Origin of the sequence: Limibacillus halophilus, from assembly GCF_014191775.1 — a bacterium.
Classification (GTDB): Bacteria; Pseudomonadota; Alphaproteobacteria; order Kiloniellales; family CECT-8803; genus Limibacillus; species Limibacillus halophilus.
Window position 1 is genome coordinate 114,968 of sequence record NZ_JACHXA010000007.1, and the last position, 82,035, is coordinate 197,002.

Below are 82,035 nucleotides of genomic sequence, written 5' to 3' on the forward strand. Positions count from 1 at the left end.
CAGCACAAAAGTGACGGCAATGAGCGCGACCGCGGAAAGACTGTAAGGGTAGCGTCGCCAGACGGATAATTGCTGATCGTCATCGCCGCTATGTTGACGACTTCGTGCCGCATAGGCTTGCGAGAGGCGATCCAGCGCTATGGCCAGGGCGACAATGGCAAACCCAGCCTCGAAGCCGGTACCGATGTCCAGCCGCCGCAAGGCTGCAAGCACCTCGTATCCTAACCCCCCGGCGCCGATCATGGAGGCAATGATCACCATGTTCAAAGACAGCATGATCACCTGATTGACGCCGACCATGAGCCCTGGTCTTGCCGAGGGAACCAGCACGCGCCAAGTCATTTGCCGTCGGGTGCAACCGATCATCCGGCCCAAGTCCTTAATCTCGGGCGGTACGCTGCGCAGCGAGACAATGCTGATGCGTGTCATGGGTGGCAGGGCATAGATGATGGTGGCGACGATGGCTGCCGTCGGACTAAAGCCGAAGAGGAAAAGGATCGGCACAAGGTAGGCAAAAACCGGGATCGTCTGCATCAGATCCAGGATGGGCGTAATGGCTCGCTCAAACCCGCGGGAGCGATAGCCGAGAATACCCAGTAACAGGCCACCGACGATGCCGATCGGGACGGCGATCAAGATCGAGGCCAGCGTTACCATGGCGCTGTCCCACTGACCAAAGAGTGCAATGAAGCCGAAACAGCCCGCGACCAGCAACGCCAAGCGAACGCCCCCGGCGTAAAGCCCCATCATCGCGATGATGCCGATGATCGCGACCCAAGACAGGGGAGGCACAACCTGTACGGCGTCGGACCCCTGGCCTTCGAGGAAGCCGGTGGAAAGCAAGCTGAGCGCCACGCGATATGGGAAGTCGATGACATCTGCGATGAAGCGCGTCATTTCCGTAAAGGAAAAGAGGCCAAAACCGGCGTCATCCAACAGCCAGTTCATGAAATCCCGAATCCAGTAGCGCAGTGGAATTTCATAGGCGCCGGGATACTCGAAAGCCCACGCGAACAGGGTTTCGCCAAACTGCCAGAGGAGCACGAATAGTGTCAGCGCGACGAGCCAAACGAGGTTTCGTCCCTTGAAGCTGCGCCTTGCACTGCTGCTGTCCATCTCAGCCTCGCATCATGACCGCGACCACATCGTCGCGCAGCAGAAGGCCCTGAGGTTGGCCGGCGTCATCAACCACTCTTAGCGTACTGATGCCTTGTTCCAGGAGCGGGGCGATTTCGGCGATGGTAGCCTTGAGAGAAACCTCTGGCCCGAGCGCGTCGGCAGGCAACTGGTCGTTGAGCGGCCGCATCAAGGAGGCCGCGCGCATCACCTTCGCTTTGGCGACGCTGCGCGTGAACTCGGCCACGTAGTCGGTTGCGGGGTTCAACACCAGATCTTCGGGTGATCCAATCTGGACGACCGCGCCGTCTTTCATGATCGCGATGCGGTCGGCCAGACGGATGGCTTCGTCAAAATCGTGTGTTATGAAGACGATGGTCTTCTGCAAGACGGACTGCAGGCGCAAAAACTCGTCCTGCATTTCCCGTCGGATCAAGGGATCGAGGGCGGAGAAGGGCTCGTCCAGGAACCAGAGTTCCGGTTCGACGGCCAGGGAGCGGGCGATACCGACCCTTTGCTGCTGACCGCCCGACAGTTCGCGTGGATAGAAGCCCTCACGGCCCGCCAAACCGACCAAATCGACCATTTTGGCGGCGCGTTCTTCGCGGCTGCGCCGGTTCAATCCCTGAACCTCAAGTGGGAAGGCAACGTTTTCCAGCACCGTCATATGCGGGAGCAGGGCGAAGTGCTGAAACACCATCCCCATGTGATGGCGCCTGATTTGGACCATGCGCTCCGCGCTGGCTTCCAACAGATTTTCACCATTGAAGAGAATTTCACCTGAGGTTGGCTCGATCAAGCGAGACATGCAGCGCACCAGCGTCGACTTGCCAGAGCCCGATAGACCCATAATGACAAAGCTCTCGCCTTCGCGAACCTCCAGGTTTACGTCGCGGACAGCGCCGATGAGGCCGGCCTCTTGTAGAGTTTCTTCAGTGATGGGATGGGCAGTATCGCGCGCGGCCATGAAACTCTCCGCGTGCGGGCCGAATATTTTCCAGACGGACCGGCAGACGAGCTTCGCTTCTGATTCGGACATGGCCTACCTGTCGGCTCCCAGGCTTGAGTGCGGTGAGTGCGGCTCGATTGGCGCGGGCCGCCGGCGAACCTTGAGGCTCGTCGGCGGCCAACACAGCCTTGCGGCTTACTTGATCCAGGTGGACCAGCGCGCCTCGTTGTTTGCCATCCAGTCGGCGACCACTTCGTCGATCGACTTCCCTTCGAGATCGACGGCGGTGATCATCGCACCCATCTCGCCGTTGTTGATGTTGAAGGCTTTGACGGCGTTGCTGGCGCCCGGCCACTTATCTTTGAGCCCGGCCCAAGAGACCTTCCAGATCGGTCCGCGCGGTTTACCGCAGTCGTAGGTTTCGTTGGGATTGCTGCCCCAGGACGGATCTTCGTAGCACTCTTTCGTATAGGCCGGAAATTCGACCCATTCGCCCTCGTACTTCGCAGGTGCCCAGTGCGGCGCATAAACCCAAAGCATGACCGGCGCTTTGCGTTGGTACGCACTTTCCAACTCTGCAAACAGCGCGGCATCGGTGCCGGCGTGCACGACCTCGAATGGCAGGTCGAGAGCTTCGGCGCGCTCATCGTCGAAGCCGCCCCAGGTAACGGGGCCTCCCAGATAGCGCCCCTTAGGAGCGGTTTCGGCGGTCGCAAAGGCTTCGGCGCAGGACGCTTCTTTCAAGGCTTCCCAGTTCGGCAATCCCGGGCACTTTTCTTTCATGTAGGTCGGGTACCACCACTCCTCGATCGCCTGCATCCCGGTTTCACCGAGATTCTCGACCTTGCCGGTTGCCGTCGCCTCATCCATGGCGTCGCGTCCCGTGGTCTCCCAGATTTCCATCGCAACATGTAAATCGCCGCTCTTCAAACCGGCGAACTGGGCAATGTAGTCCGCTTGCACGTACTCGATATTGTAGCCGGCCTTCTTGAGAACCTCGCCCATGATCTGGGTGGTGATCAATTGACCTGTCCAGTCGTGTAGCGTCAGCTTGATCGGGTCGCGCGATTCGACCTCCGCCTGAACGTTGGCTGCGGCCAGGCTCAGCCCCGCGGTCACAGCAAGGCCGATGAAAGCGCGCCTCAATGTCATATTGACGGTCTTCATATGATTGTCTCCCTACCTCGACGGCGCCCTTCTCCAGACGCTCCCCTGTTTACTTCTAAGGGGCATAGTCTGGCGGCGGCAGTTCGTTGGAGTCAATCAGCTTTGAGGTGAAAAATTGGTGTTTTTCGAATAATCTGTGGTTTTACCAATAAAGGTTGCGCAATATCATCTTAGTATTTGGCATTTTTAACCGGTAACCACATGAATACCACAAAGAGAAGAAACGCGATCCTGGAACGCGTGGTAGAGCAGGGGTCGGCCAGAGTGAGCGATCTCGCCAGCGATCTGGGTGTTTCGCTGGAAACCATCAGGCGCGATGTGCGGCCGCTGGTGGAGCGTGGCGAACTTGTGAAAACCCATGGTGCGGTCTTCGCGGTCGATGCCTCTCGGGAAGCGCCATTTGAGCGCCGTTTGCGTGAACACGCGGAAGGCAAACGCCGGATCGCCCGCCATGTCGCTGGCCTGATTGAAGACGGCGACAGCGTCATGATGGATACCGGAACCACGACCAGTATTCTGGCGCGTGAGTTGCTGGCGAAGAAGCGTTTGATCATCGTCACCAATTCTTCTGACGTCGCGCGCATCCTGGCGACGGTCAATGGCAACAAGGTCTACATGGCGGGCGGCGAGTTGCATGGCGACAACGGTGCGGCGTTTGGGCGTTCCGCCATCGATTTCATAAGCAATTTCAAGGTCCGTTTCGCCATCATCTCGATCGGCGCCATCGATGCCCGCGTTGGGCCGATGGATTTCAGATTGGCGGAGGCCGAGTTCGCCCGCCGGGTTCTAGAGTGCGGCGACGAGCGCCTCGTGATCACGGATCACTCGAAGTTTCAGCGCTCGGCGCTGGTCAAGGTTTGTGATTTCGAAGAGTTTGATCACCTGGTAACCGATGTGCCGCCGCCCGAGGATATTGCCAAGCGCCTGACCGCGGCCGGGACCAAGGTCACAGTGGTTCCCTAACCGTGCCCGGAAGCTTGATTGCCGGTGTGCGTCAAGCAGGAACAAAAAAAGAACAAATCGCTTGACCGTCTACCTCTCCCTGTTTAGAACAAAAAAAGAACGAATGTGGCGGCAGGGAGCGATGACATGGAAATCGGCGGTATCATTGCAACGGCACTGACCTGTTTGGCATTGAACGTTTATCACGAGGCCAGGGGCGAACCTTTCCTGGGGCAAGTTGCCGTGGCTCAGGTCACCATGAACCGCGTGGCGAGTGCCTCCTATCCGGACAATGTCTGTGATGTTGTGACCCAGCCCTATCAATTTTCCTGGACCGGTGACGGGCTTTCGGATCAGCCCAGCGACCCCCGCGCCTGGCAGGACGCCTTGTCAGTGGCGGCAATGGTCCTGGATTTTGGTGCGCGTACTGCGGGCGTGAACGATCAAACCCTGCATTATCATGCCACCAGCGTGACACCGGCCTGGAGTGCCGAAATGGCTTCCTTGGGCAAGATCGGCAATCATCGCTTCTATCGCCAGTAGAAGAGGCCGGCGGTCAGGCGCGTTCGCGTGTCTTGTGAAAGCCTATTTTCGGCCAGTCCTGAATCGTGCGGTTCAGTTCCCAACTGTTACGCGCCATGAAAACCGGACCGCTGTCGCGGTCCTCCGCCATGCTGGCGCGGTGGCGCTCCTGGAACCGTTTCATTTCCGCCGGGTCTTCGGCGGTAACCCACCGCGCCGCCTCATATGGCGCGGTTTCAAAACCGGCGGCGATCTTGTACTCGGCGGCAATGCGCGAGGCGAGCACCTCAAGTTGCAACTGGCCGACCACACCGACAATCCATTCCGAACCTAGCAGCGGGCGGAATACCTGTGTCACGCCTTCCTCAGCCAAATCCTCTAAGGCGCGGCGAAGCTGTTTGGCCCGCATCGGATCATCGAGCCGAACCCGACGCAGGATTTCCGGCGCGAAGTTTGGAATGCCGGTGAAGCGCACTTCTGCGCCTTCCGAAAGAGTGTCTCCCACGCGCAGGGTCCCATGGTTTGGTATCCCGATGATGTCGCCGGGAAAGGCCTCTTCCGCCAACTCGCGCTCCTGGGCGAAGAAGAAGATCGGGTTATGCACGGCCATGGTTTTTCCGCTCCGCGCTTGACGTAGTTTCATGCCGCGTTGGAAACGCCCCGAGCAGAGCCGAAGGAAGGCGATGCGATCCCTGTGGTTTGGGTCCATGTTGGCTTGCACTTTAAACACGAACCCCGTAACGCGGTCTTCTTCCGGCCGAACTTCCGTGGGTTCAGCCGGTTGCGGCCGTGGCGCCGGCGCGTGGGTGGCAAGTGCCTGCAGGAGTTCGTCTACCGCATAGTCATAGAGCGCACTGCCGAAGATCACCGGCGTCATGTGGCCGTCGCGGTAAGCCTTTGGGTCGAACTCCGGGTATCCCGCAAGGGCAAGCTCCAGGCTTTCGCGGAATGCGCTCAAGATGTGCTCGGGAATGCGTTCGTCCAGCTTCGGATCGTCCGGCCCTTCAAACTGGATCCGCTGCGAAAAAGCACCGCCGCGACCGCGGTCGGAGGTTAGCAGCTGATTCGTCTGGAGATCGTAAACGCCATAGAATTGGCCGCCCATGCCCATCGGCCACATGAGAGGAGTGACATCTAGCGCCAGTCCGCTTTCGATCTCGTCCAGCAGTTCGAAGGGATCGCGACCTTCCCGATCGACCTTGTTCACAAAGGTAATGATCGGAATGTTGCGTAAGCGACAGACCTCGAAGAGCTTTCGGGTCTGCGCCTCGATCCCCTTGGCTGCATCGATCACCATGATCGCTGAATCGACGGCGGTTAACGTGCGGTAGGTGTCTTCGCTAAAGTCTTCGTGGCCGGGGGTGTCCAGCAAGTTGAAAACGATGCCATCATGATCAAAGGTCATGACCGAGCTTGTGATCGAAATCCCGCGCGACCGTTCCATTTCCATCCAGTCCGATTGCGTGCGGCGGCGCTCGCCACGCGCACGAACCTGTCCTGCCAGACGGATGGCGTCGCCGAACAGCAAAAGCTTTTCGGTCAATGTCGTCTTACCCGCATCGGGGTGCGAGATGATTGCGAAGGTGCGTCGTGGCGCATCCGCCGCCGTCTCACCGTTGCGTTGCCCGCTTGCCGCTTTACCTGTTGGCGCCAAAACTAATCACTTCCCTCTCGGTTACAGCACGCGGGGTCTAACCGACAAAGCGGCCCGCTGTCACGTTCTTCTTGTGATCAAAATTTCAGCCGCGCTCTGAAACATGCCTCCTATGCGCGAAAAATCGTAGCTTCCCGGCAAAGGCTGCGAAATGCTAGCACCCATGCCGCAGTCGTCTAGCACCGTCATCGCCGCTCGATCTGGTGCCAGTTCATTGGCGGCAATCGGCTTCATGGTTGCAGCCGGCTTTCTGAATACGATCATGCTGTCGGCAATAAAGCACTTGGCGGACGACTTGCACCCCCTGGAAGTCGGATTCTTCCGTTGTCTCGTCGGCTTGATCGTGTTGCTTCCAGTCATCTGGCACGCGGGCGGCCTAGCGGTGGTGCGCACCGAAAGGATCGGCGCCCACATGCTGCGTGGTGCGCTCAACGCGGCGGGCATGCTTACGTTCTTCTGGGCAATAAGCTTGGCACCGTTGGCCACGATCTCTGCGATTGGTTTCACCGCGCCGCTGTTTGCATCGTTACTGGCAATCGTGATCTTGGCGGAGCGGGTCGGTTTGCGGCGCTGGATAGGAATCGGCGTTGGCTTTGCCGGCACGCTCATCATTCTGCGGCCGGGGGCGGATTCAATAGGGCTGGGGGCGTTGATGGCTTTGGGGTCCAGCGTTGCCTGGGCCGGCGCTATGATCGTCATCAAGCGCCTGACCGCAACCGAGTCGCCCTTGTCGATCACGGCCTGGGCTGCTTTCTTTGTCGGGCTTTTCTCGTTTATCCCAACGCTATTCGTGTGGCAGTGGCCAAGCGGCGCGCAGTGGTGGATGCTGGCTGGAATCGGGGCCCTGGGCAGCATGATTCAATTCTGTTTTGCAAAGGCTTTTTCGTTGGCCGACACCACTGTGGTCTTGCCGTTCGATTTTCTGAAGTTGGTGTGGGCCAGCATCCTGGGGTTCCTAATCTTTCAGGAGGTGCCCGATCTATGGACCTGGGTCGGCGGCTCGGTAATCTTTGGGGGGTCGATCTACATTGCCTACCGGGAGCGTAAGAGCGGAATCGAAACCGCTGTGACCGCGGCAAAGAGTCCGCCACCTTGATACAGATGCCGCTGCCGCGCACAGTATATTGAGTAAGCCGTTACACCCGATGTCTCGGTCATTGTCATCGGGACAGGAGAAAGGCTCGGATATGTCCGGTGTTTGCCTTATGGCGGATCTAGAGGCCCGCATTTCCACGCTTCAAGGGCAACTGCCCGAGGACCTGACGCGACAGGAATTAAAGGTGCGCCTCGTGGCCTTGCTCGCGGCCGAGATGGGTGTGCAGGAGTATGTCGCCGAAGAGGCCGTAGAGGCTTGGACCGCCACACATTTGCGAGATGGCGAAGAGCGCGGCTAGGCGTCGCGGGCAAATTTCTCCTCTAGTATCCGCCGAAACCCTGTTATCGCGAGTGTTGCCGCAGGACTGTCCTGCGAATTTCGCGCCAGCGCATAGATCGGTAGCTTCAGAACGGGAGCGGTCTCAACACGCTTCAGGCGTCCGCTTTTCAGATCGCCACCAACCAGGCTGAAGGGGAGGTAGCCGCTGCCTTTGGTTTCCAGCACCATTCGGTAGGCAAGCAGTCCTATGGAAATTACCAGTCCCGGATCGGCAAACTCCGGAAAGTGGGCCCGGTGCGCCACGGCAAAGTCACGCCCCCAGTCGACGTAGATATAACCTTTTGGAAGGTTTCGCGACATCCGGCCCTGACCGGAACCGGTGCGCTCCAGCGATCCCGGGTCGCCGACCAAAACAAGATCTTCCTCGCCGAGTCTGATGAGGTTTAGTCCAGGCCGGCTGTCGGGTGTGTACATGACAACCAGGTCGAAAAGCCCCTCAGCCATGCGCGACATCAATGTTTCCGGCGTTCCTGAATCAAGGCGCAGCGCGACATCGGGTGCCGTGCTGCGCATCCAAGGGACCCAGCTATCGAGGAGACGAAGCCAGAGTCCTGCTTCACTGCCGATGCGAAGCCGCTCGCTGTAACGTTCCGGCAGTACCACATCCTGGCGTGCATGCTCCCAGGTCTCCACAAGCTGAAGGGCATGTCGGTGAAAATGGCGCCCGGCGGCGGTCAACTCCGCGCCGCGCTTGCCGCGCTGAAACAGGCTCGCGCCCAGGGAATCCTCCAATGTCTTGATGCGGCTGCTGACAGTGGATTGCGATACATGCAGCCGCTCCGAAGCTTCGGAGAAGCTGCCGTAGGTCGTGACATCGATGAATGTCCGAATCAGAGATAAGTCCATGTTGTGGACTATATATCGGAATTATCGATAGATATTAGAGAAAAGTTTCGTTTGTCAGATATAAAAATCTACGGAACGATAGTGGCAAGGCGGCGCTGACCGCCATTTGCCATTATTGGGACATGGTCGCTTATGAACAATGCGTCGCCGATACTTCAACTATCCAAATCGCCTGGGGCTTGCGGAGGGGATGTCGGACCGGACCCTACTGACTGGGAGGCCGTCCGCCCTTGGCGCCGCAACACCCGTGCTTTGATGCGCTCACGCCGGATGGCGATGAATCGAACCGAGCGCGCTGAGAAAACAACGGCGCTGCTATCCAACCTCCGGGCCGCATTCGGATTGTCCGATCCCAGTTGTATCGGCTTTTACTGGCCCTTCAAGGGCGAGCCGGACATGCGCGGCTTTGTGCGGGAGCAGATTCGCCATGGCGCTGCGGCAGCGCTTCCGGTGGTTGTCGAGAAAGCTGCGCCGGTCGAATTCTGGCGTTGGCAGCCCCGCCAACCCTTGGCGCGTGGCATATGGGACATCCCCATTCCCGCAGAACGGGAGGTTGTGCTGCCGACAGTACTGTTGGTTCCGCTGCTGGGTTTCGATCAGCAAGGGTACCGTTTGGGGTATGGCGGCGGCTACTACGATCGGACGCTGGCCTCTTGCCGGCAACGTCCACATGCGATCGGCGTCGGTTTCGAGGTTGGCAGATTGGACTCAATTCATCCTTTTCCGCATGACATTCCGATGGATGTAATCGTGACGGAAGAGGGAATCTTCAGGAGGTAATCGGCATGGATTTCAACAGCGAGAGCTTTGACAGAGTATTCTTGACCCTCAATGCGCGCCGATTGGAGGAACGCTCGGTCGTTACCAAGGCCGCGCTGTTGGCGACACTGGGGACACTTTCCGTACTGATCTTGTACCTCCTCTACGCCGAAGTACAAGTCATGGCTTACCTGGCCGATGCCGGGGGGTTCGCCGCCGTCTTCTTGATCTATGGGGTCATGGTGCCCTTGGCGGGCGTCCTGTGGATCTGGTTGTTTAGCCGCCTGTTGCCGCTCTACTCCGACAGAAGCTGAGCGCCGGGTTTCGGGCGGGATTCCAGCAGTGACAGGCCTGACAATACCTGCATCGGGAACCTTTTCTTCCTTGTGTGCATCAAATGACTGTACGGCGCTTTTTGTCGCCGCAGGCATTCCAGATGTACGACAGCAAGGGAGATACTCCGTGTCCATTCAGAACCCTTTTCCGACCTCGTTCCTTTCCCGTGAACTCTTGACCAAGCCGTTGAATCGCCGTGTTGCCTTGGGCCGTCTTGGTGGCGGCGTTCTCAGCGCTGCGGCGGTTGCGCTTATGGCCGGGCAAGACAATGTTGCAAAGGCGCACAGCAGCGGCGATACCGCCAATGACGTAACGATCCTGAACACGGCGCTTAGCGCAGAATTGGAAGCGATCGCAGCCTATCAGGTCGGCGCTGAGAGCGGCTTGCTGAGCAAAGGCGTGTTGGGCGTGGCGGTGCAATTCCAAGGCCACCACAAGGAACATGCAGACGTTCTGGCTGACACCGTCAAGAAGTTGGGCGGAACACCCTCCGAAGCCAAGCAAGAGTACATGTTCCCGACCGATCAGTTGAAATCCGAGGCCGATGTGCTGCAGTTTGCCGCAGGGCTTGAGCGCGGCGCGGTCAGCGCTTATCTGGGCGCTGTGCCACTGTTCGATAATCGCGACCTCGCAAAGGCGGCGGCCTCGATCCTTGGCGACGAAGCGATGCACTGGGCTGTCCTTCGTCAGGCACTGGGCGAGAACCCGGTTCCCTCCGCCTTCGTAAACTGATTACACCCTCTCTCCCCCGGGGCGGCACCTTTCCCTCTCTCCTCTGGTGCCGCCCCACTCGTTACTCATCCAAGCAGGAAAGGTTGAAGGAGATCATGCTTCGGCTTGCCTTATCTCTGGTTCTTTCAGTCTTCATGGCCTCGGTCGCGTCGGCAGAAACAGCAACGACCGGCGACCCGCAGCGTGGTGAAGACCTCTATGGGCGGTGTCTGGCTTGTCACGCGCAGAGTTACGACCGAACCGGCCCCAAACATTGTGGTCTGATGGGCCGGGCGGCGGGCGGCGTCGAGGGGTTCCACTACTCCAAGGCCCTTCGGAACTCCGGCATCATCTGGGATGCGCAATCCCTGGATCAATTCCTCGAAGCACCCCGTCGCGCGGTACCGGGAACGACGATGGCTTATGCTGGCATTCCCGACCAAAAGGACCGACAGGACTTGATTGCTTATATCGCTACCTTGACGCCGGAAAACCCTGCCTGCCAGTAGTCGCCGATCTAGCGGTACCTGTAGAACTGCCGAAAGGCGGCGCAACAGCGCTCCAGTCCATCATCGTCGATGTCCTTGTGCAAGACGAGCCGGATGGTCGGGCGCTGTCCGCCGATCAGAATACCTTTATCCCGCAAGTATAGGGTCAGCGCCGCGTGGTCTTCTGTCCTTGGCGTGATGAAGACCATGTTGGAGGGGGCTGCCTGGCGTTGTACTTCCAGCCCATCGAATTGCGCCAAGGCGCCGGCCAAAAGCGCCGCGCGGCGGTGATCTTCCGCCAGGCGCTGAATGTTGTTCTCCAAAGCATAGAGCCCACAAGCGGCCAAGACCCCGACCTGGCGCAAGGCGCCACCAAGAATTTTGCGTTGTCGCCGCGCGGCGGCAATGAAATCTTCCGCGCCAACCAGCAGGGTCCCCGCCGGTGCGCCCAGACCTTTCGAAAGGCAGATGGAGACGCTGTCCGCGGGTGCGGCCAGCTCCGATGCCTGGATGTTCAGCGCCACTGCGGCATTGAAAAGCCGCGCGCCGTCCAGATGGACACGCAAGCCAGCCTTTGCAGCCACTGCCGCGGGACCGGCAATGCGATCCGGCGACAAGACTTTTCCAGAAACACTGTTCTCCAGGCACAGCAGCCGGGTCACCGGGTAGTGCGGGTCGTCGGGTTTAATAGCGGCGCGCACGGCTTCCGGGTCCAGGCCGCCATCGGCCTGCGTAGCAATGGGGCAGGGCATGATTCCACCCAACACTGCCGCGCCGCCCGCTTCGCTGGTATAGACGTGATAGCGGTCACCGGCGATGTACTCCTCGCCGCGCCCGCAGTGGGTGAGCAAGGCCGCGAGGTTGCTTTGCGTGCCGCTTGGAAAGAACAGAGCCGTTTGTTTGCCGAGAAGGGCGGCGCCTTTCTCCTCTAGTGCGGCGACTGTCGGGTCTTCGCCGTATACATCGTCCCCTACAATGGCGGCGGCCATGGCGGCACGCATGCCCTCGGACGGCTGGGTGACGGTATCGCTGCGCAGGTCAACAATCGTGATGCCGCTATCGGGCGTCTGGTTCGCCTGGGTCATCCCCTCGTACAAAGCAGATCTCCTGGTTCTCGGTGGGCAAGCATCAGATGCGGCCGTCCGGCAAGGCGGCCACTATGTGTACGCGCTGCGTCTCGCCGCCATTGAGCGCCGTATGATAGCCCCGTGTATCGGTGAAATACACCGATCCGTCGGCCGGCAAATGGGTGACATGATGGTTGACGATGAAGAGCGAGCCTGGGTTGGTGACAACCGGAATATGCAGCCGAGGTTCAGGGTCACGATGCCAGGAGTTGCAATTGTAGAGGCCCTTGGAAAGCACGCGCAATCTGCCGATCGTAAAGCGCTGGCTCAGCGCATGGTATACCTCCTCGAAATAGGTTCCCGCGAACATCGGGTCAAACTCGGAATAGGCAGCCTCATCGACATACTCTTCGCGCGGCACCTCCTCGTAGCTGTCGTCGGGGCGCAACCAGTAGCGGCCGGATAGGTCGTTCTCCGAAACCTCGGCCACGCCGGGTCGACGTGTGAGGGGTAAGGCGGCAAAGCCTTCGGCCTGCATATTGCCCTGGTAGTGAGCGCGCGAGAGGCAAACCGTCAAGGCCTCGCGTAATTTGGCGATGTCGAACATCAGGTTTAGCCGGGCAATACCTGGACCTGGAACGAAAGAGGCTACCGATCGCGTGTCCAGGCGTGTGGCCAACCAAGCTTTCATCCTGGTGCTATCGTCCTGAATCGAACCTGAATCCGCACCCATGGCACTTCCGCTCCTTAGCTTTTAAACGATCAGACTTTCAGATTATGAACGGGGAAATAGTCGAAAAATATCGGAATTTTGGCATTAATTAATCAGAAAAAGTGATTAACTAGCGACTATCGCTCCATGAAGGGAGTTTCAGCATGCGTCGCAGTCTACCGTCGACAACAGCCTTGCTTTGCTTTGAAGCGGCGGCACGAAGCGGCAGCTTCACCCAAGCTGCCGTAGAGGTAAATCTCAGTCAAAGCGCAGTTAGCAGGCAAATCGCCATTCTGGAGAATTTCCTACATCGCCCCCTCTTTACGAGGGTACGGCAGCGGGTCCGGCTGACCGACGCAGGCGCTCGATATCTGGCCGAGATCGTGCCGCTCTTGGAGGACTTGGAATCCACCACTCTCAGATTGCGTTCGTTCGACCTCCGGGAAGGCTCGATCAATGTTGGGGTTTACCCGACGCTCGGGTCCCGTTGGCTGCTGCCTCTCCTGTTGGCTTTCGCGGAGGCCCATCCGGAGTTCAGCACAAACAGCATCACCTATCTGAGGAACGAGGAGTTCGATCCGGAACGAATCGATATCGGGATCGTTCAGGGCGATCCCCCCTGGCGCGGCTTGCAATCGGATTTCCTGATGCCTGAGGATCTGGCCCCGGTGGCCTCGCCCCGATTGATCGATCGGTCGTTCGATGCGCCTGAGGAATTGCTGGAGTTCCGCAGTTTGCAGCACACCACACGACCGTTGTCCTGGCCAATTTGGTTCAAGAGCCTGGGGCGTGAGTTGGCCGCGCCCCCTTCCGGTCTCATGTTCTCGCAATTCGAGATGGTGATAGAGGCGGCACTATCCGGGCATGGCATTGCGATCCTGCCCTTGGTTCTGGTGCGTCGTGAACTGGCGGCGGGGCGGCTAATCCTCGCCCATAGTCATGTTGCCAGGCCGCAAAGCGCATACTATCTGGTGATCCCTGATGCCAAGCGCGCGACACCTAAGATAGAGTGCTTTCGCCGATGGATCTTGAGCCACACCATCGACGAACGCGCCGGGTCGGAGGAAGCCGCCGGACAGATGACGCGAGGTACCTGATTCATGGCTTTGTTGATAGACATCGACGATCCGGACTGGATGACCGATGAGAAGTTGGCCCACATTCTTCGCCCCTTGTTGCCCGGAGTCGATGTTCGTTGCGCGCGCGATGTTGGTACACCTGAGGCGATTGAGATGCTGGCGGTCGCACGCCTCAAACCCGGTCAGGCCAGACGCTTCCCTAACCTCAAGTTGATCCAGAAGTTGGGCGCCGGCGTCGAGACCATCGTTGCGCAACCCGATTTGCCGCCTGCGGTGAAAATCGCGCGCCTCAAGCCGGCAACGGCGGCCCGGGAGATTGCAGCCTTTAGCTTGGGCTATGTGCTGCGGGAGCAGCGCGATATGGCGTACTACGAAGACGCGCAGCGCAGCCGCGCTTGGTCACCCAGAGAGCCGCGAGAAGCTGCGGAAACAACGGTGGGTGTGTTGGGGCTTGGTCACATAGGGGGCCAGATAGCCGCAACTTTTGCCGCGCTCGGCTACAATGTTATGGGCTGGAGCCGGTCCCTCAAGACGCTTGAGGGCGTTGTTTGCCACGCGGGGCAGAAATCTTTCTTCCCCCTTTTGGGCGCCTGCGACTATGTGGTGTCGGCGCTGCCTTCTACACCGCAAACCCAAGACCTCCTCGGCTCCGCAGCTTTTGCGGCAATGAAACCGGGCAGCGTCTTGATCAACGTTGGTCGAGGCGATCTGATTGTCGAAGCGGCTTTGCTATCCGCCCTTGATAACGGCCATCTTTCCCGAGCTGTGCTTGATGTTCAGCGCCAGGAACCTCTGCCAAACGACCATCCTTTCTGGTCACATCCAAAAATCACCGTCACACCCCACGTTTCCGGATGGCATTTGACAGGGGGATTGGCGGACGTGGCCGAAAACTACAGGCGCTTGCAGGCGGGCCAACCGCTGCTCCACGAGGTGGATCGGAATGCGGGTTACTAGCGCTGGGTAACTGTTCTAGAGACCAGCGGCTTTCGCATGCTTGACGGGAGCGCCGTAGGTGTTTGGTATGGCGTCCTCAAAGGTTCGAATGAGGTCCAGGTTATCCTCGTCCTCCTGCGAGCCATGTATCAGGGCCTGATCGCTGTAGTTCTTGGCGGCGGGGTCCTTCAGAACGCGAGCGTGCAGGCGCTTGAGCCGCAGATAAAGCGCCAGCCATTTCAAATGTGTTGTCGTGATCTCCCAGGCCCGACGAGGATAGAAGATCAGAGGATTCTCGATCGGCAAGCCGGGCCGTCTTTGAAGCCGGACCTTGTGCCGGAAGAACCCGGCTTCCAACGGGTGCAGCTTTTCGATCGTCACGGACCCGTAGAAGGCGCCAAGTGTCAGGAAGAGTTGCTTGGTGTTCAGTCCTCGCGCGACGCCCCGACGCAGCACGGTTTCGATGTGTTCCAGCGTGTAATACTGCTTCCAGGCGTCCAGGTAGATCTGCTCCCAAGCCTGATCGCTCATAAGAGGGTGATGCGACACCCGATGGTTCAGGTCGTATTTGTTCAGGTCGGGGTCCATCCAGACCCCGTTGCGCGCCATCTTCTGGTGATCCTCCGAGCCTGGTAAAGGCGTCAGGAAAAAGAACTCGACGAGATCGAGCGGTAACTCCCGCTTCATGATTTCAATGTTGCGGCGAATCTTCTCGGGCGTGTCTTCGGGAAAACCCAAGATATACCCAGCATAGGTTACCACGCCCGCGTCCTTCCAGGCCTGGAGCATCTCCCGATACTCCCAGATCTTATTCTGGCGTTTCTTGGCACTGAGCAGCGCCTCCGGGTCGATGTTTTCCAAGCCGATGAAGACGCGGTTGCAACCCGCACGGGCAGCCTTTTCAATGAATCCGGGCGATTTATGGCAGAGCGTGTCCACCTGGATGATGAACTTGAAGCGGAGGCCGTCGATCTCGCGCAACCGTATCAAGCGGTCGAGGATCGCTTCCCAGTTCTTGTTTCGGGCAAAGTTGTCGTCGGTGATGAAATAGCGCCGAATCCCTTGCGCGTCGTTCTCTCGAATGATCCGTTCGATGTCATCGGGCGTGCGGTATCGGGACTTGCGGCCCTGGACGTTGATAATCGTGCAAAAGGAGCATTGGAAGGGGCACCCGCGTCCGGAATCGAAGCTGGTGTAATGCCCGGCCGCGCGCGAAACCAGAGTGCTCGGCAGGAAGGGAGAAGGCGCGCCAGCCATGTCCGGCAAGGCAGCCATATAGTTGTAAAGCGGTTTGATTGTACCGTTGCAGGCGTCCAGTAAAATTTCGTCGATGCGGCCTTCCGCTTCACCCGCGTAAAGAGAAACGCCAAGCTTTTCAGCCTCGCGCAGTTCCGGCGGTATCTCCGGCAGCATGGCAAGGCAACCTGCGACGTGAAAGCCACCGACAATTACCGGGATATCGGCGGCGCGAAACTGCCGTGCCAATTCCAATGCCCTTGGGAATTGATTGGACTGCACCCCGACCAGGCCAACGAAGGAAGCATCTGCGGCCTTGCAGGAAGCGATGATGGCCTTGATCGGAATAATGCAATTGGTTTCGTCGTAGGCATCCAACTCAACTGCCATGCGCCCGGCCAAATCGGGCTCCTCCGCCCGGTCCCGGATGATGCCGTAGAGGGACGCTAGGGTGTTCGAGGGAATCGAAGAGCGATGCCACTGAATGACATAGCCGTCATCGTCATAGTGCGACGGCTTGATCAAAGCAACGCGCAGTCGTATTCGCTGGGGCATCGCGCGGTTCCTGTTCGGTGCCGCTACAGGGAATCCGGGTAATTCCCGTAACCGGAGCAATGAGCTTAAAACAATTACTCGGGTAGGTAAAATCGGATCGCTCGCAGTTACGGAGAGTCGGGTGCAGAAGGCGCTCGACTCGGCATGGTCAATCGCTTCACCCTGGACAGCCTGTGCAATGAACTATTTGCTGCAGGATAATGATTGGCTATTCAACGCTCACTCGATCAAGGGACACGCTAGCTATGCAGGGTCGTGAAACACAAACGAGAATGCCCCCCGTTCTTTCGAGGTCGCGCCGAACACGTCGCACGCCTTTTTCCGATCGCGTTGAAGCGCAGGGCGTCAAGGCTTACACCGTTTATAACCACATGCTCCTACCCACGGTGTTTGAATCCCTGGAGGCCGACTACCATCATCTGAAGCGGCAAGTACAGCTCTGGGACGTTTCCTGCGAGCGGCAGGTTCAGGTGCGAGGGCCCGACGCGCAGCGACTCGTTCAATTGCTCACGCCGCGCAATCTATCCGGTATGTCGGTCGGTCAATGTTTCTACACGCCGATGGTGGACGAAACCGGCGGCATGTTGAACGACCCGGTTACCTTGAAGCTTGCGGAGGACCGCTACTGGATTTCGATTGCCGATTCCGATCTCTTGCTTTGGGTCAAGGGGCTGGCGAATGGCATGCGGTTGGATGCCGCGGTCGACGAGCCGGACGTGTCGCCGCTGGCGGTTCAAGGACCCCGCGCCGACGACCTGATGGCGGCTGTCTTTGGCGAGGACATTCGTAGCTTGCGTTTCTTTCGATTTAGGGAAGTCAAACTCGACGGTCAAACGTTGGTCGTTGCCCGGTCAGGTTATAGCAAACAGGGAGGCTTCGAGGTTTACTTGCAGGACTCCAGCTTCGGTGGCGCTCTGTGGGACAAGCTGTTCGAAGCGGGGCAAGCCTTTCAGGTGCGTGCAGGTTGTCCGAATTTGATTGAGCGGATTGAGGGGGGATTGTTGTCTTACGGCAACGATATGACGCGTGAGAATACACCGCACGAATGTGGGCTTGGCCGCTTTTGCCAGACTGCTGACGCCATTGGCTGCATTGGCCGCGATGCTTTGATTCGCGCGTCAATGGAAGGACCACAACGGATGATCCGAGGTTTGCGGATTGCGGGCGAAGCGCTGACACCGCCAACGCAGCCCTGGGCGATCCATACCGACGACCAATGGGTTGGGCAGGTCACTTCGGCGGTTTGGTCGCCTGATTTCCGCTGCAACGTTGCGATAGGGATGCTGGAACTGGGTTGGTGGGATGAGGGGAGCGTTGTCGAGGTCGAGACGCCCTTTGGCAACCGCCAAGCGACGGTTTCGCAGCTCAACTTTTCATAGCAGTCTAATGCTCAGCTAGTTCAACGACCGGGCCGCCGGTCGCCTGTGCGTCAGCGGCATCGTGAGTTACCAGGAGTGCCGGGAGCCCCGCTTGTCGAAGCCGGGCGAAGACCAGTCGCCGCAAATCATCCCTGAGACTCTGATCGAGTTTAGAGAAGGGTTCATCCAAAAGCACAGCGCGTGGTTCCGACAGCAAGACCCTGAGCAACGCTACCCGGGCCTTCTGTCCGCCCGACAGGGTCGCGGTATCCCGTTGCTCGAATCCCTGCAGTCCGGCTTCGGCAAGGGCGTCACACATGCGCTGCTTGCGGTTGGGAGTTCGACGGTCCATGCCGAACAGAAGGTTGCCGCCAACCGAAAGATGCGGGAACAGCAAGGGGTCTTGGAACAGCAGTCCGATATGGCGGGCCTCGGCAGGTTTGGACGTGACATCCTCGCCATCGAGCAAGATGTTTCCCTGTGCCGAGAATATAGGGTCCAAGAAGCCCGCGACATAAGCGAGGAGGGTTGATTTCCCCGATCCGGAAGGGCCCATCACAGTCAGAACCTCTCCCGGGCCGATCTCTGCGTTCAGCGAGAGCAAAACCTTTTCCTTGAGGCGGATCCGGATATCGTTCAACAGCAGCCGGTGGGCCATTAATGCACCTCTCTCAATTGGCGCCTGTGACGCCACACCAGGCGCGGCAGCAATAATGCCAAGCCGAAGCCCAAGGCGGGAACGAGTGCCTGCACCAGGGCCCAGACGCCGATCACACGTCGGTCGCCGCCTGTGGCGAGCGCCACAGCTTCAGTCGTAATCGTGGGGACCCTGCCTGCGCCTAGCAACTGTGTAGGAAGGTACTGGCCGATACTGACGGCCAGCCCAATCGCCACCGCGGTCAGTATTGGGGTCGTAAGCATCGGTAGACGCACCATCCAGAAGGCGCGGGTCGGCGTGTTGCCCAACGTGCGGGCCGCCATGATCCAGCGCGGGTCGAGCTGCCGGTAAGCCTCGGCCAGTGACAGATAAACATAAGGCAGGACGAACAACACATGACCGAACGCGACCGGCCAGAACCCCGGCCGAACGCCCACCGCCTCCAGCCCGATCAAGAGACCGAAGAGGAAGGCAACCTGCGGGACGATCAGTGGTAAATACAGAATACGCATTGCCCGTCGGCCAGCAGGATGGTTGCTGCGGACTTCGTTCTCCAATGCCGCGAGAACCAGAATGAGCGATATCGACGTGGCCACCAAGCCAACGAGAAGCGCCGTTACGAAGGGGCCCTCTATGTTTGGCAAAGCACGAACCCAGTGTTTCATGGTAATCGCTTGTGGCAGCGTGTCGGGGAAACGCCAGAAGCCCGCAAAGGAACTGACGGCCAATCCGGCCAGTCCCGCGAAAGCGGCAAACGCGGCCAACGTGATTCCGCCGGCTCCTGCTTTTGCCAGCAAGCGGTCGCAGTGGCCTTTGCGCCCGTTCGTGTACCAGGCGCGTGCGCAAAACCCCAAGAGGCGCTCCATGAGATGCCAGGTCAGAAGTGCTGAAAAGGTCACTAGAAGTTGCAGCAGCGCACCGGCCGAGGCCACGAAGCGCAGCGACAGGTCGGGATCGTTTAGCCAGCGGACCACCGCCACGCTGAGGGTCGGTGGATTGGTCGGCCCCAAAATCAAGGCGACGTCCACTGTCGATGAGGCAAAGGCGATGACGGCGTAGATGGGCAATCGGATCAGCGGATAAAGTCCCGGCGCCACCGCTTTGAGCCATGCGGTTACGGGGCCGTATCCAAGCGACCGCGCCACGGCCAAGCGGCGCGGCGCATCGATCTGTGGCAATGCAGCCAGGCTCATCAGGAGCAGGAAGGGTATTTCCTTGGCTATGAGTCCGGCCATCATCGCCAATCCCGAGGGATCATGTACAATCAGCAGGTCCGGTGGCCTGTCCCATCCTGTCAGCCAGGGTGAAAGGAAGCGCACGATCAACCCGGAAGGCGCAATCAGAAAGGCGAGGCCGAACGCAGCCGCGGCATGCGGTATCGAAAGCAGCGGTGAAATCGCCCGTTTGAGCCAGCGGTCCAGCCATGTGCCGCCCGAACCCGATAGAAAAAGAAACACGATGGCCAAGGAAACGGCAGGTGTAATCAAGCCGCTTGCTAGGCTGATCCAAACCGAAGTCCAGAGGCCCGGCCGCTGAAACAGGTGCGCCCAATGTTCGAGCGTGAGGCTCGAACCACCAAGCGTAGGCATCCAACCAAATGCCGGCAGGAAAGCGCCAGCGATCCCGGCCAATATTGGGCCAACCAGAAGCGCCACGGTCAGATAGGGAACGACTCTCAACACGACAGCACGAGCCTAAGGCATGGGTGCGTGCCGGATTTCATTACTGGTCCGTGTAGCGCCGCTGCCACTCAGCCTCCAAATGCTCCATCCAACTTGGGTGCGGTTCCGGAATGATGGCCCCCAACTCATCAGGCTTGAGTGATGCGACACCGAGGTCAAGGCGATCGAAAAGAGCGCGCTCGTCGGGATCTAGGCGATCCATGACCAGCACGGTCTCGCCACCCCAGATAGCGGGGTCCTGCTTGCGTGCCTGCGCTTCTGGGGACAGCAGGAAATTGGCGAGAACCATCGCGCCAGCCTTGTTGCTGGCATTGAAGGGAATGGCTAGAAAACTCACGTTTCCTATAGTGCCGCCGTCCAAGACGAAGCTGCGAACCGTATCCGGGAACTCGCCGTTGGCAATGGCGGAGGAGGCTTCGGCAGGGTTGAACGACAGGCTGATGGCGATCTCGCTGTCGGCTAACAGGCGGCGCATCTCTGTGCTGTTCGCCGGAAAGGCGCGGCCTTGCCGCCAGAGTTGGGGGTGAAGCGTGTCGAGATAGCTCCAGAGTGGCGCGGAGACGACCGCGAAATCGGATTCATCGACTGGCCGGTAGAGAGGGGCTGTGTCGGGCACCAGCTTCAACAGCGCTTGCTTGAGGAAAGTCGACCCTAGGAAATTGGGCGGGAGCGGATAGGTGAAACGACCGGGGTTCGCCGTCGCCCACTCCAATAGCGCCGCCAGTGTTGTCGGGGGCTCGGATACGAATGCTTGGTCATAATAAAAAACGATCTGCGCCTTCCCCCAGGGTGCCTCGTACCCCTCGACAGGCACGGTAAAATCATTGCGCACGCCGGGATTGTTGTCGGGGTCGGTCAACGGGAAGTTGGGCAGGGACTCCGCCCAGGGACCGAACAGCAGGCCGTTGCGTTTCATCGACGCGAAGTTCTCGCCGTTGATCCAGATGAGATCGACGGCCCCGCCCGTCAGGGTTCCGGCGGCTTTCTCCGCGACGACCCGTGACACCGCTTCGGCGGTGTCACCAAGCTTCACGTGGACAACGTCGACTCCATAACGCTCGGCCACCTGCTTGCCGGCCCAGGCGATGTAATCATTGGTTCGCGGTTCGCCTGCCCAGGCGTTCCAGTAAACCGTCTGCCCTTTCGCCTCTTCAAGCACGGCCGACCAATTTCCCGGGTCAGGTTCAGCGGCCCGGGGCGATAGAGGAAACTGGAGCGCCAGAAGGATAAGGACGGCAAAGACTTGCAGGCGTAGGGGCATCGGAAGCTCTCCTATCGGGGGCGGCTATGGAATACTATCGGCTATTTGGCAGTCTCGAGGGAAGATCGCCTTTGACGATCGGCTTCCCGCTTGCTTCGGAGTTGCTCCAGAAGCGGCCCCATGACTGTTTCATGGAACCGGTCGCAACCTATGCAGAGATTTGCGTAGTCGTCGCCCTTGGGCGTCTTGGTGTGACAGGCGGCTTCAAAATCCGCTACGCTCCAGCCCTGCGCCAGACCCATTTTCCCAGGGTCGCCGGCATTGATGGCCTCATAGACTGGATGCCCCACCAGAGAATCGAGAATCTCCAGTAACGGTTCCTCGGTCAGGTTGCCCAACGCGCGCCCGGTTTTCATACAACAGGGGAAGATCTGGCCCGTCGGTTCAATGGCGACTTCCGAGCCTGAGAAACGATGATCCAAGAACCCAAGGCCACCAGACCAGGCGTTGCAAAAATTGTCGGCCATCGTGGCTTTCGACAGGCCGTTTTTCCAGGCACGGCCACGCGGCCAAAGCTTGCCGATCCAGGCATCCTCGGTTGCCCCGAAGAAGCTGTAAATCGGGCCTGCTTCATCCGTCCACTTACGTTTGGTGGCGTCGAGTCCGGACGGGTGCATGCCTGCAGCTTTAAATATGGCGGTCACTTTCTCCTGAAGGACTCGTTTCTTGTCGCCTTCCATGCCGACGTGGAAATCGTCGATGCCAGCAACGGAAATCATCCAGACTCCGCGGGCAAGAAGTTCCGTCACAATGTCCTTTGTCACCAGATCGCCAGTCGTCTGGACCACGATCTTGACGCCGCCCCTGTTGGCGTACTTGGCACGTAATCCCTCGATGATGGGATAGAGAACGCGCGTGCGCACGGGATCGGTAAGCACCTCGCCGCCGGACAGAATGATTCGCCCGACCTTCTCGCGAAATCCGCCGGGCGCGGTCACGTCCGGTTCGTCGCGATCCAGAAAGGTCATGCGATCCGGCAAGTTGGCGATGATGCGCGGCGCATTTGCCTCGGCCTCGGCGACGACGCCTTCCAAGGCGTCGCGCGCATAGGGATGAAACCGGTCCTCGTAGCAGTGTTTGCAGCGGCGGTGGCAATGCCAGCAGATCGAATAGTAAATCGATTCCATGGAAATTCCGTCTCATCAAAAAGCAAGTTAGGCAATCTATCCGAATCCTTGCGCCAAGGAGAGAGCGGTAACTTCACATCTGCGTTAGACCCGGATATCCGCGGTAGACGGATGACCTGACGTTTGCGGTGGCCGCAGGTTCTCTCGCGCCACCGGCCGTGTCGTTACATTAGAATTCTGGTATGGGATCGACGGGCAGTCTATGTTGCCGGGCAAATGGGCGACCAGAGGGTTGCTGTGCACCATCAGTTGTGAGGTTTTCGAATACCATGGACATGTTGAAGATCGTAGCGCCGCCAATTCATTCCGAAGGGTGGAAGTTCATAGGCATCTTTGCCGCAGTGACGCTTGTTCTGTTCTTGTTTATCGAACCACTTGGTTGGATTGGGGCGGGCGCGACCCTCTGGTGCTACTATTTCTTCCGTGATCCCGAGCGGGCGACGCCGCTGCGCGAAGGACTCGTGATTTCACCTGCCGACGGCAAGGTTTGCAGTGTCGCCCCGGTAGCGCCGCCTTCGACTCTGGGCCTTGGTGATGAGCCGCGCGTGCGGGTCTCCATTTTCATGAACGTGTTCAATTGCCATGTGAATCGCTTGCCGATCGCTGGACGTATCACCAAAATCGTTTATACGCCGGGCAAGTTCTTGAATGCCTCACTCGATAAGGCCAGCGAGGATAACGAGCGCAATGCCCTGGCAGTAGAAATTGACGGCGGCTATGGCGATCTCGGCGTTGTGCAGATCGCCGGGCTTGTCGCCCGCCGTATCCTCTGCGAAGTGGAGGAAGATCGTCACCTTGAAACTGGAGAACGCTTTGGGATGATCCGTTTTGGCAGCCGCTTGGATGTCTATTTACCGGTTGGGTCCGCCTCGCTGGTCGCCGTGGGACAAACCGCGGTCGCGGGCGAAACGGTCATTGCCGATCTGACAAGTAAGGAGGCGCAGCGTGGCGCCAGGATTAGCTGATGCCCGAATCCCGCCGCCGTAAGGCTATTCCAATCCGATTCTTGATTCCCAGCCTGATGACGGTGCTGGCGATTTGCGCCGGTCTGACCTCCATCCGTTTTGCCATCGACGGGCGGCAGACGATGGCCGTTTATCTCATACTGCTGGCCGCCTTGCTGGACGGCATGGATGGTCGCGTGGCCCGCTTGTTGAAGGGCACCAGCAAGTTCGGCGCAGAGCTCGACTCCCTCGCCGATTTCGTCAATTTCGGCGTTGCTCCTGGATTGCTGCTCTACCTAAGCCTTCTTCAGGGGACCGGGCCGCTGGCCTGGTTGTCCGCCTTGATCTTCGTGATCTGCTGCGGCCTGCGCTTGGCGCGCTTCAATGTGATGGCCCAGGCGACCGACGGGCCAGCCTGGGGAAAAGAGTTCTATGTCGGCGTGCCTGCGCCAGCCGCGGGCTTGTTGGCATTGCTCCCGTTGTTCCTCCATTTCCTCGGCGTATCGGTAATCGAGGGCGCGCCGGTACTGGCGGCCTTTTATCTCATTTTCGTTGGTTTTCTCGCGGTCAGCCGGATACCGACCTTTGCAGTCAAGAAGGTCAGCATTCGGCGGGATTTACTGTTCCCGACCCTGTTGGGCATGGCGGCTTTCGTGGCGTTCCTCTTCACCAACGTCTGGCTGGCGATGACCTTGGGATCGCTTCTCTATCTTGGAAGCTTGCCGCTGTCATTGCGGGCCAAGCGCCGCCGCTTCGGCAAGGGCGAAGACGGCTAAGGAATCAACAGATTTGTGTGAGATTGAGGGGGCGTGCGATGCCTGATCTTTTCTTTTATGGAACGTTGCGCGATGCGCTGGTGCGCGAACGGGTGATCGGTCGGGCCGGTGCACCGCAGGATCTGAGGAGCGCCACGCTTTCCGGGTATGCCGTGCGCCGGGTGCGTGGCACGGCGTACCCCATGCTGGTAGCAGAGGAGGGAGCCAGGGCCGAGGGAATTGTTATGATCGGCTTGGTTTATGACGAAATCGCGCGCCTAGACCGGTTTGAAGGTGTGAACTATCGACGCGTGGCCGGCGATGTGATGTTGTGCGATGGCTGGTCCTCGGTAGAGTTCTATCTGCCATCCAGACCGCTTCCCCAGGACAAGGACCCTTGGGTCTTCGAGCAGTGGCAGCGTGAGGATCGCGATCGCTTTTTTCATCGTGATTTCAATCTTGAGGGTGTGAAGCCGCCCGCCTGATCAATGCCGATGGTGGCCTGCTCAAAGAATTCTGCCGCGCAAGCATTTGTATAGCTCCATGACGACGACAAGCCCTAGTGCCAGGGGCAGAACTGATACGATCATGTACCAGGTTGGCTGGACGATCCCAAGGGTGCTTCCCAATCCCGGAATCCAGGCAGACGCCAAGTGAAGTCCTAGCGCCAGTAGAATAGACGAGATCAAGACGGGGTTGTCACGCAGCGGCAAGCGAAGGATCGAGACCCGTTCCGAGCGGCTGTTGAGCGCTTGCACGTTCTCGAAAAGCACCATCATCAGCAGGGCCGTGGTTCTTGCCTCCGCGTCACTCCAACCTTGCGCAATGGCTTGTTGGAAAACGAAGAACGTGGCCACTCCCATGTAAAGTCCCGCCAGCAACACCTGTTCGGCCATACGGCCGTCGAACAGTGCTTCCTCCGGTGGGCGGGGCTTTTGCTTGAGCACATCCCGATCACTCCGTTCGAAAGCCAGCGCGATATCTTGAATGCCATTGGTTACGAGATTGAGCCACAGCAGTTGGACCGCAAAGAGCGGTAGGGGCAGGTTCGCGACCAGCGTCAGCAGGAACAAAACGATTTCACCGAAGCCAGTGGCCAGCAGAAGCAGGGTCACGCGACGGACGTTGTTATAGGCAATTCGTCCTTCCTCGATCCCATTGACAATGGATGCGAAGTTGTCGTCCGTGATGATGAGGTCGGCGGCTGCGCGGGCCACATCGGTGCCAGCCTGACCCATGGCCACACCTACATTCGCAGCGCGCAGGGCGGGCGCGTCATTAACGCCGTCGCCTGTGACCGCGACGAAGTGCCCTGTTTCGCGCAGGGTCTCGACGATCTGCAGTTTTTGCATCGGCTCAACCCGTGCAAATACCTGCGCGCGAGCGATGAGGGCCGCGGCGCCTTCGCCAGCCTCATGCAGTTCCGTGCCGGTGATAACCTGACTTGGGTGCTGGGCAATACCAAGGTCGGAGGCAACGGCCAAGGCGGTTTTCGGGTGGTCGCCGGTGACAAGGCGAACTTCAATCCCAGCTTGCTGACATCGCTGGACAGCGAGTGGAGCGTCGGGGCGTAGAGGGTCGCTGATTCCTGCAAATCCCAAGAACTTTAGGTTCTGAGGGGGCTCCCCCTTTTCAAGGGCCTCTCGCGGGACCTGTCCTTGAGCAACGGCAATTACGCGCAAACCCTCGGCAGCCCAGGAGGCGGCCAACTGAAGCATTTCCTCGGAGCTGTTGGCGCAAAGGGGTAACACCGTTTCCGCCGCGCCTTTGACGCAAGCCAGATAACCCCCTTTGGCATCGTCGTGGAGAGTGGCTTGAAAGCGCTTTGCGGGTTCATAGGGAATTTCTGCCAGCCGGGGGTGCTCCAGTGCCATTTTCGCGCGCTCCAGTCCGCTTCTGCGGGCGGCCATTAGAAACGCGCAGTCCACGCTGTCGCCTACCGGACCGTTCGGTCCGATCTCTGCATCATTGCAAAGGCAGGCTGCTTCCAAAAGTCGTGCCTTGCCCGGTGATGAGGTGTCGATATCTATTGCCGAGTCCCAGCTCCCGTCGAGGGGCGAAAACAGTTGCACGACCGTTAGCTTGTTCTGCGTGAGGGTCCCGGTCTTATCGCTTGCGATCAGCGTGCAAGCACCGAGCCCTTCCACGGCAGGGAGCGAACGCACGATGACATGCCGCGCCACCATGCGGCGGCTGGCAATTGATAGGGCAACGGTGATTGCAATCGGTAAACCTTCGGGAATGGCTGCGACGGCCAAGGCGACGGCGGTTACGAAGACCTCTTCCAGGGCGGTGCCTCGGCTGTAGGCGGCAAACCCAATTGCCGATACGGCGAGAAGGCTCAGGATCGATAGGCGCCGGGTAAAATGCCGAACCCGCACGACCAGGGGCGGGTCGCTCAGATCCGGGCTGTGCAGGGATTTTGAAATGCCTCCGATAGCCGTCTTGGCCCCGGTCGCTGTGACGAGGCCCACGGCGCGGCCTCGATCGATCGTCGACCCGGCAAAGATCATTCCCCATTGATCCGCCAATCCGCATTCAGTCGCAGATTGGTGCTGGGTGTCCTTACTCGTGGGTTCTGATTCCCCGGTTAGCAGAGACTCGTCGGCGGCAAGGATTTGGGCGAACAAAAGACGTATATCAGCAGGCACGGCATCGCCGCCTTCAACCTCGACCACGTCCCCGGGAACGAGTTGGCTGGCGGGCTGCCGGATGAGCGTGTGACCGGAATCGCTCGGTCGCCGCACACGGGCAATTGTTCCCAGATAGTGATCAAGGGCCTCGGCGCTCCGTTCGGCTTTCCATTCCTGAAACGCACCAACGAGGGCGTTGAACAAAAGGACGGCGCCGATAAACAGTGCGTCCGCAGGCTCTTCGATAAGCAGCGATACCGATGCGGCGGCGATTAGAAGCACGACCAGCGGATTTGCGAACTGGCGCAGGATGATGGCGACGGGGCCCCGCTTCCGTGGCCTTGGGAGGCTGTTCGGTCCTTCCCGCGCCAGACGCCGCGCGGCCTCCTCCGTTTCCAGCCCTTGCATCGACGACCGTAGGCGCTCAAGCGCTGCGTCCGGTGTCAAGGACTGGAAGGGTGCCTCGGCCTCGCCGTTGTTTTCGCGTCGCGACGGCGTCATTCCAAAGTCACCGCATCACGATAATCGGGAACCCGGCAACGCCAACCGAGGGCTTCCTCGATGCTGTGGCGCAAGGCATCGGCGGCGGCAGGCTCGCCGTGCGTGACAAAAGTTGTGCGAGGCGCGCGTTTGAAGGTCGTCAGCCAAGCCAGAATCTCAAAGTAGTCCGCATGTGCTGAAAGCATGTCGAGCATCTCGACCTTAGCGCGCAACGGGTAATAGTAACCGTGAATTTTGATTCGGTTTGCCCCCTCGGCCATATCCGCGCCGCGCGTGCCGCCGGCCTGGAAACCGGCGAACAGAATGGTGTTCTTCGGATCCGGCGCGAAATGCTTGAGGTGATGGAGCACGCGCCCACCCGTCGCCATGCCGCTGGCTGAAATAATGATGAGCGGCATGCTGGAGCGGTCCAGTGCTTTTGAGCCTTCGACGTCGCGTACAAAGGTTGCTGCCCGACACGCTGATCGGCTCTCCGCCGCCGTCAGTCGATGTTCATCGTGATGTGCCAGGAAAAGCTCGCTTGCGTCGATGGCCATGGGGCTATCGAGATAAACCGGCACGTTTGCTATTCGCCCAGTCTGCTTTAGTTGGTGGAGATGATAAAGCAGCGCCTGTGTCCGCCCGACCGCAAATGAGGGGATCAAAACACTGCCGCCGCCTGACACTGTCTGATTAATGACGTCGGCCAGCTTTTCCTCGACATCGCCATCTGGATGCCTGCGGTTTCCATAGGTTGATTCCACCACCAGGTAATCGCATTCAAGGCCAACCGTAGGTGGTAACATGACGGGATCGTTTGGACGTCCAAGGTCGCCGGAAAACAGCAGGCTGCGTTCCTCGGCACGCAGTTCAACCATTGCCGCGCCAAGGATGTGACCTGCGCGCCGTAAGGTAAAGCTGACGCCGTCCCCGAGTTCCATGGACTCTTCGAAGGAGACCTCTCGGAGGGACTTCAACGCTAGGCGGGCATCCTCTTCTGTGTACAGCGGCAAAGCCGGAGAGTGCTTCGAGAAACCGTGGCGGTTGGCGAACTCGGCGTCGCGCTCCTGTAAATGGCCGCTATCCGGCAGGAGTATGCCGCAAAGCGCGGCGGTCGCGCGGCTCGTAAAGACCGGGCCCTTGTAGCCGTCACGTACGAGCAGCGGCAGATACCCCGAATGATCAATGTGGGCGTGCGTCAGGATCACGGCATCTATTGTTGCTGGGTTAACAGATAGCGGTTCACGGTTCCGCAGGCGCAGGTTTTTGAATCCTTGGAATAGGCCACAGTCTATCAACAGGCGTTTGCCGGCAGCTTCGACCAGATACTTTGACCCGGTCACTGTTCCCGCCGCACCGAGAAAGGTTATACGCATGGTGACTATGATCTCCGTTCCTGGGGTTGAACCGCCACAATCTCAATTGTCGCTGCATAAACCGATTAGCGGGATGACGTAGATCAATCGGCGGTGTCATTAGCGCCTGAGGCAAGGAACCGTCGGGTGTCGGATTTGTTCTAGTTAGAGTCGAGAGAGGGCTGATTTCTCAAAGTCGCTGCCCCTAGCATCATACAGAGAGGGCAGCACCAAGGGAGTTCGCCACAATGACTGAAGAGAGCCCGCGCCGCCGCCGTCGCCAATCGGCGCGTGAGGATTTTGAAGCGCGTGCGCTAAACCAAATTCCCTGGCGCAACATCGAATCGCCGTTTCCGCCGTTATGTCCTCTGAGCGACGATCAATTGGAAGCGGTGCACGAGGCCTCGCTTCGCTTGCTTGCCGAGCAAGGCGTCGAGGTTATGAGTGTCCGGGCCCGCGACCTGTTTCGCAAGGCCGGGGCCACGGTCGATGAAGCCTCCGGCGTTGTCTGCCTGGAGCCTGAGCTGATCTTGCAGCTCATCTCGACAGCGCCAAATGAGTTCATGCTAACGCCCCGTAATGCCGGTCACGCAATTCGGATTGGTGGAAATGCAATCAATTTTGGGTTGGTTTCTGGCCCGCCCAACGTCCACGACTGCTTGCGTGGCCGTCGTGCCGGTAATCTCGAAGACTACTGCAGCCTCATCAAGATGGCGCAAAGCTTCAACGTGATTTCCTTCCTGGGCAACCAGGCAACGGCGCCTCAGGAGTTGCCCGCAAACAACCGTCACCTCGATACCTGTCGGGCCAACATCGTCTATACGGACAAGATCTGGAACTGCGTATCGATCGGTGCGGGGCGCGCACGTGATGCCGCCCAGATCATGGCCTTGTCGCGCGGGCTGACGTTGGAGGAAATGGCCGAGAGCCCCGGCGCCATCACCAACATCAATATCAATTCGCCCCGTAAGCTCGATGAAACCATGGCCGAGGGCGCCATGCAGATGGCCGAATTGGGACAGGCGGTAATTGTCACGCCCTTCACGCTGATGGGGGCGATGACGCCTGTCACCATGGCGGCGGCGTTGGTGCAGCAAAATGCGGAAGCCTTGATCGGCATTGCTCTCACCCAGTTGGTCCGCGCCGGTGCGCCAGTGATCTACGGCGGCTTCACCTCCAACGTGGATATGCGATCAGGCGCCCCCGCTTTTGGCACGCCGGAGAACTGCAAGGCGAATATGGCCGGCGGACAATTAGCAAGACGCTATGGGCTGCCTTACCGCACGAGTGCCTGCAATGCCTCCAACACGGTCGACGGTCAGGCTGTCTACGAGACGCAGTTCGCCCTTTGGGGTGCCGTCAACGGATACGGGAACCTGATCTATCATGCCGCCGGGTGGCTGGAGGGTGGGCTCGTCGCTTCTTTTGAAAAGCTGATCATGGATGTGGAGACGCTGCAGTGCATGGCCAAGGTTCTGGAGCCGATTGCGGTGTCAGAGGAGGAGTTTGGTCTGGAGGCGATCCGCGAAGTGGGGCCGGGTGGGCATTTCTTTGGATCGTCCCACACGATGGAGCGCTATAAGACCGCGTTTTATGAACCGCTCCTCAGTGACTGGCAGAACCACGAGAATTGGGAAATTGCCGGCGCGAAGGATGCCACGGCTCGCGCGACGGAAGTTTGGCAAAGGGTGTTGCAGGAATACGAGGCACCGCCAATCGATCCCGCGCGGCTGGAAGCGGTCGATGCCTACATCGCGCGACGCAAGGAGGCAATCGGAACCGGCGAACCCTGAAGGGGGCGCTGGCAAAGGCAACATTAACGGCCTCTGGCCACTTGGACACGAGAAGCAAGGAAGAAGGCCCACTCTATGAAATCCCACGCGCAAGTTGTTGTCATCGGCGGTGGCGTCGTCGGTTGCTCGGTTCTCTATCACCTCGCGAAGTTCGGTATGAAGGACTCGGTGTTGCTGGAGCGTTCGGAGCTTACCTCCGGGTCGACCTGGCATGCGGCGGGCGGCATGCATACGATCAATGGCGACCCCAACGTCGCCAAGCTGCAGAAATACACCATCGAGCTTTACCGGGAGATCGAGGCGCTGTCTGAGCAATCAACGGGCCTGCATATGACGGGCGGCGTGATGCTGGCGGCGACCGAGGCGCGATTTGATTGGATCAAGGGGCTTGTCGCCAAGGGTCGCTATCTGGGGATCGAAGCCGAGATCATCACGCCGGAAGAAGCGCATCAGGACATGCCCTTGCTCGACCCCAAGCGTTTTGTCGGGGCCATGCGGACGGTCGTCGACGGCCACCTCGATCCTTCGGGCACGACCCATGCCTACGCCAAGTCGGCACGCAAACTGGGCGCCGAGATTCACCGTCATACCAAGGTCGAAGACATCGTACGCCAACCGGACGGGCAATGGCTGGTGGTGACCGACAAGGGCAATATCCTGGCGCAGCACGTGGTCAACGCGGGCGGACTTTGGGCGCGCGAGGTTGGGCGCATGGTGGGGTTGGAGCTGCCGGTTTTGGCGATGGAGCACATGTACCTCATCACCGAAGACATGCCCGAAGTTGCCGAGGTCAACCGCACCACGGGGAAGGAAGTGGTGCACGCTGTGGATTTTGACGGTGAGCTGTACTTGCGCCAGGAACGCGGCGGCATGTTGATGGGGACCTATGAGAAAGCCTGTGTCCCCTGGTCCGAGAAGCGAACGCCCTGGGATTTCGGGCATGAACTTCTTGAGCCGGATATCGACCGCATTGCACCGTCGTTGGAGGTGGGCTTTCAGCATTTCCCGGCCTTCCAGAACGCCGGCATCAAACAGATCATCAATGGCCCCTTTACCTTCGCACCGGATGGCAATCCGCTTGTCGGCCCGGTTCGCGGCTTGCCGGGCTTTTGGTGCGCCTGCGGCGTCATGGCGGGTTTCTCCCAGGGCGGTGGTGTCGGTCTCGCGCTGGCGAATTGGATTATCGAAGGTGACCCGGGTTTCGACGTCTGGGCCATGGACGTCGGCCGCTATGGCGATTGGGCAACGCTAAAATACACCAACGCAAAGGTGCGCGAGAATTACTCGCGCCGCTTTTCCATCAAGTTCCCCAACGAGGAGCTGACCGCCGCGCGGCCGCTCAGAACGACGCCCATCTACGACAAACTAAAGGAATCAGGCGCTCAGTTTGGTGCTGCCTATGGATTGGAGGTTCCTCTGTGGTTCGCGCCGAAGGGGGTTAAGGACAGCTTTTCATGGCGGCGCTCAAGCGATTTCGAGCAGGTAGGCAAAGAGGCCAGGGCCGTCCGCAGTTCCGTGGGTTTGAGCGAGATTTCAGGCTTTGCAAAATACAGTGTGACCGGCACGGGCGCGCGCGCTTGGTTGGACGGTATCCTGGCCTGCCGGATTCCCGATCAGGGACGCATGACCTTGGCGCCAATGCTCAAACACGACGGCAAGCTGATCGGCGATTTCACGCTCGCCAATCTGGGCGAAGATGCCTTCTTCATCGCGGGATCGGGGATCGCCGAGGAATACCATATGCGCTGGTTCGAAGAGCACCTTCCCGGAGATGGCTCGGTGACGGTCAAGGCGGAGGGTCTGGGACTCGTCGGTCTGGCGCTGGCGGGGCCGAAGTCCCGAGATTTGCTGGCGCGCCTGGCGGACCACGATTTGTCGGATCAGGCCTTTCCCTTCATGGCGATTTCCTGGATGGATATCGGCATGGCGCCTGCTTTGGTTGGGAGGGTGAGCTACACCGGCGACCTGGGTTACGAGATTTGGTGCCGCCCGGAGTATCAGCGCTACCTCTTCGATGTTCTGATGGATGCAGGTGCGGCGCATAGCATCGCGCTCTTCGGGTCACGTGCGCTCAATGCTCTTCGCCTCGAAAAGGGCTTTGGAAGCTGGGCGCGTGAGTACCGACCGATCTACGGCCCTTATGAAGCGGGCCTTGGACGGTTCGTGTCCCTGACGAAGAACGCGGACTTCATTGGCAAGGCGGCGGCAACCAAGGAAAAGCAGCAGGGCGGCAAGCTCCGTCTTTGCAGCTTCATACTTGCAGCCAAGGACGCCGATGTGATCGGTGACGAGCCGATCTGGTTCAGAGGTGAAGTGAAAGGTTGGGTGACTTCCGGCGGCTATGCGCACGCTTCCGGAAAATCGGTTGCCATGGGCTATGTTCCGAGGGAGATCGCCGGAGAGGCAGAGGGCTGGGAGATCGAACTGCTAGGCGAGAGATTGTCCGCGCGTCTGCTCAGCGAACCCTTGTTCGATCCCAAGGGCGAAAGAATGCGCGGTGCGATCTGAGTGCGTTTTTCTGCGACCTGTTTGGAAAGGGAGAGTCGGGGATGAGCATTGATGCAGTAGAGGTTGCCGGCGGTCATGCGAAAGAGCTTGCGTCGATGGCACGCCAACACGGTGCCATGGAGTATACGCAAGCTCCCGTGGACCTGGATGTGGTGCGTCTTTACCGTCTGGGTCGCCTGCGAGAGGAGATGCAGAAAGCCGATGTTGCCGGGTTACTCCTCTATGACCAAATCAACACCCGCTACGCGACCGATGCGACGAACATGCAAATCTGGTGCTCCCATTATGAAGCGCGCTGCGTTTTCGTGGCACTCGACGGTCCGGTGGTCCTTTTCGACTATGCCAACTTGCCGCATCTGGCCGAGGGTCTGCCGACGGTGGATGAGTACAGGGTCAACTCCTCGGCCTACTACTTCACCGCCGGCCCCCATGCCGAAGCGCGGGCCAAGAAGATGGGTCAGGATGTTGCCGAACTCATGCGCCAGTACGGCGGCGGTAGCAAGCGCCTCGCGGTGGATCGATTGTCCCATCTGGGGAGCGACGCGCTGCGGGCCGAAGGTTTGACGCTCCTGGAAGGCGAGGGGATCGCGGAGCGTGCCCGCGCCGTGAAGTCAACGCAAGAACTGGCGCTCATGCGGGCTTCTATTGCGGTCTGCGAGGAAGGCTGTCGCGAGATGCGGTCCATCCTTGAGCCCGGCATCACGGAGAACGCACTCTGGGCCAAACTGCACGAAGTAAACATTCGTCTGGGCGGTGAGTGGATCGAAACGCGGCTGTTGTCTTCCGGGCCGCGAACCAATCCCTGGTTTCGAGAATGCTCAATGCGTGTCATCGAGCGAGGGGATATGGTCAGCTTCGATACGGACCTCATTGGCCCCTATGGCTACTGTGCCGACATATCCCGCGCTTGGCTGTGCGGTGACAGGCCGAACGACGAGCAGCGCCGTCTCTATGCCAAGGCATACGAGCAGATCGAGCACAACATCGCCGTCCTGAAGCCTGGCATGAGCTTTCGCGAGCTTTCCGAGGCCTGTTGGCGGATCCCCGAGGAGTTCCTCTCGTTGCGTTATCCAAGTTTGATCCATGGGGTCGGGCTGGCGGACGAGTACCCCTCCATCAAGCATTGGGAAGATTTCCCGACGAAGGGCTATGACGGCATTATCACGCCGGGCATGACGCTTTGCGTGGAAAGCTTTATCGGCGTTGCCGGCGGTAGAGAAGGCGTCAAGTTGGAAGAACAGGTGCTGATCACCGAGACCGGCGTCGAACGCCTTTCCAGCCTGCCCTACGAGACCGACTGGCTTTAGTTTGCTTCGGGCGCAGCAAAGGTCAATTTTTCGACCGCGCTTCGGAAATCACTTTCCTCTCGAACGCCTTGGCGGGCCAGGAGGCCCATGCGATCCAGGACTTCGCGCGGTTGCGGCTGCAGGCCGGTCAGAATGACTTCGGTGTCATGGCGTCGGCACCGGGCGACAAAACTTTCCAGGGCCTGAGCGCCGGTTGCATCTACCATTGGCACCAGACGCATCCGCAATATGAAGATCTTTGGCGGCGCGCTGATCCGCTCCATGACCTCCCCCAAAAGGTCGGCGACACCGAAGAAGAAAGGCCCGCGAATCTGATAGGCCTCCACCCCAGGCGGCAAGGCGGCGCGCATGCCGTCCTTGCCGTTACCGTTCGCGGCATCGAGTGTGTCTTCCTGGTCTTCCTCGATCAGCAGATCATGGGATTGAATTGCGACCGCACGGGTCATGCGATGCATGAAGAGCATTGCCGCAAAGACCACCCCCACCTCGATGGCCACGGTCAGATCGACAGCCACGGTTAAGCCGAAGGTGATGACCAGCACAAGGCGCTCATCCCAGGGAGCGTGGAGGAGCAGGCGCTTGAAGCGATCGACCTCGCTCATGTTCCAGGCAACGATGAACAGGACGGCGGCGAGGCCGGCCAGGGGAACGAAACTTGCCAAGGGGGCCAGCAGCAGCATGAATAACAACACAAATAGAGCGTGAAATATGCCCGCAAAGGGTGTCCGGCCGCCGGCGCGAATGTTGGTCGCCGTGCGGGCGATCGCGCCGGTCGCGGGAATCCCGCCAAAAGCGACGGACGCGCTGTTGGCAAGGCCTTGAGCAACCAACTCGCAATTTGATCGATGCCGCCGACCGGTCATGCCATCGGCAACCACGGCGGACAGCAAGGATTCCACGCCTGCCAGAAAGGCGATGGTGAAGGCGCTGGGCAGCAGTTCCGCCAGGCGTGCAAAATCGATCCTGGGCAGACTGGGAGAGGGTAGAGTGCTCGGAATGCCGCCGAACCGAGTGCCGATGGTCTCAACGGGGAGCGTGAACAGCGCCGTGGCGGCAGCCGCCACGGTCACGGCGATCAGGAAACCCGGTGCTTGAGGCCGCCAGCGGCGCAGGGCGATGATCAATCCCAAGGAGGCAAGGGCCAGGGCCAGTGTCGTGGGATGAATCAGATCGATATGGGTGAGATAGCTTTGCCACTGCGCGGCGAACCCGGCAGGCGGCTGCTCAATGGCCAGCCCGAGGAAGTCTTTGACTTGGCTGGAAAAGATAATGACCGCGATCCCTGCGGTGAAACCCACGACGACAGGTTGCGGGACGTATTTGATCCAAGTGCCGAAACCGGCAAGCCCCGCCAGCACCAGTAAGGCGCCGGCCATTAGGGTTGCCAGGACAAGGCCGTCGTAGCCGTACTGCGCGATGATTCCATAGACAACAACGACAAAGGCGCCCGTCGGCCCGCCAATCTGAAATCGGCTCCCGCCGAAGGCAGAGATCACGAAACCGGCAATGATAACGGTAATCAAACCCCGCTCCGGCGTCGTGCCGGAGGCGATCGCCAAGGCCATGGCCAACGGCAGGGCAACGATGGCGACCGTCAGTCCGGCGATACCGTCGGCCTTCAGGTGCGGCCAGCCGTATCCTTCCTTGATGCAAGTTACCAACTTCGGAATAAAAAGACGCCACCGGGTCGGCGCAGCATGTTGCGACATCTTAAGGCTGATCTCATTCTCGATGAAACGAAGCAGGACTATAGACGCCGACCGGAAGGGACGCAGCCCGGTAAGCCATGCTTATTTAACACAACAGCAATGTTAAACAATAGCTCTATGATATTCGCCTATGGAGGCTGGGCGTTCGATCCTACTGAAGAAGCGCCGCGGCCTGACGATAACAGAGGCGTTCAGGTACGTCCGAGAATCCAAAGGCTTTGGCGTCGTCTACCACGATGGCCAGGAGATCGGCCTGCCCCAGCCGGCCCAACGCAAACACCAGCATCTGCGTAAAAACATCCCGCTGTGCGTGACTGCCGCCCATTTGCCAAAGTGACCTGCGCGCGGGGAACAGGGCGGCGACGACATCCTCGTATTGGGCCTGTCTGAAGGCGATTGCGCCGCGCGCCGCCGGAATCGCAGCGGCGCGATAGCGCGGACCCAGGGTTCCCTTGTCAGTGGCAGCGAAAGCCTCCATCGATGCCAAGAGACCATAAGACTCTTCGAAGCGCCCGCTAGCGGCCAGGATCAGCGCGTAATGAGGGCTGGTGAAGGGGCTGGTGTGGTCCTCCAACCGATTGAGCGTGAGTTGTAGCAATTCCTCCCAACGGTCTCCGACAGGGACCTTGCACATCTCCAAGCGCTGCAGCATTGAGGCGCCGTTCTGCATGTCGATGTAAAGGTCCGCCATGGATTTGAGCAACGGAAGTTCGCGGTTGCGGATCCAGTTGTCGTAGATGTCGATTACCGCCTCGAACTCGCCGTGCTCCAGGTGGAACAAGCAGCGATGCCACCAAAGATGCAACGCCATCTGATTGGCCTCGCCCCAATGGTCTTTTAGCCCATCGAGCCAGGCGATACCCTCGTCTATCCGGTTCTCCATGATCATTACATGAGCCATGGCGTGCGTGCCCCAGACATCGGATGGGTCGATCTCAACGGCCTGACGGGCAAGCTTCTCCGCGCCGCGATAATCGCCGCTTTCTTCCAAATCGAAAGCGCGGCAGGAAAGGTGGATGCCGTAGCTGGGCACCGCTTCGCTCCAAGCGGGAGCGACACGGGCCGAAATATCTGCGGACCACTCCATTTCGCCGATCCAGAACAACTCCATTTGAGCGAGGCGCTGAGCAAAAAGGTCCAGGGGGTGTTGAACTAAAATTGTCTCGTAGAGCGCAACCGACCCGGAGATGTCGCCTTGGAAAGCGGCTTTCAGAGCCGCTAGGTAGAGTTGCTCGCGAGGCGTCATCGCCGTCGTGGTTTCTTCGGCGCTGGCAATGGCCGCGGCAATTTTCGGGCGGAAGTGGATGTTGCGTGCGCCGTGTAGAATCAAGCCGCTAACGATGTGGGCAAACCCAAAGTCAGGATCGGTCTCGAGACTGTTGCGTAATGGAGGAATGACGGCGGCCCGCCAATGCAGAAAATTGTGAATCGCCAAGTCCAACGCAGCGGCCGCGTCGGCGCTGTCGCTGGTCATTGCATGACCACGTTCATCCTGCTGCACGCCAAATCCTCCCGCTTAATACTATCCAGTCTGATACCGGTCATAGTAGCGGAAGGATCACATGAGGCCAGACCCTCCTGCCGTTTTTTGGGTCCTGACCTGACTTCTCAAGCGTACCTACTAGCGGCCACTGCCCCGGTGGCGATTGTTTATCGACATCAAGAAAGCATCGGTGTCGCTGTTTCCTGTCGCAGCGATGTCCTTGCCGTCGGCTTCAATGTAGTTACCTTGGGACGATCCGCCTTGCGTGCAGGCCGACACGACGAAGGCCGTTAGCGCAACAAGAGAGATATTCTTGAAACTCAACATCGGTCCGCTCCTTTTCAAATTGCCATGGGTTTCGACGCTGCCGCCAAACCCTGTCCAGCACAGTGACTATTATTTCAGTGAAAACTGGATGAATTAAAATACACAATCGTGCGATTTCTTTGCGATCAGACCTCCAAACCCCAATCAGAGTGGTATTTCTTCATGCAGTTTGCGAATGTGTTCGGGTTCGATGCCGCAGCAGCCACCGACTATACATGCGCCGGCTTCAACCCAACGGCGCACGAATGTCAGATAGCTATCGGGTGTCAGATCGCGACGAAGACCGGAAGTGCTTTCATTGGCCCCTTCAGCGCTGCTGCGATCCTCGAATGTGTTGGCGTAAACGCCGAGCTTCAGAGCCGTTTGGCCTAAGGTGGCCTGCTCCCTGATCGCTGTTGCGGCCAGGGTGATTGCAGGCAACATGACCTCGGGCTGGCTGCAGTTGAAAAGCAGGGCATGGGCGCCAAGCGCATGCGCTGCGGCCACGCTGGCGGCAATGCTTTCACCAGATCGAAGACGAGGAGGGTGCAGTCTGTCGTCAGCGATATCCTCCAAAGTAAAGGACAGCCAGAGCGGCCGTTGATCTTCGCTGTCGGCGCGGTCGAGGCCTACCTTGATCGCCTCGGCTTCCGCAATGCTGCCCAAAGTTTCGCCGAGCCAGATATCGACCCATGGCGACAGGCCTGCGATCAGGGGTTCCAGGATACTTTGCGCTGTCGGCGCATTGAAAAGATCTGGGCGATATGACCCGAATAGCGGTGGCAGCGATCCCGCGACCCTGGCGGTATGAGAGGCTCGCTCAACTGCTTGACGCGCAAGACGCCCGGAGAGATGTGCCAGTGTTTGAGCCTGATCCCGGAACCGCTGCTCGCCGATGTGAAACGGCACCAATGCATAGCTGTTGGTTGTCACGATCTCTGACCCAGCCTGCAAGAAAGCCTGGTGGACGGCCTCTACTGTCTCCGGAGCCTCCATCAGTGCTAGAGCCGACCATTCGGGTTGGCGAAATGGTGCGCCGATTCGCATGAGTTCGCGGCCCATGCCGCCGTCTAGAAGGATAACGCCACCTTGCATCTGATGTCCCTTTCCCTGTCCCCGGCTGCCGAGGGCTTGCCGCGAACCGACCCGATCCCATCGATAAGAAAAAAGTGCCCCGATAGCGCTTTCTTTTCGCGTGCTGCGCCGATAGCCTGACCTCCTTCCCTCACAGGATACGAGAGATTGATCAGCATGAGCGACGAGTCTGCGCCTGATACCAAGAAAGGCCCTCTTTCGGACTTACGAATTCTCGACCTGAGCCGGATTTTGGCCGGACCAACCTGCACGCAGTTGCTAGGCGATTTGGGCGCCGATGTCATCAAGATTGAAAAGCCCGGTGCAGGCGACGATACCAGGACTTGGGGGCCACCCTTCGTGAAGGCGCCCGACGGGCAGGAAACCAGCGAGAGCGCCTACTATCTTTGCGCCAACCGGAATAAGCGCTCGGTTACCGTTGACGTGGCCTCACCCGAAGGAGCGTCGTTGATCCGCGAGCTTGCTGGTCACTGCGATGTGCTGGTGGAAAATTTCAAGGTTGGTGGGTTGGTCAAGTACGGCCTGGGCTATGAAGACCTCAGGGCGCTTCATCCGCGTCTGATTTATTGTTCGATCACAGGCTATGGCCAGACAGGGCCGCATGCTTCCAAAGCCGGGTACGACGTCATGGCGCAAGGCTTCGGCGGTATCATGAGCTTGACCGGTGCGCCCGAGGGCGAACCGATGAAGGTTGGTGTGGGGATCGCCGACGTCATGTGCGGTATGTATGCTTCGACCGCTATTCTTGCGGCGCTGCGTCATCGCGATAAAACGGGCGAGGGCCAGCATATCGATCTGGGGTTAGTCGACACACAGGTGTCCTGGCTGATCAACGAAGGAACGAACTATCTGACCTCCGGGAAGGTGCCGCAAAGGCGCGGCAATCAGCATCCCAACATTGTGCCCTATCAAGTTATGGAGGCTGCTGACGGCCACGTCATCATCGCCGTCGGGAATGACAGCCAGTACAAGCGATTCTGCCAGTTTATCGGTGTGGCAGAACTTGCCGAGGATCCGCGCTTTGCGGTCAATCGGCAGCGATTGGCCAACCGGGAAGAGCTGATACCGCTGTTGGAAGCCGCAGTCAGGAAGATCGCCAAGCAGGATTTGCTGGAGGGGCTGGGTAAACTCGGTGTCCCCGCCGGCCCCGTCAATAATCTGCAGGAGGTCTTCGATTCCGATCAAGTGGCGGCGCGGGAGATGCGGGTACGCATGGCGCATCCGCTGTCCGGCCCCGAAGGTGTTGAATTGATCGGCAACCCGACGAAGCTCTCGGCTACCCCTGTGACCTATCGGCGACCGCCGCCCTATCTAGGGCAGCATACTGCCGAGGTGTTATCCGAACTGCTCGGCGCACAAGGATACGAGAAGGCCCGCGCGAGCGGCGCACTCGGCGTGATGACTGAAAGAAACAAGGACTGATCGGCAATGTTTGATTTGACCAGCGGGCAACAAGATTTACGGGCGCGGGCGCGCAGTCTTGCAGAATCGCATGTAGCGGGCCGGGCAGCAGAAGTGGATGCAAGCGAAGCCTACCCGGTCGACACCGTGGAAAAACTCACAGCGGCCGGTTTCATGGGCATGACCGTCCCCAAGGATTTGGGCGGCGCCGGCCGCAGCTATCTGGACACGGTCCTGGTCATCGAGGAGATGGCGCGCGTTTGCGGCGTGACCGGACGCATTGTCGTTGAAGGCAATATGGGTGCCATTGGCGCGATCCTGCGGTATGGATCGCCTGAACAAAAGGAACTGGCAGCCAAGCTGGTGCTGGCCGGAGATAAGCCCGCCATCTGCATCACCGAACCGGGCGCCGGCAGTGCTGCGACTGAAATGACCACGACGGCTGAAAAGCAGGGAAACCACTTCGTACTGAACGGAACCAAACATTGGATAACGGGCGGCGGAGTGTCGCGCTTGCATCTGATCTTCGCGAAGCTGGTCGAGGATGGTGAGCCGAAGGGTATCGCCGGGTTCATCGCTCTCCGCGATGAAGATGAGGGGCTGGAGATTGGGACCCGTGAACCGGCATTGGGGCTTAGGGGGATTCCTGAAACGCGGGTTCATTTTCGCAATCTGAAGTTGGGCGCGGATCGTTTGCTCGTACCGCCGGAGGGCATTGCCCGTGGGTTTGCGGGCCTGATGACGGCTTACAATTCCCAGCGAGTCGGTGCGGCAACAGTGGCGCTGGGAATAGCCCAGGGCGCGTTCGAGACGGCTCGGGACTTCACCAAGAAGCGGGAGCAGTTTGGACGTCCAATAGCCGAGTTCCAAGGTCTGCAGTGGATTCTGGCGGACATGAAGGTTGCTATCGATGCGGCCCGGTTGATGATCTGGCAGGCTGCCGCCAGTGCCGAGACCAACGGCACCGGTTTTCCGGACCCCCTGCTTGCTGCCCAGGCAAAGATATTGGCGTCGGAGACTGCCGTTAAGGTCACCAACGATGCCTTGCAGTTGCACGGGGCGGCGGGCTATTCCCGAAACAACCCGATCGAACGGATGCTCCGGGACGCGCGCATGTTCACCATTGGCGGCGGCACCGCCCAAATGCTGCGCAATCTGGTTGCAGGAAAGATCCTGGGCATCAAGACCCCGCAAACGCGAGACGGTTACCATAAGCTTATGAAAGGCAAAGCCGGATCATGACCACTGCATCCGATCTGATCGCCAAACGGCTTTACGATGCAGGCTGTCGCTACGCCTTCGGCATCCCCGGTGGAGAAGTATTGGCGATCATGGAGGCCTTGGATCGGGTGGGAATCAAGGTCGTGCTTGCCCGGCATGAAAACTGCGCCGGGTTCATGGGTGAGGGCGCCCACCATCACGACGGTGCCCCCGCCATCTTGGTGGCGACGATCGGTCCGGGTCTGGCGAACGCTGCGAACGTGATTGCCAATGCGCATCAGGACCGTGTGCCGATGATCGTCTTGACGGGCTGCGTTCCGGCCCGCGAGCGGCACAGCTACACGCACCAGGTTTTCGACCACGTGCGGCTCATAGAGCCTATTGCCAAGGCTGCCTACCGTGTAGAGGCAGGGAACGCGGCGCTGCTGATCGACAAGGCTGTAACACTGGCGAGCGAAGGACGTCCTGGGCCGGTGCTCTTGGACCTGCCCATCGATGTGCAGACAATGGAGGAAGAACCCATTCATCCGCGCCGGCAAGCCCTGCAAGCGGTCGTCCCGGCGGCGGGCGAAGGGCTGGAACAGGCGCGCTATTGGCTCTCCCAAGCAGAGCGCCCCATAGTGATCGCGGGCGTTGGGGTGCTTGACGAAGTCGGCGCCGAGGCCGTGGCGACGTTCTGTCGGCAGTTTCGGATCCCCTTGATCACGAGTTACAAGGCCAAAGGCATCTTGCCGGAAGACGATCCATTGGCGCTGGGCGGCGCTGGGTTGTCGCCGCGAGTGGACGCGCATTTACTGCCCTTGATAGCCAAGTCTGACTGTATCGTCCTAGCCGGGTACGATCCCATCGAAATGCGTGTCGGGTGGCGCGATCCTTGGCCGGAAGGCGCTCGGGTGATCGACATATCGGCTGTGGCCAATGATCACGGAATGCACCAGGCCGCCCTCAACTTCGTCGGTGACGTGGCCGCGTCCCTCAAAGTGCTGGGTGCCGGGTTGTCGTCTCGCAAGAACTGGGCTGCGGGTGAAGCCGCCGAGGTTCGTCGGAAGCTGTGGGCGGAAAGTGGCGCGGACGAGACCTGGGGACCTGCCGCCGTGGTCGACGAGTTGCGGCGCGGATTGCCGCGCGAAGCGGTCGTCACGACGGACAGTGGGGCGCACCGTATCCTTTTGAGTCAAATCTTCGAATGTTACCGGCGTCGCGGCCTATTGCAGTCCTCTGCGCTCTGTACCATGGGCTGTGCGGTGCCCTTGGCCATCGGACGAAAGTTGGCCGAGCCGGACTGTCCGGTCGTGGCGACGGTCGGCGACGGCGGATTGGAAATGTTCCTTGGAGAGTTGGCGACCATTCGCGACCTGAATCTCTCTTTGCCGATCATTGTGTTTGTTGACGAGCAACTTGCCCTGATCGAGGTCAAGCAGCGGCGCTCGAACCTGCCACCGCTGGCGGTGGATTTTGGCGCGACGGATTTCCCTGCTGTCGCCAAGGCTCTGGGAGGCGCGGGTGAATGGTGCCGCAACCGTGCAGAGTTCGCCGAAGCGTTGCAGCGGGCCTTGCAGTACCCGGGCTTCACAGTGATTGCCGCAGTCATCGGCAAACGCGCGTACGACGGGCGTCTTTAAGCTTATTGCATCGGAAGGGGCCACCGCCGTGAAACGGAGGTGTGAAACGTTCGCTGCTTACGTCGCCGGTCTGTGGGTATTTCCTATAAGTATTTGAAAAATCACAATTATATGTAGCCAAACTGTGTCATGTCTGTGACAGCGGTTGTTGACCCTCGTGGGCTTTCCTAGGTGGTTGGGTACGTTCGATTGCAGCCCCATTCGCCATGACGACGCTTGGGGTGTTGCAGGAAAAACGCAAAAGGGAACTGCACAGTAAGAAGACGTACGAGGAACGCGGTTCCGAAAGGAGGACAGGCATGAGCTCCCTGGCAAAAACGATGATGATTCTGACGGTTGCCGCTCCGCTGGCAGCCTGCGGGAACACGCAAGGTGAGCGCGCCCTGAGTGGTGCCGGTATCGGTGCGGGTACAGGTGCCGTTGCAGGTGCCCTGACCGGCGGCAGTGTACTTGGCGGTGCTGTCCTGGGTGGTGCAGCGGGTGCTGCGGTTGGTGCGCTGACCGACGAAGACCAGATCAACCTTGATCACCACCATCACTGATGATGTTGAGCGTCATCGATTCGTTGTGACCGAACTCAGCAAGGAGAGTGTGATGAAACGCGAAACGACATTCTACAACCGTACGGCCACCGCCCTTGTGGTGGGGCTCGGTCTGACTTTCGGCGCCGCCGCTTTGCCTGCTTCCGCCACGGCCTCCACGGAAAGCGATCGAGCCGCCTACCTGGAGCGCCAGGAGCAGCAGATCATGAAGGCTGAAGAGATGATCGAACAGCAGCCCGACTCCGAAGAGCCCGCCATGGCCGATCTTAAAAGAGCCTGGCAGCAGGTCGAACACGACTGGGCCCGCTTGAAGGACTCGGCGGCGGAAGACTGGCAGGACGCAAAGCAGGCCTTTGAGGAAACCTGGATTGGGTTTCAGGAGGAATGGGACGAGATGACCGCCGAGTAAAACACGACCCGCTCATATTGTGGCCCGGTGAGCCGTGCAGGCTGCCGGGCCATTTCTTTGTTGCCCCCTGCTTTGTCGAAGACCGGGGTTACTTGCAAGGGAACGCCAGATGGGGCGTCTTGCCGCGAATCCCCGCCAGAGCGTAAAAGAACAAATCATCGTTAGATAAAATTTTACTTTTAAGCCTCATGCTCTCACCCGGTTCAGCGCTGAGAGGAGAAGACAAGAGGTGCCAATGAGATTGAGAAAGCTGCTTCTCGCGACCTTGTCGTATGAGGCTCTGCCCTTTTACCTCTTGTTCCTGCTGGCGGTCGTATCGACGCTCGGCAGTGCCGCGCCCGGTGTAAGTGACCCGGATTATTTCTGGCATCTATCGACGGGTCGCTATATCTCGGAAACTGGAGCAGTCCCCGGCGGCGATCCGTTTTCCTTCAGTATGAAGGGCGCGGAGTGGGTGCTCGAAGAATGGCCATTTCAATACCTCGTGTTTCAGATTTACCAACTGTGGGGACACGCAGGCAATCTGGTGATGGCCGCTTTGGTGATGGCGGTTTCGCTGGGGATTACCTACCGATCTGCCCGCTTGTTCATGGCCAATGCTTTTCCAGCCTTGATACTCACGGCCGCCGCCAGCTTGCCAATGCTGGCCTTTACGGCGCCCAGACCGCATCTGACGACCTATCTGCTGTTCGCCGTCTTCCTGCATTTACTGTTGAAGGCCAAGTATCTCGGACGCCATCGTATTCTCGCCTGGCTTCCGGTCATCATGATCGTATGGGTTAACCTCCACGGAGGTTTCATGATCGGACTGGCCCTTCTTTTGTCTTTTCTGGCCGGCGAAGCGGTGCGGTGGTTCTTTTTCGACAGAACCGAAAATGGCGGCGCGCGCTTGGTGACAGTTCTTGGATGGTCATTCCTGGCTTGTATTCTGGCCAGCTTCATAAATATCGACGGCCCGCAGAGGCTCATCTACCCGCTGCAGGTTGTTGGCATGAGCATTAATGCCGATTTGGCAGAATGGCGGCCGTTGAATTTGAACGACACCTTGCCGCGCATCTTCGCGGCAACGCTTTTGGCCTACCTTCTGGCGCTCGTTTGGCGGCGTGGAAAGGCGGACCTAACCGAGGTTGCGCTACCGATCGCTCTGTCATTTGCGGCCTTTAGTGCCGCCCGGCACCTGCCCTTTGCAATCATGACATTGATTCCTCTGACGGCTCGCTTCATGTCGAGCTTGGCGCTTAGGGACGGTCTTGAGGACGCGCGCACGCGATGGAACTGGCTTTCTGATTGGATCGGGAAAATGAACAGCCCTCGACAGGGCAAAGCAGCGGTGGACGGCCTGTTTTGTCTTCTCGTCGCTGTTGCGGCTGCGGTTCTCGTGCCGATGAGCGTAGCGCGGTCGCTGACATCCGAGGTGAATCCGCTGATCGAAGTGGCGGACTATCTGGAGGCCAATCCGCGCCAAGGCCGAATGCTCAACGCCTATGGCGACGGCGGCTATCTCATCTGGCGGCTTTTTCCGGAAACGGAGGTCTTCATAGATGGCCGCGCGGGGCTCTATCGGAATGCCTTCGTCAGTGACTATTTTCAGGCTGCAACGGGTGGCCGGAACTGGCGCACCTTCCTGGAACGATGGGACTTTGACTATGCCGTCCTTCCCGCGACGCTGCCGCTTGCGCAGTTGATGATCGCAAGCGGCCAATATCACGAAGAGCGCCGCATTGGCGCCCATAGCCTCCTCCTACGGGATCGCAACAAGGATTGAGAATGTCATGACCCGGTTGCGACAGAACCCTATTGCAGTCTTGGTTAGCGCCGAGATGGTGTCCTTCGTCACTTTGATCTTCATCTGTCAGCTCGTCATGCAGACCGGGATTGCGCCGGGCCTGGCCGATCCGGACTACCAGTGGCATCTGAAGGCCGGGGAGCTGATCGCCGCGACCGGCGCCTTGCCGACAGGCGATCCTTTTTCCTGGACCTTTGAGGGTCAACCCTGGGTCTTGCATGAGTGGCTGTTCCAGCTTCTTCTCTATGGTGTTTATAGCCTTGGTGGTGAGCCTGCCGTGCTTTTCATGACCGCGCTGGTTGGTGGCGCGGCGCTGTTCGTTGCCGCGCGCCTGGCCGATAGGTTTATTCAAAGGCCGTTGGCGAGCTGTCTGCTTACACTGTTCTTCTGTGTGATCCTGGTGAGTTTCATGGCGCCGCGTCCGCACCTGTTCAGCTACCTGTTTTTCGGCGTGCAGTTGGGTCTTTTGTGGCGCGCGCGGTATGAGACCAAACAAGGCGGTCTTTTCCTGCTGCCGGTGCTGATGGTGGTCTGGGTCAATCTGCACGGCGGTTATTTCGTCGGCCTTGCCTTCTTATTTGCCTTTGCCGCATCGGAGTCGCTGCGGTTGCTCTTGGTGGAGCGCGTCGCGCCGACGGGCCCCGGCGGGGGTTACTTGGCGCGGCTATGGATTGTTTTGCTTCTGACGCTGGCGGCCAGCGGCGTGAATCCCTACGGCTTCGGTCACCTTCTTTATCCGCTGACGGTCATGCAGATGGAAGCCATCAGCACGATCAGTGAGTGGGCGACCCTGAACTTTAGCGATCTGAAGAATCTATCGTTTGTCGTGGCGTTCATGGGATTCGTGGCCTTGATGGTGGGGCGGCGCGATAAACCTGATCTGACCGAGATACTGCTGCCTTTGGTTACGGTTGCGGCCGGCATCGCTTCAGCCCGGAACGCGCCCTTTGCGGTGGTTATCATGGTGGCCTACGCGGGCAGATTTATCGGCGATGGTGCGTTGCTGCCGCTGGCGAGCGCCTTCGGTTTAGACAGGCGTTCTGCCGAGTCGCAGGGGGATTCGCTCAACCCGAGGATAGAGCGTCTGCTAAATGGGCTTATCGTCGTTCTGCTTGCCGGTTATGCAATCGGTGCCAGCAACAGCGCGCAGTATTTCTCCAGGATTGCGGCGTTCAGACCGACTGAGTTGACTGATTTCATCAAGCAGCAGGACCTCCAGGGCCGGATGATGAACGAGTACGGCTTGGGCGGGCACCTGATCCGGGACCTTTATCCGGAGCGCAAGGTGTTCATCGACGGTAGAGCGGATCTCTATGGCGACTCCTTTGTCCTCGCCAATCATCGGGCTACTAAACAGGGCGAAAACTGGCGGCGGCATTTGGACGATTGGCAGATCGATTACGCCGTCGTCCAAAAGCAGGACGCTATTGCCAAGCTATTGTACGAGGCGGGCGACTTCGCCTTGGTTTTCGACGGAAAGATTTACGAAATTTATGTTCGACGGGGCGACAAGAACGGTGCGGTCATTCAAAGGTTCGAGACAACTAGAACCGACGGAACGCCTGGTAACCAGGGTGTAAAAGAGTAGTCATCGAATGTTGAATTATAGGAACACACTGTTGCAAAATTGCATCAACAGGCGGGTCGAAGCTTGTTTTGGATCGCTTTTTCTCGCCAAGAAACAAGATGATTGCTACCATAATTCATAATTCGTTACATTTGAGCGCCTTATCGTGTAGAGTGTAACGAATTGTTTAGTAAATGTGCCTTAAGAGTACATACGGCCAATAACCTTTCATCCCATAAAAGTGGGGGTGAGGTTTGGCCTCGCTGCAAAGCGAAGGGGAAAAACGAAGGTGAACGTGAAAATAGGAGAAGCAAGTTATGAAGAAGCTTAACAAACTTATCGCTGGTTTCGTCCGTGACGAAGACGGCGCGTCCCTGATCGAATACTCGATCCTGATTGGTCTTATCGCAGCTCTGGTGGTCGCCATCATTGGCGCCGTCGGCGGTTGGATCAACACCCAGTGGGATACGCTGAACACGGCGTTGACGTAAGCCGGGTGAAGGTTCAGCAAAAAATTGCTGGACTTCTAAGCTAGGTCGAGGGGGCTGGAGGCTATCAAGCCCCTGGCCCCCTCGATTACTTTGCGGCTCAATTACTTTGCGGCTCAATCGAGAGTTCGCAGTTGATCTCCGGGTACATTTGTCACAAGGGGCGGATTGCCGGGGGTTCTCGTAGGAGGCGCCGACGGTTGCTTCTGACGTAAGGGGAGAAGGTCCATGCGTGCTCGCGGATTTCTGATCGTTGCTCTGGCGCTGATTTTGGCAGTTGGTGCAGTGTTCCTGGTTCAGCGATGGATGTCGCAGCAACAAGGCTCTGCCGTCGTCGAGCAAAGGGGCCCCCAGATGACCACCGTGGTCGTGGCCCGTACGCCGCTACGTTATGGCGACCGTATCCGCGGTGAACATATCCGGGCCGTCGAATGGCCCGCCGAATTTGCTCCCGAAGGAGCTTTCACGAAAACGGAAGAAGTTTTGGTCGAGGAAGGCCGGGTGGCCTTGCGCGCCTTCGAGCCTAATGAACCGCTCCTGCGTAACCGGGTCTCCGGTCCGGGCGGTCGGGCTTCGATGTCCACGCGCATCGACCCCAGCAAGCGCGCCGCGACGATCGTGGTGAACACGGTTTTGAGCGTCGGCGGTTTCGTCGAGCCAGATGATCGGGTCGATATCCTTTTGACCTGGGAACGCGAAGACGGGCAGATGGGCACGGACGTACTGCTTCAGAATGTCCGTATTCTTGCCGTGGACCAGCAGATCCAAGCCGACGACAAGACTGTCGTTGCCAAGAGCGTAACCGTAGAGTTGCTGCCCGAGCAGGTTCAGAAGCTGACATTGGCGCGCACTGTCGGTCAGTTCGCGATCGCGCTGCGTAACGTTGGCGATGTCGAGGCAATTCAAGCGCGCACTATTACGATGCAGGACCTGCAGGCCAGCGAAGCGCCGCCGACACAGGCGGTCGTAGAACCTGAGCCGGTTATGACGCCGACGAGCCCGGTCCTCGCGGAAACGCCCAACATCAGTCAGTCTGGGACCACAGAAATGACGGCGGAGCAGCAGGCCGCCGCCGCCGCCGCCGAGGCAGCCGCGGTCGCAGCGGCGCAAGCCGCCCAGGCAGCCGCTGCGGAAGCCGAGAAGGCCGCGATGGAAAAGGCGAAGATGTCGCAGATCGTCGTCGCACGGGTGCGCTTGCCCTTCGGCAGCCGCATCGGTGCACAGCACCTGGCGCTACGTGATTGGGAGACCGATCAGATTCCGGAAGGCGCCTTTACCTCGATCGATGATTTGATCGGCGCGCAACCACGCAAGGTGCTGCAACCGATTGAACCGAACGAGCCTTTGTTGGTTTCCAATGTGACGGACCCGGGCGGACGGGCGACGCTGTCAGCGATTGTCGAACCGGAGAATCGCGCTGTTACGATTTCAGTCAACGAAGTGTTGGGTGTGGCCGGTTTCGTAAAGCCCGATGATCGCGTTGACGTGATTTTGACGCGCGAGGCGCCCAGTGGCCCGGAATCCAGGACATTGCTCCAGAATATCAAGGTGCTTGCGGCTGATCAGCAAGTAACCAATGAAAACGAGGTTCCTGAGATCGTTACGACGGTGACGCTTTCGGCTGATCCCGTGCAGGCCAAGAAGCTTGTTCTGGCCAGCACGATCGGGACGATGGCCTTGATGCTGCGGTCCAACAAGGACGACGATGTGGTCGACGACAAGGCGGTGACATTGGGGAACTTGTTCGCTGATCAGCCTGTTGTCACGAAGGCGGCGAGTAACACGCCGGCATATAATCCCTTTGCGACGGTCAAGGTTCATCGAGGTCTAACTTCGACAACCGAGAGCGTTCGCAAGGAATAGTGTGGGGGTCGCAAAGGTGAAGCTGGGGGAGGCAAGACATATGATGGCCAGTTATACACGGTCAATGAACGTGATCGTCAGTATCCGGTCCGGGTTTTTCGCGACCCTGATCGCATTGCTCGGGTTGGTGGTGATGGCAAACGCCGCCACGGCCCAGATCACGATCGAGAATGGACGCGACACCGGTCGACATGCCGGCGAGATCATCGTCCCGCTTAACAAGTCACAAATCTTGCGTACCCAGGAGCCTTTCACAGAGATCATGATTGGTAATCCTGAGATCGCGGACGTTGTTCCGTTGACCAATAAATCGGCTTACGTCCTAGGACGCGCGCTCGGTAATACGAGCATCACGATTTACGGGGCGGGACGTAAGTTGATCGCGATTGGCGATCTGGTGGTTGGCTACGATGTCGCCGGCTTGAAGGCGAAACTTTACGAAGTGATGCCCGATGAGCGGATCGAAGTTCGCTCGGTCAACGACGCTGTGCTCTTAAAAGGCCATGTTTCCAGCACGCCGGTTGCCGCACGGGCCGCCGCCATCGCGGAAAGCTATGCGCCGGGCAAGGTGCAGAACGGTCTATCGGTGGATTCGAGCCAGCAGGTTATGCTGCAGGTCCGATTTGCCGAGGTGTCGCGTTCGGTTGGCAAGGCACTCGGGTTGTCCTTGGATACCTCTTACAGCAGCGGTGATTTCACCTTCAGCGGTGTCACAACCGGTGGACTGGCGAGCGCATTCGGCACGATCGGAATTGGCGGCACGTTGGGCGCCCTGGCCATTGATGCCACGCTTGACGCGTTGGAAACGAAAGGGCTGGTACACAGCCTCGCAGAGCCGAATCTTGTCGTGCTATCAGGTGACACGGCCAGCTTCCTCGCTGGTGGTGAGTTCCCGGTCCCCGTGGCGCAGGACAACGATTCCATCACGGTTGAATTCAAGGAGTTTGGCGTATCGCTGTCCTTCACGCCGACCGTGCTCGATGGCGATCTCATAAACCTGATCGTCCGACCCGAGGTCAGCGCTATCGACCCGACGCGCAGCTTCGCTGTTCCGGGAAGCGGTTTGAACATTCCCGGTTTGATTACGCGCCGTGCCGAAACCACGGTAGAGCTTCGCGACGGGCAGAGCTTCGCAATCGCGGGGCTTTACCAGAGCAGTTACGACAACGCCATCCAGCAGTTCCCATGGTTGGGCGACATCCCGATTATAGGGGCGTTGTTCCGCAGCTCCGACTTCCAGCAGGACGAATCGGAACTGGTGATCATTGTCACGCCGCGCCTTGTCAAACCGGCGCAGTCTCCTGACGATCTCCGGGTTCCAACCGATCTTTATCTGCGTCCCAACGAGGGAGAATTCTTCCTTCTGGGCCGTACCGTGGGAGCTGGCCAAGGCGGCACGGCCGCTGCGCCCATGGCAGCGGGTTCTGCCGGCGGGATGGCCGGTAACCATGGCTACATTTTAAAGTGAGGTCCAAGATGAACGGCACGACACCAAAATTCGCGGCTTGCCTGCTCATGCTCCTTGGCCTCGCGGCCTGTGAGAATCATGCGAGCACCTGGAACTTCGGGCCGCCGCGCCAATCCTTGATGTCCGGCGAGTCCTCGTCTTTCAACGCTAGTGTTCATACGATTGATCCGGCGCCGGAGTCGGCGAAGAATACTGATATTGAAATGAATGGTACGCGTGCGGCGGCGGCCTATGGCCGTTATGTCACGGGCACTGTAATTGCTCCTGAGGAGATTATCACCAGTGACGTAGGAGAGGATTAGCCGCTGTAGGGATTGCTAACCGCGGATAGCGTCGGCCAACTAGGGCCGACTGGGTGAGAATGCGCCAAACCGTGGTTGAAAAGAGTCGAAATCGGCCGCTAGGCGACGTGAGAAGTAATATAAGCGGGGACAAATGAACATCGTAGCGATCGCACAAAGTGACCAGGTCAAGACGACCGTAAAAAAAGTCGCTGATGATTTGCAGAACTCGAAGGTGAGTGTGCTAGACGGCCGCTTGGCTGAGGCGATGGAGAAGTCGGCGTCTTGGCAGCGCGCAGATGTCATCATCGTTGAGATGCACTTGAATCAAGAGACGGATCGGGCCGCCTTCACGGATTTGGTACGTAAGGCACGCGGTTCGGTTATTGTTACGGCAGATGATGCGAAGGTCGAGGATGTGCGCTGGCTTATGCGCAACGACGTCTCGGATTTCCTTCCGCACCCTCTCTCAGAGGCAGAACTCGCAAATTCGCTCACTTCGGTTGCGAAGCAATCAAGTGACGCAGGCGGCACAGAGCATGCCCACGCCGTTATTCTGGCTGTACTGGCGGCCTCCAAGGGTTTGGGCGCGGCCACGGTAGCCTGTCAGACGGCTATCAGGGTTCGTGAGCAGGCCGCGAAAACCGATAGCGTGTGCCTAGTCGACCTGGACTTTCAATTCGGCAAGGTGTCCACACACCTGGATGTCGAGGGCCGCTTGGATATTGCGGAGATTTCCAATGCACCCTCCCGGCTGGATGAATCGTTTCTGAGTTCGCTGGTCGTCAAGCATCCCTCGAAGATCGATGTGCTCGCGCCTATCGAACGGCTTTCGCTCTGGGAGAACGTAACCAGCGAAGCGGTGTGCCGTTTGATGGAGATCGTGGCACACGCTTATGACTACGTGATCGTCAACATGCCGCCTTACTGGGCGTCTTGGACATCGGAGATTTTGCGGGGTGTGGATGCGGTAAACATCGTGTTCCAGGTTAATGTGGAATCGATCCGCCACACCCGCCTTTTGATCGATACCATCTTCGAAAACGGCGGTGGTCAGGTGCCGATGTTCCTGCATGCCAATCGTTTCAAGAAGAAGTTCCTTTGGTTTGGTGTCAATATGAAGGATGTCGAGAAGGCGTTAGGCCGGGAGATTTCCTTCTATGTGCCTGATAACCCGACGATCGTGACCGATTCCATCAACCGCGGCGTTCCTTTGAAGGAAGTGAAGCCGGGGAGTGATGTAGAAAAGGCGATTTCCGATGCGGCCGACGAGATTCTAGCCTCGATACGCCAAGGGCGTGGCGCCGTCGCCGCCTAAGTAAGCGCTCTTAAGAAGGGAGCAGTAAATGTTTGGACGTTTTTTAAAACCCGACGAAGTGCAGCCGAAGCCATCGCCGGATCAGAAGGCGCCAGCACCTGCACCGGCGCCTGAAGTCGCACCCAAGGCGCCAGTCAATCCGAAGCGGAACATCGCCACTGCTGGGCACGGCATGTCCGCAGAAGCGCGTGAAGCTTCCGATAAGATGACCGACCTCAAGGTCAAGCTGCATCGGACATTGTTGGACCGCATTGATTTTTCGAAACTCGATCAGATTCCCGAAGCCGAGTTCGCGCCGCAGGTCGAGCGCCTGATCCGCGAACTGATCATTTCCGAACGTTTGCCGCTCAACAAGACCGAGCAGGAAAGTCTTATTACCGACGTCGTCAACGAGGTTATCGGCTATGGCCCGATCGAGCCGCTGCTGAAGGACCCGACCGTTACCGATATTCTGGTGAATACCCATAGCAAGGTCTTCGTTGAACGCTACGGCAAGCTCGAGCTGACCAACGCCCGCTTTGCGGACAACCGGCACTTGATGCGCATCATCCAGAAGATCGTTGCCCAGGTTGGACGCCGTATCGACGAGTCCCAACCACTGGTCGATGCGCGCTTGCCGGACGGCTCGCGCGTCAATGCGGTGGTTCATCCCATCGCCGTTGATGGTCCCTTGGTGTCCATCCGTAAGTTCGCCAAGGTGCCAATCACGATGCCCCGGTTGATCGAGCTTGGGGCACTGGCTCAGGATATGGCTGACGTCCTCAAGGGCTGCGTGGAAGCGCGCCAGAACATTATCATCTCGGGTGGTACCGGTTCCGGTAAAACCACGATGCTGAACGCATTGTCGGCTTACATCGGGAACGCGGAACGTATTGTTACGATTGAAGACGCAGCGGAGTTGCAGCTGCAGCAAATCCATGTTGCGCGACTGGAAACCCGGCCCCCCAACGTTGAAGGTCGTGGTGAAATTCGGCAGCGCGAGTTGGTCAAGAACGCACTGCGTATGCGTCCTGACCGTATTATTCTTGGTGAGGTACGTGGCGGTGAAGCGTTTGACATGCTGCAGGCCATGAACACCGGCCATGAAGGCTCCATGACGACGATTCACGCCAACACGCCGCGCGACGCGCTTTCGCGTATGGAACAGATGATCGGCATGTCGGAGATCGAAATTCCGACAATCTCCATGCGGTCTCAGATTGCATCGGCCATCGACGTTATCGTCCAGACGCAGCGCTTGAGCGACGGTAAACGGCGATTGGTCAGTGTTTCCGAAATAACGGGCATGGAAGGCAGCGTCATCCAGATGCAGGAGATCTTCCACTTCCAGCGCAAGGGCATTGCCGACGACGGCACCGTGATGGGTGAATATCGCGCTACCGGAATCCGGCCGCAATTTGCCAAGGAATTCAAAACCCGTGGGATTGAGATCGACCCGGAAGTCTATCGCGAAGATCGCGTTCTCGGATAAGGGAAAGCGGGCATGGAAACTACAACCATCATCATTCTCGGGGTCGTGTTCCTCGTATCATTCCTTCTCATAGAAGGATTGTATTTCCTAATTTCGGACTGGCGTAAGAGCAAGTATCGCCAGATGAACCGACGCATGGCGATGCTGTCCGAAGGGCGAAGCTCTCAGGAAGTCATGCTGCGTCTGCGCCGCGAGAGTGCATACGATGCTCAGGGCAATATCCTGGAGGTCCTGGCTAACAAGCTGGACGGGCTGCTGGCGCAGTCCGGCGCTGGCGTATCGATCCCGCAGCTTTTCATGATCTGCACGATGTTTTCCTTGATCAGCGTCGGGGCGTTTTTTGTACTTCAGGCGCTCAACCCCTTGACCATCGCGGTTTCGGTTATTCTGCCGTTCCTCCTACCGTTGCTGATACTCAAGCTCGTTCGCGGCCGGCGCATATCGAAGTTCAATGAGCAGTTGCCGGAGTGCATCGACGTTGTTGTGCGCGCCTTGCGGGCCGGGCATCCGATATCCTCGGCTATCGGTCTGGCGGCGTCGGAGCTTCCTGATCCCATCGGCTCTGAGTTTGGCCTTGCCGTGGACGAGATGCAGTATGGTTTGGACCTCAATGAATCGCTGACCAACATGGAAAAGCGGGTTGGTAGTCCCGACCTCCGCATGTTGGTTATCACAGTGCAGATTCAGGGCGAGATAGGCGGCAATCTGGCTGAGATCCTATCCTCGATTTCGAGGGTTATTCGCGAGCGCTTCAAGATTCGCCGTAAGGCCAAAGCTCTTTCCGCGGAAGGTCGGTTCTCTGCGATCGTCCTGGGAATTCTGCCAATTGCCGTGTTCCTGGCCATCAACGTTCTATCGCCCAAGTACTACACACTCGTTCAGGATGATCAGGGATTCATCATCAGCATGGGCATCGGAATGATTCTGATGTTCATTGGTTATTTCGTCATGTACCGCATGACCAACTTCAAGATCTGAGGACGGAGCAAGTATGCCGGACTTCCTGGCAAATCTTCTAGTACTGGCTGAAGCCAATGCGCCGATAGTCGTCGGCGGCTTGGTGTTTTTGGTTGCCGGCTTGCTCTTCTTCGGATTGACGGCGGTTGCGGGCGGCGAAGGCGGTTTCGCGCGGCGCTTGAGCCAGAAGCCGACCGATCGTGAGGAGATCAGCGCCAACCGCAAGGACAAGATTGCCAAGGTCCTTTCGAAGGTTGGTGAAAGCCTCCCGCAAGATATGACCGATCTATCGCGGGTCCGTCGGCAACTGGTGTTGGCCGGTTATTATTCGGCCCGTGCCGTCCCGATCTTTTACGCGGTGCGCGCTGTTATTGCGATAACCCTGCCGGTATTGTTTTCACTAGTTTTCCCGCTGGTCACGCGTGAGTTCACGGTTTCTACCGCAGTAGGTGGCGCCGCAGTGCTCGGCATCGTCGGCCTTTATCTGCCGGTTATGTTCTTGAAGCAGAAAATAGGCGCGAGGCAACAGCAGGCCCGGGATGGCTTCCCCGATGCGCTGGATTTGTTGGTGGTGTGTGTGGAGGCCGGTTTGTCGCTCGACCAGGCCATCGAACGTATCAGCCGAGAAATCGGCAGATCATATCCGGTGCTGGGTGAAAACTTCAGAATGATGGCTAGTGAGTTGCGCGCGGGTCAATCGCGAACCGAGGCGCTGCGCAATGTGGCTGAACGTATGGGAGTGGACGAGGTCAAGGCCTTTGTCGTGTTGCTGATCCAATCCGAAGAATTGGGAACCAGCATCGCTGAAACGCTCCGTGTCTACACCGACGAGATGAGAGATAAGCGGGTCACCCGCGCTGAGGAGAAAGCACAGGCGCTACCGGCCAAGTTGTCGGTGCCGCTGGTGCTGTTCATTTTCCCGGTGTTGATGATCGTCATTCTGTCACCAGTCATCATTCGAATGATGAAGGTGATGTGAGCGGGCCGCTGTCTGGCGCCGCCGACATTTAGAGGACGAGGGGAGGGTATGATCATGAGAAACAAGCTGCTCCAGGGCGCGGGCTTGATCGTAGCCATGTCGGCGCTGAGCGCCTGCGGAAGTCTTGGCAATTCTGCGGCACAGTTGACGGCAGCTCCTTCAGCACCGGAGAAGGTGAACCAGGAAACGACGTCGCAAGCCCAGTCTGCCGTCACTGTTTCGCAGGAATATGAGCAGGGCAAGCAGGAGTTGAACCGAGGCAATGTCGGTAAGGCGATTGAGTATTTTTTGAAGGCGCATCGCAAGGCGCCGGATTCTCTTGAGGGTATCAATGCCCTGGCGGTCGCTTACGATATGGTTGGGCGCCCGGATCTTGCCGATCGCTATTTCAACAAGGCCCTGGCGCTGGCGCCGCAAGACCCGGATGTTTTGAACAACGTCGGTTATGCCCATCTCAAGCGCGGTGATGAACAAACAGCCCAGCGCTACCTGAACGAGGCCAGGGCGCTCTCCGCTGGCAATGATGTCATTTTAGCCAACATCGCCTTGCTCGAGAACAAGCCGGAACCCACTTCCGACATACAGGAAGACACGCCGCCTGCGGCACAGGTTGCGGAGCTAACGAAACCCTATGTCGCAAAGACATCGGACCGAAGCCAGATCATCGTTACTCAGCCGTCGGCTGAGATGACCGCTTTGGCTCCGCAGCCAAGTCAGCCGGAACCGAGCCCGTCGGAGCGACAGATGCCGGCAACCATCCAGGAGGCTAGCCTGCCGGCCCCGCAACGGTTGGTGCCCGAGCACACCGCATCCTTTGCGCTTGAGCCGGTGAGCTTGACGCGGACACCGGAGCCTTCGGCCTCGGAATCATACGATACATTGCCGTCGATACCGCTCCCTGCAGTGAAGCCCGATACGCTTTCTCAGGTTGTTAGTGGTCCATTGAAAGCCGGACTAGGCGGTTCCCGACTGATGCCCGCGAAGCTGGAGCAAGTCGCGCTTGCGGTGCTGCCCGACGGATCGCGCCCGAAAAGGCAAGAGCCAGCTGGTCCCACAGAGATGCCGGCCCTACCGGTTACGGCGGTGATCGTGGAGCCTTTGGAGGCTCCGTCCGTGACACCAAGCGACGGCAAAGGTGATAGCGTCGCGTCGGTGATTGATGCCGCACGAAACTGCTCGCTATCCATCGGTGAGGCGCAGATTACCTTGGTCAATGGCAATGGTCGCGAGGGGATGGCGCGGCGGACGCGTGGTTGGCTCAAACATGATGGGCTGGTCACGGCGCGCCTGTTGAACGCAGATCATTACAATTATGCGAGCAGCACCATTCACTACCGTTCTTCGGCCCGCTGTACGGCCGAGCGTCTGGCAGTAACCTTCGATTCCTTGCCGCGGTTGGTTAAGGACGATACCTTGGCCGAAGACTTGCGTGTCCTGCTTGGCGCGGATGTCCTGATTTTCGACACGATGGTGGCCCAGGCGGAAAACAACTGAGAACCTGGAGCTAAAGGGGGGAACCATGACGTTGCGACCTACCGAGGCTTCGGCCCAGACTGGAAATCGTTCCCGTCTGGCGGTTGCCTTGATACCTCTTGCCGCGCTCATTCTCAGTGGTTGTCTGTCGAGCGAGCCCGAAGGCCCGCCGGCGTCGCAGGTCCGCGGTCTGGTCAAAGACGTAATCCCACCTGGCGATCTCGATCGATCGGATGAACTTCTGGCCGACGGGAGAGTTTACGAAGCGCAGCAGGAATACGCACGCGTGCTGCAGGATGACCCCAGCAATCCGCGGGCCATTTATGGATTTGCCGAAACGCTTCTCCAAACGGGACAGTTGGACGCAGCTCGGAAGCATTTTGCTTCGATCGTCGGGGACCCGGAGTATGGCGCCCGCGCGCTTCAGGGTGAGGGACTCATTCTTTTGGTGCAAGGTGAGCTTGGTGAAGCAAGGGCGCGGCTTGAACTCGCGGTCCAGCGCGATCCCGGTCTATGGCGGGCCTGGAACGGCCTGGGCAGGGCCAAGGATGCGGGGCGCGACTGGGTCGGTTCGTCGGAGGCTTATACCCACGCGATGGAGTTGGTGCCTCGGTCACCGGTTCCGGTCAACAACCTGGGGATGTCGAAGTTGCTTCAAGAACAGTACGTTGAAGCAGAGAACACCTTTCGGCTGGCGATTGATCTCGATCCAAAGTTTGTCGCGGCGCAGAACAACCTGAAGCTGGCAATCGCCTGGCAGGGTCGCTATGTGGAGGCTCTCATGGGGGTCTCTCCCGAAAACCTGCCGGAAGTCATGAACAATGTGGGTTATGTCGCCATGCTGCGCGGCGACTATGATGTTGCGGGAACTTATTTTAACCGGGCTCTTGACCTCAGTCCCGCTTATCACGCCCAGGCGGCGGAAAACCTGCGCTATCTGGAAAGTTTACGTAATTCACCTGTTGCATCGGCACAGTAAGGCCTAGCGCGCCCATTTCATTGCTGACGATCAGTCTGCCTGTGCCGGTTGTGGCACCTCCGTGGTGCCTGCGCTCTGGCCCTTGACTTTCTCACGCAAGGATTGGAAGAGCGCGAAAAGCGGCGGGATGAAGAAAATTCCCAGAAGTGTAGCGCCCAACATGCCGCCAAAGACGGTGGTGCCGACAGATTGCCGACTTGCCGATCCGGCGCCGCTGGCAAAGACCAGCGGGAGTACGCCTAGAATGAAAGAGAGCGCTGTCATCATCACGGCCCGGAATCGCAGATCGGCGGCCTCTAGCGTCGCATCGAATATGCTTTTCCCTTCCTCGCGAAGCTGTTTGGCGAACTCGACAATCAGGATCGCGTTTTTGGCCGCCAAGCCAACCAGCAGGACAAGCCCGACCTGCGCGTAAGCATCGAGCGCAATACCGCGCCAGCCAAGCAATGCTACAGCACCAAGCACCGCTACGCCGATCGAGAGCATGACTGAGAAGGGAACAGTCCAGCTTTCATACTGTGCTACCAGGAACAGGTAGGCGAACACGATGGAGAGAATCATGACCATCGACCCCGCCTGCCCGGCCTTGATTTCCTGCAGGGCCATGCCGGTCCATTCGAAGCTGTAGCCGCTAGGCAGCGTTTCCTGCGCCAAAGTCTCCATGGCTTGCAAAGCCTCGCCCGAGCTGCGGCCGGGTGCTGGATTTCCATTGATGGTCGCAGAACGATAGAGATTGTAGCGCTCCACCTGTTCTGGTCCCAGAATCGGCTTCACCCGCACGAGTGTACGCAAAGGCACCATTTCTCCGTTGCTGGCGCGGACGTAGATGTCCTCGATATCTTCCGGGGCATTGCGACGTTCCGCTTCGGCCTGGAGCATCACCCGATAGACCCGGCCGAACAGATTGAAGTCGTTGACATAGAACGCCGTCAGATTCGCCGCCAAACCCTGAAATACCTCGCCCAAATTGACGCCGCGGGTCTTAACCGATTCACGGTCGACATCGACGAAGAGCTGCGGAACATTGGCTCGGAACATGCTGAAGACGGCGTTCAGCTCGGGCCTTCCATTGGCCTCGAAGATGAACCCGCCGAGTGCCGAGGCGAGTTCGGATGAATCCCGCCCCTCGGTGTCCTGGAGAACGAATTCGAAGCCGCCAGTCGTACCCAAACCGGGGATGGGGGGCGGATTGAAGGGGATCGCCGTCACGCCGGGGAGCGTATAAAGTTTCGCGCGTAGCTGCGCGAGTATGGCGTTGAGGTGAAGGTGCGGCTCCTGACGCTCGTCCCAGGGGTCAAGCACAACGACAAGCATTCCGCCATTGGGCACTACCGCGCCGGAAAGGAGTGAATAACCGCCGACCGAGGTAATGCTTTCCACTCCGGGAATCGCAGCGACGACAGCTTCGACTTCTTCCAGTTGAGTTGCTGTACGGGGTAGCGCGGCGGCATCGGGCAAGCGCATATCGATGAAGAGCGCACCGCGATCCTCCTCAGGTACGAAGCCGGTGGGCAGGCTCTGCAGCAACCAGCCGGTAGCGGCCAGGCTGGCGACAAAGACAATACCGGTAATCGCCAGCCGCCGGGTCATCAGTCCGACAATGCCGGTGTAACCCTTCCGTGTGCGGTTCAGAAGCTTCTCGAACCAGAACAATGGGCCGCGTTTGGCTGGCTTGGGGAGTCTGAGGAAGCTCGCACAAAGTGCAGGACTGAGCGTCAGGGCATTGATTGATGAAATCGCGACTGCGACCGAAATGGTGACGGCGAACTGCTCATACAGGCGCCCCGTCAGACCGGGCGTGAAGCCCACCGGCACGAAAACCGCCAGCAGCACCAGGGTGGTGGCGACGACCGGGCCGCTCACTTCCTTCATCGCCAGCCAAGTGGCCTCGCGGGGCGCTTTGCCTTCGGACATATGTCGTTGGACGTTCTCGACCACCACGATTGCATCATCGACCACCACGCCGATCGCCAGGATCAATCCGAAGAGGCTCACGGTGTTGATAGTGAAGCCCATGGCCAGGAGCGCTGCCAACGTGCCGATCAAAGAAACCGGTATGGTGATGGTCGGAATGAGCGTGGACCGCCAGTCTTGCAAGAACACAAAGACCACCAAGATGACCAGCGCCATGGCTTGCAGCAGGGTGACGAGTACCTCGCGCATGGATGTTTGAACGTAACGGGTCGTGTCGTAGGTAACCTTGTAGGCTAGCCCTTCCGGGAAGTTCGTGGAAATTTTTGCAAGCTCTGCCTTGATGCCCTCTGCGACGTCGAGCGCGTTGGCGTCAGGCAGCTGATAGATGGCGATAACCGCTGCTGGTTTGCCGTCCAGCCTGGCAAACCAGCCATAGGTTTGCGCGCCCAGATCCACGCGCGCCACGTCGGCCAAGCGGACTAGGGTGCCGTCACCGCCAGCTCGAATGACAATTTGCTCAAACTCCTGAACGCTTTCCAAACGGCCCTTGGTTTGGATGCTGAACTGGAACTGCTGCCCTTCGGTGGTTGGTGCCTCGCCGATGCTACCTGCAGATACCTGGACGTTCTGCTCGCGAATTGCATTGATCACGTCGCCAGCCGTCATCTCTAAGCTCGTAAGGCGATCCGGGTTCAGCCAAACGCGCATGCCGTAATCGCGTGCACCCAGAATATCCGCGCTCGCCACACCGGGCACACGGGCCAATCTGTCCCGCACGTTGATGCTCGCGTAGTTGCTCAAGAAGATGTCGTCAAACCCGCCGTCCGGCGCATAGATATTGGCCAGCATCAGCATCGACGTGCTCTGCTTCTTGGTTGTTATGCCTTGCCGTACGACCTCTTCGGGCAGTCGCGCAGTGGTTAAGGCGACGCGGTTCTGCACATTTACCTGTGCTTGGTCGCCGTCCGTTCCGACTTCAAAGGTTATGGTCAGCGTGTAGCTTCCGTCGTTGGCGCTTTTCGAGGACATGTAAATCATGCCTTCGACGCCGTTGACCTCGGATTCAATAACTGCCGCAACCGTCTGCTCGACAACTTGAGCATTGGCACCGGGATAGCTGGCCTTTACCTGGACTTGCGGGGGCGTCAGCTCCGGGAACTCTGCAATCGGTAGCCGCGACAGCGACAGCATTCCCGCCAGAACGATGACAATCGCGATGACGAAGGCAAACTTAGGCCGGTCGATGAAGAAACCGCTGAGCATGTCAGGAATCCGAGCCGACTGGGGTGATCACGGTCGGGCTTACCTTGGCGCCCGGACGCACTTTCTGAACACCCTCGACGATCAACATTTCGCCGACGGCGACACCCTGCTTCACAACGATGTCTCTACCGCTGCGCTCGCCGAGTTCGACGGGTTTAGCAGTCACTTGGTTGTCTGCATCTACGGTCAGCACAAAGGCACCCGCCTGGCTTGTCTGGACTGCAGCCTGGGGCACCACGACCTCATCGCGCGGCTCGCTGCTTACCAGGAGGACGTTGACGAACTGGCCCGGCAAGACCAGCCCCTCCGCATTGGGAAAACGAACTCTTAGCTTGATGGTGCCAGTCACGGGATCAACTTGGTTGTCGATGAAGTAAAGCTCGCCCGGTGTTTCAAGCATAGTGTCGTTTGCCAGCCGCAACTTCGGCTCGAAACTGCGGGCCTCGCCCGTTGCCTTGCGCTGTTGGTAGTCGAGCATCTGCCGTTCCGATATCGCGAACTCGACCTCTATGGGATTGAGATCGAGAATTGTCGCCAGCACACCGGCATCCGGTCCAACAAGGTTTCCCGCATCGACCGTCGTAGCGCCGATGCGTCCCGAAATCGGTGCGGTAATGGTTGTGTAGCCAAGGTTCAGTTCGGCTGCGGTAAGGTCGGCCTGCGCCGCGGCCAAATCGGCCTGAGCTTGGGCGGCGGCGGCCGTCGACTCGTCAAGCTTGGCTTGGCTGACTGTGCCACGAGCCGCGAGGGTTCGGCTTCGCTCCAAAGTTTTGTTGGCATCGACAAGGGTGGCCTGCGCTCTTTCAACGCCTGCGGTTGCAACCTTCTTGGCTGCTTCGAACTCAGCCGGGTCAATCTGATAAAGCAGTTGACCTCTATTGACGTCACTACCCTCCTTGAAGGGGCGCTCTAGCAAGAAGCCGGTAACGCGCGCACGTAGTTCAACCTGCTGATTTGCGCGTGTACGACCGACGTATTCAAGCGACGTCGATATCTGCTTCGACACGATAGGGGCTACAGTGACGCTCGGCGGCGGCGCTGCCGGCGTCTGCGAGGTTTTATCTTGCTGATCGCAGGCCGCTAGCAGACCCAGCGTGCAGATAAGCAGGAATCCGTTACGGATTCCCCAAAAATGTTTCAGCAGCAAATTCTTTCCCCCGAGCCGACGCAATTACGCCGTTGATGATCATTGTAACAATGACTTGGAACCGACGAATTCAGAATAAGGGCAATGCCGCACAGGCTTCAATCGAAAGTATTACATTGTATTATTGCGATGAATTGTCCGTGGATTGATGGCGACGATGGCCAGCGTTTCACGCCGTCCTCGCAAAGTAATTTCATGCTGTTCTTGAGCGGGTAAATCTATGCCGCTTAGTTCAAGGGTCGAAACGGAGACGACGAGATCATTGCCATATTCTTTAGTTAGCGCCTCCATTCGGCTTGCGGCGTTCACGACGTCGCCAACGGCGGTCAGGCTACGCGCGTCGCCAAAGCCTATTTCGCCGATAATGACTGACCCGGCGTGAATGCCGATCCCCATGCGCAGCCGCTCCGGTAGGTCATGCGCCAGGCTTTCGTTCAATTGATCCAGCCGCTCCGCCATCAAGGCCGCAGCGCGCAAAGCCTGTTGGGCGCCAATTTCGCCACTGCTTTCCAGACCGAAGAGCGCCATGACACCGTCACCCATGAATTTATCGATCTTGCCGCCTGCTTCGGTGATCGCCTCGCCCATTTCACGGGCGAAGCGATTGAGAAGGAAAATGACATCATAGGGCAGGCGGCCTTCGGCCAGGGTTGTGAAGCCGCGGAGATCGGCGAAGAGCACTGTGGTCAGGCGCTCCTCGCCATGGCGGCGCCCGACAAGCGAGTGGACGTGTCGCGGCGCGCTCTCGGGCGGCAGCAATGGGTGTACCTCCAAATCAGAGGCTAGCCTCAACTGACAGGCGAGGCGTACGTTGGCCGGCGCGTGAATACGATCTAGGACCCGTTGCTCTTCGTCGCTGGACTTGGGTAAGGATTCCAGACCTCGCCTGACGCCGATCCGGCAGGTCGAGCAGCGACCACGACCGCCGCATACGGATGCATGGGGGATGCCGGCGAACTGGCTGGCCTCCAACACCGATGTGCCCTTGGCAACCGTCACCCGCGACCCGTTGCTGTACTGCACAACGACCCGGCCGGCACGGTGTTGCAGACCATAGCGGACCAAACGTGAGCTCAGCGCCAGGGCCAGCAATGCCACCTGCAGGCTCAGCAGCAAGGTTTCGGCTAAGCCCAATGTTGCGACTTCCGGCTCGCCCAGAACCTGAAGCGCGGCCCGGTAGGGTTCAGCCCAATCCGGATTGGCGCGTGCGCGAAGCAGTGCCTCGCGCCCCGCCGCGGTGAATCCTGAGAGTGCGAGCAAGGGAATACCAACGGCCGAAGCGAGCAACAGCGCCCGCACCTGCGGGAAAAACCGCTTTAGCCGCAGCCAAAAATAAATACCGAAGCAGCCGTGCGTCCAAGCCACAAGCAGCAGCAGCGACTGCTTGAGGGCCAGCATTGAATCGCCGCCCCAAAAGAGAAGCAACAGAGTGCCGTAGCTAGTCTCCAGATCGTACAGTTCAACGGCCAATCGCGTGCCGAAGAGATGCGCCGCGAGGAGTGGAGGGATTGTCAGGCCCAGAAGCAACTGCGCCCACTCGGATACAGGCATCCGTAGGCGGCGTCGTTTGTAGATCGCCCAAAAGGCCAGCAGCAAGTGGATAACCAAACTGCCGTACAGCAGGATAGTGCCTGGCAGGGAGCGCCATAAGCCTTGCAACAATTCGCGCAGGTTCTCCATCGCAAAGAGACCGGCAAGCCCCATGGCGTGATTAATCAGATGACCGCTGATATAGGTAAAAAGGATCAGCCCGGTAACAAGTCGCAGTCGACGCAGGGACGGGATTTTCACTCGGCGGCCCCTTCCTTGGCGAGGTTTCGGTAATCATAGTCGTTTGTCGGCTGAACGTGAACGGCAAGTCGTTTATGGTTGCAGCGTTTACTTGATCTTGGCCCGGCGCCATATGAGGAGCGTGAGTTTGGAAGACGGGAGTAAGATAGTGAATCCGGAAGATCGAGCCGAACGCCGCCGCCGCCGCCGCGAAGCGCTTGGGCGTAAGATCGACACCACAATCCCATCGCCCTGTATTTCGGTCTGCACGCTTGATCCGGTTACGAACTGGTGCATGGGATGCCACCGAACCATCGACGAGATTCGCAACTGGCCGATTCTGTCGGCTGAAGAAAAGCAAAGTATCCTGGCGGCGATCGAAGACAGGTGTTCTGGCGCAAGCGAGCGATAAGCCTTGGCGCAGGGCGTTAATATCCCTGAGTAAATTTAGTACAAACTTCAACTTGAGCTGGGCCCGCCACTCATGGAGATTGCCTTTACCAGGGCCATGCGCTGTTCTTCCAGTTGGTCTCGGTCGGTCGTCATCTCCGGCCGGTAGGTTGAACGATGGGGGTGTTCGCCTACAGCTAAGAGATATCCTCGCAAATACTGCCGACCCTCGATGGAAGAGAAGTTCTCTTTACGTCGGGGGTCGGTTTTTTTGTGGCGCTTTAAGCCGCCACTTCGCTACTGGAGCGCGGCTTCGATTGCTGTGGTTACCGGCTCCTCGTCAGGCTTCACGGCTGATGGCCATGCGTCCAACAATTCCCCCTCTGCCGACAGCAAGTATTTGTGGAAGTTCCAGCGCGGCTCGCCAGCCTCGCCCAAGCTCTCGCGAATCCATCGATACAGTGGATGTGCATCGGGACCGACAACCTTCTCTTTTCGGGTCATCGGAAAATCAATACCGAACCGCGTCTCGCAAAAGGTCTTTATTTCGGCTTCGCTGCCCGGCTCCTGTGCGCCGAAGTCGTTTGAGGGCACGCCAAGAACCACCAATCCCCGTTCACGGTAGGTCTCCCAAACACGCTGAAGGTTTTCGTATTGGGGTGTGAAACCGCACTCGCTGGCGACATTCACCAGCAAGACGGGGCGCCCGGCAAAGGTCTCCATCGGTAGGGGCGCGCCTTCAATGGCGGTGAAACCAAAGGCATGGGCGTTCCCTTGGGACTCTGCGGACATGGCGGATCCTCCATTGGTGATCAGAAGGGTTGCGCAGATCAGGAGCAGTCGGAGCATTTGGCCAAACCTTTCCCGCGTTCGTAATCTTCGTAATCTAAGAAATAGCGCAGGTCGCTTCGAGATCAAAGGGACGCCAGGATTTTGTGCGCGACGGCCTCAAGAATCTCAGGGTCCTCGGCATCGATAACTTCGCGTGCCGTTGCGTAGTCGAAGCCTCTTCGCGCCAGCGCGGCCAGGTCCCGTTCCCGCGTTTCCGCTCGCTTCTCCGAGGGGCGGTAAGGGCCGAGGCGCCGCCGCCTGGCATAGGTTGCCGCCGCGGCCAAATCCGTGTCTTCGTCCGCTTCCTCGAACTGCTCGATGGCGGCCTGACGATCCTCTTCGGCTAGGCCCTTCTGCCGGAGTGATTGATCGATCGCTTTCAAGGACTGGCCTTTGCGGAACAACCCACGGGCTCGGGATTGTGCGTAGGCACGGTCGTTCAGCAACCCTGCGCGTTGCAGTTTCGAGACCAATGCGACGATCGCTTTGCGACCCTCTTCGGGATCCGTCCCATGTTCTTTGGCGCTTCGCTCCACGCGCCGCCATAGAACCCGTTCGAAATTGGCCGAGGATGAGCCATAGCGCTCCAGATACCAGAGGCCGACACGCTCAAGATACTGCGGCGTTACTTTCTTGATGCGCCTGCGTCGCGCGCCTTGTCGCCGCTCAGACATCCGGCCATCGTCTGCATCCTTGTCGGTCATCCAGGGAATATGCCACGAAAGACGGCGTCTGGTCATCTGCTTGGCGCTTGTATGGGACGGTGTATTGCCAGTCCGGAACTTGCTTTCAGAAAGGAAAGAGCCTAAGTGGTCCTGCCATGTCCAATACCGGTTTCGATACACCCCTGCCGCGCCAATTGGGTGTGGTCAACTGGCGCGGCTTCTGGACGCTCTACGTCAAGGAAGTTCGCCGGTTTCTGAATGTATTCACGCAGACGGTCATGGCGCCGATGGTGACCACGCTGCTGTTTCTCGCGATCTTCACACTGGCCTTGGGCGGGCGGGCGCGCGCGCCGAGCAACATTCCCTATGACCAGTTCCTGGCTCCCGGCTTGATCATGATGGCGATGGTCCAAAATGCTTTTGCAAACACATCGTCATCAATTCTGATCGCCAAGGTTCAAGGCAATATCGTGGACCTTCTGATGCCGCCGCTATCGCCTGCGGAGTTGACGTTGGGTTTGATTCTTGGCGGGATCACGCGGGGTCTCGTCGTTGGCAGCGCGGTTCTGGTCGGTATGTGGATCTTCGTGCCGATGCAGATACCGCACCCCGGTTTCGTGATCTTGCACGCGTTAATGGCGTCGTCTTTGCTTTCGTTGATTGGGTTGCTGGGCGGTATATGGGCCGATCGATTCGATCATATAGCGGCGATTACAAACTTTGTTGTGACGCCTCTAGCATTCCTGTCCGGTACTTTCTATTCAATCGAGCGCTTGCCCGATGTCTGGCAAACAGTCGCCCATTTCAACCCGTTCTTCTATATGATCGACGGCTTCCGTTTCGGTTTTATCGACCGCGCCGATGGTAGCTTGCTTTTGGGTGTTCTTGTGCTTGGTTCGGCTAATCTGATCCTCGGATTCGTCTGCTACCGGCTGCTAAAGAGCGGCTGGCGATTAAAGAGCTGAGGGCGATGAGCCTGCCGCGCACACTGCAGCCGAGGGCTTTCGGCGCCCTAAATTCCATCGGACTGTGGACGCTCTTTTGGCGATGCGTTAGCCGATTCCTGAAAGAGGCCGTGGAAACAATTGGTGGCCCTATGGTTTCCGGCGGGCTTTTCCTGGGCGTGTTCGCGGTTGCCTACACACCGGGCACTATCCTTGAGGGCGGTTTGCTGCCGGTAACTTTTGTTGCCCCGGGTATCATCATCTTCGCGTTGGCGCATTCGGCCTTTGAATTCGGTGCCGTACCGCTGCTGTATGACAAGCTCGAGGGCATGATCGGCGATATTGTCTCCGCGCCGCTGTCAGCCGGCGAAATGATGCTTGGTTACGTCCTTGGAGCCGCGGTGGTCGGCTTGATTGTCGGCTGTGCGGTATTTCTCACGCTGACGCCATTTGCCGGCTTTTCGTTTGCGGCCCCACAGATTTCACTTCTATTTGCCATACTGACCGCGGTTTTGTTCGGTTTGATTGGCGTTCTGGCGGGCCTCTGGGCGGATCGATGGGAACACTACGCGGCAACCGATACTTTTATGATCTTGCCACTGGGGTTTCTGTCGGGGGCCTTCTTCCCGACAACCAGTCTGCCGGACCTGGCGGCGATGGCCATTCGCCTCAATCCGGTTTTCTACCTGGTCGATGGTTTCCGCTATGGCTTGATAGGCAAAAGCGAAAGCAATCTTCTGGTTGGCTTCCTGGTGCTTGTTGGTGTGATCACTTTCTTGGCGTGGCTTTGCGCGCGCCTGTTCCGGTTGGGGTACAAGATCAAAGCCTAAATAGCGCCGGCTTGCTCAAGGCTTGTTTCTCCCGGGCGCAACCCCCTGGTTGTCTTGACACAAGCGGGGCCATCGGCAAAAGTCAGCTCCTTCCCACACGGGACGTACTTATGGAGTGGAGGAACCTCTGTGATTTCCGCCGTTATGCCCACCTATGCGCGCGCCGATCTCGCTTTCGAGCGGGGCGAGGGCGCTTATCTCTTCACCAGCGACGGGCGGCGCTACCTGGACTTTGCGGCAGGGATCGCCGTCAACAGTCTGGGGCATAGCCACCCGCACCTCGTCAAGGCGCTGGAGGAGCAAGGGCGACGACTTTGGCATTGCGCGAACCTCTATCGAATTCCCGCAGGCGAGCGTCTGGCGGAAAGGCTGGTTGCGGCAAGCTTTGCGGACACCGTGTTCTTCACGAACTCCGGCGCGGAGGCGCTGGAGTGTGGAATTAAGATGGTGCGCAAGTACCATGACGACACCGGTTCTCCGGGGCGGTACAAGATCATCACCTGCCGTGGCGCTTTTCATGGTCGTACGCTGACGACTATCTCGGCGGCCGGGAACGAAAAGTACATGAAGGGGTTCCTTCCGGAAGTGCCGGGCTTCGTTCACGTGGCTTTCGGCAATCTGAACGAGCTGCGTGCCGCCATTGATGACGAGACAGCGGCGATCTTGGTTGAGCCGGTTCAGGGCGAGGGCGGTATCCGCCCGGCCGATTTGGAGTACCTGCGCGCCTTGCGCACGATCTGCGACGAGTTCGGCCTGCTGCTGTTTCTTGACGAAGTTCAGTGCGGCATGGGGCGCACCGGAAAGCTCTTCGCCCATGAATGGGCGGGGATCACCCCCGACATCGTCGCCTCGGCAAAGGGGATCGGCGGCGGCTTCCCGCTGGGCGCATGCCTGGCGACCGAGAAAGCCGCGGTCGGCATGACGGCCGGCACCCATGGCTCCACCTATGGCGGCAATCCACTTGCCATGGCCGTTGGCAACGCGGTGATGGATATCCTGCTTGAAGAAGGTTTCTTCCAAGAGGTCGATCGTGTTGGCCGTCACCTTTGGCGTGAACTGGCAGCGCTCTGCGACCGGAACCCCGAGGTGCTGGAAGAGGTGCGTGGCGCCGGCTTGATGCTGGGATTGAAATGTCGGGTTCCGAACACGGATTTTGGACTTCAAGCACGCGAACTGGGGCTTTTGACGGTGGTGGCGGCTGAGAACGTTGTGCGCATTCTGCCGCCGTTGATCATTAAGGAGGCTGAGGTCAAGGAAGCGGTCGCTATTCTTGAGCAGACCTGCAAAGCCATGGCGAAGGCGGCCTGATATGAATAACCCAAGACATTTTCTGGACATCGATCGGTTGGACGCCAAGTCCCTGCGGAACATCTTGGAGTGGGGCAAGGCCTACAAGGCCGGTAAGCCGCCGGAGGGCGATGCCAAGCCTCTGGACAACAAGTGCGTTGCTCTGATCTTCGAGAAACCCTCGACGCGCACAAGGGTTTCCTTTGAGGTCGGTATCAAGCAGCTGGGCGGTTACCCAGTCGTTCTGGAGCCCGGCGGATCGCAGTTAGGGCGTGGTGAGACAATTGCCGATACGGCCCGCGTCCTGTCGCGCTACGTCGATGCCATCATGATTCGCACAACCCGTGAAGAAAAGCTGCTGGAGTTGGCGGAGTTTGCCAGCATTCCTGTCATCAACGGGTTAACGGACCGCACCCACCCCTGTCAGTTGATGGCCGATATCCTGACCTTCGAGGAACGCCTGGGCAGCATCGAGGGGAAGGTGGTGGCTTGGTGTGGGGACGGCAACAACATGGCGGTATCCTGGTTGCAGGCGGCCGCGCGCTTCCGTTTCGAGTTACGACTTGCCTGCCCCGAGAAGCTGATGCCGCCTTCCGATGTCGTGAATTGGGCGCGGGGTGAGGGTGCGACCATCGTCGTCACCGGCAACGTCGAAGAGGCGGTGACCGATGCCGACTGTGTCGTCACCGATACTTGGGTATCCATGGGTGACGACGTTGGCGATAGCGAACGTCGAATGAAGCTGCTTAGTCATTATCAGGTCGACCAGAAGGTTATGGACATGGCTCACAAAGGCGCCATCTTCATGCATTGCCTGCCAGCCTACCGCGGCAAGGAAGTCGCTGCCGAGGTGATGGATGGGCCTGCCTCTGCCGTATGGGACGAGGCCGAGAATCGTTTGCACGCCCAGAAAGGGATCCTCCGCTGGTGTCTGATGTAAGTACGACGTCTGAGGCGCAGGCGGGTTCGACCGATCAGATAAAGCCGTTCATGGTCGAGGCGGCGGGTGTGCGTGGCCGCGTCGTCCGCTTGGCCGACGCTGTCCAGGAAGTCTTGTCGCGCCATGCCTATCCCGCGCCCGTTGCCGGAGTCCTTGCCGAGATGCTGGCGTTGGGTGCGGCGCTGGGCAGTCTTCTGAAGTTCGAGGGCATCTTTACCCTTCAGACGAAGAGCGATGGTCCGGTCCGCACGATGGTTGTCGATATGACCTCCGAGGGAAACTTGCGGGGATATGCCGACTACGATGCCGATGCCGTTGCCGCTGTGGCAACGGATAGGACCACCTTGGAAGTCAGCGACCTTTTAGGTGAAGGCTATCTGGCCTTTACAGTCGATCAGGGCGCCAACACGGAGCGCTATCAAGGGATTGTTCAGTTGACCGGCAGCAAGTTGGCCGACAGCGTGCAGCACTATTTTCGCCAATCGGAACAATTGTCGACAGCACTGCGCTCGGCGGCCGGCCAAAGCGAGGACGGCGGCTGGCGAGCAGGCGCCATCATCCTGCAGCAGATGCCTGCCGAAGAGGCGAAGGAGCAAGGGCTCGCCAGGGACAGTGAGCGTGAGGAAGGTTGGCTGAGGGCTTTGACGCTGCTGTCGACGGCCAAGGATCAGGAGTTGCTTTCTGAGGAGTTGACGCCCAACGAGTTGCTGTTCCGCCTGTACCATGAAGACGGCGTCAGGGTGTTTCCAGGACGCGACCTTGCTTTTGGTTGCCGTTGTTCGAGGGACCGGGTCAGTCAGGTCTTAATTTCCGTTGCACCCAATGATCTGGAATCCTTAAAGGACAATGGGCGCGTCGAAGTGATATGCGAGTTCTGCCGCACGGCTTATCATTTCGATGATGACGACCTGCGCGTGTTACAAGAAAACGCCGACGCGGAAACGCCGAGGAACTGAGACGAACCGCAAGCTCTGGAGGTCTGCCAAGGCGATGCGAGCGCTGTTGAAACGAAGATGTGTAATGGCCGTGTTACTGCTGTTGGGTGTGGTGGCCTTGACAGGATGCAGGACACCGCCGCCCGAGAACAGCTTTCCGGAACTCACCTGGGCTCATAAGAAGCCTTATTTTCTGGCGGTCTCGGAAATTGTCGTCGAGCAGCAGTACCGGACCAGGTCACAACTGCCCAACATAGAAGAACGCGCACCGCTACCGCCGGTCAAAGCTGCTGCCGACTGGGCTGCGGATCGTCTGAAGGCGGTGGGTAGTGGCGGGCGTGCGCGTTTCATTATCCTAGACGGTTCGATTCTGCGTCGTGAGCTCGAAACCAAGGGTGGTTTGACCGGGCTGCTGACCAACGATCAATCCCGTCAGTATGATGGCCGGATCGCCGTCGAGTTGATCGTTACGGACGCGCAAGGTAACACGACGGGTCGTGTGTGGGCTGAAGCGCGGCACTCGCGCAGCATCGCTGAGAATGCAACGCTCAACCAGCGCGACCGCATTCTCTTTAGGATCGTCGAGCAAATCATGAGAAATCTAGACGCGGAACTCGATAAGGAAATTCCGCGCTATTTGGGGCCGAGTTTGCGCTGATCGGCAACCTAGGTCGAGGGATGCGAAAGCCAGGCGGCAAGCTTCCGCATGAAGGTCTCGCAGGCCTCTACCTGGGATAGAGCAATAAATTCATTGGGCTTATGGGCCTGCTCGATTGATCCGGGGCCACAAACCACGGTGGAAAGCCCTGCTGCCTGGAACATGCCGCCCTCGGTGCCGTAGGCGACGACATTCGTTGCGTTGGCGCCCGTCAGATGACAGGCCAGCGCTTCGGCGGCCCCGTTTTCTTCAGGTTCCAATGGTGGCACGGTGCAAATTGACCGTGTGGTGATCTGGGCCGCGGGGAAAGTGGCACGCAGATAAGGCAGCACTTCCTCCGCGACGGCCGCTTCGTAGCGCGCGATAATCGCCTGGGCGTCATCGCCAGGTAGCAGACGGAACTCCCAGACAAACTCGCAATGTCGCGGTACGATGTTGAGCGCCGTGCCGCCATTGATCTGGCCGACATTGAACGTGGTATAGGGTGGTTCGAAGGGGCAGTCCGCCGACGCAGATTGCCGCTTCTCTTCCGCCAGATCCGCGATCAGGTTGACCAGCCGGCCGGCGGCAAGATTGGCGCTGGCGCCCAGGTGCGGCAGGCTGGAGTGTGCAGCCTGACCGTCGATCGTCGTATGAAAGCCAAAGACACCCTTGTGAGCGTTGACCACCTGCATGCTCGTTGGTTCTCCAACCAGAACGATGCTGGGTGTCGGTATCACGTCCTTCAACCCCTCGATCATGCTCCCCACCCCCAGGCAACCGACTTCCTCGTCGTACGAGAGCGCGATATGGATAGGTTTTGTGAGCTTCGATTCCTTGAATGTTGGGACCATCGCAAGGGCAATGGCCAGGAACGATTTCATGTCGGCGGTGCCGCGGCCATAGAGGAGTCCGTCTTTAGCAACGGCAGTGAAAGGATCGCTGTCCCAGGCTTGATCGGTCACCGGCACCACGTCGCTATGCCCCGAGAGCACGATGCCGCCCTTGACGTCGGGACCAACCGAACAAAGAAGGTTCGATTTGTTTCCCTCGCTGTTAGCGAAGCGATGGTGCCTAATTCCGTGGCTGTCCAGATAGTCTTCAACGAAGGCGATCAACTCCAGGTTGGACTTCGCCGAGGTGGTGTCGAATGAAACCAACCGCTCGATCATCTCCAACGGCGAAAAAATCTTGCCCGTCATGAACCCCTATGCCCTTTCGTGTTAAGCGCGCCAGAATGCCGGCAGGAAAAGCACCAAAATCGTGAAAAGCTCGAGGCGGCCGAGCAACATACCCACGGACAGCAGCCACTTGGCGCCATCCGGCAGGGTTGCGAAGCTTCCCGATGCGCCGATGATTTCGCCAAGACCCGGTCCAACGTTGGAAATTGCGGTTGCCGCCCCTGAAACGGCGGTGGTGAAATCCAAACCCATGAATCCCAAACCCAAGGCCAAGGTCGCAAAGGCCGCGCCATAAAGGAAGAAAAAGCCCATGACCGATTGCGCCACGCCCTCGGGAATAGGCTTTCCGGCATAGTAAGGTATGAAGATGCCGTTGGGCTGGATTAGTTTTCGCAACTGGGCGTGTGCCTCTGCGTAAATTACCTGGAAGCGGAAAATTTTGATGCCGCAAGTTGTCGAGCCCGCGCATCCGCCGATGAACATCAACACAAAAAGCAGGGTGGAGGGAAAACCGCCCCACATCCCAAAATCAGTGGAACTATAGCCGGTTCCCGTCATCACCGAGACCACATTGAAGACCGCATGCCGGGCTGCGTCGTGGCTGCTGCTGTAGAATCCTTCACTGAGCAACCACAGGAGTGTGATCATGCTGGCGCCAAATAGAATGGCGATCATCCAGCGGACTTGGCCATCACGAAACAGGGATCGGGCATCGCCGCGCAATACGCGCAGATACAGCACAAACGGCACGGAGCCTAGAATCATGGTCACAATGACGATCCAATGAATCGCGGGGACATTGAAGGCGCCGAGCGAGGCGTCACGCGTGGAAAAGCCTCCGGTAGCGATTGCCGTCATGGCATGGGCGAGTGCATCAAATCCGCTCATGCCTGCGGTCCACAGCAAGACCGCCGTCACGAAGGTCAGGCCGACATAAACAATTGAAATCTCACCGGCCATCTGCGCGGCCCTCGGCAGGACCTTTTCGCTGGTCTCAAAGGCCTCTACGCGGAAGATCTGCATGCCACCGACCTGAAGTATCGGCAGAATTGCCAGAGCCATGACAATGATGCCGATCCCGCCCAGCCACTGAAGAATAGCGCGCCACAGCAAAATGCCAGGCGGTGCGTTGTCCAGACCCACGATGACCGTTGAGCCGGTCGTGGTAATGCCGGACATGGACTCGAAGAAAGCGTCGGTCATATCCAGTTTCAGTTCGGAGAAAGCCAGCGGCAACGCCCCAAAAAAGGCGATGACCACCCAAGCTGACGCTGTCATGACGAAGGCTTGGCGCAAGCTAAACCCGTGCCAACCGGACCGCGTCGAGAGTATCAACGCGACGCCCACGAACAACGTTACGGCAGCCGCCGCCAGGAAGACCTCCCAGTCTCGATGCCCGAAAGCGTAATCCACGATCGCCGGCAAGGTCATGGCGACCGCCAGGATCGACAATAGTATTCCTAGCACGAAGCATACCGGTCTCAGGTCCATCTTCGAGGCGCCTCTCGTGCGGAATGTTCCCTAGGATACCCGATTGTCATGCAGTCATAGGGCCAAAAGCCGACGCTCCACTCAACAAAAAAGTGATCGGCCACCCCCAAAGCTGTTGCTCTGGACAGGCAAGCCCCGGTAACGGCTCTCAGGACTTCATCATCCCATCATGCCGGAGCTGGCGCTGTTCCCGGGGTTTCCCACCAAGGACAAAAACTCTCGCCGTGTCGAGGGGTTGCTACGGAAGAGGCCGAGCATGCGACTGGTAACCATGGTGACGCCGGACTTATGAACGCCACGGGTCGTCATGCACTGGTGTGCCGCCTCGATTACGACCGCAACGCCCTTGGGCTGAAGAACTTCCTGGATCGTGTTGGCGATCTGCGCGGTCATCTTTTCTTGTATCTGCATGCGCTTCGCATAGGCCTCGACGACGCGTGCAAGCTTACTGATGCCTACGACCCTGCGGTCGGGCATATAAGCGACGTGCGCTTTGCCGATGATCGGCGCCAGATGGTGCTCGCAATGCGATTCGAATCGGATGTCGCGCAACAGAACCATTTCATCGTAACCGTCGATTTCCTCAAAGGTGCGCTGGAGCAATTGAACCGGGTCGGTATCGTAGCCGGAAAAAAACTCTTCATAAGCGCGCGCAACGCGGTCAGGCGTGCCCTTCAGGCCTTCGCGAGAAGGGTCCTCGCCCGCCCAACGAATAAGAGTCTCTACAGCTTTCATCGCCTCCTGCCGGCTTGGCTTCAAGTTGTCGGCATTTTCCTCCAAAGGCGCAGCGCCGCTGGACACAGGTTTGATCGCACTCACAGTTCAGGTCCTTCTTGAATTCATCCCCGCACGCAACCTACAGCCAGAAAAAAGCGTGCCGACTTTCTTATGCAATAAAACAATACCATAGCTTCCGGCGGTATCTAGTTAAGGTGAACCGCCTGATGCGGGCTGTCGAGTGAAAAGGCGGGAATGGAAACCTTGAACAGTCGCCCTTCTCTGTCGACCATCTCGTAATGACCAACCATGACGCCGGAAGGCGTCGATAGCGGGCACCCGCTCGTGTACTCGAAGCGCTCACCCGGTTCCAGAACAGGCTGCTCTCCGACAACGCCAGGACCGCTGACTTCCTGAACCTGGCCGCGAGCGTCGGTTATATGCCAATAGCGATTGAGCAACTGAACCCGCTGCTGACTGAGGTTCTCGATCCAGATTTGATAGGCCCATACATAACGCCCCTCAAGCGGGGACGATTGCTCCTCCAGATAGATCGGGTTCGCGCTGACGCGAATATCCGCTGTGATCTGGCTGTAGGGCGGTTGGAAACCTTCTTCGGTCATATTGCTTTTCTGTTCCTTGTGGGCGCTGCAATCTCACATAGATAGGCGCAGGCGGTGGGCAAAACAATCCGAAGAACCCGCATGCCCTGCGGCCCAAGCCATTCCATCAAGATTAGCAGAAAACGGGCAAAAAGAATGGCGCCGCCCGAAGGCGGCGCCATCCCTTTCGGTCCGATTCGAGTCTGTTACTACTGCAACAGGATCTCGACGCGGCGGTTGGCCTGCTCACGCACGCCGTCAGCGGTCGGCACGGCCGGCTCGCTTTCGCCACGGGCTGCGACACTGATCTTGCTGGCTTCGACGCCCTTGGCAACGAGGACATCGCGAGCAGCTTCAGCGCGGCGCAGCGACAGTTTCATGTTGTAATCCTCCGAACCGGAGCGGTCAGCGTGACCCGTCAGGGCGAAGCTGGCACCAGTGCGGGTGGCTTCCTTGATGGCGGCGTCGATGATCTTCATTCCAAGATCGGTGACGACAGCGCTATCGAAGGCAAAGAGGATCGTGTAGGTGGCCGGAATGACGGCAGCCGGGGCCTGGGGCTCCAACTCCTTCATGGCCGCCCAGAAGGCGTCCTTACAAGCCGCGATATGATCGGGCTGGAAGTTTTCTTCCTGCTGCTCAACCCAGCAATCGAATTTGGCCTGGGCGAGAGCGGCCGTCTCGGGCTTCCTGGTCGTTGCACCGGCATTCAAAGCCGCAACGAGCGCCGCACGGGCGGTCGTAAGTTCGTCTACGTGCTCAGCCGGAAGGTCCCAGTTCTCGAGAACGGCGGGCTCGACAGCTTCGCCGCCTGCTGCACGAGCGGCCTTGTCTGCGAAGTAGTCGGCGTCAATCCAGTCGTACATCTCATAGGCCTCGAACTCGGCCAGAGCCTTGTACTCACTGAAAAGCGCATTGGTGAACGCACTGCCGGACGGCTCAACGTCGCCCAGAGTCTCGGTTTTGGTACCCACGCAACCGGCGAGCAATGTAATTGCAGCCAGAGCGCCTAGAATTTTGGTTTTGACCATAGCTAACCCTCCAGGGTTTTAGTGATCCACGATACGAATAGTTAATGACTTAACTGCCATCTCATAATTGAGGTGACGAATAGCTGTTTGCTGTTCGCTGTTCTTCAGTCGTCACCACTTCCTAGCATGAGTTTCACAAAATTGCGACCTTCAATGAGTATTTCACGGTAATTATTGCAAAAATGCAACAACTGTTGCTTTCTCGTCACTATGTGACTTTGAGCCATGAATTTACTGATTATTTTGCGAGCACGCATGGCCCAGACAAACGCCTGTTGCCAGCGCCGCCGAGAAGCCTTAAAAATCGCCGATCCGAGGTTAGAAGGTGCGGGCGTAGCTCAGCGGTAGAGCGTCAGCTTCCCAAGCTGAATGTCGTGGGTTCGATCCCCATCGCCCGCTCCAATTTCTCCAGAGCGTGATCAAGAACTAGAGATGCTTCAGTTTCTGCGTGATGCGCGGTGGGTTGGTCAGGGTCTGATAAACCACGCAATAACGCTCGGTGAGGCGGACGAGGTTCTCGATCTTGTCTGCGGGGCTGTCGCTGTCGATCGCGAAGGTCATGCGGATGTCCTGGAAACCGACCGGTGTCTCCTTGCTGGTACCCAACGTACCTCGGAAATCCATATCGCCTTCGACCAGCACCTTGCCGCCCTTGATCGCGATGCCCATCGCCGTGGCCACCGCGTTCAGGGTAACGCCCGCGCAAGCGGCGAGGGCTTCGAGTAACATATCGCCGGAACAGGCCTGGGTGGCGTCGCCGCCGGCTGCCGGATGCAGGCCCGCTTCCGCCAGACCGGCGAAGGTCTGTACGTTGCAGGCAAGCTTGGGCTGTACCAAGTCGCCTTCAACCCGCATGGTCACCATGGCGCTGGAGGGGTCGTCCTTGTAGCGCTGCTTTATCGGAGCTTGCAGATTTCGTAGTTCTTCGGCGTTCATGGCTTAAGCCTCGTTTTGTTGTTGCTTAGGACCTTCAGCGTCGGGATTAAAGGCGCATCGTTGCGCGGTCAAGCGGCGTTCATTCCTCGTTGAAGGAACGGATGGTTTCTTGAAACAGGCTTTCCGGCAGGTCACGGACGATGAAAACAATGCGGGAGCGATGATCGTCATCCGGCCAGCTCGGCAATTCCACCGGCGGATGAAAGACATGCTGCACGGCATGGATGACCAGCGGTTTTTCTTCCCCGGCGATGCAGAGGATGCCTTTAATCCGCAAGATTTGCTGACCGTAAAGCGTGATCAACATATCCACCCAGGCGTTCAATCGGTCCCAATCCAGCGGCACGTCGTAAGTGACGCAGAAAGACCGCACTCTTTCGTCATGCCGATTTACGTCGTGGTGGTGTTCGTGCCCGTGCCCCTCATCATGTTCGTAGGCTTCGGCCTTCAACCAGCGTTGCACGTCCAAGGATTTGGATGCGGGGTCGTAGAGGCCACAACCGAAAAGTGAGCTAGGTTCTGTCTTGCCGTTTTCCACCTGCAGGATCGGCGCGGCGGGATTCAACTGCGCCAGTCGTTGTGTGAGGGCGTCTATGCGGTCCTGGTCCACCAGATCGCATTTGGTCAACAGCAGGCGGTCGGCCATTGCTGCCTGTTTGACCGACTCGATCTGTGCATCCAGGGTGACTTCGCCATTGGCTGCATCGACCGTAGTGATCACCCCATCCAGGCGAAACCGTTCGACCAGCAGGGGGTCGCTCATCAAGGTTTGAAGGATAGGCGCCGGGTCGGCAAGTCCCGTCGTTTCGATGACCAGACGACGGAATGGCGGTATCTCGCGCGTGATCCGACGTCTGTAAAGGCTGCGCAGCGTTTCGACCAAGTCGCCGCGAATCGTGCAGCATAGGCAACCGGCATTCATCAGGACCATGTCCTCGGTTGCCTCAGCAACAAGGTGATGGTCGAGCCCGATCTCGCCGAACTCGTTGATGACGACGGCGGTTTCATCCATTTCCGGGTGGCTTAAAAGGTGTCGAAGCAGGGTGGTTTTACCACTCCCCAGAAAGCCTGTAAGCACCGATGCGGGTAGGGGTTCGGTCGGGATATCCAAATCTTGAGCGTCGGTCATGCCAAAGTCTCCCGTCCGGGGCGCAATTGATAAAGCGCGAAGACGGTTGCGGTGAGCAGCAGCATGGCGCCTGCCTGGTGCAGGGCGCCGAGAGCCACCGGGACTGCGGCCAGCAGCGTGGCGATGCCCAGTCCGAACTGCAGCAGCGCCGCCAGGCAAAGCAGTGTAAAGGCGGCGCGTGCCACCGGGCTCAACTCGCCGCGCCGTGACAAGAACCAGAGTCCGATGGCAAAGGCGACCGTCATGATTGTCAAGAGACGGTGATTGAATTGGACGGCTGGCGGATTCTCGAAGAAGTTCAATACAAACGGTTCGTATTGCCCGTACTCGGGCGGCACGATGTGTCCTCCCATCAAGGGGAAATCGTTGTAGATCAGTCCGGCATTCAGGCCCGCGACGAGAGCGCCCGAGGTGAGTGTCACCGCAAGGAAGGCAAGAAACGCGATCAAGAGAACTCGCAGCGATGTCGCATCTCCGCTGCGTTCGGGCCGCGGATCGAGAAAAGTCAACGCCATCCAGAAAACATAGGCATAGAGGAAAAGGGCGAGCCCGAGATGTGCAGCCAAACGGTACTGGCTGACGTCCGTGCGATCGGCAAATCCGCTGGCGACCATGAACCAGCCAAGCAAACCTTGGGCGCCTCCCAGGATCAGAATGCCGAAAAGATGCGGCAGGCTACGGCGTTTCAGTCGGCCGCGCAGTAAGAACCAAATCAGCGGTAGCCCATAGACAACACCGATCAGCCGCCCCCAAAGCCGGTGTATCCATTCCCACCAGAAGATTTCTTGGAATTCCGCCAGACTCATGCCGCGGTTCACGGTCTGATACTCCGGGATCGTCTTGTAGAGATCGAAAAGACGTTGCCATTCGGCCGCGCTCATTGGCGGCAAAGTGCCGCTCAAGGGCGCCCACTCCATGATTGAAAGACCGGATTCGGTCAGCCGCGTGATCGCGCCGATCAGCGCCATCGCAAAAATCATCAGGGCGGTGCCGAGCAGCCAAAGGCCCACGGCGGGGTCATTACGGCGCTCGTGAATGCTGGGTGTGTAGTGGCTGTAGGTTGTCATGCCCGGCCGTTGCCCGCGTTTTTTGCTTATCCTGCCGCGTGGTTTCGCACGTCACGGGCCGGGCTGCAACCGACTCGATCAGCAATCGGCCCGCCCTGCGGCCGATTGGCCTTATCCGCGCACCGAGAAACGCTGGATATTCAATCAATGCAAGCGGTATAGGGCGTCGACATGTTTGGCTTTGGGCGGATCGATCAAGGAGACATTCGCTACCTTGACCGAGTAGAGCTTGCCTTCCAGGTGATTGTCCCAAAAATCCAGAAATCGTTTTAAGGTGGGGAAGTCGGGAGCCAAGTCATATTCCTGCCAGATGTAGCTTTGCAGGAGCGAGGGGTGATCGGGTAGGCGGTAAAGGATTTCAGCCGTGGTCAACCGATAATCCTTCATCTGTAAGGCCAGGTCAGACGTCATACCATTCAGTCTCCTCGTTGCTTTTAGTCGCTCATGAGCAAGGGTGACCAAGTGATTCTCGTGCAGATTGGCGTTTCACGCAAGAAGTAATGTAGAAAAAATACATACAAAACAATACACTAGCAGCCTGTTCGGCAGAGTGCTGCTAATCGATAATTTTCTTCGCCTCGATGCATTCTTTCCTCTTGAACCATTGAAAGAACTGCCCCACCTATCTTCTGGCACTCGATGGGGGAGAGTGCTAATTCCCAGGCTCCCCTCCAACGCGTGCTCAAAGCAGCTTTGGAACGTTCGCTCAAAGGAGGACTACAATGAAGTTTCGTCCGCTGCATGACCGTGTGCTGGTCAAGCGTGTTGAATCCCAGGAAAAAACCGCGGGTGGGATCATCATTCCCGATACCGCCAAGGAAAAGCCGATGGAAGGTGAAGTGATCTCCGTTGGCGCTGGCGCGCGGGATGAGAACGGCAAGATCGTGCCGCTCGACGTAAAGGCCGGTGACCGGGTGCTCTTCGGCAAATGGTCGGGCACCGAGGTGAAGCTTGATGGTGTCGATTACATCATCATGAAGGAAAGCGACATCATGGGCATCCTCGACGATGCCGGGGCCAAGAAGAAGGTTGCCTGAGAGCAATAGGGACTTTCTTCGACAGAGGAGTATGAAAGATGAGTGCTAAAGAAGTAAAATTCGGTCAGGACGCGCGCGAGCGGATGCTGCGCGGCGTCGATACACTGGCGAACGCTGTTAAAGTTACCTTGGGTCCCAAGGGCCGCAATGTCGTGCTGGACAAGTCCTTCGGTGCGCCGCGGACCACCAAGGACGGCGTCACGGTCGCCAAGGAAATCGAACTCTCCGACAAGTTCGAGAACATGGGCGCGCAGATGGTGCGCGAAGTCGCCAGCAAGACCAATGACGTTGCCGGCGACGGCACGACCACGGCGACGGTTCTGGCCCAAGCGATCATTCGCGAAGGCGCCAAGGCGGTTGCTGCGGGCATGAACCCGATGGACCTGAAGCGCGGCGTCGACACGGCAGTTGCGGCGGTTGTTGCAGACCTGCAGAAGCGCTCGAAGAAGATCAAGAGCGCGGACGAGGTTTCGCAGGTTGGCACGATTTCGGCCAACGGCGA

75 protein-coding genes and 1 tRNA gene (1 of these 76 running past the window's edge) are annotated in these 82,035 nt (G+C 58.7%); 44 read left to right on the forward strand and 32 right to left on the reverse strand.

What is annotated here, in order from left to right; all coding sequences use genetic code 11:
* From FHR98_RS12590 to FHR98_RS12600, 3 genes are all read right to left on the reverse strand, one after another.
* On the reverse strand, positions 1 to 1,116 hold the 5' portion of the coding sequence (locus FHR98_RS12590; RefSeq protein WP_183417056.1) for an ABC transporter permease. It extends 903 nt beyond the left edge of the window; only the first 1,116 of its 2,019 coding nucleotides appear in the window; it begins with the start codon at positions 1,114 to 1,116; its stop codon lies beyond the left edge, outside the window.
* A 1-nt stretch (position 1,117) separates the two neighbouring features.
* Entirely contained in the window at positions 1,118 to 2,155 is a 1,038-nt protein-coding gene (locus FHR98_RS12595) for a quaternary amine ABC transporter ATP-binding protein (RefSeq protein WP_183417057.1), read from the reverse strand.
* Positions 2,156 to 2,260: 105 nt separating this feature from the next.
* Positions 2,261 to 3,232, reverse strand: coding sequence for an ABC transporter substrate-binding protein (locus FHR98_RS12600; protein WP_246377808.1), 972 nt, complete (start codon positions 3,230 to 3,232; stop codon positions 2,261 to 2,263).
* 201 nt (positions 3,233 to 3,433) lie between these two features.
* On the opposite strand from FHR98_RS12600, the gene FHR98_RS12605 reads away from it, so the two are divergent.
* Entirely contained in the window at positions 3,434 to 4,195 is a 762-nt protein-coding gene (locus tag FHR98_RS12605; RefSeq protein WP_183417058.1) for a DeoR/GlpR family DNA-binding transcription regulator, read from the forward strand.
* Between the two features lie 126 nt (positions 4,196 to 4,321).
* Positions 4,322 to 4,717: a cell wall hydrolase gene (locus FHR98_RS12610; RefSeq protein ID WP_183417059.1), complete on the forward strand. Its 396-nt coding sequence runs from the start codon at positions 4,322 to 4,324 to the stop codon at positions 4,715 to 4,717.
* 13 nt (positions 4,718 to 4,730) lie between these two features.
* Here FHR98_RS12610 and FHR98_RS12615 read toward each other — a convergent pair whose 3' ends face one another.
* Complete coding sequence (locus FHR98_RS12615; protein WP_183417060.1) at positions 4,731 to 6,350, reverse strand: peptide chain release factor 3; 1,620 nt, start codon at positions 6,348 to 6,350, stop codon at positions 4,731 to 4,733.
* 163 nt (positions 6,351 to 6,513) lie between these two features.
* On the opposite strand from FHR98_RS12615, the gene FHR98_RS12620 reads away from it, so the two are divergent.
* Both FHR98_RS12620 and FHR98_RS12625 read left to right on the forward strand, forming a co-directional pair.
* The gene (locus FHR98_RS12620; RefSeq protein ID WP_183417061.1) at positions 6,514 to 7,446 is read left to right on the forward strand and encodes a DMT family transporter; all 933 of its coding nucleotides are present in this window, start codon (positions 6,514 to 6,516) and stop codon (positions 7,444 to 7,446) included.
* 91 nt (positions 7,447 to 7,537) lie between these two features.
* Positions 7,538 to 7,744 carry a hypothetical protein gene (locus tag FHR98_RS12625; protein ID WP_183417062.1) on the forward strand — a complete coding sequence of 69 codons (207 nt, stop codon included), beginning with the start codon at positions 7,538 to 7,540 and terminating at the stop codon, positions 7,742 to 7,744.
* Here FHR98_RS12625 and FHR98_RS12630 read toward each other — a convergent pair.
* A complete protein-coding gene (locus tag FHR98_RS12630) occupies positions 7,741 to 8,631 on the reverse strand; it encodes a LysR family transcriptional regulator (RefSeq protein ID WP_183417063.1) in 891 nt (296 codons plus the stop codon). The genes FHR98_RS12625 and FHR98_RS12630 overlap by 4 nt on opposite strands.
* 132 nt (positions 8,632 to 8,763) lie before the next feature.
* Here FHR98_RS12630 and FHR98_RS12635 point away from each other — a divergent pair, with 132 nt between their 5' ends.
* The 4 genes from FHR98_RS12635 (at position 8,764) to FHR98_RS12650 (ending at position 10,946) form a co-directional block, all read left to right on the forward strand.
* Positions 8,764 to 9,411, forward strand: coding sequence for a 5-formyltetrahydrofolate cyclo-ligase (locus FHR98_RS12635; protein ID WP_183417064.1), 648 nt, complete (start codon positions 8,764 to 8,766; stop codon positions 9,409 to 9,411).
* 5 nt (positions 9,412 to 9,416) lie between these two features.
* Positions 9,417 to 9,704 carry a hypothetical protein gene (locus FHR98_RS12640; RefSeq protein ID WP_183417065.1) on the forward strand — a complete coding sequence of 96 codons (288 nt, stop codon included), beginning with the start codon at positions 9,417 to 9,419 and terminating at the stop codon, positions 9,702 to 9,704.
* A gap of 148 nt (positions 9,705 to 9,852) precedes the next feature.
* On the forward strand, positions 9,853 to 10,458 hold the full coding sequence (locus FHR98_RS12645) for a ferritin-like domain-containing protein (protein WP_221205884.1): 606 nt from the start codon (positions 9,853 to 9,855) through the stop codon (positions 10,456 to 10,458).
* 95 nt (positions 10,459 to 10,553) lie between these two features.
* Entirely contained in the window at positions 10,554 to 10,946 is a 393-nt protein-coding gene (locus FHR98_RS12650) for a c-type cytochrome (RefSeq protein WP_183417067.1), read from the forward strand.
* Positions 10,947 to 10,954: 8 nt separating this feature from the next.
* On the opposite strand, the gene ltaE is transcribed toward FHR98_RS12650, so the two are convergent.
* Together ltaE and FHR98_RS12660 are read right to left on the reverse strand one after the other, a co-directional pair.
* A complete protein-coding gene (ltaE, locus tag FHR98_RS12655; protein ID WP_183417068.1) occupies positions 10,955 to 12,010 on the reverse strand; it encodes a low-specificity L-threonine aldolase in 1,056 nt (351 codons plus the stop codon).
* Between the two features lie 43 nt (positions 12,011 to 12,053).
* Positions 12,054 to 12,725, reverse strand: coding sequence for a hypothetical protein (locus tag FHR98_RS12660; RefSeq protein ID WP_183417069.1), 672 nt, complete (start codon positions 12,723 to 12,725; stop codon positions 12,054 to 12,056).
* 143 nt (positions 12,726 to 12,868) lie between these two features.
* Between FHR98_RS12660 and FHR98_RS12665 the strand changes: the two genes are divergently transcribed.
* Together FHR98_RS12665 and FHR98_RS12670 are read left to right on the forward strand one after the other, a co-directional pair.
* On the forward strand, positions 12,869 to 13,801 hold the full coding sequence (locus FHR98_RS12665) for a LysR substrate-binding domain-containing protein (RefSeq protein ID WP_183417070.1): 933 nt from the start codon (positions 12,869 to 12,871) through the stop codon (positions 13,799 to 13,801).
* Positions 13,802 to 13,804: 3 nt separating this feature from the next.
* On the forward strand, positions 13,805 to 14,740 hold the full coding sequence (locus tag FHR98_RS12670; protein ID WP_183417071.1) for a 2-hydroxyacid dehydrogenase: 936 nt from the start codon (positions 13,805 to 13,807) through the stop codon (positions 14,738 to 14,740).
* A gap of 15 nt (positions 14,741 to 14,755) precedes the next feature.
* Here the strand turns inward: FHR98_RS12670 and FHR98_RS12675 are convergent, their stop codons facing one another.
* Positions 14,756 to 16,510 (reverse strand): B12-binding domain-containing radical SAM protein, encoded by a 1,755-nt coding sequence (locus tag FHR98_RS12675; protein ID WP_183417072.1) that lies wholly within the window; start codon positions 16,508 to 16,510, stop codon positions 14,756 to 14,758.
* A gap of 245 nt (positions 16,511 to 16,755) precedes the next feature.
* Here FHR98_RS12675 and FHR98_RS12680 point away from each other — a divergent pair, with 245 nt between their 5' ends.
* Positions 16,756 to 17,889, forward strand: coding sequence for a dimethylsulfoniopropionate demethylase (locus FHR98_RS12680; protein ID WP_246377814.1), 1,134 nt, complete (start codon positions 16,756 to 16,758; stop codon positions 17,887 to 17,889).
* Between the two features lie 4 nt (positions 17,890 to 17,893).
* Here FHR98_RS12680 and FHR98_RS12685 read toward each other — a convergent pair whose 3' ends face one another.
* From FHR98_RS12685 to FHR98_RS12700, 4 genes are read right to left on the reverse strand one after another with little or no spacing between them, the layout of a single operon-like run.
* A complete protein-coding gene (locus FHR98_RS12685; protein ID WP_183417073.1) occupies positions 17,894 to 18,526 on the reverse strand; it encodes an ATP-binding cassette domain-containing protein in 633 nt (210 codons plus the stop codon).
* Entirely contained in the window at positions 18,526 to 20,208 is a 1,683-nt protein-coding gene (locus tag FHR98_RS12690) for an ABC transporter permease (RefSeq protein WP_183417074.1), read from the reverse strand. The genes FHR98_RS12685 and FHR98_RS12690 overlap by 1 nt, the downstream gene beginning before the upstream one ends.
* Before the next feature lie 40 nt (positions 20,209 to 20,248).
* Positions 20,249 to 21,469 (reverse strand): ABC transporter substrate-binding protein, encoded by a 1,221-nt coding sequence (locus FHR98_RS12695; RefSeq protein ID WP_183417075.1) that lies wholly within the window; start codon positions 21,467 to 21,469, stop codon positions 20,249 to 20,251.
* A 41-nt stretch (positions 21,470 to 21,510) separates the two neighbouring features.
* Entirely contained in the window at positions 21,511 to 22,596 is a 1,086-nt protein-coding gene (locus tag FHR98_RS12700) for an SPASM domain-containing protein (protein WP_183417076.1), read from the reverse strand.
* A gap of 269 nt (positions 22,597 to 22,865) precedes the next feature.
* Here FHR98_RS12700 and FHR98_RS12705 point away from each other — a divergent pair, with 269 nt between their 5' ends.
* Genes FHR98_RS12705 through FHR98_RS12715 form a run of 3 tightly spaced genes read left to right on the forward strand, consistent with a single transcriptional unit; the run spans position 22,866 to position 24,780 of the window.
* Positions 22,866 to 23,561 carry a phosphatidylserine decarboxylase gene (locus tag FHR98_RS12705; RefSeq protein WP_183417077.1) on the forward strand — a complete coding sequence of 232 codons (696 nt, stop codon included), beginning with the start codon at positions 22,866 to 22,868 and terminating at the stop codon, positions 23,559 to 23,561.
* Positions 23,561 to 24,316, forward strand: a complete 756-nt coding sequence (gene pssA / locus FHR98_RS12710; RefSeq protein ID WP_183417078.1) for a CDP-diacylglycerol--serine O-phosphatidyltransferase — start codon at positions 23,561 to 23,563, stop codon at positions 24,314 to 24,316. The genes FHR98_RS12705 and pssA overlap by 1 nt, the downstream gene beginning before the upstream one ends.
* Before the next feature lie 38 nt (positions 24,317 to 24,354).
* Entirely contained in the window at positions 24,355 to 24,780 is a 426-nt protein-coding gene (locus FHR98_RS12715; protein WP_183417079.1) for a gamma-glutamylcyclotransferase family protein, read from the forward strand.
* Positions 24,781 to 24,801: 21 nt separating this feature from the next.
* Here FHR98_RS12715 and FHR98_RS12720 read toward each other — a convergent pair whose 3' ends face one another.
* Both FHR98_RS12720 and FHR98_RS12725 read right to left on the reverse strand, forming a co-directional pair.
* Entirely contained in the window at positions 24,802 to 27,429 is a 2,628-nt protein-coding gene (locus FHR98_RS12720) for a cation-translocating P-type ATPase (RefSeq protein WP_183417080.1), read from the reverse strand.
* Positions 27,426 to 28,784: an MBL fold metallo-hydrolase RNA specificity domain-containing protein gene (locus tag FHR98_RS12725; protein ID WP_183417081.1), complete on the reverse strand. Its 1,359-nt coding sequence runs from the start codon at positions 28,782 to 28,784 to the stop codon at positions 27,426 to 27,428. Before FHR98_RS12725 ends, FHR98_RS12720 begins: the two co-directional genes overlap by 4 nt.
* 227 nt (positions 28,785 to 29,011) lie before the next feature.
* Here FHR98_RS12725 and FHR98_RS12730 point away from each other — a divergent pair, with 227 nt between their 5' ends.
* From FHR98_RS12730 to FHR98_RS12740, 3 genes are all read left to right on the forward strand, one after another.
* Positions 29,012 to 30,556: a trimethylamine methyltransferase family protein gene (locus tag FHR98_RS12730; RefSeq protein WP_183417082.1), complete on the forward strand. Its 1,545-nt coding sequence runs from the start codon at positions 29,012 to 29,014 to the stop codon at positions 30,554 to 30,556.
* A 75-nt stretch (positions 30,557 to 30,631) separates the two neighbouring features.
* On the forward strand, positions 30,632 to 33,064 hold the full coding sequence (locus FHR98_RS12735; protein ID WP_183417083.1) for a GcvT family protein: 2,433 nt from the start codon (positions 30,632 to 30,634) through the stop codon (positions 33,062 to 33,064).
* A gap of 41 nt (positions 33,065 to 33,105) precedes the next feature.
* Positions 33,106 to 34,371 (forward strand): M24 family metallopeptidase, encoded by a 1,266-nt coding sequence (locus tag FHR98_RS12740; protein ID WP_183417084.1) that lies wholly within the window; start codon positions 33,106 to 33,108, stop codon positions 34,369 to 34,371.
* Here the strand turns inward: FHR98_RS12740 and FHR98_RS12745 are convergent.
* The 4 genes from FHR98_RS12745 to FHR98_RS12760 all read right to left on the reverse strand — a co-directional run bounded on the left by FHR98_RS12745 (position 34,368) and on the right by FHR98_RS12760 (position 38,964).
* A complete protein-coding gene (locus FHR98_RS12745) occupies positions 34,368 to 36,080 on the reverse strand; it encodes a SulP family inorganic anion transporter (protein WP_183417085.1) in 1,713 nt (570 codons plus the stop codon). The genes FHR98_RS12740 and FHR98_RS12745 overlap by 4 nt on opposite strands.
* 151 nt (positions 36,081 to 36,231) lie before the next feature.
* Entirely contained in the window at positions 36,232 to 37,581 is a 1,350-nt protein-coding gene (locus tag FHR98_RS12750; RefSeq protein WP_183417086.1) for a tetratricopeptide repeat protein, read from the reverse strand.
* Positions 37,582 to 37,701: 120 nt separating this feature from the next.
* Positions 37,702 to 37,890, reverse strand: coding sequence for a hypothetical protein (locus tag FHR98_RS12755; RefSeq protein ID WP_183417087.1), 189 nt, complete (start codon positions 37,888 to 37,890; stop codon positions 37,702 to 37,704).
* Between the two features lie 144 nt (positions 37,891 to 38,034).
* Positions 38,035 to 38,964, reverse strand: a complete 930-nt coding sequence (locus FHR98_RS12760) for a homocysteine S-methyltransferase family protein (protein ID WP_183417088.1) — start codon at positions 38,962 to 38,964, stop codon at positions 38,035 to 38,037.
* A 156-nt stretch (positions 38,965 to 39,120) separates the two neighbouring features.
* Here FHR98_RS12760 and FHR98_RS12765 point away from each other — a divergent pair, with 156 nt between their 5' ends.
* The 17 genes from FHR98_RS12765 (at position 39,121) to FHR98_RS12845 (ending at position 58,789) form a co-directional block, all read left to right on the forward strand.
* Positions 39,121 to 40,386: a CaiB/BaiF CoA transferase family protein gene (locus FHR98_RS12765; RefSeq protein WP_183417089.1), complete on the forward strand. Its 1,266-nt coding sequence runs from the start codon at positions 39,121 to 39,123 to the stop codon at positions 40,384 to 40,386.
* Positions 40,387 to 40,392: 6 nt separating this feature from the next.
* A complete protein-coding gene (acdA, locus tag FHR98_RS12770; protein WP_183417090.1) occupies positions 40,393 to 41,607 on the forward strand; it encodes a 3-sulfinopropanoyl-CoA desulfinase in 1,215 nt (404 codons plus the stop codon).
* The gene (locus tag FHR98_RS12775) at positions 41,604 to 43,208 is read left to right on the forward strand and encodes a thiamine pyrophosphate-binding protein (RefSeq protein WP_183417091.1); all 1,605 of its coding nucleotides are present in this window, start codon (positions 41,604 to 41,606) and stop codon (positions 43,206 to 43,208) included. The genes acdA and FHR98_RS12775 overlap by 4 nt, the downstream gene beginning before the upstream one ends.
* Before the next feature lie 299 nt (positions 43,209 to 43,507).
* Positions 43,508 to 43,750, forward strand: a complete 243-nt coding sequence (locus tag FHR98_RS12780) for a YMGG-like glycine zipper-containing protein (protein WP_221205885.1) — start codon at positions 43,508 to 43,510, stop codon at positions 43,748 to 43,750.
* Positions 43,751 to 43,802: 52 nt separating this feature from the next.
* Positions 43,803 to 44,159, forward strand: a complete 357-nt coding sequence (locus FHR98_RS12785; protein ID WP_183417092.1) for a hypothetical protein — start codon at positions 43,803 to 43,805, stop codon at positions 44,157 to 44,159.
* Between the two features lie 235 nt (positions 44,160 to 44,394).
* The gene (locus FHR98_RS12790) at positions 44,395 to 45,924 is read left to right on the forward strand and encodes a hypothetical protein (protein ID WP_183417093.1); all 1,530 of its coding nucleotides are present in this window, start codon (positions 44,395 to 44,397) and stop codon (positions 45,922 to 45,924) included.
* Between the two features lie 7 nt (positions 45,925 to 45,931).
* Positions 45,932 to 47,533, forward strand: a complete 1,602-nt coding sequence (locus tag FHR98_RS12795; RefSeq protein ID WP_183417094.1) for a hypothetical protein — start codon at positions 45,932 to 45,934, stop codon at positions 47,531 to 47,533.
* Positions 47,534 to 47,829: 296 nt separating this feature from the next.
* The gene (locus FHR98_RS12800) at positions 47,830 to 48,003 is read left to right on the forward strand and encodes a Flp family type IVb pilin (protein WP_183417095.1); all 174 of its coding nucleotides are present in this window, start codon (positions 47,830 to 47,832) and stop codon (positions 48,001 to 48,003) included.
* A gap of 225 nt (positions 48,004 to 48,228) precedes the next feature.
* Positions 48,229 to 49,863 carry a Flp pilus assembly protein CpaB gene (gene cpaB, locus FHR98_RS12805; protein WP_183417096.1) on the forward strand — a complete coding sequence of 545 codons (1,635 nt, stop codon included), beginning with the start codon at positions 48,229 to 48,231 and terminating at the stop codon, positions 49,861 to 49,863.
* 40 nt (positions 49,864 to 49,903) lie between these two features.
* Positions 49,904 to 51,331 carry a type II and III secretion system protein family protein gene (locus FHR98_RS12810; protein WP_183417097.1) on the forward strand — a complete coding sequence of 476 codons (1,428 nt, stop codon included), beginning with the start codon at positions 49,904 to 49,906 and terminating at the stop codon, positions 51,329 to 51,331.
* Positions 51,332 to 51,339: 8 nt separating this feature from the next.
* Complete coding sequence (locus FHR98_RS12815) at positions 51,340 to 51,633, forward strand: hypothetical protein (protein WP_183417098.1); 294 nt, start codon at positions 51,340 to 51,342, stop codon at positions 51,631 to 51,633.
* Positions 51,634 to 51,766: 133 nt separating this feature from the next.
* Positions 51,767 to 52,930 (forward strand): CpaE/TadZ family protein, encoded by a 1,164-nt coding sequence (locus tag FHR98_RS12820; protein WP_183417099.1) that lies wholly within the window; start codon positions 51,767 to 51,769, stop codon positions 52,928 to 52,930.
* 28 nt (positions 52,931 to 52,958) lie between these two features.
* Positions 52,959 to 54,401: a TadA family conjugal transfer-associated ATPase gene (locus tag FHR98_RS12825; protein WP_183417100.1), complete on the forward strand. Its 1,443-nt coding sequence runs from the start codon at positions 52,959 to 52,961 to the stop codon at positions 54,399 to 54,401.
* 12 nt (positions 54,402 to 54,413) lie between these two features.
* On the forward strand, positions 54,414 to 55,379 hold the full coding sequence (locus tag FHR98_RS12830; RefSeq protein ID WP_183417101.1) for a type II secretion system F family protein: 966 nt from the start codon (positions 54,414 to 54,416) through the stop codon (positions 55,377 to 55,379).
* Between the two features lie 13 nt (positions 55,380 to 55,392).
* Positions 55,393 to 56,337, forward strand: coding sequence for a type II secretion system F family protein (locus tag FHR98_RS12835; protein ID WP_183417102.1), 945 nt, complete (start codon positions 55,393 to 55,395; stop codon positions 56,335 to 56,337).
* A gap of 54 nt (positions 56,338 to 56,391) precedes the next feature.
* Positions 56,392 to 57,831, forward strand: coding sequence for a LytR C-terminal domain-containing protein (locus FHR98_RS12840; RefSeq protein ID WP_183417103.1), 1,440 nt, complete (start codon positions 56,392 to 56,394; stop codon positions 57,829 to 57,831).
* Positions 57,832 to 57,856: 25 nt separating this feature from the next.
* Positions 57,857 to 58,789, forward strand: coding sequence for a tetratricopeptide repeat protein (locus FHR98_RS12845; RefSeq protein WP_183417104.1), 933 nt, complete (start codon positions 57,857 to 57,859; stop codon positions 58,787 to 58,789).
* A gap of 30 nt (positions 58,790 to 58,819) precedes the next feature.
* Here FHR98_RS12845 and FHR98_RS12850 read toward each other — a convergent pair whose 3' ends face one another.
* The 3 genes from FHR98_RS12850 to FHR98_RS12860 form a co-directional block, all read right to left on the reverse strand.
* Positions 58,820 to 61,966, reverse strand: coding sequence for an efflux RND transporter permease subunit (locus FHR98_RS12850; RefSeq protein ID WP_183417105.1), 3,147 nt, complete (start codon positions 61,964 to 61,966; stop codon positions 58,820 to 58,822).
* Between the two features lies 1 nt (position 61,967).
* Positions 61,968 to 63,113 carry an efflux RND transporter periplasmic adaptor subunit gene (locus FHR98_RS12855; protein ID WP_183417106.1) on the reverse strand — a complete coding sequence of 382 codons (1,146 nt, stop codon included), beginning with the start codon at positions 63,111 to 63,113 and terminating at the stop codon, positions 61,968 to 61,970.
* Positions 63,114 to 63,224: 111 nt separating this feature from the next.
* Positions 63,225 to 64,904, reverse strand: coding sequence for an adenylate/guanylate cyclase domain-containing protein (locus FHR98_RS12860; RefSeq protein ID WP_183417107.1), 1,680 nt, complete (start codon positions 64,902 to 64,904; stop codon positions 63,225 to 63,227).
* A gap of 148 nt (positions 64,905 to 65,052) precedes the next feature.
* Here FHR98_RS12860 and FHR98_RS16750 point away from each other — a divergent pair, with 148 nt between their 5' ends.
* Positions 65,053 to 65,295 (forward strand): DUF1289 domain-containing protein, encoded by a 243-nt coding sequence (locus tag FHR98_RS16750; protein WP_322091254.1) that lies wholly within the window; start codon positions 65,053 to 65,055, stop codon positions 65,293 to 65,295.
* 275 nt (positions 65,296 to 65,570) lie between these two features.
* On the opposite strand, the gene FHR98_RS12870 is transcribed toward FHR98_RS16750, so the two are convergent.
* Together FHR98_RS12870 and FHR98_RS12875 are read right to left on the reverse strand one after the other, a co-directional pair.
* Positions 65,571 to 66,065 carry a glutathione peroxidase gene (locus tag FHR98_RS12870; protein ID WP_221205886.1) on the reverse strand — a complete coding sequence of 165 codons (495 nt, stop codon included), beginning with the start codon at positions 66,063 to 66,065 and terminating at the stop codon, positions 65,571 to 65,573.
* Positions 66,066 to 66,187: 122 nt separating this feature from the next.
* On the reverse strand, positions 66,188 to 66,844 hold the full coding sequence (locus tag FHR98_RS12875; protein ID WP_221205887.1) for a regulatory protein RecX: 657 nt from the start codon (positions 66,842 to 66,844) through the stop codon (positions 66,188 to 66,190).
* Between the two features lie 80 nt (positions 66,845 to 66,924).
* On the opposite strand from FHR98_RS12875, the gene FHR98_RS12880 reads away from it, so the two are divergent.
* The 6 genes from FHR98_RS12880 (at position 66,925) to FHR98_RS12905 (ending at position 72,363) form a co-directional block, all read left to right on the forward strand.
* Entirely contained in the window at positions 66,925 to 67,734 is an 810-nt protein-coding gene (locus FHR98_RS12880) for an ABC transporter permease (protein WP_183417110.1), read from the forward strand.
* A gap of 5 nt (positions 67,735 to 67,739) precedes the next feature.
* Positions 67,740 to 68,543: an ABC transporter permease gene (locus tag FHR98_RS12885; RefSeq protein WP_183417111.1), complete on the forward strand. Its 804-nt coding sequence runs from the start codon at positions 67,740 to 67,742 to the stop codon at positions 68,541 to 68,543.
* Positions 68,544 to 68,672: 129 nt separating this feature from the next.
* Positions 68,673 to 69,851, forward strand: coding sequence for an aspartate aminotransferase family protein (locus FHR98_RS12890; RefSeq protein ID WP_183417112.1), 1,179 nt, complete (start codon positions 68,673 to 68,675; stop codon positions 69,849 to 69,851).
* 1 nt (position 69,852) lies between these two features.
* Positions 69,853 to 70,770 carry an ornithine carbamoyltransferase gene (gene argF, locus FHR98_RS12895; RefSeq protein WP_183417113.1) on the forward strand — a complete coding sequence of 306 codons (918 nt, stop codon included), beginning with the start codon at positions 69,853 to 69,855 and terminating at the stop codon, positions 70,768 to 70,770.
* A complete protein-coding gene (gene hslO / locus FHR98_RS12900) occupies positions 70,758 to 71,726 on the forward strand; it encodes an Hsp33 family molecular chaperone HslO (RefSeq protein ID WP_221205888.1) in 969 nt (322 codons plus the stop codon). Before argF ends, hslO begins: the two co-directional genes overlap by 13 nt.
* A 64-nt stretch (positions 71,727 to 71,790) precedes the next feature.
* Complete coding sequence (locus FHR98_RS12905) at positions 71,791 to 72,363, forward strand: hypothetical protein (protein ID WP_183417115.1); 573 nt, start codon at positions 71,791 to 71,793, stop codon at positions 72,361 to 72,363.
* A gap of 8 nt (positions 72,364 to 72,371) precedes the next feature.
* Here the strand turns inward: FHR98_RS12905 and argE are convergent, their stop codons facing one another.
* The 5 genes from argE to FHR98_RS12930 all read right to left on the reverse strand — a co-directional run bounded on the left by argE (position 72,372) and on the right by FHR98_RS12930 (position 77,364).
* On the reverse strand, positions 72,372 to 73,544 hold the full coding sequence (gene argE, locus FHR98_RS12910; RefSeq protein WP_221205889.1) for an acetylornithine deacetylase: 1,173 nt from the start codon (positions 73,542 to 73,544) through the stop codon (positions 72,372 to 72,374).
* A 21-nt stretch (positions 73,545 to 73,565) separates the two neighbouring features.
* Entirely contained in the window at positions 73,566 to 75,014 is a 1,449-nt protein-coding gene (locus FHR98_RS12915; protein ID WP_183417116.1) for a TrkH family potassium uptake protein, read from the reverse strand.
* A 159-nt stretch (positions 75,015 to 75,173) separates the two neighbouring features.
* Entirely contained in the window at positions 75,174 to 75,749 is a 576-nt protein-coding gene (gene folE, locus FHR98_RS12920; RefSeq protein ID WP_221205898.1) for a GTP cyclohydrolase I FolE, read from the reverse strand.
* A 188-nt stretch (positions 75,750 to 75,937) separates the two neighbouring features.
* Positions 75,938 to 76,354 (reverse strand): Co2+/Mg2+ efflux facilitator ApaG/CorD, encoded by a 417-nt coding sequence (gene apaG, locus FHR98_RS12925; RefSeq protein ID WP_183417118.1) that lies wholly within the window; start codon positions 76,352 to 76,354, stop codon positions 75,938 to 75,940.
* Between the two features lie 188 nt (positions 76,355 to 76,542).
* Positions 76,543 to 77,364 carry an OmpA family protein gene (locus FHR98_RS12930; protein WP_183417119.1) on the reverse strand — a complete coding sequence of 274 codons (822 nt, stop codon included), beginning with the start codon at positions 77,362 to 77,364 and terminating at the stop codon, positions 76,543 to 76,545.
* A gap of 327 nt (positions 77,365 to 77,691) precedes the next feature.
* Between FHR98_RS12930 and FHR98_RS12935 the strand changes: the two genes are divergently transcribed.
* Positions 77,692 to 77,766: transfer RNA gene (locus FHR98_RS12935), tRNA-Gly, on the forward strand.
* Between the two features lie 24 nt (positions 77,767 to 77,790).
* On the opposite strand, the gene FHR98_RS12940 is transcribed toward FHR98_RS12935, so the two are convergent.
* From FHR98_RS12940 to FHR98_RS12955, 4 genes are all read right to left on the reverse strand, one after another.
* Positions 77,791 to 78,300, reverse strand: coding sequence for an OsmC family protein (locus tag FHR98_RS12940; RefSeq protein ID WP_183417120.1), 510 nt, complete (start codon positions 78,298 to 78,300; stop codon positions 77,791 to 77,793).
* Between the two features lie 79 nt (positions 78,301 to 78,379).
* Positions 78,380 to 79,429: a CobW family GTP-binding protein gene (locus FHR98_RS12945; RefSeq protein ID WP_183417121.1), complete on the reverse strand. Its 1,050-nt coding sequence runs from the start codon at positions 79,427 to 79,429 to the stop codon at positions 78,380 to 78,382.
* Positions 79,426 to 80,496, reverse strand: coding sequence for a COX15/CtaA family protein (locus tag FHR98_RS12950; protein ID WP_183417122.1), 1,071 nt, complete (start codon positions 80,494 to 80,496; stop codon positions 79,426 to 79,428). The genes FHR98_RS12945 and FHR98_RS12950 overlap by 4 nt, the downstream gene beginning before the upstream one ends.
* A 144-nt stretch (positions 80,497 to 80,640) precedes the next feature.
* On the reverse strand, positions 80,641 to 80,907 hold the full coding sequence (locus tag FHR98_RS12955; protein ID WP_183417123.1) for an usg protein: 267 nt from the start codon (positions 80,905 to 80,907) through the stop codon (positions 80,641 to 80,643).
* A 311-nt stretch (positions 80,908 to 81,218) separates the two neighbouring features.
* Between FHR98_RS12955 and groES the strand changes: the two genes are divergently transcribed.
* The gene (groES, locus tag FHR98_RS12960; RefSeq protein ID WP_183417124.1) at positions 81,219 to 81,533 is read left to right on the forward strand and encodes a co-chaperone GroES; all 315 of its coding nucleotides are present in this window, start codon (positions 81,219 to 81,221) and stop codon (positions 81,531 to 81,533) included.
* Positions 81,534 to 81,571: 38 nt separating this feature from the next.
* Positions 81,572 to 82,035 (forward strand): TCP-1/cpn60 chaperonin family protein (locus tag FHR98_RS12965; protein ID WP_281369954.1); only part of this gene is annotated, 464 nt, incomplete at its 3' end.

What these genes read in the sequence shown, in the direction of transcription:
- FHR98_RS12595 (WP_183417057.1), bottom strand. Translation starts at nt 2,155, where the DNA reads ATGTCCGAATCAGAAGCGAAGCTCGTCTGCCGGTCCGTCTGGAAAATA.
- FHR98_RS12600 (WP_246377808.1), bottom strand. Translation starts at nt 3,232, where the DNA reads ATGAAGACCGTCAATATGACATTGAGGCGCGCTTTCATCGGCCTTGCT.
- FHR98_RS12605 (WP_183417058.1), top strand. Translation starts at nt 3,434, where the DNA reads ATGAATACCACAAAGAGAAGAAACGCGATCCTGGAACGCGTGGTAGAG.
- FHR98_RS12610 (WP_183417059.1), top strand. Translation starts at nt 4,322, where the DNA reads ATGGAAATCGGCGGTATCATTGCAACGGCACTGACCTGTTTGGCATTG.
- FHR98_RS12620 (WP_183417061.1), top strand. Translation starts at nt 6,514, where the DNA reads ATGCCGCAGTCGTCTAGCACCGTCATCGCCGCTCGATCTGGTGCCAGT.
- FHR98_RS12625 (WP_183417062.1), top strand. Translation starts at nt 7,538, where the DNA reads ATGTCCGGTGTTTGCCTTATGGCGGATCTAGAGGCCCGCATTTCCACG.
- FHR98_RS12630 (WP_183417063.1), bottom strand. Translation starts at nt 8,631, where the DNA reads ATGGACTTATCTCTGATTCGGACATTCATCGATGTCACGACCTACGGC.
- FHR98_RS12635 (WP_183417064.1), top strand. Translation starts at nt 8,764, where the DNA reads ATGAACAATGCGTCGCCGATACTTCAACTATCCAAATCGCCTGGGGCT.
- FHR98_RS12640 (WP_183417065.1), top strand. Translation starts at nt 9,417, where the DNA reads ATGGATTTCAACAGCGAGAGCTTTGACAGAGTATTCTTGACCCTCAAT.
- FHR98_RS12650 (WP_183417067.1), top strand. Translation starts at nt 10,554, where the DNA reads ATGCTTCGGCTTGCCTTATCTCTGGTTCTTTCAGTCTTCATGGCCTCG.
- ltaE (WP_183417068.1), bottom strand. Translation starts at nt 12,010, where the DNA reads ATGACCCAGGCGAACCAGACGCCCGATAGCGGCATCACGATTGTTGAC.
- FHR98_RS12660 (WP_183417069.1), bottom strand. Translation starts at nt 12,725, where the DNA reads ATGGGTGCGGATTCAGGTTCGATTCAGGACGATAGCACCAGGATGAAA.
- FHR98_RS12665 (WP_183417070.1), top strand. Translation starts at nt 12,869, where the DNA reads ATGCGTCGCAGTCTACCGTCGACAACAGCCTTGCTTTGCTTTGAAGCG.
- FHR98_RS12670 (WP_183417071.1), top strand. Translation starts at nt 13,805, where the DNA reads ATGGCTTTGTTGATAGACATCGACGATCCGGACTGGATGACCGATGAG.
- FHR98_RS12675 (WP_183417072.1), bottom strand. Translation starts at nt 16,510, where the DNA reads ATGCCCCAGCGAATACGACTGCGCGTTGCTTTGATCAAGCCGTCGCAC.
- FHR98_RS12680 (WP_246377814.1), top strand. Translation starts at nt 16,756, where the DNA reads ATGCAGGGTCGTGAAACACAAACGAGAATGCCCCCCGTTCTTTCGAGG.
- FHR98_RS12685 (WP_183417073.1), bottom strand. Translation starts at nt 18,526, where the DNA reads ATGGCCCACCGGCTGCTGTTGAACGATATCCGGATCCGCCTCAAGGAA.
- FHR98_RS12695 (WP_183417075.1), bottom strand. Translation starts at nt 21,469, where the DNA reads ATGCCCCTACGCCTGCAAGTCTTTGCCGTCCTTATCCTTCTGGCGCTC.
- FHR98_RS12700 (WP_183417076.1), bottom strand. Translation starts at nt 22,596, where the DNA reads ATGGAATCGATTTACTATTCGATCTGCTGGCATTGCCACCGCCGCTGC.
- FHR98_RS12705 (WP_183417077.1), top strand. Translation starts at nt 22,866, where the DNA reads ATGGACATGTTGAAGATCGTAGCGCCGCCAATTCATTCCGAAGGGTGG.
- pssA (WP_183417078.1), top strand. Translation starts at nt 23,561, where the DNA reads ATGCCCGAATCCCGCCGCCGTAAGGCTATTCCAATCCGATTCTTGATT.
- FHR98_RS12715 (WP_183417079.1), top strand. Translation starts at nt 24,355, where the DNA reads ATGCCTGATCTTTTCTTTTATGGAACGTTGCGCGATGCGCTGGTGCGC.
- FHR98_RS12720 (WP_183417080.1), bottom strand. Translation starts at nt 27,429, where the DNA reads ATGACGCCGTCGCGACGCGAAAACAACGGCGAGGCCGAGGCACCCTTC.
- FHR98_RS12725 (WP_183417081.1), bottom strand. Translation starts at nt 28,784, where the DNA reads ATGCGTATAACCTTTCTCGGTGCGGCGGGAACAGTGACCGGGTCAAAG.
- FHR98_RS12730 (WP_183417082.1), top strand. Translation starts at nt 29,012, where the DNA reads ATGACTGAAGAGAGCCCGCGCCGCCGCCGTCGCCAATCGGCGCGTGAG.
- FHR98_RS12735 (WP_183417083.1), top strand. Translation starts at nt 30,632, where the DNA reads ATGAAATCCCACGCGCAAGTTGTTGTCATCGGCGGTGGCGTCGTCGGT.
- FHR98_RS12740 (WP_183417084.1), top strand. Translation starts at nt 33,106, where the DNA reads ATGAGCATTGATGCAGTAGAGGTTGCCGGCGGTCATGCGAAAGAGCTT.
- FHR98_RS12745 (WP_183417085.1), bottom strand. Translation starts at nt 36,080, where the DNA reads ATGTCGCAACATGCTGCGCCGACCCGGTGGCGTCTTTTTATTCCGAAG.
- FHR98_RS12755 (WP_183417087.1), bottom strand. Translation starts at nt 37,890, where the DNA reads ATGTTGAGTTTCAAGAATATCTCTCTTGTTGCGCTAACGGCCTTCGTC.
- FHR98_RS12760 (WP_183417088.1), bottom strand. Translation starts at nt 38,964, where the DNA reads ATGCAAGGTGGCGTTATCCTTCTAGACGGCGGCATGGGCCGCGAACTC.
- FHR98_RS12765 (WP_183417089.1), top strand. Translation starts at nt 39,121, where the DNA reads ATGAGCGACGAGTCTGCGCCTGATACCAAGAAAGGCCCTCTTTCGGAC.
- acdA (WP_183417090.1), top strand. Translation starts at nt 40,393, where the DNA reads ATGTTTGATTTGACCAGCGGGCAACAAGATTTACGGGCGCGGGCGCGC.
- FHR98_RS12775 (WP_183417091.1), top strand. Translation starts at nt 41,604, where the DNA reads ATGACCACTGCATCCGATCTGATCGCCAAACGGCTTTACGATGCAGGC.
- FHR98_RS12780 (WP_221205885.1), top strand. Translation starts at nt 43,508, where the DNA reads ATGAGCTCCCTGGCAAAAACGATGATGATTCTGACGGTTGCCGCTCCG.
- FHR98_RS12785 (WP_183417092.1), top strand. Translation starts at nt 43,803, where the DNA reads ATGAAACGCGAAACGACATTCTACAACCGTACGGCCACCGCCCTTGTG.
- FHR98_RS12790 (WP_183417093.1), top strand. Translation starts at nt 44,395, where the DNA reads ATGAGATTGAGAAAGCTGCTTCTCGCGACCTTGTCGTATGAGGCTCTG.
- FHR98_RS12795 (WP_183417094.1), top strand. Translation starts at nt 45,932, where the DNA reads ATGACCCGGTTGCGACAGAACCCTATTGCAGTCTTGGTTAGCGCCGAG.
- FHR98_RS12800 (WP_183417095.1), top strand. Translation starts at nt 47,830, where the DNA reads ATGAAGAAGCTTAACAAACTTATCGCTGGTTTCGTCCGTGACGAAGAC.
- cpaB (WP_183417096.1), top strand. Translation starts at nt 48,229, where the DNA reads ATGCGTGCTCGCGGATTTCTGATCGTTGCTCTGGCGCTGATTTTGGCA.
- FHR98_RS12810 (WP_183417097.1), top strand. Translation starts at nt 49,904, where the DNA reads ATGATGGCCAGTTATACACGGTCAATGAACGTGATCGTCAGTATCCGG.
- FHR98_RS12815 (WP_183417098.1), top strand. Translation starts at nt 51,340, where the DNA reads ATGAACGGCACGACACCAAAATTCGCGGCTTGCCTGCTCATGCTCCTT.
- FHR98_RS12820 (WP_183417099.1), top strand. Translation starts at nt 51,767, where the DNA reads ATGAACATCGTAGCGATCGCACAAAGTGACCAGGTCAAGACGACCGTA.
- FHR98_RS12825 (WP_183417100.1), top strand. Translation starts at nt 52,959, where the DNA reads ATGTTTGGACGTTTTTTAAAACCCGACGAAGTGCAGCCGAAGCCATCG.
- FHR98_RS12830 (WP_183417101.1), top strand. Translation starts at nt 54,414, where the DNA reads ATGGAAACTACAACCATCATCATTCTCGGGGTCGTGTTCCTCGTATCA.
- FHR98_RS12835 (WP_183417102.1), top strand. Translation starts at nt 55,393, where the DNA reads ATGCCGGACTTCCTGGCAAATCTTCTAGTACTGGCTGAAGCCAATGCG.
- FHR98_RS12840 (WP_183417103.1), top strand. Translation starts at nt 56,392, where the DNA reads ATGAGAAACAAGCTGCTCCAGGGCGCGGGCTTGATCGTAGCCATGTCG.
- FHR98_RS12845 (WP_183417104.1), top strand. Translation starts at nt 57,857, where the DNA reads ATGACGTTGCGACCTACCGAGGCTTCGGCCCAGACTGGAAATCGTTCC.
- FHR98_RS12850 (WP_183417105.1), bottom strand. Translation starts at nt 61,966, where the DNA reads ATGCTCAGCGGTTTCTTCATCGACCGGCCTAAGTTTGCCTTCGTCATC.
- FHR98_RS12870 (WP_221205886.1), bottom strand. Translation starts at nt 66,065, where the DNA reads ATGTCCGCAGAGTCCCAAGGGAACGCCCATGCCTTTGGTTTCACCGCC.
- FHR98_RS12875 (WP_221205887.1), bottom strand. Translation starts at nt 66,844, where the DNA reads ATGACCAGACGCCGTCTTTCGTGGCATATTCCCTGGATGACCGACAAG.
- FHR98_RS12880 (WP_183417110.1), top strand. Translation starts at nt 66,925, where the DNA reads ATGTCCAATACCGGTTTCGATACACCCCTGCCGCGCCAATTGGGTGTG.
- FHR98_RS12885 (WP_183417111.1), top strand. Translation starts at nt 67,740, where the DNA reads ATGAGCCTGCCGCGCACACTGCAGCCGAGGGCTTTCGGCGCCCTAAAT.
- argF (WP_183417113.1), top strand. Translation starts at nt 69,853, where the DNA reads ATGAATAACCCAAGACATTTTCTGGACATCGATCGGTTGGACGCCAAG.
- FHR98_RS12905 (WP_183417115.1), top strand. Translation starts at nt 71,791, where the DNA reads ATGGCCGTGTTACTGCTGTTGGGTGTGGTGGCCTTGACAGGATGCAGG.
- argE (WP_221205889.1), bottom strand. Translation starts at nt 73,544, where the DNA reads ATGACGGGCAAGATTTTTTCGCCGTTGGAGATGATCGAGCGGTTGGTT.
- FHR98_RS12915 (WP_183417116.1), bottom strand. Translation starts at nt 75,014, where the DNA reads ATGGACCTGAGACCGGTATGCTTCGTGCTAGGAATACTATTGTCGATC.
- folE (WP_221205898.1), bottom strand. Translation starts at nt 75,749, where the DNA reads ATGAAAGCTGTAGAGACTCTTATTCGTTGGGCGGGCGAGGACCCTTCT.
- apaG (WP_183417118.1), bottom strand. Translation starts at nt 76,354, where the DNA reads ATGACCGAAGAAGGTTTCCAACCGCCCTACAGCCAGATCACAGCGGAT.
- FHR98_RS12930 (WP_183417119.1), bottom strand. Translation starts at nt 77,364, where the DNA reads ATGGTCAAAACCAAAATTCTAGGCGCTCTGGCTGCAATTACATTGCTC.
- FHR98_RS12940 (WP_183417120.1), bottom strand. Translation starts at nt 78,300, where the DNA reads ATGAACGCCGAAGAACTACGAAATCTGCAAGCTCCGATAAAGCAGCGC.
- FHR98_RS12945 (WP_183417121.1), bottom strand. Translation starts at nt 79,429, where the DNA reads ATGACCGACGCTCAAGATTTGGATATCCCGACCGAACCCCTACCCGCA.
- FHR98_RS12950 (WP_183417122.1), bottom strand. Translation starts at nt 80,496, where the DNA reads ATGACAACCTACAGCCACTACACACCCAGCATTCACGAGCGCCGTAAT.
- FHR98_RS12955 (WP_183417123.1), bottom strand. Translation starts at nt 80,907, where the DNA reads ATGACGTCTGACCTGGCCTTACAGATGAAGGATTATCGGTTGACCACG.
- groES (WP_183417124.1), top strand. Translation starts at nt 81,219, where the DNA reads ATGAAGTTTCGTCCGCTGCATGACCGTGTGCTGGTCAAGCGTGTTGAA.